The organism is Aliifodinibius sp. S!AR15-10 (genome assembly GCF_031569985.1).
Classification (GTDB): domain Bacteria; phylum Bacteroidota; class Rhodothermia; order Balneolales; family Balneolaceae; genus JAMQKA01.
In genome coordinates, this window is record NZ_JAMQKA010000005.1 from 57,672 (window position 1) to 173,014 (window position 115,343).

Consider the following 115,343-nt stretch of genomic DNA (forward strand, 5'->3'; position numbering starts at 1 on the left):
AAAAACAACTTCCCCCGAAAAAATGTTGGGACTGCTGGAGGGAGACAAAAAACTTCGCCAAATCTTAAAAGCGGAAGGCTTCAGTATTGGCAGCAACGCCTGGGCCGTCAGTGCTGAAAAATCCGATACTGACTACCCTCTGCTGGCCGGAGATCCTCACCTGGGGCTTAGCATGCCTGGCAAATGGTATGAAGCGCATCTGAATCTCAATGGAAGAAACCTCTCGGGAGCTACACTGGCCGGCGCCCCGATCATGGTGCTTGGCCAAAACGATGTGCTGGCGTGGACCTTCACAAACATTGTGCTGGACGATTCCGACTTTTTTATGGAAGCGATCAACCCGACCGACTCGACCCAATACATGGCAGACTCCCTGAATGGCCAACCGGTCTACCGGGACTTCGAAATTCAGCGGGAGCTGATCAAAGTTAAAAACAGCGATGACACCACATTCACCAGGCGATTGACCAAGCATGGACCGGTGGTCTCCGGTATCCACCACAACAAAGAGATTACCGAAGACCGGGTGATCACCATGAAGTGGAACGCCCATGAACCCAGCAGCGAGGTCGATGCTCTTTTGGGGATGAACTGGGCACAGTCGTTCGAGGAGTTTCAGCAACACCTTCCCCAGTTTAGAGTACCTGGCCAAAACCTGATATATGCCGATACCAGTGGAAATATTGCGATGTTCAGCCTGGGGGCCGTGCCCATTCGAAGTGGCAGTCCAATCCTGCTGCGCGAGGGTTGGAAACCTGAAAACGACTGGCAGGGATACGTGCCTTTTGAAGAGTTGCCCAAAAGTATCAATCCCGATACCGGCTGGGTTGCGAATGCGAATAACTCGATCCAACCAGAAAACAACTCATATTATCTCTCTATCTACTGGGAACCGGATGCCCGCTATGAGCGCATTCAGCAATACCTGACACAAAATGATCAGCTTTCGGTGCCCGTGTTCCAGGCTATGCAGCTCGACACCTATTCCATCTATGCCCAGCAGATGGCCGGCATGATATTACCGGTGCTCAAAAACTCTGATCATGATTTCGAGACGGTCATATCCTACCTCGAAAACTGGGATTTTCAGTATGAACCCAGCGAGACGGCCGCTTCCATCATGGATGTTTTTACACTTCGACTTAATGAAAACCTGTATAAAGATGAAATGGGGGAAACTGCCTTTTCCAACTTCATTCGTTACTCCGGTCTCCCCGCACGGATGTTAATGCGATCCCTGCAGCAGAACAGCTCTTTTTTCGATGATAAAAATACCGAAAGAGTGGAAACGCGGTCTGATCTTATTGTCAGCACAATGCAGGAAACCGTTGCATTCCTGGAATCCGAGCTGGGCCAGGAACCGTATGAATGGCGCTGGGAAAATATTCATACCCTAACCCTGAAGCCCCAGCTTTTTGGAGAGGCTGCTGAAAAACCCGATGCCAACACAGCGCTCAAACTCATCGTAAATAATCTGATGAACAAAGGCCCATATGCCGCCAGGGGACACAAAATGAGTGTAAACAACGGCTCGTACAGCTGGAGCAAACCCTATAAAATGAACCTTGGCCCCTCCATCAGGCGGATTGTAGACCTTTCCGACCTGGGGCGCACGCTCTCAATTACCCCAACCGGTCAGTCTGGCTTAATGCTCTCACAATACTATAGTGATCAGACTGAAAGCTGGCTCAACGGCCAATATAAATACGTTTACCAGGACAGTTCTCTTTTTGAGGAAACACTGCGCCGAACGATGATACTTCGACCATCCAAAAGTGAAGCAGAGTAACGTTGTAAGATTACAAATCTTTGACGTATGTTGTGCCTCACAAGTGCTGTAATTCTGATCTCACAGGGAACCCAGATTCCAAACATTGCTGTATTAAACCATCAATACATTCGTTACATTTTCACCGTATTAACCAGGAGATATAAGATTGATGAAAATTGATACCCCTCGGTTCTGCAATTTGTGCTTCTTTGCTCTTTTAATCGTGCTATCGGCTTGCTCCTCCTCCCGGGAAACAGCTTCTTCACCAGGAACGGAACAGCAGGAAACGATGGAACAGGAAAGTGTACTCAGCCAGCCAGAGACAGTAAAAGACTCAACGGCTGAAAACGGAAAGCCTGTCCCCCCTTCTGCATTAGTCCTTTCCGGGGAAACAACTGTTGAGGGTGTGCTGAATCAGATGAGCCTGAGGGAGAAGATCGGGCAGCTGTTTGTTACTTATGCCAACGGGTATTTTTTTAATGAAGATAGTGAAGCCTTCCAGGATCTGGAGGAAAAAGTCCAAAAATACCATGTGGGCGGTATCATCTTCAGCAGTGGCAATGTGTATGGACAGGCTGTGCTCCACAACAAACTGCAGGCCATGAGCAAGCTTCCCCTCTGGGTAACGCAGGATATGGAATTTGGCGCAGCCATGCGGGTTAGCCGCACTACCTACCTAAGTCCCGCCATGGGAATCGCCGCAACGCAGAACCCGGAATACGCCTACTGGGCCGGTAAAATAACAGCTCGTGAAGCCAAAGCCCTGGGCGTACATCAAATTTTTGCCCCTGTATTGGATGTAAATAATAATCCCGACAACCCGGTCATCAACGTTCGCTCCTTTTCAGGCGACCCCAAGACCGTCTCAACTTTTGGCAATGCTTTTATCAATGGCGTGCAGTCCGAGGGTGTTGTCTCCACTGCCAAACACTTTCCGGGGCACGGCGACACCGATGTCGACTCTCACCTGTCGCTGCCCGTGATCAATCATGGCTACATGCGCCTCGATACGCTGGAACTTGTGCCGTTTAAAGCGGCCATCGATGGCGGGATAGCCAGTATCATGAGTGCTCACATTGCGTTTCCCAAAATCAGCTCAAATGGTACCCCCGGCACACTCAATGAACAGATCCTGAATCGCATTTTGCTGGACTCTCTCAACTTCAACGGCCTGGTGGTGACCGACGGCCTTGAAATGCGCGGGATCTCATCTCGGTATTCCCCGGGTGAAACGGTGGTTAAGGCATTGAAAGCGGGTGCGGATCTCATGCTGCTCAGCCCCGATGAGATTACGGCCATCAATGAAATTGTGCAGGCGGTACATATGGGTAACATTTCCGAAGAACGGATCGACCGCTCGGTACGCAAACTATTGGCTTGGAAAAAACAGCACGGACTATTTGAAGATCGCATGGTCGACCTGGACCAGCTGGATAAGAAGATCAACACCCGCCAGCATCAGCTTATTGCGGATGAGATCGCGCGCAAATCGTTGACTGTAGTCAAAAATGAAGGAGATATTCTCCCGATTCGGCCATACAAATATCCCGAGGTGATGGTTCTCTCGATCGCCGATGATATTTCCGGGGATACCGGTTCCTATTTTGCCCGGCAGCTCAAAGAGTATCACCCGAACGTCACGTTTCATGTATATGACCGTCGAACAAGCGAAGAGGAGAAGCGCGAAATCAGGCAGGATGCCCGGGAAGCGGACCTCATCATCTTTGGTTCATTTATATATGTACGCTCAGCCCAGCCGATGCAGCTTTCTTCAGAACAGTTTGATTTCCTGAAAGAACTGGCCAATGGGACAAAGCCATCGCTGCTGGTAGCATTTGGAAATCCCTATATCGTGCGGGACCTTTCTGCAACCGACGCCCAGGTGATGGCGTGGTCGGCCAGGAGTGACCAGGTGCGCAATACCGTTCCCGCCCTGTTTGGCGCCTCACACATCAACGGCCGCATGCCGATTAATATTCCGGGTCATTACAAGATCGGGGATGGCATTGAAATACCACAGACCACAATCCGTAAAGATGAACCCGGCACGGTGGGATTATCCCATAACGCCCTGCGAAAAGTCGACGATATCATGCGGCAGGCTGTGTTTGACTCGACATTCCCCGGGGGCACGGTAACCGTACTCAAAAATGGCGTTATAGCGCATCAGAAATCGTATGGATACCATACCTATGACAAGCTGAAACCGGTGGAACCTACTGACATTTATGACCTGGCCTCACTTACAAAAGTGGTAGCTACCACTACGGCCATCATGCGGTTAGTGGATGAAGGCAAGGTCGAACTGGACGACAAAGTCTCCAAATATATTCCAGAATTCCGGCAGGTAGACAAAAGTGAGATCACAATTCACAACCTGCTGTCACATAATTCCGGGCTGCCCCCCTTCCGCGTATATGTCGACTCACTGAAGGACCGGGAGAAGCTGATACAGGCTGTAAAAGAGGAGCCGTTGATTTACGAGACGGGCACCGAATACCAGTACAGCGACCTCGGGTTCATCCTGCTGGCCGAAATCGTCGAACAGGTCTCGGGCAGTCGCATTGACCAATACATACGCAAAGAGATGTTCTATACCATGGGAATGAATTCGACCTTCTTCAATCCATCGCTGAAGGGACAGTGGATCAGCAGCCGAATTCCCCCGACCGAGGTCGACACAGTGTTTCGGAAAGATACGGTACACACGGTGGTGCATGACGAACGCGCGTTTTATATGAACGGGATTGCGGGCCACGCAGGACTCTTCTCCAACGGGACGGACCTTGCAGTATACGCACAGATGCTGCTGAACGGGGGTACCTACGGCGGACGGAGATATCTCAGTGAAGATGTTATTCAAAAATTTACTACCCGGCAATCCAACACAAGCAATCGCGGACTCGGGTTTGACCGCAAGAGCCCGGATTTCAGCACGGCGGGTACACTCACAAGTGACCGAACCTTTGGGCACACCGGTTTCACAGGCACCAGCATCTGGATCGATCCAGAGCGCAACCTCTCGATTATAATCCTAACAAACCGCGTGCATCCGTACCGCTCATACGGGCATAACATCAGCAAAATTCGGGCAGCGGTGGCCGATGCAGTCGTCTCTTCCATCATCGAGGAACAGCAATAATATGAATTTAGAGGAACTTCAATCTCGCTGCTACACCCCCTATTCCAACAGTCCTGACGCGGTGATCGTACAGAGTGAATCCGGTAAATTTTTTCCCGGGATACGAATCGAAAATATTTCATTTCCTCTAAGCATAACCGCGCTGCAGTGTGGAATGGTGATCTGCCTGAGTGAGGGTGAGGAACCGAAAAAGCTATTTCTCCCGGAAGGTTATGAATCCACTGAAAAACATCTTGATTACTGGACAAATGAGTTCAGCCTGGAATTCGTTGAAAACGGTCAAATTGATGGAGAAGCCTCTGAAATTCTCAAAACGAGTGATAGTATTAACAGTTCATTGCAAAGGCTTCTAGACCGCTCTCTCACGCCCTACTCCCAATTTCCGGTGTCTGCTTTGCTGGTAACAAGCAATGGTTTTGTTACTGGAGTCAATATTGAATTCAGTGCCTGGGATCTGGGGCTGTGTGCGGAACGGGTAGCCCTGGCTAAAGCACTGGCCTACGGAATTGACACCGCTGAGATCAACGCCCTTCACCTGCACAGCAGGCATGGAGATTTTAGTAGTCCCTGCGGTGCTTGCCGGCAGGTTATCGTGGAACACCTGCCCCGCATTCCCGTCTGCATTCATCATCCCGATGGCACACTATCCAGGCATTTTAGTTCTGACCTGCTGCCATATAGTTTTAAATCAGACTTTTTGAAAAAGAATAATCGACAGGATACCTCCGAATAATGAAATATATTGCCGTACTTGATTACGAACACCTTGATAACGGCCTGTTCCTCACTTCCGTTGCCAAGGCGTTTGCCGAACAGCAAAATCGCCAAACCCAGCTTGTGGTTGTGCACGGCGAGAGCGAATATACCGAGCGCCTTATTCAAACCGGCATCATGCGGGAGGAGGCGACAGTACGCGCTATCAAGGACCTGAACCACCGGCTTATTGCCCTTTTTGCAGACCAGGGCGTTTCTGCTGTCGGGCTCAATGGCTACCAGCGGGAATGTATCACGCTTAAAGACGATACCCTTGACATGGACCTTGATTATTTTAATCGACTGCACCAGGGGCCCGTCCTTGTACTCTCCAACCTTGTGCTGGATGAAGAAACCGCCCGACCGGTCCCCGTCCCCTTGCCACGCTACCTGGCATTTCTCCACGCTCAATTTTCCCCGAATGAGGTGTTTTTGTTTTCAAAATATGATCATATTTCGCCGGCAGCTGAGGGCGTGCCTTCTGATCCCCAAAAAGAACCACCTGAAGAATTGGCCCAATTATCGTTTCCCACAAAACTGACAACGGCCGAAGAATTCAGGAACCATATAGCTGATAATAACTAAAATGAGGTATAATTAGACTTATATTTTTGAAGATATCCCGTTTATTCTATTAAAAAGCTGAAAAAAACTATGATTTAGATTAGAAAACAGGATTTTTACTTGACAGTACAGATTGGAATGTATTAGTTTCGTCCAATCGATGGCGGTACAAAAGAATGTCATCAAATCGATTTAAACAACATTCTAATATTAATTTAACGGAGATTATATAATGAGCCGATATGATGAAATGAGTGAACTGTTAGACCAGCTAGAACCAGATATTAATAAGTTCTACAACAAAGGGAACAAGGCAGCCGGTACACGTGCGCGTAAAACGCTCCAAGAGATCAAAAAGACAGCACAAGATATTCGATTAGAAATCCAGGAATGGAAGAATACCGGTAAAGTTGACGAAATTTAAAGGATAAGTACTTTATACTTATTTACTTTATCTAGTTGGAAAAGGCCACTTAAATTAAGTGGCCTTTTCTTTATGCTTAGAAAATCCTCTCAGAACTCCTAGAAATCATAGTATAGGGTAAGACGTGGCATAAAGTCGCTTTCCGGCGTCAGACCCGTCAGCTCGCTCTCCTCATACACAGCAGCCTCGATGTTGGGCATCAGGTGGATGTTCTCTGCCAGCGTAAAATCAAGTCCTGCAATGAATACGGTAGCTGCTGACTGGCTGCTCATCGGAAAGTAATCGATGCCTTCCGCCCCACGGATGGGATCAAAGGTATGATCTACGCGAAGGTACCCTCCCGTTGTTTCAGTCATTCTGAAATTGGTGAACAGCGAGGCGATCTCAAGGTTCAGGTCGGTAGTGCCGCCGGTGGTAAAATTGGTGGCATTCTTGCGCTGTTGATGCGCCAGCAGTGCACCGACGTTAAGCTCTTCTGAACGGTATCCTACAAAACCCTGCAGGGTCATCCAGTCTTGTGAGCCCTGGTTGTCGTTATAATCACCATACACTTCTGCAACGATATTTCCGGTAATCTCATAGCTCAGGGCAAGCATGAACTTCTTTCCTTTGTTGATCTCGGAATTGTTGCTGTTCCCGTTGCCAAACATAAAGTGGTAGTTCCAGCGCCCATCCTGGTCGAGCTCTCCTTCAAATGAGAGTCCAAAATCCCGGGAACTCGCAAAATCCTGCATGTCCAGCGGCGTTTTTTCTACCGAGCGGTAGCCCCATACATCTTCCACGAGTCCGAACGTCGGTGTTGAGGATATGCCCGCTTCAATCTGATGCTGTCCACTGGTCCATCGCAAATACAGATCTTTGACGACCGGGCTTATTTTTGCGCTGGTACTGAAATCCCCTGGACTATTTCCTTCAAGACGAAATCGTGCGGAAAAAGCATCACTTATTTCCTGGTCATAAGTGAAATAGACCCGCCGAATCCAAAAGCCGTTTTCTCCGACAAGATCCGGGTCGTGGTTGGCAGCCATCCAGTAAAAGTCACTGTATACGCGACCACTCAGTTCCCCGTTGTTAATTAGATTTGATTGTGCAAACGTAGTGGACGCCCATAGCAATAGCAGGGCGCCAAGTAAACCTGACGTCTTCATGTTAGTGTGTATTTGTTTTATTTGTGCTGATCTATTTTTCGGTAAGCAGACGCTGGTATGCATCTGCCCAGGTATAAGGTGTGGTGGTATACTGATCACATTTAACATCCACCAGCTTCAAAACTATTCTTCCTGGTCCCTGGCTTTTTTAGAGTTGAGTTTTTTATGCTTAAGGACCTTTGCTTCAATGTAAAATACAAGCTGTTCAGCTGTGTTCTTGGTCAAATCCCCCACTCGTTCCAGCTTCCGGATGATGGAAAAGAGGTAAAGATACAGTTCAATATTTTTCGGATCTTTTTGAATCAATTTGGCAGTTGAACTAGCGGCCTGTTGATTGATTTCGTTTAACAGCTGATCTTTGGAAAATACTTTCCGTGCCTTTTCGGTGTCTTCAGCGATGTAGGCACTAAAGACATTGCTGAGCATCTGAATCGCCGTATCATACATCTCAACAATTCGCATCTTTTTAATGACCTTTTCATCAATAGCATGACCGTATTCCAGTATGTATTTGGCAATACTGTTCGCATGATCTCCCAGCCGTTCCAGGTCAGAGTTGATTTTAAGTGAGGCGATCACAAAACGAAGATCTACCGCTACTGGATTAAAGAGGGCCAGAATATTCTCACAATCACGGTCAATTTTTAGTTCAAGCCCATCAACCCGTTTTTCGTTGGCAATAATATCATGCGCCAGTTCTTTGTCGAAGGTGATAAGCGCCTTTTTACCCTTTTCCAGTTGGGTCTTCACGAGGTACATGATCTCTAAGATGTCGTCATTGAGTAGACGAAGCTCTGTGTCTAAGTGTGACATAGGTGCTGATTCTTTTAATTGTCCTGAATCGTCTGTGTACATTATTAACCAAATCTTCCTGTAATGTAATTCTGTGTGCGCTCTTTTTCAGGATTTGTAAATATTTTTTCGGTTTCACCGTATTCTATCAGTTTACCCATGTACAAAAATGCGGTTCTATTGCTTATCCTACCCGCTTGCTGCATGTTGTGAGTGACTATAACAATGGTGTAATTTTTCTTCAGTTCATGAATAAGGTCCTCAATCTTGCCGGTTGAGATCGGGTCAAGTGCGGAAGTGGGTTCATCCATCAGCAGGACGGAAGGCTTAACGGCAAGAGCCCGCGCTATACACAGCCGCTGCTGTTGCCCACCAGAAAGAGCCAGGGCCTGTTTGTTGAGATCGTCCTTCACTTCGCTGTATAGGGTAGCCTGTTTTAGCGATTCAATAACCCGCTCTTCAATAAAATCCTTGTCTGTTATACCCTGTATTTTTAGACCATACGCTACGTTCTCAAAAATTGATTTTGGAAACGGATTCGGTTTTTGAAAAACCATGCCCACGGTTTTGCGGAGCTCCTCAACCCGAACCGACGGAGTATAGATATTTTGATTGTCCAGCAAAATTTTGCCGTTCATCTTGAAATCATCGATATAATCGTTCATCCGGTTAAAAAGTCGCAGAAACGTTGACTTTCCGCATCCCGACGGGCCGATAAAAGCGGTTACCGAATTGGGGACGATATCCAGGCTGATATCCTGGATGGCCTGAAAATCCCCATAGAATACATCGATATTCTTAGCCTGAAGTTTAAACTGCTGTTGATCACTTTTTGCTTGTTTATTCGTAGACTCTGTTTCCACGGCTTTTACTTTTGCCTTTTGAGTTTCGGTCTCCATAGGGATTTTATTTTAATTGTACTAACCATTCAGGGTTATGAAGTTTGCTCTTCGGCGTTACCAGTTCACTTTTTTCTGCCAGCGATACCGCAGGTAAACCGCGATACCGTTCATTACAAACGTAATCAGCAGTAACACAATAATGGCGGCAGCTGCGTTGATCACAAATTCATGCTGTGGGCGGGTCACCCAGTTAAAGATCTGTATCGGAAGTACTGTAAATTCATCGAGAGGGCTTTGCGGCGCAAACGGCACGTATGCCAGCGCCCCGATTACAATAAGGGGAGCTGTTTCGCCTACCGCTCGAGAAATTGCCAGAATAACCCCTGTGAGGATCCCCCCGATGGAAGCCGGTAAAATCTGGCTCCAGATGGTTTGCCACTTCGAGGCACCCAGGGCAACCGAAGCGTCCCGGATGGAAGATGGGACCGCCCGTATCGCTTCCCGGGTTGAAACAATAATAATGGGTAAAATCAGGAGTGAAAGTGTTAATGCCCCTGCCAAAATGCTGTTGCCCAACTTCATGATCCGAACAAAAACCTCGAGTCCCAGCAGACCATAGATCACAGAAGGGACACCGGCCAGGTTCGCAATATTTATTTCAAGGAATGAACTTAGCTTGCTTTTCTTTCCATATTCTTCAAGATATATCCCGGCGCCCACCCCCAGCGGAAAAGAAATCAGCGTTGTCATTATCAGTATCCAGACTGTTCCGATCCAGGCAGTATAAATACCGGACTGATCAGCAAAACGGGAAGGCAGACTCATCAGAAAATCCCAGCTGAGCCGCTCCATACCCATGAAAATGATAAATCCTATAAAAATAGCCAGCACTATCAGTCCCACGAGTGTGGCCGATACGCCAACAATCTTAAATCCTTTGTCTTTAAGTCGGTTATATCCCGCTCTATTCATACTTTTCCCGGTATTTATTTCTTATCCAGTAACTTATGTTGTTGAGAATAAAGGTGAATACAAAAAGAGTGATTCCCGCTGCAAAAATAGTTTTATAGGCAATGGTTCCGTACGGCACATCGCCCATACTCACCTGCACGATATAGGCGGTAATGGTTTCAATGGGAATCGTGGGATCAATCGTAAACCTTGGCTGATGACCCGCCGCAATGGCCACGATCATTGTCTCCCCGATAGCCCTCGATATAGCTAAAATGGCCGATACAATAATTCCTGAAGAAGCCGCCGGCACCATCACTTTAAAGGCGGTTTGCAGCTTCGTTGAGCCCATTCCAAAAGCCGCCTGCCGGAGGGAGTCTGGCACGGAATTGAGTGCATCCTCACTCAATGAGGAAACAAAGGGAATAATCATAATCCCCATAACCAATCCCGGCGAAAGGGCGTTAAACCCTGCCAGTTCCGGGATAAAATTCTTCAGAAATGGAGTAACAATCATCAAAGCAAAAAAGCCGTAGACCACGGTGGGAACTACGGCTAATATCTCGAGCAGCGGTTTAACCACTTTGCGAAACCGCCTGGGTGCATATTCATTCAGGTAGACCGCAATGGTCAGCCCGATCGGCAATGCAACTCCAATTGCAATGAACGAGGTCAGCATGGTACCCGCAATGAGCGGTAGAATTCCATACGACTTATTTGTAAACAAGGGCGTCCATTCCGTTCCGGTAAGAAATTCAATGATCGAGACTTCGCTGAAAAAGCTAACGGCCTCTACCAACAGCACCAGGATAATACCAACCGTCGTCAAAACGGTGATCAGTGCACAGGCCGCCAGTGCTTTTTCAATTATATTCTCTTTCGTCTTTCTGTTCATGCGGAAATGATATAATTAACGAAATTCCCTGTCTCCTAAACAGCTGATGTCTGTTTATTGGACAGCAGTGCTGTCAGAGATGAAAGCCTGGAATTTTTCTTTCTGTGCATTGTATGCTGAATCGGGCATGGCCACGTAACCTACCGATTTTGCCAGCTTGGGAGCAGTATCAAGATAGAACTCTATGAAATTTTGCACTTCCGGACGCTGGGCCGCCTGTTTTGATACATAGATAAACAGGGGACGAGACAGAGGGGTATAGGTTCCATTAGCTACCGTTTCAGTAGAGGGCTTTACGGGTTCGCCTTCTCCATCCTTGACGCCAACCAGTTTAAGCTGTTCCTGGTTTTCTTCAAAATAAGCGAGTCCAAAAAAACCAAGTGCAAACTGATCAGAAGAAACTCCCTGAACCAAAACGTTGTCATCCTCGCTGGCCGTGAAGTCACCCCGGCTTGAACCGCTTTCTCCCACAATGGCTTCCGTAAAGTAGTCGTATGTTCCCGATGCTACACCCGGTCCATACAGATGAATTTCCTCATCGGGCCACTCTGAACGAATTTGATTCCAACGTGTGATATTTCCCTGGGCAGAAGGTTCCCAAATTGTCTGCAACTCTTCTACTGTAAAATTGTCGACCCAATCATTCTGGGGATTCACGACCACAGCGAGCCCGTCATAGGCTACTGACAAACGAATATACTCAATACCGTTCTGCTTGGCTGTTTCTATCTCAGTTGGCTTGATTTCACGCGAAGCATCGTTGATAGCAGTTTCGCCACGCAGAAATTTCTGAAAACCGCCGCCGGTCCCCGATACGCCAACCGTTACCCGGACGTTGGGAGCCTCTGACCGGAACTCCTCAGCCACTGCCTCAGTAATGGGAAAAACAGTACTGGATCCATCAATATTAATACTGCCGGAAAGGGTGCCCTCATTATCACCAGAGCCACATGAAGAAAGGAAAAAGGAAAAAACGAGCAGAGTAATAGACAGATATTTCTTAGTCATAAAAGAAGGTTTAAGTTATGTGAATTTGTGTGCTGATCGTGGAGCGGCAAAGCTAAAAAACGTATGTTAACAAACTGTTAAATCAATGTATTCTTAATGTTACGATGCCAACCCTTCAGCCTCTATTAAAACCAAGCAACCCTTTTTATAATTACAAAAAAGCAGAATCTCAACTGGTTTCCTTGCATTTGAAAACCTAAAGCAAATCGTCAATTCATTGGCATTGGATTAAACTTTTCTTAGCCTAACTCGTAGGCTGTCAATAATCATTAATAAAAAATCATTTTCTTATGAGTGGACAAGGATCAGCAGGAAATGTGATAGCAGCTCTGGCAAGTTTTTTTATACCCGGACTCGGCCAACTTTTGCAGGGTCGTTTTTTAATGGCAGTCACCCACTTCGTGCTTGCCGGACTTTTATGGTTAATCTGGATGGGATGGATTATTCATCTCTGGTCTATACTTGATGCCGCCAAGTTTAAGGGCTGACCCTCCAAAATAAATTGTATCAAATTGGGATTGTTTCCTTCCACAGGTTCCCTATTTTTGGGCATTATGGAATATGCAATCAGTACCGAAGAAACAGTTGACCAGGGAATAAAACGAATTTACTCGAACTGCGTTGGGCAGACCGCATCTATTATTCGTCCCCCTTTTCATAACCTCAACGAGGCCGTCCACAATACAAGGAAAAGTTTCAAGTTCATGCGAGCTTTAATTCGCCTGATACGAACTCCTCTTGGAGAAGAAGACTATAAGCAGCTAAATCTTTTTTTCCGTGATATGAGCCGTTTTGTTTCAGAGCTCAGGGATACACATGTAATCATTTTAATCCTGCAACATGTGGCCACCGAAGCACATTCTGTCCGGCACAAGGATATTGAACAAGGACTGGATGAGCTTCAGCGGAGGGAACAACGCCTGTTGGAAAAGGCAGAGGAGAAAAACGCATTCGAGGAGATGGCCAATTCCCTGGAAGAAAATTGCGAAAGCTTTCTAGAGCGGGATCTGATTGCGGATAACCTTCCCGATCTGCGGCCCGGAGTGCAGGAGATATTTCGGAATGGACGCGAAAAATTCAACCTGGCTAACGAGGATGGCACAAAAGAACATTTCCACGAGTGGCGAAAAGAGGTCAAATACCTGCTGCACATTTTCCAGATCTTAAACTACTACTGGCCGGAGGAGCTTGATATTAACGGCAAAAGTTTGACCCAGCTTTCAGATTACCTTGGGGAAGAGCATGACCTGGCGCTGTTTGACACGCTGCTTAGGGATGATGATTTCGGCCCACTTTTAAGCAACAAAAAAGCGATGACTTCATATGTCGATCAAAAACGTTCCTTCCTGCAACGAAGCGCGTTAAACCTCGGTGGGTTTATCTATTCGAAATCTGAAGAAGAGTTTATTTCTTATTTTACATAACATTATGTGCGACGCACTTTGGAAGTGCGTCGCACATTTTTAGTTTTTTGATTATGAACGACGAGCCCAAAGAACTTCCCATCGACGGTACACTGGATCTGCACACCTTTCGGCCGGAAGATCTCGGATCGCTGATCCCGGATTACATTGAAGCCTGCCTGGAGAAAGGGATCTACTCGCTGCGCATTATCCACGGCAAGGGAACCGGAAACCTGCGTCGTTCTGTGCATGCCCTTCTTGATCGAAATCCCCACGTTCAAAGCTATTCGCTGGCCAGCGACCGGAGCAGCTGGGGTGCTACAATAGTGGAGTTAAAGGTTGAAGGTTAAAGACTGAAGGTTTCTTCTCTCTTTAGAAGTAAATACAGGTACAATCTGATTCGGAAAAATCATTCCTGCTTCCCTATATTCATGGTCAATTGATCAAGAAATTTTATCCCAGAGAATGTCGACTCAACGATCTACCTTAAGACAGGCCATCAATAACCAGCTCCGCAGAATTGAAGCCAAAATCAACATCGTAAATAAGTGGGACAGCCGGATCTCCCGCTATCGACTTGGGGTTTTTGCCGCTGGCATCGTCGCCCTCTATTTTGCAGCACAAACCGGGAGCCCTACAATCACTTTGCTTGTGCTGGGACTTTTTGTAGTTGGCTTTATGTGGCTGGTATCTCGGCACCAAAAAGTTGAGAAACAGCAAAAACAGCTCAGAATCTGGGAAAAAATCCGTTCCACGCACCTGGCTCGCATGGACCTGGAATGGGAGCAGGTTCCCTACCCCCAAAGTGCCAAACCTGAACCCGATCACCCATATGCTGGAGATCTTAATATTACCGGTCAACACTCACTGCTTCACCTGGTAGATACTGCGATCTATAACGGCGGAAGTGAGCAATTGAAACAATGGCTTCTTGCCAATAATCCCGACGTAGAACAGGTTATCAAACGCCAGCAGCTGGTGCGCGAGCTGACCCCGATGGCCCATTTCCGGGACCGCTTGCAACTGCGGGCAGCTATCAGCAAGTCTTATGAATCGGAGCAGGATTGGGATATGCAGGAGCTGCTAAAATGGCTTGCTCAACCCTCCACCACATCTTACACAAAAGCACTTACGCTGCTCGGAAGCCTCGCTGCCCTCAACTGGATTTTGGGTATTCTTTACCTTGCAGGGATTCTTCCACCGTATATTTTTTTCAGCTTTGTGTTGTATATGCTGGCATATAATTTCAACTCGGATAAAGTAAAAGGGTTGTTTGACGCCTCCTACCAGATGGAAAAGCTGCTTTCCCGTTTCAGTGAGATACTGATCTACCTCGAAGAGTATCCTTATAAAAAAGGATCCAAACTCGAAGAATTTTGTGAGCTATATCAACAAGAGGAAACCCGCCCGTCCCGGTTTCTGAAAAAGATTGTTCGACTAGCTGCAGCAGCTTCCTCCCAAAAAAGCGAGATTGTGTGGGCCATCCTGAACCTGTTGGTTCCGTGGGACCTCTATTTTTCGTACAAACTGGACCGATACAAAACTGAGCTCAAAGATCCTCTGAAGCGCTGGCTCGATCATTTTTATAAGCTCGAAGCGCTCTGCTCACTGGCCAATTTTGGGTGGCTGAATCCCCATTACATTTTGGCAAAACCTGATCAAGATCGTACTGAGCCTGTTCTAAAGGCAACTGACCTGGGACATCCCCTCATCCCCCACCAGCAAAAAGTGACGAATGATGTGACCATCGAAAAAAATGGTTCACTTATCTTGGTTACCGGTTCCAACATGTCCGGGAAAAGTACTTTTTTGCGTATACTCGGTATCAACCTGTGCCTCTGCCTCTCCGGGGGACCGGTCAATGCCAGCAGTTTCAAAGCTATTCCTTTTCGTCTCTTTACGAGCATCAATGTAGTGGATTCCCTAGATGAAGGTCTCTCCCACTTTTATGCTGAAGTACGCAAACTGCGCCGGCTGCTGAATGAGCTTGAACGCAAGGACGCCTGGCCCCTCTTTTTCCTTGTGGATGAGATCTTCCGCGGCACCAACAACCGAGAGCGACTAATCGGCAGTACGGCCTTTCTAAAGCACGTGGCAGGTACCGACGGCGTGGGTGTCGTTTCAACCCACGACCTGGAACTGGCTTCTTTGGAAGAAGAGATTCCGCAGCTCAGCAACTGGCATTTCGAGGAGACGATCAGGGATGGCAAAATGAGCTTCGAGTACAAGCTGAAACCGGGTCCCTGCCCCACCACCAACGCCCTTACGATCATGGAGATGGAAGGCCTGCCTGTTGGGAAGGATTGAAGGATTAAGGGAATGAAGGATTGGGGTCTGGAGGATTTAATGCTTGATTTTTCTTGAAACGCAATTGACTATTCAAGATTAGATCCTGCAGTTTTGCGTGCGGTTGCCACTATTGAAAGTATTTCTTCAGCCTCCTTTAATAGAATTGTAAGTTTCTTTCCTTCTTTTATTTTGGAACCGTTAATCACTTGAAGCCAAAATAAAACCTCATCAGCTTCTTCAACTACGATACACATTTTGGCGTAAAACTCTTTCCTTGAACGAGCACGACACGCTGCACGATAGTTTGAACCAACAGAGGTTCCTGATCTTATCAGCTGGTCAGCTATAATCCTTCCCTCTCTTGATTTTGGAATAGTTTGACAAAAATTGATGATGTCAACAGCAAACTTTTTTGTTCTATTCTTAAAGTCTTTGACAAAATTTTTTTTTTGAACTTTTTTCTCTCATTTCTATCTCCAATTTATTTATTGTCATTCAATAGTATGACCGGTTTCAACCCAAAACCTTACATTTTTTTTGAATTCGCTTTCCATCCCTTTTCCATCCTTCTAACATTCAATCCCTCAAAATTCAATCCTTATTTTTCCTGTAACCTTTCTGCATTTCTCCAGTGTACCCTATTGAACAGGCAATAATAAAAAAGGTACACCAATTGGATTCGACCTCGGATAAAGCGTTGATGGAAAAAGTTAGGGACGGCGACCTGGATAAGTTGGGTCTGCTGTTCGAACGCTATAACCGTCGCCTGTTCGGGTTCTTTTACAGGATGACTGCGCGCCGGGACGTCAGTGAAGACCTGGTACAGGGCGTGTTTGAACGGATCCTGAAGTATCGCAAATCCTACAGCGCCAACGGCGACTTCTCCACGTGGATTTTCCAGATTGCGCGCAACCTGCATGCCGATCACTACCGAAAGATGGAAAAACTGGATGAGGAGCATGCTCTGGATTGGGATTCTCTGCCGGGGGATTCGGAAGTTCCTCAGCTTGAATCTGACCAGGGCCGGGAGCAACAAATGCTGAAACAGGCACTTGCCCGGCTCGATCCGGTAAAGAAGCAAACACTGATTCTCAGCCGCTTTGAAGGCTTTAAATACAAAGAGATCGCCGAGATTATGGATTGCACCGAGAGCGCTGTAAAAGTTCGCGTATTCCGGGGTTTGAACGAACTGAAAGAGATTATGTCCGACCTAAGAAAAGAGGAAGAATTATGAATAGTCTGAACGAAAAACAGATAGAACTAATCACCGGCTACCTACAAAATTCACTTTCCGAGGGTGAACGAGAGGAATTCAATAGCCTCATCGAAAGTGGAGAAATGGACTTACAGGATATCAGAGAGATGGAATCGCTTTATAGCCAGATGGGCCATATTGAGATGCCGGAGCCGACGCCGGCCCTGGGCGACCGTTTCTATAGCATGCTGGAGGCTGAAATGCAGAAACAAAACACAGGCTGGATGCCAAAAATTGCGATGGTATTCGACCACGTGCAACATCGTTTCCAGCTTCGCTACCTGACATATGCCGTTTCTATCTTCCTGGCGGGCCTGCTTGTAGGCGACATTTACGCGCCGATAAGCAACCAGGATGAACAGATCGACCGGCTGTCGACGGAGGTGTACCAGCTTCGTGAAATGATGATGATCAGCCTGCTGGACGACTCCTCTCCCATCGAACGGCTCAAGGCGGTAAACATCAGCAATGAGATACCTTCTGTGGACAGCCGCGTGATCGATGCCCTGCTCCGCACGCTCAACAACGACTCCAATGTCAACGTACGCCTGGCCGCAGTGGAGGCGCTGGTCCAACACGCTTCAAATGCAAAAGTGCGGCAAGGGCTCGTCAGTTCCATCACACGACAGGAGTCGCCCATCGTGCAGTCAGCCCTCGCTGATGCCATGCTCACACTGCAGGAAAAACAGTCGGTTGACGAATTCAAAAAACTGCTGGATCGCAATGAGCTGGACAATACGGTTCGTGACAAGCTGGAGACTACCATTGCTGCACTAAACTGAAATGGAGATTACAATGAAAGTATCTGATCAACTCAATCTGACAAATCCGATAAGCAGTAACACAGGATTTCAGGTCCCCAAGCTATTTTTTAAGTCCCCCTTTGAAGGGGGATTAAGGGGGATGACGATAGGACTCTTAATCCTATTATTGGTTCCCTTTAAAACATTACACTCACAAAATAATAGTGATACCATCCAGGAAGTAGCAGAGTTTACCAACCTTCAGAATCCCGAAAACATCTTGCAGGTATTCAATATCAATGGTTCTGTGACGGTTGAGGGATACAATGGGAAAGAAATCCAAATCACGGCCCAAAAAACGATTGAGGCTAATCGGAAAGAGGACGTGAATCGTGGTCTCAATGAGATGCAACTAATTGTGGAAGAACAGGCCGACCAGGTTCTGATCTATCTCGAAGCACCGTTTATCCAGGTTAAAAAAAGTAATGGGAAGATAAGCTACTGCATTGACGACTGGGACCAGGAATATGATTTCAAATTTGATATCAACATAAAGCTCCCTCTAAAAATGAATCTTAATATTTCGACTATTAATCGTGGAAGTGTTGCCATCCACAACATGATGGCCCGAGAGCTGATCGCCAGCAATGTGAATGGAGAGATTGAACTCAATGAGATTAGTGGAACAACACGTGCCACCACCTTGAATGGCGATATCCGGGCGCGGTACCATTCCAGTCCCACCGACAACTCAAAGTACGAGACCATCAACGGTACGATTGAAGTATTCTACCCTGAAGACCTGGCGGCTGACATCCGTTTCGAAAGTATGCACGGCGACCTCTACACCGATTTCCAGGACATAACGCGACTCAACACCAGGCTTGAAGAATCAAAAGATCGAAATAATGGGACGACCTCCTACCGGGTAGATCAGTTCGCACCTGTGCGCATCGGTGCCGGTGGACCTGAATACCGATTCCAAGTGCTCAATGGTGATGTCTATATCAAACGAATTAAATCATAAAACCAATACTGAATACTATGAAAGCTAAATACTATATCCTTTTTGGAGTTATCCTCTGCCTTATAGCAATTCACCCGGCAGCTGCACAAAATCAAATTGCCGTGCCGCTTAGCAATCCCGGGGAGCCCGGCAAACTGAGCCTCGGTATAATTCGCGGCTCTTTACAGGTATCAGGTTATGACGGCGATGAGGTCATCATCCGGTACGGCGGCGACGTTGATGAAGATGACGATGAGGAACGAGAAGTAACCCGTGACGGGCTCCGGCGAATATCCGGCAACAGCACCGGGTTTGAGGTGCAGGAGAATGACAACAATGTCGAAATCAGCAGCGTATCTCCCATGCGGGCTATCAATTTTGATATTTCTGTGCCACGGAATTTCTCACTCCAGCTCTCCGTGGTGCATGGGGATGACCTGACGATCGAGAACATTAATGGCGAACTGGAAATCAGCCATGTAAATGGCGATGTGACGCTCAATAACGTGGGTGGTTCAGCCTCCGTAAACACCGTCAATGGCGACATCACGGCTTCCTTCCAGGCAGTGGCCGGAGACAAGCCGATGGCGTTCAGCAACGTGAATGGCGATATCGACGTGACACTACCTGCCAATGCCAAAATATCAGCCAAAATGAAATCGGACTGGGGTGAAGTATTTACTGATTTCGAGATGGATATACGGCAAGATACGGGAGACCGGAAACGCTCTTCCGATTCCGGTGTCTTTAAGATCTCTGTCAACAACTGGATCTACGGGGATATCAATGGTGGGGGTCCTGAATACCTGTTTAAGAGTATGAGAGGCGATATTTATATCCGCAAACGGTAAATCGATGTAAAAATAAAAGGGAGGTGCAACTTTTAACCTCCCTTTTACGAAGAGATATTTTCAAGCATTTAAAGGAATGGGTCATGAAATTTTTAACAAGTGGTATCACTTTTCTCGGTGTCCTGATGCTTAGCTCGATTGAGCTTATGGCCCAAGAAACCAGCTTGCTGTCAAAATCAGGTGACAAGGCTAAACGCGGCAACGAAACAGCCGTGAACTATACACTCCAGACCACGAAACTTGACTCTGAAGGCCTTATCAATCTGGATGGAAAGCTGGATGAAGCGATGTGGCAGCAGGTTGAAGTGGCAACCGATTTCACACAACGAACGCCAAATGACGGCGAGCCGGCAACTGAAAAGACCGAAGCCCGGATCATTTATACCGCCGATGCCATCATTGTAGGCGCCCGGGCCTACGACTCCGCGATGGATTCCGCTGCCGCCACCCTCTTCCGAAAAGATGGTTCGGCCTACAGCGACTGGTTTTATGTGACTATTGACAGTTACAACGACAACCGCACCGGGTTCTCATTCGCGGTAAATCCCAAAGGAGTACGCAAGGATATCCTGCTTTATGATGATGACAATGAGGATCTCCGCTGGGATGCAGTCTGGGAGGCCGCCACCAGCATGGATGAGAAAGGGTGGACAGTGGAGATGCGTATCCCGCTTTCCCAGCTTCGTTTCAGTTCCAACAGCGACCAGATAGAAACGGAGTGGGGAATCAACTTTCAGCGGCGGATTGCACGCAAGGAAGAGATCTCCTTTTGGGCACCCACGCCGCAGGAGTCTTCTGGATTTGTCTCACAATTCGGCACATTACAGGGCATCAAAAATATATCCGCGCCGAAGCAGCTGGAAATTGTACCCTATGGATCCACCAGCCTGACCCGTGCTCCCAGTGAGGGAGACAACCCGTTTTACAGTGCCAATGAAATGAATGGTTCGGTTGGTGCCGACCTGAAATATGGATTGACATCCGACCTGACGCTGACGGCAACGATTAATCCTGATTTCGGGCAAGTAGAGGCGGACCCCGCCGTCATCAATCTCAGCGCCTTTGAAACCTATTTCAGGGAGCAACGACCCTTCTTCCTTGAAGGAAACGAGATCTTCAACTTTGGGAAAACCAAAACCTACAACACGTTTGGCAACCCGATCACGTTTTACTCCCGCAGAATCGGTCGCGCTCCACAAGGTAATTTGGAAAAGTATAATGATTATAACAGTCACTCGGTGTATAATCCCGGTAATAATCCCTCCACCTATACCAAACGACCCGACCAAACGACGATCGCCGCCGCGGCTAAACTGAGTGGCAAAACCCGTTCAGGCTGGTCGGTGGGACTGTTGGATGCCTACACCGTGCAGGAATCTTCTCCCTATCAAATCGGAACGGGAAGGGATGGCAGCTTTGTCGTTGAACCGGCTACGAACTACCTGGTCGCACGCACTAAAAAAGATCTCAATGGAGGTAACACCTACTTAGGAGGATTTCTCAGCTCTGTAAACAGAAATGTTAATGACCGCTATTTTGAGAACTTCCTGCATGAGTCGGCATACCTCGGAGGAGTCGATTTTGAACACAACTGGGATGACCTGAACTGGACTGCCAGCGGGACGTTTTCATTGAGCCAAGTTACCGGTACAGAAGAGGCCATACTCGAAACCCAAAAATCTTCGGCCCGCTATTACAACCGGGTAGACGCTGAGAATCTCTCCCTCGACCCCACTAAAACAAGTCTCGGTGGATTTGCTACCGAAGTAAGCCTGCGCAAATCCGGTGGTGGAAACTGGCGAACGTCCCTTACCTATTCCGAGGTAAGTCCGGGTTACGAGGTCAACGATCTGGGCTTCGAAAACCGTGCGGATTACAGGGCCACAGCCTTCGTGCTCAGTTACGAGGAGTCAGATCCCAAACATCTTCGATATTACGAAATTTGGTCGTACGAGATGTGGGCCTGGAATCATGACGGGGATCGCATTGGTAACTATTACAATGTCGGTTCTTACATGCAGTTTAACAACCTGTGGTCCTTCAATTTCAACATCAATTATGCGGGAAATGCCTATTTCGACCGGATGACGCGCGGTGGCCCGGTAGCGCAGCGGCCCCGTGACTGGAATTTTAACTTTAACGTCCGATCCGATCAAACCAAGCCGTTGTCTTTTAACTTCGGTGGATTCCGGCGAAGGGTGATGTCAGAAAACGAATTTGATGATGTTGTCTGGTTTGGCCTGGAGTTCCGACCCACAACCTTTATCCAATTGGAGATTGAACCTGAGTTCGGCCGTGGTACGGAAACAGACCAATATGTCACGGCCATTGATGATCCCCTGGCCACAGGCACCTACGGAACCCGGTATGTGTTTGCAGATATTGACCAGACATTTCTGTCGACCAACATCCGTCTCGACTGGACCTTTACCCCGAACATCAGCCTGCAGCTCTATGCACGCCCCTACATAAGCAGTGGCAATTTCTATAACTACAAGGAGTTCACCACTCCGCGCTGGTATGAGTTTGCAGTGTACGGGCAGGATCAAGGCTCCATCCAATATTCTGAAGCAGATGAGGAGTACACCGTTGATCCCGACGGCAGCGGTGCGGCACCTTCATTTACGTTTGAGGAACAGGATTACAATTTCCGTTCCATCCAGGGCAATACCGTATTTCGGTGGGAGTATAAACCGGGTGCTGCCTTGTTCTTGGTTTGGCAGCACGACCGCTCCAACTCCGGCCCCAACAACGATTTTAGGCTCGGCCGCGATTTCAGCCGGCTTTTCGGTTCTGAACCTACGAATGTGTTTTTAATTAAGCTCAGCTACTGGCTGGGTACCTGATACGATATTAAGATTACGAATTTAGAAAGTCGCCCTGACTTTCTAAGCATAGATAACCTAAGCATTAAAAGCCTTCCACTGACCTGGAAGGCTTTTGTATTTTGGGAGGAGTAGTAAGCAGGTAGCTTGATATCGATTCTATCGTACGTTCGCCTCATCCTCAATCGACCGGTTGATTCTCTACCAATCGTACGATTGGCTTCTCCGCAATCGATCGATTGGTTCCCCATCAGTCGATCGATTCATTACAAATCAATCGATCGGTTGGTTTGGCATCAATCGTACGATTCACTCATTGTCAATCGATCGGTTCGTAACTGTTGGGACGTAGCATGCTACGTCCGTCCGTACGAAAGCAATTTTTAATCAATGGCTGCCATATATTCAACAGCTTGCTCATGAACCTGTTCCGGATTTTCCCGATCCTTCTGCCAACGCAATGGATTATCAAAAATGTACTTCCTGATACGATACAGGGCCTTTTCATTGCGGATTATATGATCGTAAAATCGAGACTGCCATGCGAAATATTCATGGCCATTTCGGTTACACCACCGGGTGACGGCCGATTTATAAGATCGGATAATGGTGGACAGCGAACCTGCTTTGGGTGAGATATTCGACATCACTTCTTGAACATCATCTTTATTTTGTACGGGCGTTGCATGCAACGTCCCAACCGGTTTATCCTGTGAATCTGTTTCTTGGGACTCAATTCCCACAATACCATGCAGGTGATTGGGCATCACCACAAATTCATCTAATACCACTTGGGGCTGGTGATCTGGAATCTGCCTCCAAAAATGCCAGGCCATACAGCCCGGCACCGAGAGCCCCATAATGCTATCCTGACTCTCCCCGAAATGATGAGCCCGATCTTTGGTACAGATTGTAATGAAGTACAAGCCGGGATTCCTGTAATCCCATCCCTTCAGACGAATTGATTTTCTGTATGGTAGGTTTCTGCTTTGCATCTTATCTCAAAATTGTTAACTGATCTCATGATTTGCAAAATATCTCACTCTTGGCACTGTTGGGACATAGCATGCTACGTCCCAACTGGCTTTTCATTCGAATCTGATGGACAGTTCCCCATTTAGGTGTTTAGAAAATGTTTTCGATATTCTTTTACAAAGCTCACGAATAATCTAATAAGGGTAAACCGTTTTTGATGAACATCTACGATGAAATCACAGCTGCCAACGACAGGATACGATCTCATATCCTGCACACACCTCTCCTGCATTCTCCCTACCTGAGTTCGCTGGCCGATGGCAAGGTATACCTGAAGATGGAAAGCGAGCAATATACCGGTTCGTTTAAAGCCCGCGGCAGCCTCAATAAATTGATCTGGCTGAAAGAACAGGAGACAAAATTTTTCCCTATCACAGCCTCAACCGGCAATCACGGCTTAGGTTTTGCTCGTGCCCTTAAACTCCTGGGCATTAATGGACGGATCTATCTGCCGGAAACCGCTGTGCAGTCTAAAATTGAACGAATTAAAGAATATGGTGCAGAGATAGCGTTTTATGGAAAGGACCCCTATAAAACGGAACTGTATGCGAAAAATCTAGCGGAAGAACACGATAATTGGGTCTATATCTCCCCCTACAACGATCCCCAAATTATTGGCGGTCAGGGAACCATCGGGATTGAGATACTTGAGGATTTGGAGACACCGGACATCATTTTTGCCACTGTTGGCGGCGGTGGGTTAATTTCAGGCATTGCAAGCTATGTTAATCAACATTCCCCCGAGACAAGAGTCATCGGGTGCCAACCCCGGAATTCACCGGAGATGTCCGTCTCTGTGAAGGCCGGCACGTACCGAGAGATTGAATCCAAACCTACTCTTTCTGATGGGTCAGCGGGAGGGTTCGAGCGTGACTCCATTACATTTGACCTTTGCAAAGAGCTGGTTGAACAGTTTATCCTTGTTTCGGAAGAAGAGATCGCCGAATCGATCCGCCTGATGATTTCGAAGCACAGTAAATTGGTGGAAGGAGCTGCGGCCGTAGCAGTGGCAAGCTTCCTAAAGGAAATTGAACAGTTCAAGGGAGGAACCAGTGTTATCATCATCTGCGGGGCCAATATTTCATACAAGCAACTTAAAGATATTCTCTAAGGAAACCAGCTCATGCTGCAATAGTTAAAAATCTGTATTGTGTGTAATTAGTTTATCAACCTATATTGGTAAAACAAATGATGAGGATAATTCAGGACAAGTATGACGGAACTGGTCAATAGCTTACAGACATTTGCCCAAAATGTTCGCATCGTAGACTTCCTTGATGTCGCGGTCATCTCCCTCATTTTATACCTGCTGTTGAATTGGTTCCGGAAAAGTGCTTCCCGCCGCACCATCACAAGCCTGTTAGTGCTTGTGGGGGTATATATTCTTGCCCGAATTACGGAAATGTATTTAACAGAAATCTTTATAGAGGGTCTGTTTATCTTTATCCTGATTGGTTTGGTTGTGGTCTTTCAATCCGATATCAGGAGGCTCATCGACCAGCTCGGCCGGTGGCGTTTCCGAAGAAGTGATGGTTATGATGACGAGCATCGCATCAGCGACACAATTGCGGAAGCGGCCTCGGAAATGGCCAAAAACAAAACCGGTGCACTAATTGTAATTAAAGGCGCCGAGGACTGGGAACGGCACATCAACGGGGGCATTGAAATTCATGGTGATATCTCCCTCTCATTGCTTCACAGTATTTTTAATCCCACCGCGCCAGGTCATGATGGAGCGGTGCTGGTGGAAAACAGGAAAATCATCAAGTTTGGCGCACACCTTCCGCTGTCTACGCGACTGCATAAAATTTCGAAAGGTGGAACCCGGCACGCCGCGGCTCTTGGACTCTCCGAACAATGCGACGCCCTGGTTGTGGTAGTCTCAGAAGAGCGCGGTGTCATCAGCATTGCCCAAGGCGGCCAGCTTCAACAGCTGGAATCTGCCAGTGAGCTGAAGGAAAAACTGCTCGCTTTTGAAAAGGAGTATCATCTCACGCAAACCGGCAACTCGCACCGGCTGAAACAGGTAAACTGGCGGACAGCTATCACTTCAGTTGGGCTCGCCGTTTTACTCTGGTTTGCCATTGCCTATAATGCGGACACGATATATCGAACGTATGCCGTGCCTATAGAATACCGGAACCTAAATTCCAGCAACGTCGTCCTGCAGGATTCCGTGCCTATTGAAGCCCGGGTTACATTATTTGGTCCCGAACAGGCTTTTGAACTGCTTAATCCATCACAGTTGGTTATCTCGTTTAACCTGGACTCCCAACATTTAAATTCAGACTCGCTGGTAATAACAGAGAACAACCTTAACCTGCCGTCCGACCTGGACCTCTACAACGTGACACCCCGAAGTTTGAAAATAACCAGTTCCAAGCTCACACAGGCTACCGTTCCAATTAAAGTACCGAGAAATGGGACATTGCCTTCTCAATACCGTTTGCAGTCAATAAGACCCGAACCAACAACGGTGACACTACTGCTTCAACGGGGACAAAAAATCGATTCCGTAGCTGTGAAACCGATCGATCTGAGCAGTGTAACCGGGTCCACAACCGTAAACAGCGAGCTCATATTGCCGGAAAGTGCGTCCTTACCTAAAGACTCGAAGCCGCAGATAGTGGTTCACATTACTGTAGAAGAAAAGAAAAACTGAATCCCCAAAAATGATTATTCAGACTATACTCGGAGAATTTCCGTTAGACAACAAATCCTAATTATTCAACCAATTGATATGCGCTACTTACTCACACTATTTAGTTTTTTTCTTATCGCAACTATTTCCAATGCTCAACAACAGCAAGAGCATGTAGTCTCCATAACAACCAGCGGAGAGGTCGAACTGCCCGCCGACATTATTCAATTCAACATCAATCTCAATGCTGAACAAGATACCCCCCAAAAAGCTTATGACTTGCACAAAAAGCGGGAGAAAGTGCTGGTTAAGCTGCTGGATAAATACGATGTGGCCGAGGAGAACATCCGCTTTCAGCCTATTTCCATTAATAAAGGTTATACCGACGAGTTTAGAGCCGGACAGGGCCGCGAACGGATACCGGTCTATCGCACAAACCAGCAGGTTAGCCTGACGCTCAAGAATTTTGATGTTTATGAGAAAATCCAGGTCACCCTGATTGAAAACGGTTTTGACCAGTTCAATGGTAATTTTCTCTCCTCAGATCAAACCAAAGGAGAGGATGATGCCTTGCGCCAAGCCATCAAGGAGGCCAAAAACAAGGCCGATATTATCGCAAAAGAGGCAGACCTGAAGCTCGGGGGGATAAAATCCATCAACTACCAAGAAAGCCAGATGTATCCCCGGCAGCAAATGGAAACGATGGCGATGAGAAGTGCTGACAGCCAGAGCCTTATGAAGTACGATCAAACGGTAATATTAAAGGCCTCGGTGACGATGGAGTTTATTATAAACTAGCGACGAACTGGTGCGGTCCACCTGTTGGTGGGCTGAACTTATTCTTTTAAGGTCTTAACAGTTCCATCTACCCAAAACCTGTATATAGAAACAGTCGCAACACAGGAACGGATCATAAGCAAACCATCATCCCCCTCAGATTATGGAATGTTCATTTTTTTAGTGATAAAAAAACGAACCAAAAAAATCACCGGCGTTAGTAAATTTCGCTGCGTTCGCTCCACCTCCGCTAAAATCATTGAACTCGATCCGCCAAACCCCGCGGCTCTCAGACAGCAATGATTTCTTCACGCACCGGCTACACTCTCTTATCCAGCAAAATTTACGTTAGGCCGGGAGGTGAATGAGGAATTGTCGAGGATTTTTACAGACGCTCGGCCTTTCCAATTTTTAAAAAGAAATTATTCTTCGAAATCAATCCCGCTTATACATCTCGGCGGCATTAACAGCATCAAAATAGGCTTTGGCCTTGGCATAGTCTTCATCTCGATTGATATCGTAGTACAGGTAAACTTCCACTTTGACTCCGTTCATAAACAGCTGCATAGTACCCTGAGATTTGTGCTCGGCAATCACCCAGTTAGCGATAATGTTGTAGTTTAGGCGATCTTCGAAACCAAATTTCTGAGTGCGGTCGAAGGTCAGCGGGACGTGCTCCTGGCTAATGCTTGTCAACGGGTATCCTTCCAGCATCTCAAAATCTGTTTCTCCATCTGTTTCCCGGAAAATGGTTGTCCCCAAAATAATAGGGCGTTCCTCTGGCTGCATATTTTCCACCGCTTGCAGTGCCAGCAGCGCCGAGGCTTTGTGGTGCCCGTGCGTACCGGGCTGGGGAAGCATCGTCAATACAAAGTCGTACTGCTCCTCCTCAATAATCTCTTGTAGCCTCTTTTCAAGCCACTCGGCATCCCACATGTCCAGCGCTTTTTGAATGTCCTCGGTGTACTGCTTGTCCTGCTGCTCAAAAAAGTAGTAATTCCGGATTCCCACAATGTCTCCACCAGCCATTACCTCTTTTTTACGTATTCCCGGAAGATTAGCTCGTCCCACCTCTTCTTTGTCAAGCCGCTTGCCATAAATATAGTTGCCCAGTGTAGAATAACGGTATCCCCCTTCTCCATTGGTCATAATCGCCAGGTCAGCCACACCATCCAGCAGGTGGGTGGTTTTGAATACGGTAGCTGCATAGATAGCATCATCATCGGGATGGGCGGTTACCAGCAACACTTTTGGCTTGTAATCAAGCTCTTGGGCTTTCAGAGGTTGTTGTATACACAGTAAGAGAAGCAGGAAAAGAAAAAATAGAGGAGTTGTCTTTTTCATTGGGTGTGAGATCTACCGTTTGGAATTGTCATCAGAATAAGCTCAACGCTTTATGAAGCAACCAAGATAAAACAAGATTTCATTTTTTGCAGCGGTATGTTTGCCATCAGAACTCCGGTTGTCAACTTCTCATGTTTTGCAGAACTGGCTTTAGTACTTCCCATACATTTTCAGCTACTATCTCATGGCCTTTTGCATTTGGGTGGATATCATCGTTCTGCATCAAGTCTGGATCCAACGCTGCCCCTTCCAGGATGAACGGGATAAAAGGCAGGTTATATTTCTCAGCCAAATCGGCATACATCTGCTTGAAATCCCTGGTGTATTGTTGCCCGAGGTTTGGTGGCACCTGCATCCCCGCCAAGATAATCCGTGCATCCGGATATTTGCTCTGGACCCGTTCTATGATCTTTTGAAGATTCTCTTTGGTCGCTTTAACCTCTATGCCCCTTAGTCCATCATTACCCCCTAACTCAAGCACAAAAACATCTACCGGCTGCTGCAGCATCCAGTCAATACGGCGGAGTCCTCCTGCCGAGGTTTCCCCGCTCAAGCCACCGTTTTGTACATTAAAATCCCATCCAAGGGAATCAACTTTCTCTTGGATCAGGGCTGGAAACGCTTCATCTTTATTAACACCATTGCCGGCAGTTATACTATCGCCAAAAAAAAGTATCCGGGAGACATCATTTTGTGATTGACAAGGCATATAGGCCAACAGCAATAAAGCAGAGACTAAAAAAATAAAACGTTTCATCGTCAGTATATAAGTGTTCTTTATCAATTCAACAGTTCAACGTGTAATCACGAAATTCCGTTTATCCCGGGAATGAATAAGGCCCGGTTTTTAGTTGTATCCTACTGATCATTTAACAAAATTTCGGGGAATTTCAACAAAGATGAATATAATCGAAAAAAAGCACCAATTGTTCAGATTTCCTACAAATTCGGTTTATAAGTTAACGTGATCATCTAAACTACAGCAAATAACGTTGCAGCACACATATTTAAGTACAACTATAAGGGTGAGCTAACCGTATAGCCCAAACGCACTAACTACTTATAATTATATCATATTGCATGGACTCGTCTAATATACTCGAAATCAATAAGCTGACTCAACAGTTCAAGAGTGGTGATAAACAGCTAACCGTTTTAGATTCCGTTTCATTTTCAGTTGCCAAAGGAACCGTCTGCTCGATTGTGGGCCCATCCGGTAGTGGAAAAACGACCTTGCTGGGATTATGCGCAGGGCTGGACCGGCCCACCAGTGGTCAAGTTATTTTGAACGGTATCAATATCGGTGACCTCAATGAAGACGAACGCGCGGCTGTACGGAATGATTTTGTAGGATTTGTCTTCCAGACGTTCCAGCTGATACCCACACTTACGGCCCTTGAAAATGTGATGGTTCCTCTGGAGTTGAGAGGTGAGGCCACCAAAGAGGTTAATGCATATGCAAAAGAGCTTTTAACAGAGGTTGGACTGGGAGACCGCCTGAATCACTACCCCACCCAACTGTCTGGCGGCGAACAGCAGCGTGTGGCTATTGCACGAGCGTTCATCAATAAACCACAAATCCTTTTTGCGGATGAGCCCACTGGCAACCTGGATACAGAAACCGGGGAAACAATTGAAAACCTGATATTTGATCTGAACAGGGCCAGTGGTACCACGCTCGTGATTGTTACGCACGATCTTGAACTGGCGCACAAATGTGATCGTGTCATTCAGCTCAGGAATGGCAAAATCGCTTCCGACGAATGGATTGAAGAAACGGCCACTGCTAAAGTAAAAGAGGCGTAATCGATGGCACCCTTTTGGTCTCCCTGGACATGGAAAATGGCGTGGCGCGATGCCCGCTCGAACAAGAAACGACTCTTTCTCTATATTTCGGCCATCATTATTGGCGTAGCGGCCCAGGTAGCGATTACCTCCTTTCGAGAAAGTGTTACCAACACGATTGACAACCAGTCCCGCGAACTGCTTGGGGCCGATCTTGAAATTGAAGCTGAACGCCCCTTCACCGATGAAGAGCTGGCCTATTTCGATTCACTGGGTGGCGTGCAGTCGCAGATGATCGAGTTTAATTCAATGGCCTATCTGCCTCAAAGTGGTGGCACCCGGCTCTCCCAGATCCGCGCCATTGATGGCGGATTCCCCTTCTACGGAGAAATTCTGACGAATCCCGATCAAGCCATAAACACATACGAGGAAAATAATGCAGCGCTGGTCGATAATGCGCTCATGGTCCAGTTTGGTGCAGAAGTGGGCGACTCGATTCGCATTGGCAATGTCATGTTTGAGATAGCGGGTGCTGTTGAGCAGGTGCCGGGGGAAGCGGCTGCGATCTCTATGGTGGGACCCCGTATTTTCATCCCCTACTCTCTCGTCGACTCAACCGGCTTGGTACAGCGCGGCAGCTTCGTAGAATACAAAATGTATTTCAAGTTTGATGACGGTCGTGATATGGCCCAGCTGCGAGAGAGCACAGATCCTTTCATGGATAAGCACGACCTCAGATATGATGATGTGGCTGAACGCCGTGAAGAGATGGGAGAAGCAGTCGGCAATCTTGCTAAATTTCTAAACCTTGTCGGCTTCGTAGCGCTGCTTTTGGGTGGTATTGGGGTGGCCAGTGCCATTCACCTGTATATAAAACAGAAAATCAGTACGGCCGCCGTGCTGCGCTGTTTTGGAGCTTCCTCTAACCAGACAATGACTATATTCCTGATCCAATCCGTGGTGTTGGGTTTCGCCGGCGCTCTCATTGGGACGGTGTTGGGGGTTGGCATCCAGTTTATGCTGCCACAGCTGGTCAGTGAGTTCTTGCCAGTTGATGTAGAGCTCACGGTCTCTTGGCTTGCCGTAGCACTGGGACTGCTCACCGGTACAGGCGTGGCACTTGTCTTTGCGTTGATGCCTCTTCTTTCGCTCCGCAAGGCCTCCCCCCTGTATACACTCCGTGCAATGGATGAGTCCCTTACAGACCTGCTGGGGAAAAAGACCAAGTGGAGCATCTATGGTACTATTATTCTTACCGTTGCGGGATATGCCACCCTGATTACCGAAGACTGGATGGTCGGGGGGATTTTCACAGTGGGCATGCTTATCGCTTTTGGTCTGTTGCTGTTAGTAGCCCAAGGTCTGATGTGGTGCGTAAAAAAATATTTTCCTTCGGGATTCTCCTACGTGTGGCGACAGGGACTAGCCAATCTGTACCGACCTAATAACCAGACTGCGACCCTGCTGCTCTCACTGGGACTCGGCATGCTGCTTATCAGTACGCTCTACTTCAGCCAGGATATGCTGATGAGTGAACTAAATTTTGCCACCCGGGATGATGCTCCCAACCTGATTTTCTACGATATACAGCCCGATCAGAACGAAGGGGTGCAACAGATTATGAAACAGGAAGATATTCCGGTACTTCAAAATGTCCCGATTGTGACAATGCGGATTGCTTCCTTCCAGGGGCGCACAGTGCAGGAAATTCGGGAGGACACCTCCAGCCGCATTCGGGGCTGGGCGCTCGACCGAGAATACCGCTCCACCTACAGAGACTCCCTGCTCGATTCGGAAACCCTTGTGGAGGGGGAATGGATTGGAGAAGTAGACACCGATACCAGTCTCGTACCCGTTTCGGCAGCCCAGGAAATTGTTGAGGACTTGAATGCCCAAGTTGGCGACACCCTCACATTCAATGTACAGGGTGTGCCTATCAAGGCGTATATCGCCAGCATCAGGGAAGTGGACTTCCAGCGTGTACAGCCCAACTTTTTCATGGTGTTCCCCAAAGGAGTACTTGAGCAGGCGCCGCAGATTGGTGTTATCGTCACCCGCACAGCCGGGCGTACTGAATCAGCGCAACTACAGCAGCAGGTCGTTCAAAAATATCCCAATATTTCTGCGATCGATGTCGGCCTGATCCTGCAAACCCTGGATGAATTCCTGGGCAAAGTCTCGTTCGCAGTTCAATTTATGGCATTATTTAGTATTCTTACTGGCCTGATTGTGCTGGCCAGCTCGGTGGCGATCAGCCGCTTTCAGCGCATTAAAGAGAGCGTCCTGCTGCGTACCCTTGGAGCCAGCCGTAAACAGATTATCCAGATCCTCTCGATCGAGTATTTCTTCTTAGGTGTGCTGGGGGCATTTACGGGACTTATCCTATCAGTGCTCTCCACTTGGCTGCTCGGCTACTTCTACTTCGACCTGACGTTCATCCCTAACATTTGGGTCATAATCATAGGTACATTCTCAATTGCTGCACTTACCATCCTGATTGGAATGCTCAACAGCCGAAGTGTGTATCAACGACCTCCACTGGAAGTACTTCGCCTGGAAACCGCTTGATTGTGGAACGTAGGTAGATACAGCCAAATGGATTTACGAAAGAAAACCAACATGATTTCGCTGCTGGTGCTGGTTCTCTGCATCGTGCTGGCAGCGGTGATCTACCTTTTTACCGGAATTATATTCATCGCCATCATCTTCGCTCCGCCCATCGTGCACTGGATTTTAAAGCAGCGGGAGGAGAACCAGCAAGACAACAGGAATTACTAATATTATTATCCTTCCCACCAACATTCATGGAAAGAAATGCGGACTAATTGCTGATTTTCCATACCTGCTTGAAAAGCTTGTTTGTAGATAAATGGATTCTGATATTGGTATTACATAATTATCATCTTTTGAAGAGGAACCATGTTCAAAAACTCCAGGAGATTACCGATTCTTACCAAGCGCAGAAGAAAAAAACCGGGATCCGCACCAGGAACAGTCGAACATATCGGGGAACAGCGACTCGATGACATCCAACTGACGATCCATGATTATGATGAGGATCATCTTGATGAAATACATATAGAAGATGTGGAGGAAAGCCGGCCATACCTTGAAAATCCCTCCAAAACCTGGATAAAAGTATGCGGACTGCATGACATCGAAAAGCTCAAATCAATTTGGTCTTATTTCGATCTTCACCCGCTTGTACAGGAAGATATCGTAAACACGACACAACGCCCAAAAGCGGAAGCTTACGAAAACAATATGTATTTCGTTGTTAAAATGCTCTCCTGGTCGGGGGAGAAACAACAGATTGAGTCAGAGCAGGTGAGCCTCGTGTTGAGCAATACTTATGTACTCTCATTCCAGGAGACGGATCGCGAATTTTTCCAACCCATACTCGACCGGCTTAAATTCGGCAATGTACGAATCCGAAAAAATGGGGTTGACTACCTCATGTACGCACTAATCGATGCTATTGTTGATCACTATTTCAGCGTCCTTGAACAGATCGGAGACCGTATTGAACAGCTTGAGGAACAACTGCTTGACGACCCCGATCAAGAAGTGCTGCATGACATACACGCGCTTCGGAGGGATCTAATCTTTTTCCGAAAATCGGTCTGGCCACTGCGTGATGTGCTGAACGCCACAATCCGCGATGAGACCTCGTTTATTGATGACAACACGAAGCTGTTTCTGCGCGACGTCTATGACCATATGGTCCAAATTATCGATAATATCGAAAACTACCGTGATATGGTGCTTAGCATGCACGATATGTATATGAGCCACGTGAGCAACAAGATGAATGAAGTCATGAAAGTGCTTACCATCATTGCCACGATATTTATACCACTGACGTTTATCGCAGGCATTTATGGGATGAATTTTGATCCCGCGGCCAGCCCGTATAACATGCCGGAACTGCAGTGGTATTGGGGCTATCCCGTAGCTATGGCATCGATGGCTGTTATAGCAATAATCATGATTTTTTATTTTAGGCGGAAAGGCTGGTTTTAACTGTAACGAGCAAAGCCAACAAATAACTCGGGATCCACCCGAGCAACGAAAAACTATTAATAACGACTAATTAAAGGGAAGACGATGGAAAACATAAAAATATTGGTTCCACTTGACTTTTCAGATCTGAGCAACCAGGCATTATCTGCTGCCGAAGAATTTGCCAAACTTTTTGATGGCCGTATTACCCCCTTTCACGCGTATCTGCCAATTAGTGAAATGGAAGGGCCTTACATGCTTGGGCTTGGAACCAGTCCCATCGAGGATTACGAGGAGATTGAAGATACCCTGAGAGATCGGCTGGATGAAGTTGCCAGAGAGCATGTCGAGGAACGATATCTTGACAAGGCGATCATCTCGGTGGGTAATGCCGCCTCCGCTATTGTAGAGGAGGGACAAAATTACGATATGATTGTAATGAGTACTCATGGTCGCACGGGGTTTTCCCGCTTTTTCCTGGGATCAGTGGCAGAAAAAGTACTTCGTACGTCACATATACCGGTGTTGGTAATCGACAAGGAATCCAGGATTGGGCCGATTAAAAGAATCCTTGCCACTACTGACTTTTCAGAAAACTCACACGCCGCTTTTCCGTTGGTTAAGGATATCGCCCGCGCAGCCGATGCCCAGGTGGAGCTTTTAAACGTAATGACATATGACACTCAGCACGATGAGAAGCCAGATGAAGGGAAAATATCGTTGCGAAATAAACGGATGGAGATACTGGTTAAAGAGGAATTCCATGAAATCAGTGACCGTCTCCAAACAAACGTTATCGTCTCCGCAGATACACCGCATGAGACTATTTTTAAACATAACCAAGATAATCCCGCGGACCTCGTGGTGATGGCAACTGTAGGTCGTACGGGCATAGAATACCTGATGATGGGAAGTACTACCGCAAATGTTGTGCGACATGTAAAGACACCGGTATTGAGTATCAATCCCAAAAAGAAGCTGGATGGGCAGGAGTAGCAGTCAGCAATGTTAGGTTAAAGCATCCTCACAAGGGCTTCAATTAATCCCTATGCGACTTTCTGGATCACCTTAGTTAAACCCAATTCTTATCCCCGCCATAATGTGCAGGCGTCGGATCTCTTCCTGGGCCACTTCGCCAACGATTTGACTTCCGTTATCGTAACTGTAGAGCTGATTTTGGTCTTCCCAAATGGCGTACTGAACTCCCAGGTCGAATGCGAAATTTTCAGAAAACTTAGAGCTGAATCCGGCATTAAAAAACTGCCGACTGGCGTCGGTGCCCTCTCTTGGACTTGGATACCAGGCATATCCCAACCGCGGTTTGAACGATTCGTTGAACCCAAACTCAATGCCACCGCGCAGATTGGTGACATCTTTAAATGTTCGTTTAATAAAATCATTTTCACCCTGTTGATATTGCAGATCTTCACTTTCAAGATCCAGTTCAGCAGTGGAATAGTTCACCTGCTCGGCAGCCGCTGAAATAGTGATACCGCCCAAGCCCGTCAATGAAGCACCTACATTGATGCGTGCCGGCCGTTCAATTTTGTAAGAAAATTCACCGGGTAGTTCCTCCTCGAAACCCGGCCCGTTATCAAAGGTTGAGCTGAGTCGTGTGTTGTAGTCCTCATTGAATGAAAGCAGACTGGGAATTTCATAGCTACCGCCTACTTTCAGAAAGGAGTTGACCTCGTACAACAGGCCTATTCGGGCTGAAAAAGCGCTAAATCGCGAATCAATAGTATCTACACTCAGAATCCGGTCAATATCGGTATCACCGGTGCCATCATCGTCACTGTCGATGAGCGTCCCATCGTATACATTGTCAGGGTCTGAATCCAGGAACTGCCGCTCATAATGATATTCGCCGGTCAATACACCTATCGACGCCCCGATGTAAAGATTTTTCTGGAATTCTGTGGCAAAAAAGGCTGAGTACTCCCCCATCCGTCCGCGCTCGGTCAGCTCCATATTTTGTTGTACGCCTGGATATTCTTCGGGAGTAAATCCAATTCTAAAGATTGATTGTGTAAATGTGCTGTCCACATCGGCCCAATCCACAGCATACACGTTAAATGCAGCGTCATAAAGATCGGTATCGGAAGTGATGTTATAGAAATCGGTAAGCGATGAACGATTATTCCTGAGGTTGATACCCATCGCGCGGTTAAAGTCCGTAGTTTGGCTGTAACCGCCACCAATGACAAAACTTCCTCTTAAAGTTGGAATCTTATAGGCCAATCCGATATCCCCAACATTTGTCTGCGTATCATCAAAACTAAACGTGTCGTTATGGAACGTGGTCTTCTCATCAACATTTCGCAAACTTAAGCTAAAAGAGGCAAAACTCTCATCAAACAACCCCATAGTTGCCGGATTATCCTGGAAACTGCCAAACCCCGAATTATATGCCACACCAGGCAGCACCATACTCTGTGCGTCGTAAGAGGGATACTCCAGGCTGTAGCGCAGTACATCTTCAGCACTTTGAGTAAAGGCTTGCGCTGGCAGTAAACAACCAATTAACAGGATAAACAGGCTATTTCTTTTTGCATTTGACATACTTCGGGTACCCAAGGGTTATCTTGATATTTCAGTTAGGCTGAACTGTTGAAGCGTGTGTGCTGACTTAATTTCCCCTGCTTCTGCTTCGGTTGGAGGATCCAGATCCACCAGAAGAGCGTGTGCCCCTCGATGAGCTTCGGTTTCGGGAAGACGACACCGTTCCCCTGTTGTTTGAGGAAGATGAAGAACGACTCCTGACATTAGTGGTAGAACTACTTCTGTTTCTGGTATTGTTGTCAGAGTTGAAACTGTTACGGAAGTTCCTGTTAATCTGGATTTTTTGCTGAACTTGATCAATAAAGTTACTTCTGCTGCGCCTGTTGTTTTCTCTGGTCTTAAGTTCGATGCGCCTGTCTTCCAGCCTGTTGCGAATTCGTTCTCGATTCAGTTCTCGCAAGTCGTAGTTTCGATATCTTGAATAGCGGGTTTCCCGAGCCTGTTGATTATCTGAATCTACGTTCTGAGATACATTATAATCATTGCCTCTCGATCTTCGTGTGCCACTGCTGCCATTGTCTGACCGGCCAGAACTGGACCCGGATCGGCCTGTAGAACGAACACGGCTGGTGTTATCGGAAGAAGAACGGGAGCGAACTGTTCCGCGGGTTCTGTTTACAGTGGTAGTACTTCGGCTTCGGACGGTTGTTGTTCGCGGTGTATTTTGGCGTACGACGTTAGTACCTCGGGAACGAACATTTCCATTATGTGCATCGGAACGCACCCTGTTGGTACCGATTGTCCGGCGGCCATACCTGCGATCCTCATCTCTATGCTTTCCTACGCCTATATAACCGGCGTAACCGGAGTAGATATAGTTGTTGACAAAGATCGGGCTATATCCAAAGCCGTAGCCGTAATAAGGATCCCAGTAATAATGCGTGCGATAGCGATACCAGTGATGGGGGAATCCATAAAATGCACCCCAGGAATAACCAAAATGCAACCCAAAACTTATGCTGGCATATGATCTGGGATAATAGTCATAGAAATAGGGATTGTAGAAACTGCGATAGTGTCTCCAGTGAGAAGAGCCGTAGTAATGAGGGAAATAATCGTGGTAAAAACTTCCAAAACCATGACGTGCATACCAATCAGCAACCTCGTAATCTTTGTAATAATATGCATCCTCCGTGCCGTCGTAGTAGCCATCTTCATACCCTTCTTCATAATCGTTCTCATCCCGATACACATTATCGCCATAGGCTTTATCCGCCCTGGCACGTTGGTCAGTCTCTGCATCTCCGGAATAGGTGCGGGGCGTTCGGGGCTCATCTGTTATTCGATGGACCCGTTGCGAGTATTGAAGCTGCGTGTAGCAACCGGTCAAAAAGAATAATGAAACGAATATTATAAGTGATTTGTGAAATTTCATGGTTATCTCCTTTTGACGGCTTTTTCAGTTTCTACACCAATAATGCCTAAAACAAGCTAGTACTTCAATAACATTATCATGTTAGTCCGTCGTTACAATAACGCGCCTGGTCGCCTCTTATGATTGAAGTAACCGCTAAATTTCTCCCTTGAGTGATTTGGCTATAACCTCTGCTTTAGAGTTAACATGCAGCTTCTTGTAAATATTGCGTATGTGTGCGCGAACGGTGTCAATCGAAATATCATAGCGATCAGCAATCATTTTATAACTGAGTCCATCCACCAGGCCATTTACAATGTCGTGCTCCCGGGGGGTCAGGTCGGAATCAGCATTCTTTTTGGGCTGCTGATCCTGGAAATGATTGATCACTTTCCGGGCAATCTGTGGCGACATGGGGGCTCCACCTTCTAGCAAATCCAATATCGACTCCTTGATTTCTGGGAGTGAAGTGTGCTTGAGCAGGTATCCAGACGCTCCCGCACAGAGCGAGTTAAATATCTTGTGGGAATCGTGGTATACCGTGAGCATGATGATATCAATTTCAGGGTATTTTTCCCGGATCAACCCAATGCCCTCAATGCCTGACATCCCGGGCAACTGGATATCCATCAGGATGACGTCGGGCTTCTTATGCTCCTCCAGGTAGTCCATCATCTCCTCTACGGTATCGACTGCCACCGGGCACGATAACTCATCCTGCATATCAAGATAGCGCTGAATTAAATCTCTTATTTTTTTATTGTCTTCAACAATTCCGACTACTGGAGCCATAATGTTTTGGTTTAATTAGGATTTTACCCTGCTGGTCATCAGATTTTGTCTCCATGAAGATGGATTGTAAAACCAGTGCCATTCTCAAAATCAATATCGGCATCAATGCGACGGGCACGCATCTGCATGTTCCTCAGTCCATGCCCGCTTTTCCTGGCTTGTTCTCCAATGCCACTGCCATTGTCACGGATATACATATCAAAAGATCCGTTATCATTTTTTAGTTCCACCTCCACTTTGGTCGCATCGGCATGTTTCGCAATATTATTGATCGCTTCTTTAAAAATTAAATAAATATTCTCCTTCATTGGTACTGTTAATTTCTCATCCATATCCAACCGGTTAAATTGATAAGAGATCTCTTTCCCGGGAAGCACGTTGTTCACATAGTCCTGCATGCGGTCAGTCAGGTCCCCCAGCGTGTCGTTGCGTGCATCAATTGACCACACAATATCATCAAGACTGGAAACAATCTTGCGGCTCTGATCACCGATCTGTGAGAGCGACTTCTTTACATCATCCCGGAGCTTGGTGGTTTGCAGGAAATCGGTCTGCAGGGCAATTTCCGTCAGGGAAGAGCCCACGTCGTCATGAAGATCACTGGCAATACGAACCCGCATTCGCTCTATCTCCACCATCTTGCGAACCCGGTAATAGTGATAGATAAAGTAAATAATTCCTGCTACAGCTAAAATAAGGAGCACAATAAACCACCAGCGCATCCAGAACGGGGCCAAAACGGTAAAACTGACGGTTGCTTTTTCCTGGCTCCACAGACCGTTACTCTGGGCTCTAACCTCAAAGGTATACTCACCCGGTAGCAGGGCTGAATAGCGGGCAAAACGCTGGTTTGTTCGCTGCCAACCTTCCGCAGAACCTTTCAGGCGATACTCATACACCACCTGCTCGGGTCCTGTAAAACTTATTCCAATAAAATTAATAACAATATTATGGTTATCACTTTCGATCTGGAGATTGCGCATTGTCTTCGCAGGCTCCCCCGAAACACGAATATTTTCGATATGTATTTTTGGGGGGACGTTCTTCGAGGGAGCCGCTTCCTTGGTATAACGGGTGACGCCCCCCACGGAACCAAACCAAAGCTCTCCATTATCATCGGTAAATCCTGCTCCTACATTCATCTCGTTGGCAACCAGCCCCTGGGCATGAGTAATCAGCTTAAAAGCAGATGCCTTTTCTTCCGTGGCATCGCGATACATCTCATAATCAAAACGCACGACTCCTTTGTTTGTACCAATCCACTTGATACCATCCTGATCTTCAATAATAAAATAGCAGACCTGGTCAGGCAGGCCGTCTTGCGTGGTGATCGACTCAAAAGTACCGTCTTCGTATAATGCGATGCCTCCAAACGTTGAAAACCAAAGTCGCCCTCTTCTGTCCTCCAGGATATCAAGCACTCCGTTGTTTGGCAACCCATCCCGGATGCTGAAATTTGTGAATTCCCCATCACTAAATCTGCTCACACCGCCGTAAGTAGCAAACCAAAGGTTCCCCTGGTCATCTTCTTCAACACTTAAAACGGTATTATTGGCCAGTCCGTCATCTTCAGAAAAAAGCCTGAATTCCTGATCTCTGTATCTTAGGACCCCCTCGCCATAGGTGGCCATCCAATACTCATCTCGTGTACTTCGTTCAACAATGGAGCGTATTTTCCGATACGGTAGTTCAGTTTCATCAAAGTTAAAGAAAGTGTTACCATCATAGATGCTTAATCCCCAGCGAGTACCAATGAATAACCTTCCCTGGCTGTCGACCATCGACGTATACACTTTATTATCCACCAGGCCATCCCTCTCATTTAAGATTTCAAAGCCCTCCTCATTGTAGCGAACAATGCCTCCACCATAAGTGGTTATCCAATAATTGCCCTGCATATCTTGATTAATCGAGGTGATGACGTTGTTTGGCAATCCTTCTTCGATCGTAAAATTTTTGAAATTTTCTCCTAAAAACAGATTTATCCCTCCCCCGAAGGTTCCAAACCAGATGTTGTGCTCGCGATCGAAAAGCGTAGAATAGATGATATTATTGGAAAGCCCCTGGCTTGTGGTATAATTTTTAAACACTCCATTGCTGTAGTGGCTAGTCCCCTCTTCCGTGCCCAGCCACACCCCTCCTGCACCATCCTGAGAAATAGACCGTATACGATTATTCACCAAATCGTCGGCTTCGGTTAAATTCCTAAACTGTCCATCCTCAAAATGACTGAGTCCTCCACGGGTGGCGATCCAGAACCCGCCGGAAGGATCCAGTTCAAGATCTCGAATCTTTTCATCGGCCAAGCCGTGGCGGGGCGTGTAGCTCCTGAAATTACCTCCGCTAAGGCTGGTCAGTCCTTCCCTGGTTCCGAACCAGAGCGTGCCATCCTCATCCTCAATGATGTCCCGCACCCGATCTCCCGCCAGGCCGTGCACAGTGGTGTACTGGATAAGATCACCGGAGTCATCCTCGTGCCAAATTCCATCCCCGTCAGTGGCAAACCAGAAATCCCCGTTTTCATCTTCAAAAACCTCAAGAATAGTGCTTGATGTCAGTGGTTCTAAACTTGGAATCGTTTTAATACTATCATCCTCAATAACATTTACTCCCGATTCGGTACCCACCCAAATTCGGCCTTCATTGTCTTGGTATAGTGACTGAATCTTGTTGTCTGCAAGCCCGTCCTCTTGGTAGTAATTTCTGAAATTTATCCCGTCAAACCGGTTGAGGCCGTATCCTGTGGCAATCCAGATATAGCCGTCGCTATCCTGAATCATATCGTTGACTACCGCCTCACTAAGCCCGTTTTCAATGGAGTAGGTACGGAAGGGTAATACTTGACTCTGAACCGATGCGGAACAGATCAGGCATAGTAAAAATATGACAATTCGTTTCCTCATGAGTTAACATAACGTAATAGCCAGAGAAACGTTATACAACCCTTAAAAATAAAAAAAGCTCCGACCTAGGCCGGAGCTCTAAAAATAAACGAGATCAATCAGTTACCCGAGATACGCTCTCAGTGCGGCACTACGGTTGTGGTGTCGGAGTTTACGCAGTGCTTTTTCCTTAATCTGACGCACGCGCTCTCGCGTCAGGTCAAACCGCTCACCGATCTCTTCCAGCGTAAGGGAATGTTCGCGACCGATACCAAAATAGAGACGAATTACTTCTGCCTCTCGATTGGTGAGTTTTGAAAGTGCCCGCTCGATCTCCACCTTCAATGACTCACCCATCAGGTCATTATCGGGGTCGGGGGTTTCTTCATTTTCCAAAACATCCAGCAGCCTGTTGTCTTCCCCTTGTGCAAACGGTGCATCCACTGAAAGATGGCGACCGGAAATTTTCAAGGTGTCAGCTACCTCAGATACCGTCATATCCAGGCTTTCGGCAAGCTCAGCTGCAGAAGGAACACGCTCATACTCCTGTTCCAGCTTGGAAAGTTCCTTACCAATCTTGTTAAGCGCACCTACACGGTTTAACGGCAAACGCACAATTCGACTCTGCTCAGCCAGGGCCTGCAAAATAGACTGGCGAATCCACCATACCGCGTAAGAAATGAATTTGAACCCACGGGTTTCATCAAAACGTTTGGCTGCCTTGATCAATCCCAGGTTTCCCTCGTTGATAAGGTCACCCAGCGAAAGCCCCTGGTTTTGATACTGCTTGGCTACCGAAACCACAAATCTCAGGTTGGCTTTGGTAAGCTCTTCAAGAGCTCTTTGACTTCCTTTTTGAATCTCTTTCGCAAGCCTTACCTCATCTTCCGGGGTTATAAGTTTTTCTTTGCCTATTTCCTGTAGATAACGGTCTAACGACTCTGACTCTCTGGTAGAAATTCCTGAACTTCTTGCCACGGTATTTGCTGGGTTTAATTAAAATTAATTACGACTTCAGTGAAGAATTGCTTAAAAAATAGTAACAAGTTTAACTAAAGGTTGCATGTTACCATCTTTCGCACACCATATTAACGTGATCTCTTTCGTTATGTTGCTTAGGCTAGTCAACAAATCTCTATAATATATTACTTTTTTCATAAAAACGTAACCCAAAATAGAATTTCATTTTGAATACGCTTTCGGTTCGTATTCACCATTATTCAACTAAATAAAAGGGATCCCCGGGTAATTTTGTTCCATATTAAAAAATTTTGCTACGGTGCATGCCACATCTGAAAATGTAGCTCGTTTTCCCAAGCTTTCTGCAACGGCATTTTCTTTTGGAAAAACAAGCAGTGGCACAAACTCCCGGCTGTGGTCGGTACTTGTCACTGTAGGATCGTTGCCGTGATCGCTGGTAATGATCAGCAGGTCATCTTCCTTGATCTTGCTTGCCATCGCCGGGATTGCACGATCGATCTCCTGAAGACAGCGGGCGTAACCCTCGGGATCCAACCGGTGGCCATAGATTTGATCGGTGTCAATCAGGTTTGCAAATACAAAACTATCTTCGGCAGCAGACATCAAGCTAAGCATCTGTGATAGGCCCTCAGCATTAGCGCGCGTTTTTCGATATTGTGTAAATCCCCTGCCCGCAAATAGATCAATTACCTTGCCAATGGCGTAGGTTTTGATACCACTTTCATTCAATCGATAAACAAGATTTTCCTCGGGCGGTGACAGGGAGAAGTCGCGCCGATCTTCAGATATTCGCTCAAAATTACCGGAAGATCCTTGAAACGGACGTGCAATTACCCGCCATATCCCGTGCTTACCGGTCATAACATGTTTTCGTGCAAATCGGCACCACTCGTAAAGCTGATCCAGAGAAACCTTATCAGTATGTGCCGCAACCTGGAATACACTGTCGGCAGAGGTATATACAATGGGATTACCAGTGTGAAGATGCTCCTCTCCATACTCATCGATAGCAGTGGTACCGGAAATCGGGCGATTGCAGAGCAGACCCTCTACCCCAATCCCTTTGCAGAAACGCTTTGTGACTTCGTCCGGGAATCCATCGGGGTAAGTGGGGAAAGGGTGTTCGAGCTGAATCCCGACCAGTTCCCAGTGACCGGTGGTGGAATCTTTGCCGGAAGAGATCTCCCTCATTTTTCCAGTAGCTGCCAGTGGATCCGCATTGGCTGGCACTGATGAAAGATCTATAATATTACCCAGTCCCAGGGTTTGAAAATTGGGTAATCGGCAACCGGTGGTTTCACAAACATGGGCCAGCGTATTCGTATCTTCATCTCCATACTGACCAGCATCCTCCTGGGCGCCTACCCCTAAACCGTCGATTACAAGCAGGTACACATTTCCCATATCTATTCGGCGGTGTCCTTCATCGTCTCTGAAAGAGCAGCTTTTGCCTGTCGGAGTACCTCGTAATTATCTTCTTGTTGGGCATTTAACTGGGTAAAACCGACTTTGATCGAAGTCTCAATCTGCACACCATTAGTCAGTTCCACAGGCCGCATCAGGCGTTGATTCAACAGCTGAATCCACTGATCAACAGCATTCTCTTCGCGATCTTGTATCACAAATGAATAAACATAATCTGAATGAGAACCGATAAATCCTGATTTCCCATATTTATTGGGATTAAAAAGATTTACAAGGTCTTTCTGCATATGATCGAGATCCTCCATACGCAGCTGGGTCCGCAGAGCCGGCAGATTTGCCATTGTTACCAATCCAAACCATGTATTGTAAGGGGAGCCGTTCTGGCCCAGTGTTTGCAGTTCGGTATCCACGAGGCGCTCCCACAGATCAGGTATTATCGCATCGAACTCATTGTTCAAAAAGGGTTCCGAATGATCCAGATTCGGTTCATTGGCCATTATTGTCAGCTCAGTAAGGCGGACAAAATTGACAAACTTGTGCTTGGTAGATTCTTTAAAAAGCAGTGGGTTTTTGTCGTATAACAGCACCAGGCCCTGCCGCCGGTCGTGGAATTTCAGTGGAATTGCCATCGTGGCGCCATCCGTATTTTGTTCTCTCGGGGAAATCCGCTTGGGGTTGTTATTGAAGTGGATGGCAAATTCCGGTTTGCCCTTGTGAAGCGCCTCATAGGCCAGGGTCCGCTCTTTGACCGGCATCCCGATCGGGGGTGCCCCCTGAGCCCCAACCGAATTAAGCACGTTACTCCAGTTCTGCATCCCCTGGGTAATAAAAGAAACACCGCCCGATTGCAGGTACTTTTGCATCTCATTGATCATCCGGTATATGAGTTCCGCGCGATGTGACCGGACATTGATCTTTTCCAGGCTCTCCTGGTAATCCACCCATTCTTCCTGGTTTTCATACAGGTCACTGATTTCCAGGTAGGTATTCAACACATTTCGCAGGGCGTCAGAATAGGAATGGATAACTTCGCTCTTCTCTTCATCAAGGACGTATTCGCTGGATTCCAGCACCGTAATGGCAACCGTTTGACCATTATTAATAAACGGCAGCAGCGTGATGTGTTTTATTGGAACCTGGTTATAGTAATGCAGCAGCTCCTCCGGATCAATCTGCTCATTGAGCTTCAGGCTTACCGGTTCGCTGATATCCCGGTACTGGTTCAGAAAGTGATCATAAAAGGAGACCCGATCCTGGAACATCACATTCGAGAGTTCCGTGGACTTGGTTTCCATCACAAACTGCTCTCGCGACCTGTTTACCCAGTAGAGGTAGCACGTTTCCACCTCTGAGGACTTTCGAAGCAAATAAACAAGATCTTTCAGCACCTGCTTGAATTCACGGAGGGATTTATCCTGCCGCTTCTTCCCCATAATCTCGGCATTCGACCGATCTTCTTGTCGTACCTCTGCGTATGATTCCATTCCTGATGTGGTTAATTGACGTTATTAATTTGTTTAGTCAATGCCTCAGCTTCCTCAATCATCCGCTCAAACACTTTTAACCCTTTATCCCAGAATGTGGGTTGAGTGATATCTAATCCTACTTTACCAACAATATCTTCCGGCCACTCTGATCCTCCGGCGCGCAACATGTCAATATATCGATCGGCAAACCCGTTTTTGCTTTGTCGATATTCCTCGTATAACGCCAATACCAACAGTTCTCCAAAAGCATAGGCATACACATAACCCGGGGTATGCAAAAAATGCGGAATATAACACCACCAGATGTCATAGCTTTCTGTCAGGGTAACGGAGTCACCATACAGATTTTCCTGCTGCTGGCGCCAAAGTTCTGAAAATTCTTCCGTCGTTAATTCGCCATCTTCTCGACGCTTGCTGTGCATGGCATTTTCAAACCGGTTCATCGAAATTTGACGAAAAACAGTGGCGATGGTGTCATCAATCTTGCTAATCAGCAGTGCCAGCTTTTCTTTGGGATCATCCAACTGATTCTTCAAGCTCTGGAATACCAGCATTTCCCCAAATACGGAGGCTGTTTCCGCTGTAGTTAAAGGCGTACCGGCCTGCAGAGGTCCTTGCTCTCGAGACAGATATTGATGCACCCCGTGCCCCAGTTCATGTGCCAGTGTCTGCACATCGCGCAACTTGCCGTCATAATTCATAAACACATACGGGTGCACCGACGGCACTGTGCTTGCAGAATATGCCCCTCCCCGCTTGCCTGGCTTCATGGCCGCGTCAATCCATTGATGCTCAAAAAACTTATCGGCAATCGAACCCATTTCTTTATGGAATTCGGAGTATGAGCCGATCACAATGTCCCGCGCCCGTTTCCAGTTCACCTCTTTCCGGGTCTCCAGCAGTGGGGCGTAGCGGTCGTAATCATACAGCTCTTCATATCCCAGTAACTCCCGCTTCAGGTTATAAAAACGCTGGACCAGGGAATATTGTGATGTCACCGATTTGATAAGTGTTTCTACGGTGGCATCATCAATTTCATTGGCCAGGTTGCGAGAAGAAATCCAGCTGTCATAATTGCGCAGCTTGTCATTGGTATGCTTATCCGCCAGCAGTGTGTTGAAAATAAAGGTGAGCGATCGGCTCAACTCCTTGAATTTCTTTGTAAGCCCGGCATGTGCTTTTTCCCGCAGTTCACGATCGCTCTCATGCAGCTTGCTCAACATCTCTTGCTCAGTCAACCCTTCGCCGTCGAGTTCAAATCGCGCGGCACCCAGTGTTTCATCGAAATAACGATTCCATGCACTGCGACCGGTAACATTTTTGGCCGAAAGTACCTGCTCCGCTTCTTCGCCGAGCACATGTTCTTTGTATCGCCGCGATGTTTCCAGGTAATGTTTATAGTGCGAAAGCTTTTCATCTTCAATTAAATCCCGTGCCTGGTCTTCCTCAATCTTGAGCCACTCCACATCAAAAAAGACCAGTTTTTGCTTGATCTCAGAGGATAGCTCATTGGCCTCCTGCATCAGCTTTCCATATTTGGCATTTTCAGTATTAGTGGTCCATATTAGATGAGAAAAAGAACCAATTTTGCCAATCAATTCCAGGATGTTTTCGTATTCCCGGAGAGCTTCCCGAAGTTCTCCTGCCGTTAACTGGCCAACATTTCCTTTATATTTGTTGGCAAACTGGTCAGCAAGGGTAGCTACCTTTTTCTTGTCACTTTTTAACTGGGGATCGTCAATAGCCTTGTATAGATCCGAGAGGTCCCAATTGACCTCTTCGGCGCCGGTCTGTTTCTTCTTATTTATGTCGGGCATTAACCAGAAATCTTTTAGCTTTCGTTTATGTTAAGTTAAGTTTTACTATCTAAGGAGTATAACCATTTTTGGGGATGAAAATAATCCTACTTCTTTGATCGTATTTTACCAAAACAATGGTTAATTTTACGTTTTGTTGAACTAGCCCAAATTAAATAATTTTTTTACTGATTATTAATCGGAATAGCGATTTCTAACCATTAATTAGAACTATACACCTGCACCGTCTTGAAGTCTTTAGAAGCTGTATTTGGACCAAACTCTGCTTTAGTCGAAGAACTGTTTAATCAATACAAAGAGGATCCCTCGTCTGTTCCCAATCACTGGAAACAGTATTTTGATGAGATTGAGGGAGAAACTGAGACTAAAGAAGCAAAGGAAACCTCTGTACCTACCAACGGTGAGCCTGCTGTCGCTAAAAAAGCCCCTGAAAAGAAGAAAGAAAAAGAGCCTGTTTCGAAAGAAGCAGAAGTAGATGTTCCCAAAGGGGCTACGCTGGAAAAGATCAAGGGTATTTCTGAAAAGATCGCTGAAAATATGGACGAAAGCCTGGAGGTCCCCACCGCCACTTCCGTCCGCACCCTGCCGATGAAGATGCTTATCGAGGATCGAACCATCATTAACCGGCACCTCCTGCAACGGGGCGATCCCAAATCTTCCTTCACTCATTACATTGCCTGGGCTATTATTCGTGCGCTGGAGGAATTCCCCAATATGAACAATTCCTACCTGCGTAAAAAAGATGACGGTGCTTACAAAGTGAAACCTGGCCAAGTAAATCTGGGACTGGCCATCGATGTGCAAAACAAGGATGGCTCCAGGAACTTGTTGGTGCCCAATATCAAGGGCGTCGACAAAATGAATTTCAAAGAATTCCTCTATGCTTACCAAGAACTGATCGACAAAGCCCGAAATGGCAATCTTCAAATATCGGACTTCCAGGACACCACGATCACTCTCACAAATCCGGGCATGATCGGGACTGTGCAATCTGTACCCCGGTTGATGAAGAACCAGGGTACCATTATCGCCACGGGAGCTATTCAATACCCCGCTGAGTACCAATCGATGTCACAGGAAGTGCTCAATCAGCTGGGTATCAGCAAAATAATGACGGTGACTTCGACCTATGATCACCGCGTGATCCAGGGTGCAGAATCAGGTGCATTCCTTAAAAAAATGCATACGCTGCTGAATGGCGAGGAGGATTTCTATGACCAGATTTTTTCAGATCTTGAGATTCCGTATGATCCGATTCCTTTTGGTGAAGACACTTATGTAGGTCAGCTTGATGGGCGCGGTGCCACGCTCGAGGATAATAAGCGTGCCATTGCAGTTATGCGATTGATCAACATGTATCGCACCCGTGGACATGTGCTAGCCGATCTCGATCCGCTTAGTGACGAACCCGGCCATAGCCCGGAACTCGATTTCGACTACTATGGACTCACGCTCTGGGACCTGGATCGCGAATTTTACTGTGCCGGCCTGGGAGGGTACGAAAAAGCACCACTGAGCGTGATTATCAAACTATTGCGTGACACCTACTGTGGAAAAGTCGGGGCCGAATTTATGCACCTGCTCGACCTCGATGAGCGGAAATGGCTGCGGGAGCGAATGGAGTCTACCACCAACACCCCCGAGCTTGAAAAAGATGACAAAAAACAGATTCTGCACAAGCTCAACCAGGCGATGGCGTTTGAGCAGTTTCTTCACAAAAAGTACATCGGTCATAAGCGGTTCTCCCTTGAAGGAGCCGATACGCTGATCCCTATGATGCACTTTATGCTGGAAAAAGCCGGAGATTTTGAAATTGAGAAGATGTTTATGGGGATGGCCCATCGCGGAAGGCTGAATATCCTTGTGAATATTTTAAACAAGCCGTACCGTAAAGTTTTTGCTGATTTTGAAGGAAACCTCGATCCGGATAGTATCCAGGGTTCCGGCGATGTAAAATACCACCTGGGAGCAAAAGGTGCGCATAAAACGCTCTCCGGAAAGGATATCGATCTGGAACTGCTGCCTAACCCGAGTCACCTCGAATCTGTAAACCCGGTCGTTGAAGGCTCCACTCGAGCGATGCAAGATCACCATGAAAAGGAAGATCCCGACAATCGCGTAGTACCCGTTCTTATCCACGGGGATGCTGCTTTTGCCGGTCAGGGTGTTGTGGCCGAAACACTGAATATGTCGCAGCTCGAGGCCTATAAAACCGGCGGAACCATTCATATCATTATCAACAATCAGATTGGATTTACGACTCTCCCAAAAGATGGACGCTCCACGGAGTATGCTTCTGACCTGGCCAAAATGATTTTAGCCCCGATCTTTCATGTCAATGGAGACAGTCCTGAAGCGGCCGTTCACTCCATCCAGATGGCGCTTGAATATCGCCAGAAGTTTAACAAAGATGTTGTCATTGACTTGGTTTGTTATCGTCAGCATGGACACAATGAGGGGGATGAGCCGGCATTTACACAGCCCGGCTTGTACAAAGAGATTGAAGATCACCCAAGTGTCCGCGATATCTACACCAAAGAATTGCTGCGAAAAGGAGAGCTTTCAGAGGACGAAACCGAAGAACTTTTCGAAGAATTTGATCAATTGCTGCAAGAGGCGTTTGAAGACGCTAAAAATTCCTCTCCCCTTGAGGTTACGGACGACATGATTAATCGTAAAGAAACCAAGCAGAAAGACTGGGCTGAGTTTCCCGATACAACCTATGAAGAAGAGGAGATTAAAGATATTGCGCTCAAGTTGAATACCGTGCCCAAGGATTTTGATGCCAATCCAAAGCTGCTGAAACAGCTGGCCAAGCGCGCTGAGATCGTTGAAAAAAATGAGATCAAAATCGACTGGGGTTTTGCCGAAGCACTGGCGATTGGCTCCCTCTTGAAAGAAGGTACTACGGTTCGACTGACAGGTCAGGATGCGGAACGCGGTACATTCTCGCACCGACACTCAATCCTGCACGGCACAGAGACCGACCAAAAATATATACCGCTGAATAACCTTGAGGAGGGCCAGGCTAAATTCTATCCTTACAACAGCCTGCTTAGTGAGTTTGCCTGTGTCGGCTTTGAGTTTGGATACAGCGCTGCTAAGCTCAATGCACTGGTCATTTGGGAGGCGCAATTTGGCGATTTTGCCAATGGTGCACAAATTCCGATAGACCAGTTTATTTCGGCCAGTGAAGCAAAGTGGGGACAGAAGAGCTCGCTTGTAATGACCCTGCCACATGGATATGAGGGGCAAGGGCCGGAGCACTCCTCGGGGCGCCTGGAACGCTTCCTGCAGCTCTGTGCTCAGGACAATATGCAGGTGACCAACCTCACGACCCCTGCCCAATATTTCCACATCCTGCGGAAGCAGGCAATGCAGGAAAACAAAAAGCCGTTGATCATCATGTCTCCCAAAAGTCTGCTGCGACATCCGCTTGCAACGTCTTCGAAAGATGACTTGGTGAACGGTCGATATAAGCCCTTCATTCCAGACCAGGAAATCAGTGACAAGAAGGAGGTGAAACGACTGGTGATCTGTTCTGGTAAAGTTTATTACGATCTCATCAAATATAGAGACGAAAATGAGATCGAGGATATTGCCATTGCACGTCTTGAGCAGTTTTACCCCTTCCCTGACAAAGATGTCAATTCGATCCTGAAGGAGTATAACCACGTGGGAGATATTGTATGGTGCCAGGAAGAGCCTAAAAATATGGGGGCCTGGACGTTTGTGGCCACCCGGATTATGGAGGAACTCCAAGACGGACAAAATCTACGCTATATAGGTCGACAAGCATCAGCCTCTCCAGCGGCCGGTCAAATGAAAATTCACCTGGCCGAACAAGAACGCCTGGTTAAAAATGCGATGGATAGCTAAAACCTGCCAAATCAATTCAATAAAGGGCTGTCTCACTGGAGGCAGCCTTTTTTATGTTTAGAATTCATCCTTGTCAGTAACAACCAGCCACTCTTTACCACAACACGTCCACCGAGTCACCGGAAGAACAGTACTAAGCCAACGATGCCATTGTTTGCGTTTTATCCGAACCATCTTTCGACCGCACTCTGGACAGTTCTTATCTTCCCGAATTGATAGAATTCTCTCTTTCTCTAGCATGTAGTCACCCCTAAAGTGTTTACAGATCTCTTGAAATCTTACTCAATCTCTGATAAAAAGAATAATTACAGTGCCAACGCTTTCGTGCCCGTAAATATCCAATTTAAGTTAAAATTGGTAATTAAGATTTATTAATACGTCTTTAGAAAATAAAAGAATAACGCGGTTGCAGCATTTTATCTTTCAGAATTTGAGATGAATTTCCTGCATTATTGACATAAAGAACAAGATAGATCTAAAAAAACCCGGAAGGATAGTGATCCCTCCGGGTTTAAAAATTTACAGTCGGGCTAACGAGATTTATCGAAGCCCTCCTGGAACACCCTTGCAAATACGGCTGACCGCGTCGTGGCTGTGCAGGCTCTCCATATGTACACAACGGACCACAAAATCAACCACCTGTTCCTGTTCATCCAGTTCTTCATACACCAGTCGGGCAGCATCTTCTACGAACTTTTGATACGCCGCATTCATCTCAGCAAACGCTTGCTCATCCTCGCGCTTGACCATGACCTGGGTTTCGGTCTGCAAGGCTTCACGGCATATAGCAACCAAATCTTCTACAAAAAGCTCTTCATCAAGCTCAACCGTCACACTGGCAATACTGCGCTGGCTGTGGGGAATTGCCGCCACGTCACGCGAGTCTTTAGCATGCTCGGAGAGCTCATATGAACAAGGGCATGCACTACTGTATTCAAAATCCAGGTGCATAAACATTCTGAAATTATCTCGGTTGTCGAGCGCCCCCTCGAGGGCAACGTTATAATATTGATAGCCCTCCAATTCAGATCGCAGGCTTTCCTGGATTATCGGATAGTTGAACGAAAGCCTAAGGTATCCACTATGGGTGTCCAGATCCTTTTTATAAGTTTTTAATACCTCGCGAAGCTTTTCAAGATGGAAAACTTCATTTTTAAACTTATAAAAAGAGCGAATAATTCTGCTCATGTTGATCCCCTTCTTGTCAGCTTCAAGACCTACATAGCCATCTACCGAGGTCTCAAGGGTAATCAACTCTCCATCCGGGCGGGGAAATTTCAACGGTAGTTTAAAATTGGATATACCAACCTGCTGAATTGGCACATTGGCACCTTCAATCAATGACGCCGGTCCATTCTGAAGATCAGGCAGACTGGCCTTGTAGTCATCAGAAATCGTAAATGTAGGATCGTACACTCGCTTTAATTTAGTGGATATCATGCTTTGAACAATTCGTTAAAATCGTTTATCAATGAATTATTTCAATAAGTATGGACAATATTCGGCTGCGTTTCGTTCGGTCTCATGCAGCTTAACAGCATATAGTTTACCGCCTTCCACGCACGCTTTTTCAATCGGTTCTTTCAGCTGAAAATAAAAAGCTTTCACCAAGTTCTCAGTAGATGGCAAAATGCCGTCTAAAAAATCAACGTCTAAATTTAAGTTTTTATGATCACATTTTTCAATAATCTGTTCTTCAATGATATCGTACAGTTTTGAGAGGTCAATAACATAGCCCGTATCGGGATCTGGTTCCCCAGCAACTACCACTTCTATTATATAATTGTGGCCGTGCCAATTGGGGTGGTTACATTTACCGTAGACCCGCTTGTTCCACTCTTCGGATTTTTCGGGATTGTGGAGGCGGTGTGCCGCGTTAAAATGTGCTTTTCGCTTTACAAAAACCAATGTATGAATATTATTTCTTGTTAACGGATTGACCTAACGAAGCAACCAGGGAAAAGGTTCCAACATATTTTACTCCCCGTGCTTGCCATCCAAAGATAAATATATTGTGAAAGGAGTCCCAGTATTCAGAACTTCCTTACTTTCCATACTGAATTGTACAAACTCTATTGCTGCAACATTATTTTGGCCATCTTGCCCATGGCCATTTGATAGGTCCCAGAGCACCATGGTATTCAACCTGTTCAAACCAGCTGTCACCTGGGGATTGACCACCCGTTAAATAAGGGGAGGCATCGGGCAAACTAAAATCAAAATGTTCGAGATCATTAAATAACAAAATCGATTCTTCAGCAGATATCATGGTATAGCTGCTTTTATAATGCTGTGTTAGTAAAGCATTTTCCCAGCCTCCATTATTATGAAGCAGAAAGTTATTGAATTTCAGCCTGCTGCCATAATTTTCAAAAGTCATATCCTTGTCATCACTGGTCCCGGCTCCTCCGTTTTTCCCCTGCAACCGCCAGTGATATCCGGCAAAATTACTAATAATGACGTTATGGTATGAACAGACTGGTTATCACACGCGCTGCTAAATAGTACACCTAATATAAAGACACCGCCTAAAATAAAATTAATATTTAGACTCATATTGCAATCCTTGCAGATCAAATTTTAGAAATTAAATCATTATGAATACCGGAATATTCCAAATAAAAAGAGGACCCCGGTTCCCCGGAATCCCCTTATTGTGATCAGCACACCTCACACTTACGTGAGAGGATATCGTTGTAAATCACTAAAATGAGTATTTAAAACCGAGGCTCGCTGAGGTATGTGGATTATATTGTTCATACAACTGTTCTTCTGCTTGGTAGCCGTGGAAGGTTTCTTCCTGCACTTGATTTAAGATATTGGTCACTTTCAAGCTTAGGGAAGCCCGGCCAAACGATTTATTTAAATTAAAATTCAGACTGTGAAAAGGCTCGGAATAAACATCCGGGAACACGCCCCCGCCAACAATAGTCAAGGTTTCCCCTTTTAGGTTGTAGAAAAAACCTGCATCAAAACTTATTTCCGGGTTTTCATAAGTGAGCCCGGCATTTATGATATATGGAGACTGCCCCGCCATCTGACGAGTATCATCAACCACTTGTCCATCTTTTTCCACTCTTTTTCGGGCTTCATATTCTTCTTCGGTCATTTCAATACTGGATTGAACCAGAGTTACATTGGTATTGAACCCGAAGTTGTCCAGTGAGGGAGACAAGAAATCCAACGATTGTCTCAACTCAAATTCCGCTCCATACACTTCCCCTTTCCCAACATTTCGGGGTTGGTATTCGGTTGATGTAACCTGTGTTCGAATTCTTACCAGCTCGATTGGATCGTCAAAGCTTTTATAAAATCCACTCACAGAAAGGATCTGACCATTGTTGGAAAAACGCTCCCATCGAAGATCCAGGTTATGGATCCGTGTTTCGCCTAAATTGCCGTCCCATTCGCCTATGGGAAATAATCCCCCGTTGAATATCCGGTCGGAAACGGGATCCAGAATCTGGGCAAATGAAAGCTCTTTAAATGAAGGCCTTGCGATGGTTCGAGAATATGAAAACCGTAAATTCTGATTATCATTTAAAAAGTAGGTAAGGTTCGCTGACGGGAAAAAGTCTAGTGCATCAAGTACTTTTTCGTCATCCAGGTTGTTTCCGGCCTCACTGCCCTGGGCATATAAAGCATCGCGTCCGGTATGCCGTTGTACATATTGCTCAGCCCTGACCCCAATACTGGCTTTCAGGTTTGGTATGGGATTGAATTCATTGGACAGATAAAATGCCGTATTGTGTACGTTGGAACTATACGCATTGGGATTTGGCGTTTGGTTTCCAGATTGATAATAGATCGTTCCATCGGGGTAGATATTTCCTTGCTTTAGGATCTCCTCTGGATTACCCTCTAATTCAGGTGTTGAACCAAAAAATGCCATGCTATATGATAGAATCTCATAATCACGCTGTTTGTAGACGTGACTGCCGCCAAATTTAAATCTGGCCGGTTCTCCAAACAGTTCATATTCCCGTGATATATCGAGTCGTCCCACAAGGTTCATTTCATCCAGGTATCGCCAGAGTCTGCTTGGGAATCCCCCTGCACCGGCATTGAATATCGGCTCGTTGTTCGATTCACGAATGGTGTAAGTTGTTCTTCTTATATCCGGGTCCACCATCTTGGAGAAGGTCGGAGAGACTCTCCAGTTTACCTCCCATTTGGTGTCATTAAAATAGTGCACACCATTCAGCAGAAAGTTTGTTATGCCCCGCTCTCCGTATTCCAGGTTATATGAATCGCCGATGTATCCCGATTGGCCGGGGGTACTTTCACTATTGTCTATTGCAAAATTAGAGGATCTGCTTTCTCCATTCTGGAGGTGCATCCCGGTTAACCTGTATTTTGATCTCTCGGTTTTAAAAGCAAGTCCAGCAAGTCCACCAACCAACACATTTTTTTCAGAAACAGTCCCATTTTGGCGGGTTGCATAGATCAATTCATAATTATCAGGTCCTTCCGGTATCTGATATTCACCGTATCTGAAATCATCGTAATGTGTACTCGAGGTTTTATAAGTTCCTGAAAATATATAGCCAAGTGTATTCCCACCCCCCAAATTAAATTGATCTCCCAATGACAGACCAAGGCTATAGTCCATCATATTTGAATCGGTTCTGGGACCCAGTGTTGGATTAAAACTATTTACGAAATTATTTGCCTGCTCTTCAGAAGCACCGCTTATAGGCGTGGGGATATTCTCTGCGTCAGCTCCATTCGGTAGTTCTCTTGCGCCATTATCAAACCCAAGGAAATCGGTATCACTACCCTCATAGGTCAAATAGTTATTGTTGAAATGCATGGAGGGGTTGTAATCAATACTTGCCGACACATCAAAAATGGGCTCACCCGGGAAATCCTTGGTTTCAATATTTACAATACCACCTGTAAAGTCGGCTGGCATTTCCGCAACGGCGGTCTTGGTGATGACCATATTGTTGATAAGGTTGGTTGGAAAAATATCGATTTGCAGGCTGTTACGGTTGGGATCAAGACTCGGGATGTCAACAGAATTGAGCATGGTTTTGGTGTATCGGTCGCCCAGTCCCCGAACGTACACATACTTGCCGCCTTCCACAGATACGCCAGTCACTCTTTTCAAGGCTCCTGCAGCATTGGAATCACCGACTCTTCGAAATCTTTCTGCGGAAATACCATCAACCAGGTTAGCTGACTTTTTCTTTTGTGTCATCAATGCCGCTTCAGAAATGTTCACAAGGTCAGCGGTCACAACCACTTCCTCCATCTCTTCGACCGATTTCTGCAGGCGTATATTATCGAAGTTTGTAACTTCCCCTTCGGTAACCTCAACTTCTTCGATCGTTACCGCTCTGTAAGAAACATATGAGATCCGAATATCATAGGTACCGGCAGACACTTCTAAATCAAATTTGCCATCAAAATCCGTTGTTGTCCCTTTTGATTCTCCTACCAAAAGTACGGTTACTCCATAAAGCGGCTCACCGCTGGCATCTTCAATCACGGTTCCGCGAATGGTTCCATCTTGGGCTTGTAGTAAATTCGTAAAGCAACTGAGCCAAAATATCACAAAGGTTAGCTTGTATAATCTATTCATGAAACTGATCACTGTGTGCTTTTTAGTTTTTTTAAAATAAATAGGTGTGCTGAACTTCTATTCTCTTTTTAAATGGGTTTGCCTTTAGCGATCTAAAGGCAAACCCGGTAAACATGCGTACGTTACATTATTCAAGTCCAATTTCAGCGAGTGCGCCTGACTGGCTAGCCCATGTAAAGCCAAATACGCTTACATCGGCACCAACAGTAGCCTCAGAATAGCTTGATACTGAAGATACTTCTTCAGCGTCTATTAGAGAGCTGGGGAAGAAGTCTGACAATGTACCTGAAGGAAGTACCGCCTCAAGCGAAGTGATTGCATAACCGTTCTGGTTATCTGCATACTCTGAGTAATTATCATCGAGCATGGTAGTAGACTCTGAGGACCACATGAACAGGACGTTATTTACGTTCACATCGGTGTTATCGTCCGTATCAATCAGGAACTCAGTGTCAGCTCCTGCATAAGCAGTAACGTTCGTGATTGTATGACCGGAACCAGTGTAAGATCCCTCTGGACCGTCAAGCTCCATGAGTGAACCGGCAGGATTAATAGTAACTACATTGTCAACAGTACCAGCCCAAGCTTGATCAGTATCAAGTGCATCATCTCCGTTATTCCATACCAGAACATTCTTGACACTGACCGTTCCACCGAACCATTCAACACCGTCATCCTGGTTGGCCACAATCTCGATGTTTTCGATAGTGGTTCCACTACCAACGCCACCGAGTGACAAGCCATTGATCTCGTTACCTTCACCAATGTTGGTTCCACCATGACGGATGGTTACGTAAGTGAGTGAACCTGAACTGTCTTCGGCATCATCTCCCCCATAGAGGGCAAGCGTTTCAGAGGATGGAATACCTTCAATTTGAGCTTCGCTTCCGCTTCCTACTGAGATAGGAGCATTACCGAGGACAATAACTCCGCCCCAGAGTCCTCGAACGGTAGGATCAAGGTTGGGACTAGCGAAGTTTCCATTGTCAACATCTTCAGGGGTAATCTCGTCGGCAACAGAGGTAAAGATAATGGGTTGCTCAGCGGTACCGTTTGCATTCAGGGTACCATCGCGAGCTACAAGTAGTGTCGTGGCATTAGCTTCGGCACCGGCTTCGCCTTTAACAATAACCCCAGCCTCGATGGTAAGTGTAGCGCCGGGCTCAACAATAATTCGACCACCAAGGATGTAGATTTTGCCATTTTCCCAGGTTGTATCTTCGGTAATATTGTCAACTACTCGGATTGTGGACTCCTCTTCATTGACTGAAACTACAGCCGTGGCTTTTTGACTCATTCCGTCAGCATCAGTAACGGTGAGTTCAACAGAACCTGCCCCTGAGGCATCACCGGTATAGTTAACAACTACATCTCCACTGGTTGCACCAGCTTCAGGTTCGGAGGTAATCTCGGCGGTTCCGTTTTGAGCTGTAACCTCAGCTGATTGATATCCTTCATCGGCAGTTATATTGAAGGTAATCTCAATAGACTCACCTACGAGAGTATTTTGGGATCCAGGTGCTGTCACGCTGGGAGGATTTACTTCGGTGCCAGTCCCATTGTCATCCTCGCTACAGGAGACAAACAGAGCTAACAATAGTAATACGCTAACTGAGTGTGTTAGTAAGTATTTAATATTCATGATATGTTATCTGATTGGATTTATTTATGTATTAATGAAAGGTCCAAAAGGTATGTGAGAGGGATTAGGATGAATTAAAACCAGTATTACTAAATCATTATTAAGCCCTATTGAAAACAAACTTTGAATGAAGAGATGGTACCTTGTGATACCTCGAAAAATCCATCTTTGGTTTGACTTCATGTCTGACCACGTTGGTTAGTTTTACTGATCAATTCATTACTCCAACCTCTGTTGGAACCAAGGATAGCACACTCAGATTGCAACAGTATTAATTCAGGGTTACTGTTGAGTTACTGTAATTTTAAGGGAATGTTACCAGAGGGGCGTGGTATGTTAACTTGGTGTTAAATGAAGCTCTCTTTAAGAGAAGGAAGCTTACGTAAGATGAAAAAGGAAGGAAATAAAGAAGAGGAATTCCGAAGAATTCCTCTCCCGAAATAATTACTCTTCTTCTTTACTGGAATCTTGTTTTGATTCGGAAAGGTAGTTGGACTCGGAAACTGAAGACCCGTTCGGATTACCATTTACTTTTTCAGCCGATTGATCCCCATCAAAAATTCCCTCAGGATAGCGGCCCTGTGGTCGCTCGCCCAACAGTTCACGGAGATCATTGTGATTAAGCACCTCTTTCTCCAGCAGGGTTTGAGCCATTTTTTCCAGCTTGTCTTCCTGCTTTGTTAGCAGCTCTTTGGTTCGTTCATAATTCGTTTTGATGATTTTGCTCACCGCACCATCAATACGCTCCGAGGTTTGTTCAGAATATTTTTTATTAAAACCATAGCTATTCTCCGGATTCTGGGAATCCTTCAGTGAGATGTAGCCCAACTCTTCACTCATGCCATATTCGGCGACCATGGCAAATGCCATGTTTGTGATTCGTTCCAGGTCATTCTGAGCACCGGTAGAAATTTTTCCAAAGGTAAGCTCTTCCGCAACACGACCGCCAAGCAGTGCACAAATCTTGTCCTCCAACTCTTCTGTTGTCATCAGATAGCGATCTTCCAGCGGTGTCTGCAAAGTATATCCCAACGCAGCCAATCCTCGCGGAACGATACTCACTTTAAGTACAGGGTCCGTGTGCTCGAGATACCATCCCACGATAGCATGACCTGCTTCGTGATATGCCACAATACGTCGCTCTTCGGGACTAATAAGCTTATTCTTTTTCTCCAACCCGGCAATAACACGTTCAATAGAATCCTGGAAATCAACCATTTCAACCGACTCTTTTCCACGGCGTGCCGCTAGCAGGGCTGCTTCATTGCAAAGATTGGCAAGTTCCGCACCTGCAAAGCCAGGCGTTTGCGAGGCCAGTAGTTTGAGATCAATATCGTCAGACAGCTTTAAATTCCGGGCATGTACTTCAAGAACTTGTACCCGCCCATTCAGGTCCGGCTTATCAATCAGAATTTGGCGATCAAACCTTCCGGGTCGCAACAATGCGGTATCAAGCACATCAGGACGGTTTGTGGCCGCCATAATGATGACCCCCTTATCAGAATTGAAGCCGTCCATCTCGCTGAGAAGCTGGTTCAGGGTATTCTCGCGTTCGTCGTTCGAACCCATCATCATGCCACGTCCGCGGCTTCTTCCAATCGCATCAATTTCGTCAATAAAGATGATGCATGGCGCTTTTTCTTTGGCCTGCTTGAAAAGGTCACGCACCCGCGCGGCCCCAACACCGACAAACATTTCAACAAAGTCGGAGCCACTCAGACTGAAAAACGGGACATCCGCTTCCCCGGCCGTAGCTTTGGCCAGAAGCGTCTTACCTGTACCAGGAGGCCCCACTAGCAGAACTCCTTTAGGGAGGGTACCACCGAGTTTGGTAAATTTCTTGGGATTCTTCAGGAATTCAACGACCTCCTCAACTTCCGCCTTGGCCTCCTGCAGACCGGCAACATCTTTAAACGATACCTTATTATCGCTCTGCTTGTCATACAACGAAGCTTTGTTCTTTCCGATATTAAGAACCTGCTGACCAGGATTCATTCGGCGGAAGATGAATATCCAAAATGCAATGGCGAGGCCGATCGGGATCAGCCAGATTAGAATACCGCTGAACCAATCCTCTTCAATTCTCACATCATACTCAACGTTGTTCGCATCAAGAATCGGGCGTATCTCATCGCCCTCCAGCATCGTCGTACTGAAACTGGGTGTTTGGTTTTGGCTGGTTAGTTGCCACTGTTGATCCTGTTCAGGAGGCTTAACGATCCCCTGCTGTATAGCTTTCTCGGTATACTGCCCTTTAATTTGGGCGCCGTTTGTGATCGTTATTTTCTCTACATAGCCTTCTTCTACATATTCAAGGAACTGGCTGTACATAATTCGGCTACCAGCTTCCGGCGTCATAAAATAGAATTGAATGCCGAACAGTACGAGCAGGACCACAAGATAGATCCAAATTGAAAGCCTCGGAGATTTATTATCCCCCTTCAGCTTGTCTTTTAAATCAGAAGAATTATTATTTTTGTCAGACTGGTTAGACATCTATTGATTTCCAAACTTATTTATTTCAGCAAATTCAATCTAATATACCACTTTTTTTAATTTATTCTGTCTTACACAAAGAGCTGGTAAAACGTTCCAGCCAGCTATAACGGAATGCCTCGTGTGTATATTTGAATTTTATTGGCCGATATCAAATTTAACTCTCTTGTTCTTCAAAACTGATCAGTTCCCCATCCTGGCGCTGCATCTTGACACCTTCTTCTTTTGGGGTAATCTTGCCGATCACCACAAAGTCCTGGAATTCATCAGCTAATTTTTCCACTTGTTCCTTAGGCAGGGTAAACAGGAGTTCAAAATCTTCTCCCCCGTAAAGTGCGTATTTGTCAACATCTTCTTTCATTTCATCTGCCACCTGTCGGGTCTCAATAGCAATGGGAAGTGCTGCTTGATAAATATGAGCTCCGACATTTGAGGCATCGGCAAGCTGGTGAAGGTCACTGACTAGACCTTGTGTCAAGTCAATCATTGCCCCAGGCTGCATTTCCAGCTCAGCAATTTTGTCTATAAAATCGCGGCGGGCAACCGGCACCAGCTGCCGCTTAACAACATATTCATAATCTCCCAGATCAGGCTGAAATTGATCCTGCTGGTGTTCTTCCCAGAATTTCTTTTCTCTCATCAAAATTCGGAGTCCAGCTATAGCCCCGCCGACATCGCCAGTAACACAAACCGCTTCATCAATTTTAGCACCTGAACGATAAACCAGGTACTCCTTCTCTGCTCGCCCATGGGCCGTTATTGACAACGACAAAATCTGGTGTGAAGCAGTGAGATCTCCACCGGCAACTTCAACCCCATAATCGTTGGATGCGGCATCTACGCCCTTATATATCTCATTTACCATATCCACAGACAGCTTATTGGGCAGTCCTAAATTGATCAAAACGGAGTCAGGTGTACCGTTCATCGCATAAATATCGCTGACGGCCGCGGTAACAATTTTATACCCGAGATGATGCAAAGGGGTATATGTCAGATCAAAATTGACACCCTCAAGGAACGATTCGGAGGATAGTAACCCAGCATAGGTTTGGGTTTCATCTATAACAGCAGAGTCATCGCCGATCCCCTTTATGACTTTGTCATTACGGAAGGCAGTCTGCTCTGAAAGTTCTTCTATTAGCCTGTAACGTCCAATTGATTCTATACTTCGGAAGGAATCTTTATCCACAAAAAATGTAAATTTGGTTAAATAAAAAAGGCAGGCACAAAATGGTGCACTGCCTTTAAAATTAAATGTAAGCTTGTATCAGTTAGTCCTCACGGTGAGTAGAGTAGTTAATACGAAGAGTGCCCGCCTTGCGAAGTTCCTGCTCAACGTCGGTAACAATACCGAACTCGGAATCTTCGTCAACCCGAAGGGAAACAATAAGCTTGGGTTGCTCCTGGAGCTTATCATACATCATGTTTCGGATTGAACCCAGATCATCAATCAGGGTGTCATCGATTTGCACTTTCGTTTCACCTAATGAATTACCAGATAATTTTTCTGGCCCGATGTAGATATAACTTACCAAGCGTTTTTGCTCGATTTTCTCAATATTCTCGGCCTGGGTAAAGTCAACTTGAACCTGCAAGGTCACTTCCCGGAGAACCGTTGTCACCATAAAGAAAATCAGCAGCATAAATACGATATCGGGCATTGCCGATGTCGGAATCTCCTGCTTAGTATTAGCAGATTTTTTTTTGAAATGTGCCATAATAGATTTCCTTACCCTTGGTCTGGCTCTGCGATTGAAATTTTCTTGGGGTAAATGTCCTGGACTTGTTGCCTTTCTGCACTGTTCTCTCCCAGTGATTCGTAAGACTTACCAAACCGGGACTGAGCTGCCGTATTCCGCAACTCTTCATAAGCCCCCACCACCTCATCAAGCATATCTATGTAGACCGAGTATGGTGTTTGCCTGTCGGTCTTGATAGAAACAATTGCTTTGTCAGGTGATTCAGACAGGTTGGGATCCTGTCCTCGGTTGTCAATAAAATCTTTGACCTTTTGTTTTACTTCCGAAAGCGAAGTGGGCTCCTCATCAAGCAGAACCATACCCTGAGCATTTACCAATATCTTGAGCATATTACGCTCTTTAATAGGTGGTGGCTCTTGATCTTGCTCCGGTTCCGGAGGCAACACCAATCCAATTCCCGTATCAACGTCGATAGTTGTTACCAGCAGGAAAAATATTAGCAGCAGAAAAGCAATATCTGACATCCCTGCACCGCCGAGTTCCGGCTCTTCCCTTTTTCTTTTCTTTCCAATCATAACGCGTTGCTATTAAAGATTAAATGTGCTACGCAATCCGGTAAGCAGCATAAACAGCATCATAGCAGCAATCATAAACAACATGGTACCGATAGCTGCATCTACCAATTCACCTGCTACACCAAAAATAATTCCGAAAACTGCAAAAGGAACTAAAATGGTGATGATTCTCTTCATATCTTGCTTGCCGGTTGTTAAACTCTTAATACCAGCAACAATCATTGCCAAAATACCGATCCCAATTAGCCCGATTGCAATTCCAATTCCAATTACTGCAGTCATAACTATACCTTTAACTTTTTAAAATACAGATTATTATTCAGCTTCGGCTGGGCCTTCACTGGTATCGATAATTTGTTCGCCTTCTTTCAGGGCGACAATAGAGTCGATAAGCGTAATTGAGCTCTCTTCCATCTCCGCAATGAGGCGGTCAATTTTCGAGACACAATAGTTATAACCCACCTGCAGAATAATACCTGCGATAAGTCCTGCAGCAGTAGTAAGAAGCGCAGTTTTAATACCACCGGCTACCAAACTTGGTGAAATGTCGCCCGCTTGCTCAATAGCATCGAACGCCTCAATCATACCAACAACAGTACCGGTAAATCCAAGCAGAGGAGCGATAGCAATAAACAGTGATAACCATACCAATCCACGCTCAAGAAAACTCATTTCGATGGATCCGTAGGCTGAAATACCTTTTTCAGCTGCCTCAATACCTTCATCTACACGCATCAGACCAGCTTGGAAAACAGAAGCAATAGGACCTCGTGTTTCAGCACACAGTTCCTTTGCCGCAGGCACGCCGCCTTCTTGTAGTGCTTCCTGGACGTTGACGATGAATTTTCGGGTATCAATATCAGCTAAGTTCAATGTAATTATTCGCTCTAGGAAAATGGCTAATCCAAGAATGAGTGCCACCAATACTGGCCACATGAAGGTACCACCCTCATTGAACCTTTGAACAATTACATTGAAAAAGCCTTGATCAGCTCCAGCTTGAAGCAGTAAGAGAGCTATTGACGATGTCATACGATTACTCCAATTATATATTATTAAATTTAATGATTACGGGCTTATAAAGATGCAAAATGATAGATCATTTTGATTTAAATGTCAAAATAACAAGCCCACTAATTTGGATTAAATGGGTCCTTTAAAAGGATTTACAATTATCAATTCACCAATGCAGCGGAACTCTCCGATTGCGAAGTAAACCTGCCTAAACCGTTATCAAGAAATTTTTTGAATTTGTCTTTATCGGCATAGCCGACCAGTTGATCGAGCACTTTGCCCGAATTTGGATCGACAATTACATATGTAGGCAGAGCAACGGTTCCCGTTAATTTAAATTGAAACTGTTGATTCTCCGGTCCATCAATCCCGTCATCCGTATAAAGCCGAACTTTTTCCATTTTTGCAAATCGATTTTGCACTTCCTCCAGTGGAAATACATTTGTCTCCATTGCACGGCAATTTGTGCAGGTATAGCCCGTAAAATCTATGAATATGGGCTCTCCATTCTGTTTGGCTTTTTCTATGGAGGCCTGGTAATCATCCGACCATCCCTCCATATCGCCTTCCGCTGAATTTTTTGCACCGCCCGTTTGTGCGATAGAATAGACAACGCTCACATCCGTGGCTTGCTTTGGTGGTAGCCATGCATCCCAGATGCCGAGAGAAGCACCGAGCAATCCGGGAATCAAATAAAAGCTGAACAGGAAAAAAGGAATAGCCAGCATCAGTCGTCCTGTACCGATCTGTCCCGGCTTATTTTCATGCTTAAGCGAATAGGTTCCAATGATGTATAGCCCGGCAAGGAAAAAGATCGTAATCCATGCGGCAATAGTTAGCGGACGTGATACGATGCCCCACTGCCAGACCAGATCGGCATTTGAGAAAAACTTAAAGGCAGCAGCCAATTCAATAAATCCGAGCAGTACTTTCACCACGTTCATCCAGGAGCCACTCTTGGGTAAAGACTCCAGCCAGCGGGGAAACAGTGCAAAAAGGACGAACGGTGATGCAAATGCCGCTGAAAAGCCCGCCATGCCGATAATCGGGTAGAACCACTCCCCTCCTGTCGTGGCTGCCAGCACGCCCCCGACAAATGGCGCTGTGCATGAAAAAGAAACAGCACTAATCGTCAATGCCATGAAGAGCACGCCCATAATACCGGAACTCTCATTGCTCTTCCGGTTCAACCAGTTCGTAAGCTGGTAGGGCAATCGCAGTTCAAACATGCCCAACAGACTCAGGGCAAAAACAATGAGTACTATTCCAATAAAAAGGTTCACCCAGGGATTAGCAGCAAACTGGTTGGCCCCAGAGGCACCGATTAACGCAGCCAACAATGCTCCCAAAACAGTAAACGTGGCTACAATGGCTACGCCAAACAGCAGGGCCTGTCCCACTGCACGCTTGTTATTTCCTTCATTTTGTTTGGAAAAAAATGAAACCGTCAGAGGAATCATAGGGAAGACACAGGGCGTAAGCAAAGCGGCAAATCCCGCGGTCAGGGCGATCCAGATAAAAGAGAAAAATCCACCACTTGTGTAGCCGCTGGTCGTGGGCTGGTTGGTCCCCTGTTCTATACTTTCACTATTGGCATTATCAGAAGGTGAGTTTCCAGGAGCCCCACTCGTCCCCCCCGAGCCTTCGGCCTCAGAAAAACCGCCATACGGCTGCGAGGCTACTCCAGAAATAGAAATTGCCTGGGTCACAGATTTCTTCTTGGGCGGCAGACAGGCTTTATCATCACAGACCTGGTAGAGCACCTCGAGATCAATCATGGTGCTGCCGCTGGCATCGGTTTTAAAAGCGAGCGGGACAGTGAACGTCGCTTGCGAGGTGTGCCACCCTAACTCCGTGTCGAAATTGGGGTCGTATTCAATGGAAGGCTCGGATTCTTTAACTTTTCCCGCCACGACCAGTTGCGGGTTCGCCGAAGAAAACTGGGTGGGATAAGGACCCGCATCGGGATCGTTATTGACGGAATACAGATGCCATTTACCCTCTATTGTTGTTGATATGGTAATCTCAAAAGGTTCTCCCGCCTGCACTGTTTCAGGGCTTTGGGTCACCTCAAATGAGACCGGGTCCAACATTTGAGCTTGAATACAAAATGGGGAGAGTACAAGTAGTACAATCCCCATCGCGAAAGTAAGACATCTTTTCATGGTAGTCAGTTAGGTTTCGGTGATATCACCGGACCGATAGTTACTCTTTGACTACCCAAACTTTAATTTGAGTTTTAATCTCACTGATCAAGTTTATGGTAGCCGTATATTCTCCAAGCGTTTTGATGTCCTCATCAAGCGAAATCTTACGCTTGTCAATTTCAATATCGCGTTCCGCGAGTGCATCAGCAATATCTTGTGTAGTAACGGAGCCGTGGATCTTTTCGTCTTCTCCCACTGTAACAGGAATAGTGACCGACGTCGTTTCAAGTCGTTCGGCCATCTCCTGTGCTTTTTCAATGGTGAGCTCTGCACGACGAGCCGCTTTTTCCTTGATTAGATTGAGCTGCTTGATGGCACCGGGCGTCGCGATTTCGGCTTTACCCTGGGGAATCAAATAGTTTCGGCCATAACCGGGCTTTACCTCAACTACCTCTCCGGCATCGCCCAATTTTTCCACATCTTCTTTTAAAATCAATTTCATCTGTTTAGGCATAGATACAAATCCTTTTTTTATCTGAGGTTCTCTGCTACGTATGGGACCAAGCCAAGAAAACGGGCTCGCTTAATAGCCGTGGCCAGTTGCCGCTGATACTTGGCACTGGTTCCGGTTACACGACGGGGCAGAATTTTCCCCTGGTCGTTCATAAAGCGCAGTAACAGTTCAGTATCTTTGTAATCAATATACTCGAGACCAGCTTTTGTAATTTTACACTCTCGCGTGCGTATCTGGCCTTTCTTCGGATGTGATGGATTCTTAATCATAATTGGTTATCTCTTCTTTTCGTAATCACTTTAATCCCCGAATGAATGTTGGGATACAAAAGTGAAATAAATTCCTGTTAATCTTCCTCTTCCTCTTCTTGGGCAAACACATTGGGAACGGTGCCCTTTCGCTGCTGCTCACGATGGCGCAGCATCTTGGCATCATATTTAAGCGTCAGGTACCGGATCACATTATCATCCAGCCGCAGTTGGCGTTCCAGCTTTTCAATCAGTTCGCCGGGGGCATTAAAATAGGCATTTACATAATATCCACTGTTTTTGCCTTTCATCTCATGCTCAAACTTGCGGATCCCCCACTCATCAACTTCATCAATCTCACCTTCGTTGTCTCTTATAAAATCGGTGAATTTGTTGACGATCTCGGAGAACTCATCATCCTCCAATACGGGATTTATAATATAGGTTAATTCGTAATAGTTTTTACTCATTTGAAAGGTTTCCTTTGGTTGTTTTCGTTGAAAACAGCCGTCCCAATCGTTTTGAGACAGCAGGTGATGTTCGCAACTGCAATCTATTCAATATTCAAAGCAGTTTGAACAGGCAGGCAAAAATATAGCTTTTTGCGATTAATTCCAATCATTTACCAAAGTTCCGTCTTGATAGTTCTAGTTGGCTAAGGGGATAATTCCCAAAATAATGCATCTCCTTAAAATTATCGTAAATAACTATTTTTTATATATTTATAAAAAGGGATAGCTTGGTAACGACCTTACGTACTGATGAAACATCAACTAATCTCTACCCAGTATGAATTCAGACCTTAAAACCATTCGGAGTAAACTAAAAGAGCAGCGCTCAATGCTCATGGATAAACCCAACGTTGTTGCCACCGGTATTGGGTATAAAATAAAAAATGGCCGCCTTACTGACGAATTGGGAATTATTTGTTCAGTGGAAATTAAAAAAGCGATCAGCAAGCTGGGGCGAGAAGATATAATACCATCTAACGTCGATGGCGTTCAAACTGACGTAGTGCCTACCGGACCTTTTGTTGCGCGACAAGACCCAACCGATCGATTTCGCCCTGCACCTGGCGGGGTAAGTATCGGACATAAAGATATCACTGCGGGCACCCTGGGTTGCCTTGTCGAAAAAGAAGGTACGCTCTACATCCTGTCAAACAATCATGTGCTGGCAAACAGTAATGAAGCGGATGTCGGGGACGCGATACTGCAGCCCGGTCCGATTGACGGCGGGCGCAATCCACAGGATCAAATAGCAACGCTGGGTGAATTCGTACCTATACACTTTGATGGGGATAATGGGTCTTCACATCCCGGTTGCGGTACATCCCGTGCTATAGCCAAAATGTTAAATGCTCTGGCAGCTGGCGTTGGCAGCACGGTGCGGATGAAGCCTGTTCGAATACAGCAGAATGAAAACCTGGTGGATGCAGCTATTGCACAACCGTTGGACGTTGATGATGTGGAAAACAGGATTCTTGAGATCGGAACAATCGCTGGGACAAGAGAAGCAGAATTGGGAATGGAAATTAAAAAAAGTGGCAGGACCACAGGTTTCACGACTGGTACGATTCAACAGATTGATGTAAGCGTGCGTGTAAACTACGGATCTAACAAGGTTGCTACATTTGTAAACCAGTTAATTGCCGGTTCCATGAGCCAGGGAGGTGACAGCGGCTCGGCCGTGCTAGACAATGACGACAACCTGGTGGGATTGCTTTTTGCCGGAAGCGATACATCTACTATAATAAACCGTATTCAGGATGTTTTTGATGCCCTGGGGATCACACTTCCCAGTTAACATTTTTTAGTTTTAGGGACAAGCCTACTTTAAGACTCATGTTATGTCTGAACGAACCCAAAAAGCAAAACAAGTTAAACGACTGAATGAAAAAAAATGGATGGCTGAGGAAGAAGTTACGGCTGTCGGCGTTGGCATAACCGGGAAAGGAGATGTTGGCATTATCATATCAGTAAAAGGAGATATTCAAAACATGCGCAAAAAATTTCCTTCTGAAGTCGAAGGTATTCCCGTTGAACTGCAGGTCTCCGGGGAGTTTAGAGCCCAGTAAATAAATTTACTGTGAGGTCTCGATTCTAACAGCCGGTGAAACTCTCTGTGCAATTGCAATTTTGGATTCCCCGGGAGAATTGCCATTTGGCCCAGTCGTCCTGATATCAAAAACGTAGCGAAATTCCCCGGGAATTTGAGACGTTTCTAAGCCCAAATCTGCTGGAATATCGATAGTTTTGGTATCTCCGGATTCTAAAAGGATCGGTGGGGTCGCTATGGCAATGCAGACGGGTGCCCCCGCCCTGACCCATTCTTGTTGTTCCCTTTTCTCAACAAAAAAACTGGGGAGGTATTTCTCTTCATCGGTACCACAACCGGTGGTAATGACAGCGATGGTTTGCCCGGTAATATTCTCGAAGTGGAAAGTGATTTCATCGCTGTACCCTACACTTTCCTGCTCAACGGATATTATGCTTGTCTCCTGAGCATCGGGGGCTTGACAAGCCAGGAAAACTACCAATGAAAAAAGAAAGCCACGGAATGTATGTTTTCCGATCCGCATAAGGCATGAAGGATTTAATCCTATGATTTTGTCCGAATTAACGGGAGGAAATTACTAATATTTCAGAATACACAACTTTGGGTAGTTAACACGAGTTTGAGAAGAAGGTTTGGGATCGTGGCCCCTAATAATTAGGGCATCCTCAGACGGATGCTAAGCCATTCTTTACCAGTGTCTTACAAGGTTAAATGGGTGATTCAAATGCATCATTTGCCGCTAATTTCTCCAAAGCCTTACATTTGTTACGTTCTGGCAAGTACCTTGCATCGTACCATAAGATAACGACTCATAACCGGCGAATAGGGTGTTCATTTTTTGGTGAGGAAAACCCCACCGGTGGGCGGACTAAAAACTGTCCACCCAAAAATCCAAGATATTCCCCTCTTTCGCCTTTACATAGAAGGTGCTTTCCCACAGTAGTTACCCCTCAGGACATATATAGCAGGGATTTTCTGGATTTGGGGGCACTGCCACTGAAATAGGATTTTATCTCCTCCGGCCTGCGGATTTGTTCGCCGCCCGGGCAAACGAAGCGAAGGCGTGAAGAAAGAAATCTTGCTCAACTATATCTTTAGGATCATGAATGTGGAAACCCTCTTTAACTAAAAAGGCACAAACCGGGAATATCTTGATTTCTTTTAGTCGGAGCGGAGGGCAGCCAGGCGAAGAAATCCCCCGACGGTGATTTTTTGGGTTGACATTTCTTTAGTCCGCCTGCCGGCGGATTTGTTCACACAAAAAGGAACACCTCTGACCACGAAAAAGGTTAACGGGACTTTTTGAGCAAGCCCTAATTACAAGATAATTACCATTATAATCGTAAACCCTTTACGATTATAATGGCAAGACTCTTACGATTACAGTCACAAAGATCCCTAGATTATAATTGTAAAGGTCTCTCGATTACTATCACAAGACTCTTGTGATTATGAGGGGCTATAAAAACAATTTTAGGAAAGCTTGAAAGCTGTCGACACTAAGGCATCAGAGAAGCCCAGCCTTCAGCATAGTAGGAATTGAGAAGATCTGACACTCCGCCCGGGGCTATCCCAAAATACAAGGTGAGCACAGCCAGCAGAATCAAACTGCCTTTAAATAACCAGCCGGGTTGCACAAGGGGTACATCTTTGTGTGGTTCCCTCATGTAAAGATAGACCATCGGGCGCAGGTAGTAATAGACACTTGCGGCACTAGCCAAAACACCAACTATTGCCAGCCCTATAAAATCTGCATTGACGGCGGCTGCAAAAACCTGGTATTTTCCGACAAAACCGACAAACGGCGGAATTCCAGCCAGCGAAAAGAGGAAGATGGAAAGCATTACGCCCATTGCTGGTCGTTTGAAGCCAAGTCCGGCGTAGTTGTTGATATCGGTAAAATCGAGTCCTTTTTGTCGCTCATAAAATGCGACTACTCCAAAAGCCCCCACATTCATTAGCGTATAAGCCAGCAGATAATAGAGAACCGCACTATATCCTTCTGCAGTCCCCGCTGCCAGTCCAACCATCAGGTAGCCGGCGTGTGCAATACTGGAGTAGGCCAGCATACGCTTCATGTTGTCCTGCACCAACGCAATGATGTTGCCCAGTATCATGGTTATAATTGCAATCACTGAGATCAGTTCTGCCCAGTTTGCGGTACTGTCCGGCAGCATGCGTGATAATATCAGGATTAGTGCAACAAACGTGGCCGACTTGGAAGCAGTGGCAAAATAGGCGGTCAACGTAGTAGGGGTTCCCTGGTACACATCGGGCGTCCACATATGGAACGGTACCGCTGATATCTTGAAGAAGAAACCGACCAGCAGGAGTCCCGCCCCGGCTACAAACAAAAGATCACTGCTTGCCGCTGCGGCAATACCCGGCAGGCTTGTGGTCCCCGTTGCACCATAAAGAAGAGCCATTCCATACAGGAGAAAGCCGGTAGAAAAGGCGCCGAGGAGAAAGTACTTGAGCGAGGCCTCTGCCCCAATCTTTTCCTCATTGATAATACCGGCCAGGATATACAGGCAGATGGACATCGTTTCGAGGCCGATAAACACCATTATCAAGTCATTGGAGCTGGCCAGTGCAAGCATACCCGTGGTGGCAAAGAGGACAAGCGCATAAACCTCTCCAAAGTTATGGTCTACAGCCTCCAGGTATTCCTTGGATATCAAAACACAAAATAGAGTGCCCAATAGGACAATCATATTGCCAAAAGCAGCGGTTCCCCCGTATATAATCATGCCGGAAAAGGCTTCTCCCATCGGTCCAAAAAGATCCATGATGGAAACGACCAGTGCAGCGACTAATGATACGACGGACAGCCCGAATATCGCTTCATGATCATTTTTATAGGCATCGATAAGCACGGCTATTAAACCAGCCAGTGCAACAATTACCCCGGGAAGAAATACGCTCAGATTTTGTAGATAATCCATGTGCTATTACGCGTTATACAGTGACTCTATAGTTTTTGCCAGTTTCAGATCTTTTTCGGTGACTTTGCCACCGGCATCGTGCGTACTCAGTGCGATGCTCACACTATTGTAAACATTGAAAAGCTCCGGGTGATGCACCTGCTCTTCCGCCTCAAAAGCGATTCGGTTAATAAAAGCGATGGCATCACGGAAGTTGTCAAATGAAAAATCCTTCTTCAGCTTGTCGTCTTCGTGGCTCCATCCATCGAGATCGGAAAGAGCTTTGGCGATTTTATCCTCAGAAAGTGGTGTAGCCATAATATCAAGAATTTTGATTAGTGCCCTTCTGAAAAGAGCTAATCCTATTCAATACTACTTCAATCCTTCTGAATTCTCATTTTCCTCAAAACGTTCATTATCTAATTCCTCGGAAGCCAGTTCAGGAGTAACATCATACAGTGTGTTGGCCCACTCCGGCAGATCCTCCTGTATGGCATTCTGTTTCACAGCCACACTCTTATCCTTCGAGGATTCAATCAATTGACTGATTTGAGCCTCAGAGTACTGAATAAAGTCAACGGGGCGAATCCCAATCCAAACCATAAATATAACTAATGGAACCAGCAGTCCAATTTCCCGGGCATTCAGATCAACTAAATCCTCATTCTCTTCATTCTTCAGCGGGCCAAACATCACGCGCTGATACATCCAGAGCATATATACAGCAGCTAAAATAACGCCTGTCGCCGCCAAGATGGTAAAAACGGAACTCCCCAGCACCTCAGAATGAAACGACCCATTCAGTATCAGGAACTCACCAATAAATCCGTTCAGTCCCGGCAGTCCTATAGAAGCAAGCGTAGAGATCATAAACATCACTGCAAACACCGGAATCACTTTAGCGATGCCTCCAAAATCCTTGATCATGCGGGTGTGGCGCCGGTCATAAATCATTCCCACAATGAGGAAGAGAGCACCGGTTGAGAGGCCGTGATTAATCATCTGGATAAGTGCTCCCTGAACGGCAATGGTATTGAAAGCGAACAGGCCGAGAACTACAAATCCCAAGTGGCTGACTGAAGAATAGGCAACCAGTTTCTTTACATCCTTCTGAACCATTGCTACCAATGCACCGTAAATAATCCCGATGACAGCGAGGACAGCCATATAGGGTGCAAACTCTATAAACGCGTTCGGGAAAAGTGGAAGACAAAAGCGTAACAGGCCATAAGTTCCCACCTTCAGCATGATAGCGGCAAGAACAACCGATCCCGCTGTAGGAGCTTCGGTATGCGCGTATGGCAGCCACGTATGAAATGGGAACAGCGGCACTTTGATACAAAAGGCCAGTGCAAATGCGAGAAAGAGCCAGGTTTGCTCTACCAGGCCGACCTGGTACTCACTGCTTGACAGGAACCGCCAGTCGGTGCTGAATGCGTAATCATTAAAGAACGAACCGGCATCGTATCCAACATAAATGAGGCCGATTAGCATAATCAGGGAGCCGACCAGCGTGTAGATAAAAAACTTAATTGTGGCATGAATGCGCCCTTTTCCACCCCAGATACCGATCAGGAAGTACATTGGGATGAGGGAAAGCTCAAAAAACACGTAGAAGACAATCAGATCGAGAGAGGCAAACACACCGAGTGAAGCGGTTTGCAACAGCAACAGCATCGCGTAATATCCCGTAAGATGCTTGGTAATAGAGTTCCATGAGGAAAGAATAACGATGGGCCCAAACAGCGTGGTCAGCATAAACAGGAGCAAGCTAAGCCCATCAAGCCCAACGATATATTTTATATCGAGACCATTCAAAAAGGGTTCACCCACGGTCAGATACTGTGCTGTGGCAGAACCTGCGATATCAAAATTAAACAGCAGTGGCAGTGAAAGCAGAAATACCGCACTGGTAACGACCAAGCTGATCCACTTGATTGCTTTTTCATTGCGAGTGAAAAGAAGCGCCGCGATACCAGCCAGCGGCAGGTAAATACAAATATTTAGTAGTAACTCCATCGCTATTTTTTACAGAATCAGGATACTTATTACGATTATAACTCCTATTACCAGAGCCAGTGCATAGGTGGAGGCCACCCCTGTTTGAATGTACCGGGTAAGACTTCCAAATAGCCGGACGATTCCGCCCACTGTGTTTACAATGCCATCAACAAACTTCATATCGAACACGGCCAGCCCCTTGTCGGAGAATCGAACCAGGGGTTTGGAGATAAGTCCCTCATAAATCTCATCCAGGCTGTATTTCTGCTTCCAGATCTCATAAAGCCCACCGAAACGAGCAGCCAGTTTCGCATCAGACTCTTCAGTAGCTCCGCTGCCATACATTCGATAGGCAACCAACGAACCAGCAATAGCAATGGCTATGGAAACAATCATCAACGTCCACTCAACGCCGTGGGATAATGTCATTCCAAAATCAGCATTAACATTATGCAGCCAGTTATGCAACAGATTGATATGAGCTTCCTGGTGCGTAAAAGTTTCAGCGATAAAATTAGGTACCCCCAAAAAACCACCGATTACAGAAAGAATGCCGAGAGCCCACAGTGGAAATGTCATAGTAAAAGGGCTTTCGTGCAGGTGCTTTGCCGCGTTTTTGGCATCAGCGATTCTATTGGGAAGCTTAAATTCGCCATTAAATGTTCCAAACGTCAGGCGGAACATGTAGAATGCCGTCAGGAAGGCGGTAACAATTCCTATTCCCCAAACAAAGAAATAAAGCGGACCAGCAAATTCACTAAATCCAGCACTGAATGCAAAAGCTAAAATTTCATCTTTCGAGAAGAATCCGGCCAGCGGCGGAATACCGGCAATAGCAATTGTTGCAAGTAAAAATGTCCAGTACGTAGACGGCATATACTCCTTCAGCCCGCCCATATTACGCATATCCTGCGGATCAAAGTGGGCTGCTTTTCCGTCCTCATGCAATCCGTGCTCCACGTGCTCCATGGCATGAATTACAGAACCTGAGCCGAGGAAGAGACAAGCCTTGAAAAAAGCGTGCGTTACAACGTGAAAAATAGCAGCAGTGAATGCACCGGAACCCAATGCCAGGAACATATATCCAAGCTGTGAAACCGTTGAATATGCCAGCACCCGCTTAATATCGTTTTGCGTAAGTGCTATTGTCGCTGCTACCAACGCCGTAAGTGCCCCAATAACTGCTATTATAATCATCACTTCCGGCGACATCACGAACATCGGGGACATCCTGGAAATCAGGTAGATCCCAGAGGTAACCATCGTCGCGGCGTGAATGAGTGCCGAAACAGAGGTGGGACCCGCCATCGCATCGGGCAGCCAGACGAATAGTGGAATCTGGGCGCTTTTACCGGTAGCACCGACCAACATTAAAAAGCCGATCCAAAACTTATAGTCAGCCGGAATGGCGCTAAGATCGCTGAGTATAGTCTGAAAATTGAGACTGCCAACCGACTGAAAGGTCAGGAACATGGCAATCAGGAATGCGAAATCACCGATCCGGTTGTACCAAAACGCCTTGTTGGCCGCATCCGATTTGGCCATGTCGGTATACCAGAAACCGATGAGCAGGTAAGAACACAATCCAACTCCTTCCCAACCGAGGAACAACAGCAACAGGTTGTTACCCATTACGAGGTTGAGCATCGCAAAGATGAAAAGGTTTAGATAGGCAAAAAACTTCCAGTAGCCCTCATCATGCCACATATAGCCGATGGAGTAGAAATGGATCAGTGAGCCCACGCCGGTTACCACCAACATCATAACAATGGAAAGCTGGTCGATCTGATAGGCGATATCTACAGAAAATGACCCCGTCTCAATCCAGGTGAAAAATGTGCTTATGAGGGGCTCTGTCTCAGATGTGAAATTCAGGAAGAAATAACATGTAATCAGAAAGGGAACAAAAACGGAAAGATTGGCGATGGCACCAATAAGCGTTTTCCTATTTCTGAATCCGGGGTTGGCCAGCCCAAGTAGTCCATTTATCAAAAAACCCAGCAAGGGCAAGCCGACAATAAGTGCAACAAGTAGTGTAGCTGATTCCATCAGGTCAGTTTATTTTTAAAATCCAAAACTTTTCACGCCTTGTGAAGATGCCGAACACATTCAAAGGCCATTGAGCAGGTTATCGAACGCTTTCGCCAGCCCCGGGTAACGGGACGTGGTAACCTTCTGTATGCGCCCCAAAGGTAGTTATTGATCCAACTTTTCCCAAGGGGAAATTCACAGAGGGCAAAGATACAAAAAAGTGAACGAAGGTAAAGGTAGATTTAGTAAAAATAGGGGAAACTGGATAGGCGATAACTCTGAAATAAAAGTAGAGTAAAATTACTGAAAAAACTAAGGAAGAGGGGAAAGAAGTTAATTGATGTTAAGGTAGTGTAAAACACACGTTTCATGATTCAATAATTTCGAACTCCACTCGCCTTTTTACATGTCTCTCTCCTTTAGGACCCTCCCTAATGATGACTTCTAACTGATAGCGGCCAGCCTCTAACCCAACAGTTTCAATTTCGAGAGTCCGACTATCAAAGCTATTATTGGCAGTATAATTAAGAGTAATTAGCGTCTCCGGATTTTGTTTCTTCGGCTTTCCCCAAAAATTAAAACCGCGTATAGTGTACGTGAATGTATAATTGGAAAAGCCTTCTTTACTGGGATTAAGGTGATAAACTTCAAAGGTGTAAATTCTCATCATCTGGTATCTTATTTTGAGGATGTGTTACAAAAGGTATTCTTTCATTGATTTTTGTATCATCATCTGACTCAAAACCTATTATCAAATCACTTATTTCCAGTTTTGATGTATCTGTACTCAACGGTTCTGGAAATAAAACTGTTTGTGTGTTTGAACTGATTAAATTTTGTGGGAGTATTGAATTGGAGGATGTATCAATTTCGCTACTCCTATTCTTGACATATAATTCTGATGCGATTTTTAACCGTCCCTTTTTGAGATAGTTCAGATACGGTACCTCAAACGTTGTTCTATTGAATTCCGGTTCATCAAAACTTGAAAAGTGGCTACTTTTAATATCCGAGCGAACCGAAAAATCGGCTTTTTTAGTCCAATTCTCATCAAAAAACTGTAAAGTATTTTTCAAATAAAAGGCACGGTTTGGGAGTACTTTTTTATCATAAAATGCCCAATGTTCAATTGCAGACTGAGTTTGAACATAATTTACAAGTAGAACCTGGGGAAGATTATTTTTTCTTAGTGTTCTATAATAGCCAAGCTTGACAGGAGTATTCAGACCTTCCCTGATATACGATGTGCCCTCCCTTGGAAACTCCTCCTCCATAAACATAAACTCCGACTCATTTTTAAAGCGCATAATCTTAGCAGTCATCCTGTCAGTGCTACCGGCCTGGAATTCAAACTTATTTAGTATCGACAGATATCTATCTTCAAATAGATAATGTACATTTCTTAGCTGTTCATAGTAAAGCAGTTGATAGACCAGCCCACCGGGAATGGAAAACCTGCGTGAACGGTCAACATCATAAAAAGCACCAGGATTTATTAAATCGTCAGGGGCTTTCAACTTGGAAAATCCACCATGAGGCCGGTCACCAAATAGAATTAACAAGTCATCTCGCTTAGTGTTGAAAGAATTATAAATCCATACTTCATATTTTGGTTTAAAATTAAATCTTGACAATTTTCTTACTTTGAATTGGGTATAATTACTTATTTGTTCATAGATGTCTGCAGGTGATGTCCCGTAAACAATGGTTCTATACTCCAGAAGTGTAGATATCCAATAACTGGCCATCCCTTCATCAAATGTCAATATTCCTTCCTCTTTTCGAGTCGGTTCTCCATAACGCACATATATTACCCCCCTGTCATCTGTACCATAAACTGTATCCTTATTAAGAGTAAACTTTTTACGAGCAAATGCAATTCTCTCCCAGTGTTCCAGTAAGCGCTCATTGCCAGGCTGAGTTGGGGTAAGATCTTTTTCAACCCAGAACCCTTTGACTTCACTTAATAATACAGAATCCTCTTTTTCAAGCAGTTTCTCCCATCGTTTATATCGATTGGTTTCAACGATAGGTTTAAGTCTTGCTAATTCCTGTTCATACACATCTACCCATTTACCTAGATCAATATTGTTTTGATTCCATGCCTTTAGATAAGTTTCCGAAGCTTTTTGGTAATAGGAGTATTTTTTAGATTCAGTAACAATTTCAATGAACTTAAATGAGATGCGTGGATCAAAGTTTTGACTATTATATTGAATATTTTCCTCCCACATTGACAATCCTTTGAGACTATCTCCCTCTTCAATGAATTCTATTCCCTGCCTATATGCTTCTGGTGACTTTTGTGCTCTTAGAATTGAGGAGCCACATAGATGAATAGTAAAAAACAATATAAGTATAATCCCTGTTTTAAATCTCATGATGATTGAATTAATCAAAATTGACTATCATCGAGAACAAATAATAAAACAAGCAAATAGTTTTCCTTTAATAACATTATCATGTCACATCATATTAAAATAACGCCAGTATTTATTAGCCCATGTATTAAATGAAATTTGAATAATCATAATACTATGAATGGGCTTAATAGGAACTTAACATTGTGTTTAAAGCATAAAAAACAGTTGCAAAATTTTGAAACCATAGGGAATTGGAAATAAAAAAGAGGCTACCTTATTGGGGGGCAGCCTCTTTTGTTTCCTCAACTTTTTAAAAGCTTCTTATTTCCTGTAAGGAATCCCAGGAAAGTCCCTGTTACTAAGCAGATCAACATTCGGCTTTAAGTATTTCCCCTTGGTTTGGTTATACAAATTGATTCTCTTCTCATAATACGTTTGGTTGGTGCTGCCGCTTCTTTGTGCAGCAAGCGGGTCGAGTGCGATTTCCAGGAATTCACTGTATCCTTCAGTATCCGTTGCATCCCTGAATCCTACGGAATAAAGCGAAAAGTTTGAACGGTTATAATTTTCTATCTGTCCATTCAAGCTGTCCGCAATTTGAGGAAAAGTAAAACTTACCATGGTATCAGGAGCGAACACATTCCAGCTGTGTTGGTACATCTCATTCAATGAAACATATGTAATCTCAGCATAATCCATGGTACCGGAAAGCTGCACCTCTACATTGTCTACTGAGCTGTTGCTAATAGTGGCAGAAGCATCAAGCTTTTTAAATTCGTCCGGGAATGCCCCGGTGGTCAACTGCCTGTAAGAAATATTTTCGGTGTCATCCCGCATATCGATTACTGTTTCGAACAGATGATTGTCAATATCTGGCACATACATACCCAGTACAGAGCTGTTGCTGCTGGCATTATGTGTGGGCGCCCAAAAAATTGGCAACCTGTAGGCTCCCGCATCCCAGGAATCTTGCTGAATAGACATGAAATATTGGTATGTCTGTTCCTCCAAGCCACTCGGCAGGGATACGTTGTGAGAAATCATCTCCATAAAATCGCTGTCCACATTATATCGCAGCGTATCTTTTTGATTGAGTTCCTGCAGGTTTTCCTGCCAGTAATACATCGGGACGTCCCCCTTTTCTGCGGGCAGGAAAGCCATAATCAAGTTGTTGTCTTCCTCCGCATAGTCAAATGTGGTTTGCAGGATTGCCATGGTTGGCGGCATAGACCCAAAAGCTTGTACAGACTCTGTTACATGCAACATCGATCCCGGTTTCACACTTACATTGCTTGCGTCAACGGTCAAGGTTTTTGACAATGACGGTGACTCAGGCCTTGGAATAGAGCTTAGTGTTACGTTGCCCCACGCACTATATCCAACGTAGGTTTCCAGCATCACTGACTGCATAGAGGGGTTCTGATTTCTATCATTTGCAATTGTCAGGTTATAATAACTAGGCGCCCCATCCTCAGGTAAGCTCTCGGGCGGAAGGAAATTAAGTTCCCCGTCAGAATAGTCCTTCACGTCAATCACCCGCAATACTTTGCCGGAAGGTGTAGAAATAAAAAGATAAGCTTGTGTATTCCACTCCAGCAACCAATCGAAGTAACCGTCTACATTCAGGTTCACCAAATAGTTTTCAAGGGTCACCGAGATCGAAGATGCAATTGTGGTGTCCTGGTCGGCCACATCGAGCTCAGCACGAAGGTCGTAAGTGCCGTTGTCATAGTTAAAAGTTGCAATCGTCTGTTCGTGCGGCAGGCTTGGCTCATCTATCGTTGTAATCAATTCTTCTCCCAAATAAATACGAGCCTCGTCAAAACCGTTTTGCGCCTCACCCGTGATAGAAAATGTAATTTCTCCCTTCAACATCTCGCCATCACCCGGACTATCTACCGAAACCTCCGGTTCCTGCACTTGCTCATTGCCATTGGGATCTTCATCCTCGTTTGAATCCGACCCGGTAGGTGCTTCGCTGCATGAAACAATTAGTAGTACCCCTGTTAATACTAAATAGATTAATTTTGATCGTATCATCATAGACATTTTTTTACCTGGATTAATTTGAAATGGAAATAGCCTTAAAGATCCGCCCTACTTACTAAAAGAGGCCTTTGCAAAACTACACCATTTGAAATTGTCATCGCGTCCGCCAGCTGGCGGATTTCGGGACGTGGCGATCCCCACACAGATGGAGATTGCCGCATTTCGCTCATTTCATTCGCTCCATTCGCAATGACATAGGGTTTTGCAAAGCCCCCTAAAAATGGATCCGCAGAGATAAGAAAAGAGACAGCTATTAAAAATGAATGATTAAGGTTGGGTATTTTTCCAGGAAGGCACCTAAAAAAGAAAGACGACACTCCGTGAGAAGGTCGCCTTCAACAAATACGATTTAGCTTGTCGTTACCAGCGGAGCAGGTTGATTTTGCTTACATCAAGCGAAAGGTTATTACGGAATATGGCGATGATAATTGCCAGTCCCACAACTGCTTCCGCGGCAGCTACAGCCAGTGAGAAAAAGACCAGTACTTGCCCCTCTACATTGCCGTGATATGTGCTAAAAGATATGAGTGAAAGATTCACCGCATTCAACATGAGTTCCACACTCATAAAAATGACAATCGCATTTTTGCGGATGAGAACTCCGATAATCCCGATGGTAAAAAGGACAGCACTTAACGCTAAAAACCAGTCTATTTGAATCATTGTTCGGATGTAGGCTTTACAATTTTTTGTTGAGCAACGACAAGTGCACCGACGACCGCCGCTGTGAGCAGGATTGCAGTGATCTCAAATGGCAGCAGGTAGGTCGTAAACATTACTTCGCCGATCGCTTCCACCGTCCCAACATTCGAGGCCTGTGATGGCATTTCGGGCAGCATATCTGTTACCCCGCCAATGCTGTACAACAGTTGTGATAACACAGCAATACCAAGCAGGAAAGCGACGAAGTACTTGACTCTGAATTTGTTAAAAAGAGATTCTTCAGCATCCAGGTTCAGCAACATAATCACAAACAGGAACAGAACCATGATGGCCCCGGCGTAGACAATAATCTGGATAATTGCTAAAAAGTGGGCCTGTAATAATACATAAACCCCGGCAAGAGAAACCATATTGATTACAAGGAACAGTGCACTATTTACGGTATTTTTACTTATCACCATACCCAGCGCGGCTGCAATAGCCAAAACAGCAAGAAATATAAATACGTATGAAACCATGATTTTGCCTTGTTTTAAGTGGCTTCAAAAGTAGATAAATTTAGAAACCACATCAACTCTAAATTGGGGTTGAATGTTAAAAGTTGAAGGTTTCAGGTCGGTGATTATAAAAACTTTCAACCCACAACTTTAAAACCTGCAACCTAAATCCTACCAAAAATAAATTAACCCAAGTATTCCCACAGTCCAGCAGTACCATGCGAAGGGGTGAATACCTTTCGTTTTTAACATGACGATGAGATATTTGAGAGCAAAGTATCCCGAAATGAAAGCCGCCAGAAATCCAATGACCAGGTCCATTGCCGCGTTAAACTGAATACCAACCTCCGCCATCTCTTTAAGCTGCATAACCATGGCCCCGGCAATAACAGGAATGACCATCAGGAATGAGAAATTAGCCACCTCTTCCCTTTTGACTCCAAGATAGAGACCTAGCGAAATAGTGGAACCAGACCGGCTAATACCGGGTAGAATAGCAAAAGCCTGTGCCAGACCGATAGCAAAGCTGTTGCCGGCCTGTATTCTTTTGGTGAAATTTTCCCGGAATTTCGTAGCAAAGAGCAGGCTGCCGGTCACAAGCAGCATAATAGATACCATAAAGGGATTCAGGAAAACATCCTCAATATAATCTTTCATCGTAAACCCGACGATCATGGCGGGAATCATGCTCAGCAAAATATACCCACTTAATTTTATATTTGGATCTCGTTCCAGGCGGTTGTTAAATTCACCCGGAGAACCGGCAAGGCCGATCAAAGATTTTACAATTCCGGTCAACTCTTCGCGGTAGTAAAGCAGGATACTGCAAAGTGTTCCAAAATGAACCACAACCTCGAACGTTATGCCCTTCTGCAGTCCACTGCTCAGAAAGGCCCGACCCAGCACCAAGTGCCCGGAGCTACTGATGGGTAAAAACTCGGTTAGCCCCTGAATCAAACCTAATAGAAAAGAATCTATGAATTCCATTTATTATTATTGACCTTTTTGCGTTCTTAAATCGGCAAAGAAGATAGTTATAACTCATTCAAAATCTAAATCACATTTGACATTATGGCGACGAGCTCTCCTTCGGTAGATATGCAAGCGCTTGGAGACAAAATTGAGGAATCCAGCGCTTTTATTGAAGATATTCACAAAGAATTAAAAAAAGTCATTGTAGGTCAGCAATACATGATCGATCGCCTTTTGATTGGACTTCTGGCTGATGGACACGTACTGCTGGAAGGAGTGCCCGGATTGGCCAAAACGCTGACGGTCTCCTCCCTTTCGCAAGTGATAAGTACGAAATTTCAGCGCCTGCAGTTCACACCCGATCTGCTACCAGCCGACCTGATTGGTACGCTAATCTACAACCAGAAAGAAGCGGAATTTACCGTTAAAAAAGGACCTATTTTTGCGAACATTATCCTGGCGGATGAAATCAACCGCTCTCCCGCAAAAGTGCAAAGTGCACTGCTCGAGGCGATGCAGGAACTACAGGTTACTATCGGGGAAACGACATACGAACTGGAGGAGCCGTTCCTGGTACTTGCCACGCAGAATCCCGTCGAACAAGAAGGAACCTACCCTCTGCCCGAAGCCCAGGTCGACCGTTTTATGATGAAGATCAAAATCGACTATCCAACGGAGCAGGAGGAGATGGAGATTATGCGACGAATGGCCAAAACCGGAAAAAAGGAAAAGCTAAAACCGGTAGTTACTCCCGACCAGGTACTGGAGGCCCGAAAAGTTGTGAATGATATTTATATGGATGAGAAAGTAGAGCAATACATCATCGACCTTGTATTTGCTACGCGAAATCCGGGCAATTTCAACTTGCCGGACATGGAGGAGCTGATCAACTTTGGAGCCTCGCCCCGTGCTTCTATCAACCTGAACCTGGCAGCCCGTGCCCATGCTTTCATGGAACATCGAGCCTATGTGACGCCTGAGGATGTCCGCCTTATCACGATGGATGTGTTCAGACACCGCATCATCCCGACCTTTGAAGCAGAAGCTGAAAATATTACTTCTGAAGATATCATAGAAAAAATTATGTCTACGGTCCAAGTCCCCTAATGGATGCTATATAGATAATGCTCATACCCATTGAATGTTAGGTAATACTTTATTTATTTGAGAGTGTACTTTATCAAATACAATTATTATGAAAATAAATTTTGTATCCAGGGAAGACATTCGAATCTCTAAAAAGAGTTCCTCCAAATACAAACCGTTGCTGGAAGCTGTAAAAGAGCTGGAAGCCGGTGGTAAGGCGCTTGAAGTGAAATTTAGTGATGACACTGAATTGAACTCCATGCGTAACGTTATTTACAGCTATAACCGGGAAACCGGAGACAAAATTAAGAGCAGCAAGCATCCCAAAAAGAACTTGGTTTACTTTTACAAGGAAGAGGAATGATGCTCCTTGCTCAATAACATCCTCAATTAACCGATTTTATTCACGAATGTAGAAGTTACTCCTCCCTTTTTACTCCAAAAATGGCAAAAGAAAAAGCCCGATGATTTTCACCATCGGGCTTTTTAATTGCTAAGAACAATCTATTTAAGAACGCCAGCTGAACCTATTCTTCCTCGTCAGAGGATTCATCATCCTCTTCTTCAGAATCTTGCTCCTCTGCTTCAGCTTCGGCTTCAGCTTGTTGCTGTTTGGCAACTTCTCGCTCTTTTTCTTCCATCTCTCTCTTCAGATCGGCTAGGCCAGACATTTCACCTAACGTTGGAGTTCCTCGTTCAACAGGTTCGGACTGACTGCTGCCACGATCACCTGATTTAGATGGTTTCACTTTCTTGGCGTCTTTGTCGCGCTGGCTGAGCGTCAGGTTCTTATTGTTTTCATCGAGCTCAATCACATACGCTTCAACAGTTTCACCAACTTCATACGATTCGGATAGATCGCCGCCGGCTTCGGTTTTGCTGGCCGGTACAAATCCTTCCAATTCATATGGGAGTTTCACAAACAGGCCTTTGTCGGTAATCTTCAAGATTTCACCTTCAACCTTGTTACCGAGGCCGTGCTCTTCTGCGAATTTCTCCCACGGATTATCTTCAATCTGCTTGTGGCCAAGCGTAATTCGACGGTTTTCGAAGTCGATTGCCAGGATCACAACCTCGATCTCCTGGTCCTTGTCGATGATCTCGTTCGGATGGTTAATCTTGTCCGTCCAGCTGAGATCAGAAACGTGGATAAGCCCGTCAATACCAGGTTCGAGTTCAACAAACACACCGAAGTTGGTGAGATTGCGAACAGTTCCTGTGTGCTTGGATCCAACAGGATAACGCTTGTCTATATCTTCCCAGGGATCTTTTTCAAGCTGCTTGACACCGAGCGAAATTTTCTTTTCCGGCTCGTTCACATTCAGCACTACGCACTCAATGATATCATCCTTATCTACGAGCTGTGATGGGTGCTTGATGTGCTGTGTCCAGGACATCTCGCTAATGTGGATGAGTCCCTCAACGCCTTTTTCAAGCTCAATAAATGCACCGTAGTCCGCAATGGAAACGACACGCCCCTGAACCTTCATGCCTTCTGGATATTTCAGGTCGATTTGATCCCATGGATGCGGCTGTAGCTGTTTGAGACCGAGTGAAACACGCTTGCTCTCGTCATCAAAATCGATAACAGCGACGTTCATGCGCTGATCGAGTGAAACGATCTCTTCGGGATGCTCAACGCGTCCCCAGGAAAGATCCGTAATGTGCAGCAGGCCGTCGACACCACCAAGATCGATAAACACACCGAAGTCGGTTATGTTTTTGACGATGCCTTCCAGCACCTGTCCTTCTTCGATGGTAGACAGAATCTCTTCACGCTGTTCTTCGAGATCAGACTCAATAAGGGCGCGGTGAGAAACAACAACGTTCTCAGCCTGCATGTTGAGCTTAACAACCTGGAACTCCATGGTTTTGCCAACATAGGCGTCGAAGTCGCGAACCGGGCGTACATCAATTTGTGAACCGGGCAGGAAGCAGTCGATGCCCATAATATCCACAACCATACCACCCTTGATACGGCGCTTAATATATCCTTCAAGCACTTCGCCGGTATCGTGGGAGCGTTCGATGGTTTCCCAGGCCTGCAAAATATCTGCTTTGCGGCGTGAGAGGATGAGCTGTCCTTCCTGGTCTTCCACTTTATCAAGGAAAACCTCAATCTCATCGCCGGGCGCCAGCTCTTCAACTACTTTGTCAGGGAATTCATTAACCTGGATAATTCCCTCTGACTTGAAGCCGATGTCTACAATAACATACTTCTCATCAACTGAAACTACGCGTCCTGTTACAATTTCTTTTTCTTCAATCTCATTGAGGGTGTCCTCATACATTGAGGCCAGGCTGTGAAACTCATCGTCGGTATAATCTTCCGATGCCGCCTGTAGTTCATCAAGCGTATACACCTTGTCGTCACCCATGTCGCCGGTAAAGGTGGCAACATCTTCCTCATCTACATCAACACGCACCTCGTCTTCTGTGGTGGCTTCAACAGCTGATTCTTCCTCTTCAGCTGTGTCTTCAGTTTCCGCGTTTGCTTCAGCATCAACCGATTCCTCTCCGGCTTCGGTCACTTCCACATCTTGTTCTTCTTCAACTGTAGCAGTGTCTTCAGCTTGTTTGGTTTTGTTTTCTTGTTCTTGTTTAACGTCTTCGGTCATTATGGTTTTAGTTACAATTGCCGCTTTCAGTTCGCATTTGAACGAAGCTAAAAGGGATTAATTAAGGTTATAGTTAATATTTAAGTAGTCGTTGAAACTTATCTGTTATTTTTGAACAAATAAAGTTTACTTGTTGTTCAAAAGTCATCTCACTGGTGTCAACCTTGATTGCATCATCGGCTTTGCGAAGCGGATCGCTTTTGCGTTGTGAGTCTTTCCTGTCTCGCTCCAAAATTCTTTTCTTTACTTCATCTTTCGTTATATCCGTTCCCTTTGCTTTAAGTTCCTTATATCTTCGTTCGGCCCTCGTATCGAGATCCGCCACCATAAAAAACTTTAACTCTGCATCAGGAAATACAGCTGTTCCCAAATCACGTCCTTCAGCAATCCATGCACCTTGCTGCACGGCTTTCCGCATTAGCCGGTTTACATGCTCCCTGCTCTTCAGCATGGCAGCTACTGTGCTAACATGCTCACTCACTTCTACGGTGCGAAGGTGATCCGTAATATTTTGCTTCCCGATCGACACATTAAATGCACCGTCTGTATAATAGAATGAGATCGACTTTTGATTCAACAATTCAAAGAACTTCGTTTTGTCTTTTCCCGACTCCAGGTAGATCAGCGTCAGCGTGCGATAAAGAGCGCCTGAGTCCAGGTACTGGATGTCAAGCTTATCCGCGACGGCCTTTGCCGTGGAGCTTTTTCCTGATCCGGCTGGACCATCAATAACTATTATCATATCGGAAAGACTCCCAAATTACTTTTAATTTATTAATATTTCAATGATTTCTTGTTTTGTGATTCCAGAAAGGTTAACTTTTGTGCCCTTTTTGGAAAGCGTCGTATCCATCAGATGATACGAATTAATTTAACTGACGAACAACTTAAGCAAACTGAACGAAATTTATGCCACAACATCAATCAGCTATAAAACGCGTACGGCAAAATGCTAAACGCCGCGAACGGAATCGTGGACAGCGCTCAAAAATGCGCACGCTCGTAAACAAAGTGTTGGAGACTACCGACAAAGAAGATGCTGAACAATACCTGAAAGAAGCGACTTCTTACCTCGACAAAATGGCCTCAAAAGGAATTATTCACCAAAATAAAGCGGCCCGCAGAAAAGCAAAGCTTACCAAGCACGTAAATAATCTCTAACATTCATATCAGGTAACATAATTGGCTGCTCCAACCTCGAAGGCTCTGCTGGTAATACTGGATGGCTACGGCATCGCTGAAAATCCCGAAGTCAGCGCAATTGACAAAGCCGATAAGCCATTCATTGACAAACTCTTCCAAAACAACCCCCATTCCAAACTTACTGCGAGTGGTAAAGATGTGGGCCTGCCCGACGGACAGTTTGGCAATTCCGAGGTGGGACACCTCAATATTGGGGCCGGCCGAGTGGTTTGGCAGGAGCTAACCCGCATCAACCGGGATATAGAGGAAGGAACTTTCAATGAGAATGAAGTCCTTCTGGAAGCTATCGAAAAAGCCAAGCCCCAAAATAAAGTTCACATCCTTGGACTTTTTTCCGATGGCGGGGTTCACAGCCATAACAATCACCTCTTTGCTCTCCTAAGACTGCTGAATTCCAAGGGCCTCGACAATGCTTTTGTGCACGCTTTCACCGATGGGCGCGATACTGCCCCAACTGGTGGAGTAGAATATATGAAGGAGTTCCAAAAGCAAGCCGAAGAGATTGGGACCGGAACAATTGCTTCCATTGTGGGACGATACTACGCCATGGATCGAGATAACCGATGGGAACGCACCAAGCTGGCGTATGATCTTCTGGTGAATGGACAGGGCGAGGCGTTCGATTCCCCCATTGAGGCACTAGAGGATTCGTACGATGATGATGTCACAGACGAGTTCGTAAAACCCAAGCTGATTGATAGCTCACCCGAATCACGCATTGCGCCGGGCGATGTCGTCATTTTTTATAACATCCGCGGCGACCGTGCCCGACAGATCACCCGGGCCCTCACTGAAGATGGTTTTGACGAGTTCAACGTCAAAAAAGATCTGGATCTTCACTACGTAACGTTCACTTCTTATGATGACACCATCGACTGGGTGCATGTGGCTTACCCCCCGTTGGATATTAAAAACACAATCGGTGAGTTAGTCAGCAGCCAGGGGCTAAAACAGCTACGCATCGCTGAAACGGAAAAATACCCCCACGTGACCTACTTTTTTAATGGCGGGGATGAGGTGGCATTTGAGGGCGAAGATCGCATCATGATTCCGAGCCCCAAGGTGGCTACGTATGACCTCCAGCCCGAGATGAGCGCCCCACAGGTCGCAGATACGCTTTGCGAGCAGCTGGAAGCGGACAAGTATGATCTCTGTATCCTGAACTTCGCCAACCCAGATATGGTGGGCCATACAGGCGATATGGATGCTGCAATAAAAGCTGTTGAAACGATCGATACAGAGCTTGAAAAAGTCATTGAAACGGCCACAGAACACAATTACAAAATCTTGGTCATCGCTGATCACGGGAACGCCGACTGCTTGGTCCAGGCGGACGGAAGTCCGCACACAGCACACACCACGGCGTTGGTTCCCGCTATGATTATCAATGGCAACGGCGAGAAAATTACCATGCATGATGGCAAGCTAGCCGACATCGCCCCGACCTTGTTGAAACTGATGGGACTTGGCGCACCGGAAGAAATGACCGGCGAACCTCTCTTTTAATCTTTCCACGCTGATAATTTAGTCGGATCATAGATTCATTTAATCCCACTACCCTGCTCAACTTACCTACCTCTCCCTTTGAGCACATCTAGAATTTTATTTTCTTATTCATTGATCCAACAGAATGGAAAATGGTGGTGAAGGGGTCACCTTTCTAACAAATCTACTGCAGGGATGCGCAGATTAATCTTATTTACAATACTGTCTTTTCTCTTTACATTTCCTCTTTGTGCACAGGATGTGACAGTTATCGGGCAGCCAGATAAAATTAATCCCGGCCGAACGCCCCTGCTCAAGGGCACCATCACAGATTCCGAAAGCGGCAAACCTATCTCTGGAGCTACCGTGTATGTCGAAAAACTCCAACGCGGTACCTCTTCCGACTCCTCAGGTCACTATGAACTCCGTCTGCCTGTGGGGAGACATACGATCCGCTTTCAGTTTGTGGGCTACGAAAATCTTCAGAGAGAAATACTGATCTATTCTGATGGATCACTGAACATCAAAATGCAGTCCCGTCTTTTTGATATGGATGAGGTTGTCGTGGAGGCCGAAGGGGAAGATTATAACGTCCTGGGATCGGTAACGGGCATCGAAAATCTCGACATTTCTGAAATCGAAGATCTTCCCACGGTATTAGGTGAAGTAGATGTTGTGAATACGCTGAAGCTGCTTCCGGGTGTGAATACAGTTGGTGAAGGATCGACAGGCTTTAACGTACGTGGAGGACGCCCCGATCAAAACCTGGTGATGCTGGAGGGGGCGCCGCTCTATAATGCATCTCACGTACTGGGACTTTTCTCCGTATTTAATCCCGATGTGGTAGATCAGTTTTCACTTTATAAAGGACACATTCCACCCAAATACGGAGGGCGGCTGTCTTCAGTACTGAATGTGAGTACGAAGGAAGAGAGTATCGAGGAGTTCAAATTACGGGGTGGAATCGGGATTGCTGCAAGCCGACTATCGGCAGAACTGCCTTTCAATGGAAACAAAAGCTCTCTGCTGCTCGCGGGCCGCGCCTCTTATTCTGACTGGATTCTTTCCCTGGTGAAAGATCAGGATATTAAAAATAGCAGCGCCTTTTTTTACGATAGTAATGCCAGCCTCAATCACCGTATCAACGACAACAATCGCGTTTCTTTATTGCTTTACCGTAGCCACGACCGCTTTCGTTATGCGGATCGATTTGGATACTCCTGGAGCAATCAAATTTACAAGAACAACTGGAATAGCCTGCTTACCCATAATCTTGCCTCCGAATTTTCGGCAATGTACGGAGTTTATAGCAGCTCTAATTTTGAACCGTCCGGGCTTGAAGCCTTTAAATTGTATAACGGCATTCGCTACTTCCAATTTAAAGAGCACCTGGTTTACAATTTTAATGAAGCGCATACTTTTGATTTTGGACTTGAGTGGGACACCCGGATCGGGAAACCGGAGCGACTTGAGCCTTATAACGCGGAATCGGGGATAGACTCAGAGCAAATTGAAAAAGAACGGTCTAGGGAACTTTCTGTCTATGCCGGGGATGAATACAAAATAAATGATTGGCTGCAGGTTAACGGCGGCATTCGTTACACCGTATACCACCATTTTGGACCCGACCAGGTTTTTAACTACGAGCCCAATACCCCCAAAAGTGTCACAACCATTACAGACACAACACGCTACGGTAACAGGGAAACCATTGCCACCTACTCGGGATTAGAACCACGAGTTTCCGCCCGTTTTCAGCTATCCCCTTCCAGTTCTTTTAAAATGAGCTATAACCGTACCCAACAGTATATCCACCAGATTACCAATGCCACCTCCCCTACCCCTGCAGCAATTTGGCAGGTGAGCACCCCACACATCGAGCCCCAAAAAGCGGATATGTTTTCCGTAGGATACTTTCAGAATTTCAAAGATAACACCTGGGAAACATCGCTGGAATTGTATTACAAACAGATCGAAAACCTAGTGGAATATGAGGACTTTGCTGAACTTCACTTAAATGATCACCTGGAAACCGATCTGCTGTCTGGCGATGGAGAAGCGTATGGGGCCGAGCTCTACATCAAGAAAAGAGTAGGTGACTGGACTGGCTGGCTTTCTTATGCCTATACAAGAACATTTGTAAAAGTGGCCAGTAATGATCCGGAACTTACCATCAACAGTGGGGAAAAATTTCCATCCAATTTGGATCAGCCGCATAACCTTACGTTGGTGGCCAAGCGCAAGCTCGGTGAGAAGAGTGCATTTTCGCTTAATCTTACCTATAGCACCGGCCGCCCGATAACTACCATTGAGTCGAACTACGAACACAGAGGTACGTCAATCCCAGCATTCTCAGAGCGAAACAAATATCGAATTCCCGATTATATTCGCCTGGATATTTCGTTTACCATCGCCGAAAATATCTGGAAGAACAGGACGGTGGATCCCAACCGGCCTATTACCGACAGCATGTCTATTTCGTTTTATAACTTGCTGTCGAGAGATAATGCTTTTTCCGTCTTTTATACCCGTTCGGGCCGCCGAACATATCCCCGGGCGCATAAACTTTCCGTTTTAGGTGCTGTCATTCCATCAGTAACCTACAACATTAGTTTTTAAAGGAGGTGAATTATGGATATGAATTTTAAGGCACTTTCTTTTTTCTCAATTTCTTTTGTGTTGATGACTGTCCTATTTGGAGGTTGCGTTGAATTGATCAATTTTGATATTGACCGAACCGGAAATCGCCTGGTCATAGATGGGATGATAACCAATTCCCCGGGCCCGTATACCCTCAAGCTCCGGAGAACTACAGAGGAGGAAAAAATATCAGATCCACTCAGCGGCGCTAAAATCACCATTACTGATAACCTTGGAAATAGTGAGCAATATTTTGAGACCAAAGATGGGGTATATAAACTTGGAGGGTATTCAGTACGGGGCGTGCCTGGGCGCAGCTATACCATTGAAATCGAGTTACCCAATGGGCAAACCTATCGTTCGGAAACGGAACAGATGCCCACTATCCTAGCCCGGGACAGCATTTATTATGAATTTGATACCATCACAACGGTGAACAGTCATGGATCCAGATCAGAGACGGAAGTAATTCGAGTCATACGAAATACTTCGGTCCCAAAAACTGAAAATCCCCTCTATTTAAAATGGGAGGTCCAGGAGACTTATAAATTTAGTGAATTTGATTTCCCAGACCCTTTCCATATGCCCCCTCCCTCCTGCTATGTCACAGAATATCCTGATCCCCAGGCGATTCATTTATACGATGGCAGTGAGTTGGCAAGTGGCCAATTGGCACCGATGCCAATAGTTGAACGGGAAATTGATTATACCTTTTATCAACTACATTTTATCAACGTTATCCAATACTCAATGACAAGGAAAGGTCATGAATATTGGACCCAGGTTGATCAAGTTGTAAACCGGTCGGGTACCATATTTGATATTCCTCCTGCAAATGCAAACAGCAATATCTCAAATATTGAAAATCCCGATGAGGTAGTCCTCGGTTATTTTCATGCAGCCGCCACGGACACTACCCGCTTCTATCTGCTGCCTGCTGACCTGCCCATCCATATTTCAAACCCATGTAGCAGGTTTAGTACCCCCGACTGTCAGGGTGGGTGTTCAACATTTGACAACAGCAGCAAAGATCCTCCCTACTACTGGCTGCAAGATTAGAATAATCAAATGAAAGTAAATCATTCAGTTCCAGCAAATAGCATCCATTTGCTTCTGTTTGTGAACAAAGTCGAATGGTGATCATTGGAAAATTTCAAGTTGAGCCACATTATTTATTCTCATTCGTTGTTCATACCTGTCTCAACGACAGATAAGAATACTGTTAATCGGCTTTGTTAAACGATTATAAAAGCTTAAGGCAATATCTTTTTGTTTGCTTTTGCACTATGCCAATACTACTTTCGTAAGTGTAGTGAACTAAAAATGCAATCGACTCGTTGTAGACGAGTAACTTTTCATCTCCAAAAATTTAGCAATACTCTATGGAGGGCAATTTCTCAAGTAAAGTTCGAGATGTCATTCAGTTTAGCCGCGAAGAGGCACTGAGACTGGGCCACGATTATATCGGGACTGAGCATCTTATTCTCGGTATCGTCAGGCTGGGCGAAGGTGTGGCGGTTAAGATTCTGAAGAATCTCAACTGTGATCTGTACAAACTTAAAAAGACAATCGAAGATACCGTTCGTGGAACCGGCGGTTCTGTGACAGTAGGAAATATTCCCCTCACCAAACAGGCCGAAAAGGTTCTGCGCATAACCTATTTGGAGGCAAAGCTATACAAAAGCGATACGATCGGTACCGAACATCTACTACTCTCACTGCTACGTGACGATGAGAATATTGCTGCCCAGATTCTGCAGCAATTCAATGTATCGTACGACGCCGTACGTGAAGAACTTGATCTTATCATATCAGGCAAGTCGTCACCCGATGACGATCCCAGTGATTCGCGCTCAGTTTCCGCGAGTCTCTCATCCTCAAAAGGAGGTAAATCATCCTCAGGAAGCTCCAGGGAAAAGAAAATGGAAAAATCAAAAACCCCCGTACTAGATAATTTTGGTCGCGACCTTACTTCACTTGCTGAGGAAGGCAAGCTTGATCCAATTATTGGTCGCGAAAAAGAAATTGAACGTGTAGCCCAGGTGTTAAGCCGCCGGAAAAAGAACAATCCTGTTCTAATCGGCGAACCGGGTGTTGGTAAAACGGCTATAGCGGAAGGATTGGCCAGTCGCATTGTGGAACGCAAGGTTTCACGTGTGCTGTATGACAAACGCGTAATTGCGCTTGACCTGGCGGCTCTCGTAGCTGGCACCAAATATCGCGGCCAGTTTGAAGAGCGGATGAAAGCCGTCATGAGTGAGCTGGAAAAAACAGACAACGTTATCCTGTTCATTGATGAACTTCACACCATCGTGGGAGCCGGGGGAGCCAGTGGTTCGCTCGATGCGTCCAACATGCTGAAACCCGCCCTTGCACGGGGTGAAGTGCAGGCCATTGGTGCCACAACACTGAACGAATATCGTCAGTACATTGAAAAAGATGGTGCGCTGGAACGTCGATTTCAGAAAATTATGGTGGATCCAACCACTCCCGAGGAGACGGTTGAGATTCTCTCAAAGATCAAAAACAAGTACGAGAAGCATCACAGCGTAAGTTATTCAAAGGATGCGATCGAAGCTTGTGTAAAACTCACGGATCGCTATGTAACCGACCACTTCCTGCCCGACAAGGCGATTGACGCCCTCGACGAGGCTGGTGCTCGCGTGCATCTGTCGAACATCACGGTGCCGCAGCATATCGTTGACCTGGAGGAAGAGATCGAGAAGACCAGCAACGAGAAAAACTCGATGGTCAAAAAGCAGCGTTTCGAAGAGGCCGCCCGTCTCCGTGATAAGGAAAAACGCCTGATGGAGGAACTCGAACAGGCGCAGAAGGAGTGGGAAAAAGAAGCCGAAGAAATCATCTACGATGTAGAAGAGCATGATGTGGCCGAAGTTGTGGCAATGATGAGTGGAGTGCCCGTAAACAAGATAAGCCAGAGTGAGAGCAAGAAGCTGGTGAAGATGCGGGAGAAGCTCGGAGAACAGATCATCGGCCAGAATGAAGCTATTGAGAAGCTCACAAAAGCCATTAAACGAACTCGTGCGGGTCTCAAGGATCCGACGCGACCCATCGGTTCCTTTATCTTCCTCGGGCCTACCGGGGTTGGGAAAACCGAGATGGCCAAGGTTCTTGCCCGCTATCTCTTTGATAAAGAGGATGCTCTTATCAGAATCGACATGAGTGAGTATATGGAGAAGTTCTCTGTCTCACGACTGGTTGGTGCGCCTCCCGGTTACGTGGGCTATGAAGAGGGCGGTATCCTTACTGAAAAGGTGCGTCGCAAGCCCTACAGCGTGGTTCTGCTGGACGAAATAGAGAAGGCACACCCTGATGTATTCAACATCCTGTTACAGGTGCTTGACGACGGAATCCTGACGGATAGCCTCGGTCGAAAGGTCGATTTCCGAAACACGATCATCATCATGACTTCCAACATTGGAGCTCGTGATATTCGTAACCTCGGAAAAGGTATTGGCTTTAGCGCCGACGGTAGCAGCTTCGACTACGAGAAGATGAAGTCAACAATCCAGGATGCACTCAAGAAAGTGTTCAACCCTGAGTTCCTGAACCGTATCGACGACGTCATCACGTTCCGTCCGCTCGAGAAAGAGGATATCTTCCAGATCATCGATCTGCTCAGCGAAGAACTCTTCAAACGTATCAATGAACTTGGCTACACGGTTGAAATCACGCAAGGCGCCAAAGACTTTATCACAGATAAAGGCTTTGATCAGAAATATGGTGCCCGACCGCTGCAGCGAGCTATCCAGAAATATGTTGAAGATCCGCTGGCTGAAGAGCTGCTGGAAGTTGAGCATCCAGAGGGAACCAACATCAAGATTAAGATGAACAAATCCCGTGATGGACTGACGTTTGACTGGGAAATTCCGGATGAAGCATCTGAGGTTAGCGACGAAGCATCATCCGAGAAGGAGGAAAACTCTGATGACAAAGAGCAACCCTCGGAGGCAAAAGCGTAATCGATTAACAATAACTTTCTGACGCAAGAAAAAGCCCTGAATTAACGTTCAGGGCTTTTTTATTAGAAGCTCGTTATTGGTTACTAGTTATTAATTAGAAGGCGATTTACAAATCAAGTACAAATAATAATTGGACCAATTAACTTATAACAAAACTAAAACGAGGCTCTCAGATTGATAATCTTATTCGTTCCTTTAAGGGTATATTGTCCGCGTGCTTCTCTTAAAAATTGTATTCCAATACTCGGGCTGGTTCCCAGCGCGCCACTGAATTCCCGGCGGGCGATATCACGCTGTTCAAGATTTATAGCGTGAAATTCCAGGTTTCGGTAGATCTCAGTATTTTCCACTTTGCTTCCTGTAACACCAACAATGGTATGATCCTCCGCAAAATACTGTGCCAATATTAACGGCGATCGGAAGCTGGTACTACCGATTCGTTCACTCGACAGCGTGTTATAAACGATTGCCCTGCGGCTCGAATGGATAATGAGTTGGTCATTGTCACGAGTAAAGTAACCGGCAAGGAGATCTTCTTCAGTAGTTATTGAATTGAGTTCATTACCGTATCGATCCAGAATTATTGCCTTATCATCCGTCCTCTCTTTGGCTGTTACAAGTATGATAAACTGGCCATTGTCGGACACGGTGGCATGCTTAATAAATCGATCACTGCTGTAGAAAATATTATCTGTGGAGTTATTGTCGGATAGCACCTTGGCCTGCGATCCCACTTGACTGCCCTGTTTAATTTTGGGCGTATAGAGTAGTATCGTTTTCCCATCTGGATCCATTGCAACCTCGGATATTGATTCTCCGCCCTCGCTCTGACTCCCGGAAGAACCGCTGGTCGCGATATTTCCTTGCGTATTGTAGAGCGTAAAATTGGCGATATTATTCCGAAGCAGAACCTCCCCTGAACTCAATGGATAAATCCCGAGGGAAGGGTCGCTGTAGCTCAACGAAATTGTGGGATATGCAGCCAATGTGTCGGCATCTGTAGTCAATAAAAAAGTTTTAGCCCCATCCATTGTATTCTTTAAGACTCCAAGCATGGCGTAGTCAGCGGTTACACCATAACTCAGAAAATCTCCAAAATTCAGACCTGTTGCAGGGAAACTGATCCCACTGTTGGAAATCGTCACATTCTGCTGGGACAATCCAAAGGTTTCGTACTGATTTCCCGCGGTCCTGTTTTCGACAGAAACATTCAGTGACTGCGAGTATCCAACAAAAGGTAACAATAGAAAAAAACAGAGCTTTTTAAACATAAAGCCTTCTTTTAGGATAAAATTTGAAATACAAGAACGGAAATATTTAGTAGAGTTGCATCCGATTTTTGTATTCAATTGTACATGATAATGATTAGTTTGTCGGCAGAATTTAAGCATTCAAACAGGTTTTATGACGTACTCCATTATAATCCCGGTTTATAACAGGCCCAATGAGATACAGGAACTGCTGGAGAGCCTTACAAGACAAACCTACACGCGGTTTGAAGTTATAGTCGTTGATGATGGGTCTACGGAAAGATGCAATGATATTGCTGATCATTATAAAAATGAGCTCACTCTCTCCTACTTTTGGAAGGAGAACAGTGGACCTGGCCTGACCCGTAACTTCGGAGCTGAAAAGAGTTCCGGAGAATTTCTCATTTTTTTTGACTCCGATTGCATTATTCCGGATCACTACATGGAGACTGTAAACCGGTTTTTAGTAAAAAATTCTATTGACGCTTATGGAGGACCCGACAAAGCGGATCAATCCTTTACGCCCATTCAAAAGGCGATTAACTATTCGATGACCTCCTTCCTGACCACCGGCGGCATACGTGGCGGGGAAAAAAGCATGGACCGGTTTTACCCGCGCAGTTTTAATATGGGCATCTCAAGCGATGCATTTGCCAGGGTCGGAGGATTTTCAAAGATGCGTTTCGGAGAAGATGTGGACCTGAGTCTTCGTCTTGAGGAGAACAACTTAATATCGGTGTTAATTGAAGAGGCGTATGTTTATCACAAAAGAAGAACAAACCTTAAATCTTTTTTTAAACAGGTCTTTAATTCAGGCATCGCACGCTATAATCTAACACGCCGCCACCCGGGCTCACTTAAACTAGTTCACCTTTTGCCCAGTGCTTTCGTGCTGTACTTGATAGCTGCAGTATTAGCTCTTCCTTTTTTCCCATCGTTATGGTTACCCGTCCTGGTTTTACTCCTGCTGTTTGTACTCGATTCTCTTCGCTCCACTCACAATCTGGGTGTGGCGTTACTCTCTTCGGTCACCTCAATAATCCAGATATCCGGCTATGGATCCGGATTAATTTGGGCAGTATTTAAGCACCTTTTCTTGAAAAGAAATGACTTATCGGCCTTTAAAGATACATTTTATGATTAGAATCCGCTATCAAGCGTATAGGATATCCGAATATTCAAGACTGGAATTTTTGTTCTTTTTCAAATTGATTTGACATGTCAATACCCTTATATTTGAAATCTTTCTGAAACGGCTGAGCCATTGACTCGGTCAGACAGGTTATTTGACGTATTGATATGTTCAATATCTACGGGGAGTAGCGCAGTCCGGTAGCGCATTCGCTTTGGGAGCGAAGGGTCGCAGGTTCAAATCCTGTCTCCCCGACTTAGTAAATTTTGAATTCTTGATTTTAAATTTTGGATTGTTATACGGGCGCTTCAAAAGGAAAAATTGCAATTCAACATTCAGAATTTAAAATTTAGAATTGTTATTTTGAGCGCCCGTAGCTCAACTGGATAGAGCAGCTGCCTTCTAAGCAGCAGGTTACAGGTTCGACTCCTGTCGGGCGTACTAGTGAGTTTTGGATTATGAATTTTCAATTTTGAATTAGAATCCAGGCTGGTTCAACCCGCAATTCAAAATTTAGCATTTAGAATTCATAATTCACTAAGGCGACGTGGCCGAGTGGTCAGGCAGAGGTCTGCAAAACCTCGTACGGCGGTTCGAATCCGCCCGTCGCCTCAGCAATTTAGTTTTTAGTCACTGGTTATTAGTTATTAGGTGTGGTGACTGCCACTACCAAACTAATAACAGATAACGAATTCTTGCCGCGTTCGTCTAGGGGTTTAGGACGCTGCCCTTTCACGGCAGTAACACGGGTTCGAATCCCGTACGCGGTACACGAGCCCTTGCAGACATTGTCTGCAAGGGCTTTTTTATTGGAGCAAGTTACCGATGAGAAACTCTTTAAGAGAATGGCCGCGTTTTACTCAAAATTGAACTCATGATCAATGTCGGAAATCTCATCGGCCCGGGAACGTAGTTCTTTTGAGTATTTCGATAAGGGTTCATTATTTTGTTTTAGAATGCAGCTAAGGTCGGCTGCCCGATAGCAAATTTGCCCGACCAGATTTTCAATACTTTTTTTGTCGTCTAGTCCTTCTTTAACTGCGTACTCGACCGAAGACTGTATACCACGAAGAAACGACTGGGCTGGGGATTTCGCATCTACAATAGCTAAAGCCTCCCTGAATTTTTCTCTCCATCTTGGTATATCATCAAGTTTAAAATCAGATTCTGCAGCAATTTCTTCATCCGTCCATCCCTCCTTTTCAGCTTGTTCAAGTAAAGCTGCATCTTCGGGCATTAGCTTATCGAAACGTGCATTACCAATGCCGAGATGGTCCTTATAATTATCATAACTGTAACTGAACAATTCCGCAGCCAAAAAATGAATTCTCTTCATTCTCATAGCAAGACCTCAGTCTAGTGGGTTCTTAATTCATGGAGAAATTCTTGCTACAATATTCTCAAAAAAAATGAAAGTGTCGATTTATATTGCTCAACTCTGATCGACATGTCGTACGATTCCCTTCTGCAGAAAAGCCATAAATTTATATGGTCTCTGCCTTCCGAAGAAAATTGTCCTTAGGTGCTCTGTGATACTTTGTCAGAGGTAATCACATCAAAAGATTTGAGCCTGCCATTTCACTGACAGGCCCATTGCTTTGGGGTTGATAGAAAAAAATTTTCAATGGTCCAAGATTGGGCTGGGCTGGCAACAGCATTGGATAAACTTTTTTGAGAGATCAGTAGAGCAGAAACTTATGGAGCGAGTGCTCGGCATTCACTTTTGATTCGTCAATCACCTTATTGAACAGCTTGTGCCAGGGAAAGCCAATGATCAGGAGTTCAATCGAGTAGTAGAAAAACAGGATGTTCATCATGGTATAGATCCCAATATGAAGCCCGATGAGCATGATAAAAATGTAGATCCGGAACTTTTTCCACCACAGCAGAAATCCTGACAGCTCGGTGATAATGCCCGCCGCTAGGATGAATGTCCCCAACCACCAGTGATTCAATACGGTCTCCTGGATAAAATTAATCTGATACTGACCCGTATCGGAAAGCACGTCTGTGCTCTTCTCCCCAATCCAAAGCCATAAATGCCTGCCATCAACCCACGTAACGCCCGTACCAATCAGTTTACTAAATCCCGCCGTTGTATATCCCAATCCGATGAAGAACAGTACAAAGCCAAATGCAAAATGCAACGATCGCTGCTTATTTTTGAGGAACACACTCCCGATCCCAAGGCCCAGCACGCTGAGTCCCAATAAGCTTTGACTGTGCGGAATCTCTCCCTGCGAATATCGGGCTACAAATTGCAGGTGTATCAGAATAAAAACGATTCCATACAACCATTTCACCCTTTTGAATGAAAATGCGGCAATACTGAGAAGAGTGATTGCCAGCGCGTTAACGATGGGGAGATTATTGCCAAAAAAAAGCTCAATATCGATATACTGGGCGACTCCCAGTGGCAACACAACATCACTTAGTTTCAATATGTAATAGCCCCATTCCCACGCAAAGATCAGAGTGTTAAAAACGATGAACAGTTCAAACAGGCGTAAATAGATTTTTGTGCCAATGGAATGTGGTGATTCCAGATCAAACAGGTTCTGCAACAATGTTTTCATTTTATTTGACTCAGGTTTTGTTCCTCTTTGAATAGGTTCGGATTTTTGTACGTGGTGTCAGCAGTGAACAAAAACATCGGGATCGCCTTAATGACTACCGAGTCACTCTCTGTCATTCGGCCAGTAACCCGTGTGGCCATCCATTGCTCCCCTGGACGCTCTCCAATCCCGAAAACATCCCGGAGTCCCTGGATGCGCTCTTGATTCCAATCGCGTGTCTTTGAGATATAATTGGCATAATCGATATCATCGATGTTATGATCTGCAAGAGAGACTACATTATCTTTAACCTCATCCAGCGGTTTGACCTGCCAGATTTGGGGATTATTCTTGTCATCGATATGAACCACGACGCCCCGTGACCATGGCTGCCCGGCCTGCGAAAACATCGGGTATATGGTGAATGGCCAGAACTCTCCCTTGTGTGTTGAAACGAGGGCTGCGTAACAGAAAAACGAGATGAATAGGAGTCTTTGAAAGATTCGCAATTTCATTACGCCACCTCCTCTCTGAACCGCTCTTCCCACGATTCCTGGTTTTTCTTGGCATCCTGTATGAATGAAGATCGCTTCACTAATTTCAGAATACCGTCGTTAAGCAGGTTGCCGGGAAATTTCAGCGGGCGCAGGATATCCATAAACAACACGACCCTAATCTCATCCGAATTATTCCAAGCCTCGTGCTGGTAGGTGTCATCAAATATCAGACTCTTTCCCTCCTCCCAGTGCCGGGTTTCGCCATCTACTTTTATACCACACAGGGTATTGGGGCGGGGAATTTTGAGGCCCAGGTGATACCGGATAAATCCCTTGTATAATCCCCGGTGCTCCGGTATATGCTTGCCCGGCGCAAGTATGGAAAAGAAGGCCGTTTTCATGCCGGGAATATCCTCAATCAATGCAGTGGTCTTGGGACACCGCCCGCAATTTTGTTCCGCTTTATATCCAAAACCGTATAGGAAATAGGTCTTCCACTTATCGTCCTGGGTGATAGATTTTTGATCACTGGAGATCTGCTGGAAGTTGGGGATATCATCCAAATGCTCCAGCAGCTCATCTAATTCACCCCGAATCTCATCGTAATTGTGCTCGAGATGTTTCGTCCATTCAAAAAGATCCGATTCGAAATACGGAGTATTCGGTACAGTGGATGTTTGTGCGATCAGCTCCTCGAGGGTCCAGAGTGCCTTTCCCCCGAGATCTTTGCCAATTTTCCTGGTAATCTCTCTAAAAGTGCTCATGTTTATGTAATTGTTTGGATATTAATTATTGCTTCGAGTGTTTTCTGCAAAAGCCTGTTCTTTCACCTGCCAGCCTCCGCCCAGGGCACGGTATATTGCGATCAGATCTGTGGCGACTTTGATCTCACTGATTGCCAACTGATCTTGCGCCTCCAGCAACCGGCGTTCGGCATCCAGCACATCCAGGAAATTATCGATCCCTGCTTCATATCGTTTTTGGGCTAACTCAGCTGCTCTTGTACTGGCCCGGGCTGCAGTAGTCAACCGACGGCGACGCTCTTCTTCTTGGCTAAAATCGGACATAGCGGTAGATACCTCCTCAAGCGCCTCTAATACGGTTCGTTTATAAATCGTAAGACGAGCATCCGTCTCGGCGTCTGCGGTCTCCACGCGGGCGTCCACCCTGCCGAGGTCGAAGGCGGCCCACGATATGGAGGGGCCCACTACGGCGCTAAGAGCCCCTCCAGAAAAAAGATCGCCAAAAGATGTAGCCACAAACCCAAGGCTCCCCAGGATATTTACGCTGGGAAAATAGTCTGCAGCACGGACATTGTACCGGGCCACGGAAGCTGCCAGCAATCGCTCAGCCTGCTTCACATCGGGCCGGCGGCGCAGCATTTCTTCCGCATCGCCTACTGCAATCGAAGGCGGAATTGAAGGCAACGATTTCTCCTGTTCCAGCCAGGAATCAAGGGTGCTTGGAGGCTGCCCGGTCAAAACGCTCAGCCTGTTGATGATCGCCTTGATCTGTGCTTTCAACGGCGGAATGGTAGATCGCGTCAACTCTAATTGTGCTTCCGCACGAGCCATATCCAGCTCCGAGCCGCTGCCGCCGTCCACCAAGGCTTTGCTGAGCTCGTAGGTTTCCTCTTGGTTCTCAACGTTTTGTCGGGCTACACTCAACCTCTGTTGTGCGCCTCGCAGCTGCATGTACGCCAGCGCCACCTCGGAAGTTACACTTACATAGGCACCCCTCAACTCTGCAAAACTGGCTTGATATGTAGCTTTGGCCGCCTTTTTCTGTTGTGAAACCCGGCCAAACAAGTCAAGCTCCCACGAGGCACTCAGTCCCACATCGTAGGTTTCAATATCCCGCTCCTTGATCGGAATTCCTGCTTCTTCGCTTTGCCGCTCCCACCTGTAGCCACCGTCGGCCTGCACAATCGGGAAGAGGTTAAAACCAGATTCACGCAACAGTGCACGACTCTGGCGAACATTGGCAACAGCCACTGCAATATCCAGGTTATGATCCAGCGCCCTGCTTACAAGCATATCCAGATCCTTATCTCCAAACCTACTCCACCAGTCTTCCACCGGTTCGGCAGCTTTGAACTTTCGGTTTTCCTCCAATTGAAATTGCTGTTCATCAGCTACCGGGTCAGATGGCTTTTGATAGTTTCGCAGACTGCATGAAACAACCGTCATCGCAAAGATGATGGATACCATTAAAAGTGTACTGTTCTGTTTTGTGATTACACTCATGTTCACACTCATAACTATTCATGTTCAGGATTAGATGATACAATGGCTGGCTGGGGCTTCTCGATATGACGCTGATCTTTTGAAAAACTTCGCACTACTACGTAAAAGATCGGCGTAAGGAACAGTCCGAGGACCGTGACGCCCAGCATCCCGGAAAATTCCGTCAACCCGATGGCAAAACGCATTTCGGATCCTGCACCGCTCGAGAGGATCAGCGGAACCATTCCCAGGATAAAGGCAAAGGCGGTCATAAGGATCGGACGGAGACGAATTCGTGCCGCTTTCGTGGCTGCCTCCCACCGACTGACGCCCTCCTGCTCCTCGATCTGCCTGGCAAACTCGACGATAAGGATCGCGTTCTTGCTGGCCAGTCCCACAAGTACAACCAGGCCAATCTGTGTCAATACATTGACATCCTGTCCCATCAGGCCAAGACCGATAGCTGCTGAAAACACACACATCGGCACAATCAGAACGATTGCCAGCGGAAGCAGCCAGCTTTCGTATTGTGCTGAAAGAATCAGGAAGGCAAATACTACGGCCAGGATAAAGACTAAAATGGCCATGTTACCCACCTGCTTCTCTTGGTAAGCGAGTTCGGTCCATTCATAGCTGATACCCTGCGGAAGTACTTCATCAGCCAGCCGTTCCATGCGATGCAGGGCTTCGCCTGTGCTTACTCCCGGGGCTGTGTTTCCACTCAAGGCAGCCGCGGGATACAGGTTAAACCTTGGCACCCGCGAAGGACCGGTTGTCTTCTCCACATCGGAAACAGAACCGATCGGTACCATATCGCCGTGCTTGTTGCGGACCCGCAGGTTTAGCAGGTCTGCAGGTGTACTCCGGTAGGCCGCGTCGGCTTGTGCCGTCACTTGGTAGGTGCGCCCGAGGTAGTTAAAGTCGTTCACATATGAAGAACCGATCATCAGGTTAAGCGTCTGAAACAGATCGGAGACGTTGACTCCGAGACGTTCGGTTCGCTCACGGTCCACATCCAGGTGCACTTTGGGCGTGCTGGTCTCAAAGGTCGTATAGGCATTAACAATCCCGGGATCCTGGTTGGCGGCACCGGCCAACGCCCACGTCGCATTTTTAAGTGCTTCCGGGCCCAATCCTGCCCGATCCTGAACCATCATCTTAAATCCACCAGCATTCCCGATACCCTGTACCGCAGGTGGAGGAATCACGAATACATTTGCTTCCTCAATCTGCTGGACCGTCTGATTAAGTTGGCCCAAGAGTTGATTATACTCGATACCACGCTCATCGCGGTAGGAAAAGTCCTCCAGCGGCAGGAAAATCACTGCCTCATTGGGTGTATGAATGCGATAGTATTTTCGACGCCATCAATCTCGAGGAATTTTGTGATTGCCTCGTCGACTACTTCATCCGTTCGGTCCAGTGAAGAGCCGGGGGGCAGTTGTACTACGGTTATAAAATAACCCTGGTCCTGTGGTGGAATAAATCCGCCCGGAAGCCGGTTGAACAGGAAGAATGCCAAGCCAATCAACAGCAGATATACCATCAGGGCCGACTGCTCCCGGCGAACGCCTTTGCTGACGACATTCGCATACTTCCCAGAAATGCGATCCATAAAGTGGTTAAACTTGCCGAACAGGTAATCAATCGGTTTAAGCAGGCCGGATCGTTTAACATCGGACTCATCCTTCAGGATAAGTGCACTCAGTGCTGGTGTCAGTGTCAAAGAAACGACCAGCGACCACAAGGTTGCCGTGGAAATTGTCAGGGCAAACTGGCGAAAAAACTGGCCCGAAATCCCTTCCAGGAATGCGGTGGGGATAAACACCCCGGACAGCACCAATACCATGGAGACCAAAGCGGTGCCCACTTCATCCATTGTTTTATGAACGGCCTCACGAGGACTCATCCCCGCTTCAATATTTCGGGCAGCATCTTCTACCACTACGATGGCGTCATCCACCACAATACCGATGGCCAGTACCAATCCGAATAACGTCAGGTTATTGAGCGAGAATCCCAAAAGGTTCATAATGGCAAAGGTTCCGATCAGGGAGATCGGGATGGCAAGAATTGGGATAATCGAGGCACGGAATGATTGCAGAAATAAAACAATCACAATTACGACCAGGATAATTGCCTCGAAAATGGTTCTGTACACTTCATTCAGCGACTGCTCTACATATTCTGTGGGATTATAGAGGACCTTGTATTCCAAGCCTGTTGGAAAATCCTTTGAAAACTCCTCCATCCGGTTCAGAACTTCATCTGCGGCATCCAGGGCATTGGAGCCGGGTCGCTGAAATACACCGATTGCTACACCGGGATCCTTGCCGAGGTAACTCCGCGTAGTGTAGTTTTGGGCACCCAAAACTACATCGGCAATATCGCTCAGCCGGACAATGCTACCGTCAGCTTCTTTGACGATCACCTGTTCGAACTCCTGCTTCGACTCAAGTCGCCCCTGGGTTTGCACGTTGATGCGGAACGCCCCGCTGTCATTGTTGGGCTCCTGGTTCAGGTTTCCGCTGGCTACCTGCACGTTCTGTGCACGAAGAGCAGCCAGAACATCGCCGGCCGTGATGTTAAGTGAAGTCATCCGATCGGGATCCACCCAGATGCGCATGGCGTATTCACTGCCGCCAAACACCATCACGTTGCCCACGCCGTCAATCCTGGAAAGCTGGTCCCGGATGCGAAGTGTGGCATAGTTGGCGATGTAGAGCTGATCATAGCTCTGGTTGGGCGAAAGCAAGTTGACCACCATCAAAAAGTTCGGGGAGTTTTTGAGCGTTGTTACGCCAAGCTGGCGTGTTTGCTGAGGCAGCCGCGGTTCCGCCCTGGCCACACGGTTTTGCACCTGCACCTGCGCATCGTCGATATCGGTGCCCAGTTCAAAAGTTACCTGGATGGTAAGACTCCCGTCATCGGTGGCCTGAGATTGCATGTAGATCATGTTCTCCACCCCGTTGATCTCCTGCTCCAGGGGCGTGGCCACCACTTCGGAGACGGTCTTGGCGCTGGCGCCCGGCAGGGAGGCTCTCACCTCTATAGTGGGCGGCACAATTTCCGGGTACTGGTTCACTGGAAGCGTAAAATAGGAGAGCGTTCCTATAATGACGATCAGCAGTGACAATACCGTCGAAAGTATCGGTCGATCTGTGAAAATGTGGGTAAACTTCATGGTTAATTATCCTCTGCTGCTAATGCGATTCCACCTTGATTTACATTTACTTTTTGGCCCGGCCTGACTTTACCCAGCCCGCTTATCACAACGCGATCTGTTTTGCTGAGTCCTCCCTCAATAATCCGGAGATCGTTATGCAGTTTACCGGTCTCGACAAACTTCCGGCCCACTTGACTGCTATCATCTACTACCAGCACATATCGTTGTGATTGGTCGCTACCGATCGCTTTGTCTGGGACCAGCAGCTCGCGATGCCTGCCGGTTGCTGAAAACTTTGCTTTAGCGAACATACCCGGGGTCAGCAACAGATCCTCGTTCGGGAAAACGGCCCGTACCAACATTGTGCCGGTGCTCTGATTGATTTCGTTGTCAACAAAATCCAGTCTTCCTTTGTGATCAAAATCATCTTCGCCCAGCAGCCTGGCTGCTACCGTTTGTGGTGCTCCCTCACGGATTCCGGAACGGAACGAGCCATTTTTGAGATATGATATCAGCTTGCTCTCACTGGCTTCAAACGTAAAATAGATGGGATCAAGTGAAACTATGCGCGTTAAGAGGGTTGCCGAGGAAAGACCACCACTTACCAAGTTTCCGACGCTAACAAAATTTTCACTTATCTTGCCGGAAATGGGGCCCTTGACTTCAGTAAAATCCAGGTTCAATTCCGCTGAGTGGACTGCCGCTTGTGCTGAATTCACCGCAGCTTTGGCCGACAAAAATTCCTGGTTGCGACGGTCGATCAGCTCTTGGGAAACTGCACCGCTTTTTCTCAGGTTTTTGGCTCTTTGCAACTCCTTTTTGCTGAGTTCCAAGCGCGTCTGGGCACTTTCCAGCTCGGCATGGGCCTGCTCCAGTGCAATTTTGTAGGGACGCTGGTCAATGACAAAAAGGACCTCGCCTTTCTCAACCAGTTGGCCATCCCTGAATTTTATTTCCTGGAGGTAGCCGTCGACCCGTGCGCGGATCTCAACGCGTTCTATAGCCCGAAATCTTCCGGTGAATTCATCATACTGAGCAATTTCTTCCTCAATTGGAGCACTTACTGTCACAGTGGGCGCCGAGAGTGGGGCCTGCTGCCCCTCCGAGCTGTTGCAAGCACTTATAAAGGCAAAAATTACTACTGTTAAAAGGTTAGAAATTCTACTTGCGTGGGGGATTGTTGAATTATTCATAGCGTGATGTTCTCTGCTTAAGAACTCCTTTGGGATTAATAATTTAAATCTCCTGCCGTCATTTGTTTTCCTAATCCAGATAGCTTGGCAGAACTATTTCTTTTGGGATGTAATTGTTATCACCCAATTATGTGTTGGAACAATGTATGTTGTAACAATATTTGTTGCAACACATATCTATATAGATATTTTCTATAGAAGTGATTGATAAAGAGATATAACAGGTGGGATACAGTTCTAACTACACAAAAAAACCGGTATTTAAGCTAACAAATCTAGTAGTAAGAAATTTACAGTGCCCAATGTCAGGCGGTCCGCTCAAGTGGATTACATTTAGATAGGTTTGATTTTATTTTTTTGCAGAGTTTTGATAGGGTCTCACATTCACTTTTGGTTAGTATCTTGCTCATGTTTCTCAAGTAATCCAGGTATGTCCCCCTCGCATTTTCAAAAACGTCAATACCCTTCTCCGTTATTTTGGCAATGGAAACACGTGCGTCCTCCTTACAACGGTAGCGCTCAACCAAGCCCTCCTCTTCCAGCCGATCGACCAGCCGCGTTACATCCGGGGCCGTTTCAACGAGCCCGTCAATGATCTCCCCTCTTGAGCATCCTTCAGGATACGCCTCTTTTAAAATATATAAAACACCCACCTGGGACCTGCTGAGACCATAATCTGATGAGATGGAATCCAGGTCATGCCGAATAGAACAAGCCGCTTCCATTAAGTTATGAACGGCTTCCCGCTCGGTCTTCACCGAATCGTCATTTTGTATAAATTCACCCATAAGCCTATAATTTTAAACAAGATACTAATTAATATTGAACTATTTTTCAATGAACCAAATGCTGAATCACTACTTTTTTAGTAATTAGTACAACAATAACGGTGCTCAACTGATTCCTATTCCCAATTATTTGTATCGAAATATTCGGTAGTAAAGTTCGGTAGTGTTATTCAGTCAATTTCTACAAATCATGTATTTTAACGGCAGTTTCAGATAACCATTTGAAATTTAATGGTTTAGCATTAATATTTTTACAACTGGCTTCAACTGATGGGAGAAACACTATGAAAAGCTCAATCCTCAGTACGGCACTGTTGCTGATCACCCTCCAATGGGCGGGTGCACAGTCGATCTCAATCACCGATATTTCACCTTCCCCTCCCTCTACCTTAGAGTTTGATGAGCAGGTTACTATTACTTATGAATATTCTCTACCAAACAGTGAGGGTGCCAGAATTTTTATACGTCCTGTAACTTCAGGCCGACTGACTTCCAACTATGCGGCCAGCGGTTCTCCCGTATACCGCGGAAGTGGCAGAGCTCGTGCCAATTTTACAATCACGTCCGGAAATGTAACCATAGATCAATTGCGTGTGAGAGTAGTGAGTCCAAATCAAAATCGATTACTATTCGAGTTTTTTGTGCCGGTCGATCTCACCTTTTCCAGCTCGAAACCTTATATATTTATGAACCCACAAAAGATAAATCCAAAAATTTTGCAGGTTCAACCTCAGGAAGCGGAACCTGACACCTCTTTTACTGGATTTTATGAGATACCTGAGGATGCAGAAGTAGTAAAACGAGTTGTCAAACCGGATGGGACCATAGAAACTCATTATTCTGAAGGGTCCATTGAAGGAGTTACGCCCAATAATATCACCTACCGGATTAATCCCGCTACGGGAGATACCACATTTATGCAGATGTTAGCCATAGAAGTACAAAAAGCTTCGCCTCCTGGATTCGTAGCTACTTCAAATACCGAGGTTAACCAAGAGTGGCTCTCCAGCCTGAATGCCTGGATAGAGTACCATGGGAATCGACTGCTGGATCGGATACAATTCCAGCTGCAAGATGAAGAATCATTTAAAAATTACAGGCAGTTCGAAGAGAAAAACAGTGATACGATCTACGAACAGGTAAATATGCGATATACATTCCTTCTTAAACTTTCGCAGTACGACACCAATCCATCTGATTAATAGACTGCCCATGAAATTTATAAACATGTTTTCGGGGATTTTCTTTCAACTTATGGTCCTTACCCTGTTCATCGCGCTCCCGGTTACGGCACAGGTTGACACTACAACCAACGGTGCTGATCAAAGCAGGGTAAATGGCATACTCCAGGAAATGCAGCAAGAGATGGGACAGCAATCACAGATGGTGCCCGATTCTGTGATCATGCCACCGACGCTGGCCCAGCAACAGATGCTCGATGATTCGACCCTGGCGATGTATCAAAACGCAATGTACGCCTACTATGAATACCGGGTTTCGGGATTTGCCCACCGAAAGAATGTATTTGCCTGGCAACTGTTTTCAACCAAGCTGATTTTTTGGTCCGTACTAATACTTGTTTTTTCCGGCATCGCTTTTTCCGGTATACAGTTCTATAAATCGATTAAACTGGGTCCCGATGAAGGAGCCGGACCGACGGGCGGTACAGCAACAGAATTCGAAGCATCCGCCAAGGGAATCAAAGTTACCTCTCCGGTTCTTGGTGTTATTATTCTGGTAATATCGCTGGCTTTTTTCTACCTGTACCTGGTGTATGTGTACCCTATTAGTGAGATATTTTAAGTTTCTAATGATCAGGCAAAGTCGACGTCCAACCGGATACCGTAATCTTCTGCAAGATCGTAATGCATACCATGTACCGTTCCACGTCCGCGGGCGATCGTAAGTTTACGCGTGCGTACATCCTCAACCCAGCGAGGATTGGAAGCTTCGGCACGTCGGTTAGCCACGATACTCAGACGGGCTTCCTCATCAGCATCATCCGGCAAGTTTGCAAAATCACGCATAATCTGTTCTTTCACGTAGGGATATATGCTTCCATTCTGCACTTTGATATCGAACATAAGGGCTACGGCCCGCTCGGATTCAAGTTCATAATCCCGGGCAAGCTCGATTGCTTCATGGTAGAGCCGATCGGCAGATTCCACCTGTAGATCCTGAAACTCCTGGCACCGACCAAGCATCTTGAATAATCCGCGCCAGGGTTCCCGAAGCAGATAACGATTTTTGTCCTGTACCGACCGCCCCCACGCCATCTGCTGCTCCTGCGGTGCATCCAGTATCTCCCGAAACTCAGAACAGCGCTCTGCAAAAATATCCTCCACAAGGCCCGGGTGTTGATTATCCATTTTTTCCAGGAGGGGTTGCAGGCTTCCCTGTCCCAAATTCCATTGCAGGGCTCCAAAGCTGATGCTCTGCCCGTCAAAATCGCCGGAAATTCCTGCAAAACAGTCGGGAGGTGGCTTTCCGGTTTCGAACGATCCGGTGAGCGCCAGGCTGCGATAGGAAAGCTGTTCCTCAAGTATCGCCGGCGGTGACACCTCCTCTTCATCAAATAATTCCTCCCAGGTATTAGGTCCCACGAGACCATCAACGGTGAGATTTTCAGAACGCTGGAAGGCCCTGACGGCACTTTCAGTACCACCGCCATAAATCCCGTCAATAGGCCCGAGGTAGTGATTTAGCTCCTGGAGCTGGCGCTGTATTCGCTTCACCTCTTCTCCCATCGATCCTCTTCGATAAAGTGCCATAATAATTGGTTGTTACTGGATTAGGTTGATAATTAAATATCAGTTCCTCATGTAACGAACATATAGGAACTTATAAATCGAGCTATAAAACAAAAACTGCAGCCCACAAAGCAAGATGAAATACTTAAAACTATACCCGGGCTATTCACGAAATAATAGTATTTGAAGCTTAAGCCATTGATATTACTTCATAAGGGGCTTTGTATATAAGTATCCACGTACTGTAATTTGGTGGAATAAAAATGATGTAATTAAACCCACTCAAATCTGTAACGACCTGTAAGCAGGGGTTCATCCAAAATGTTACCCTGAGGATCATAGGGGCTGGATGCGGCTATTATATCAACAGTAAAGTATCTATCCCCTGATGTTACAATAGAAACGGTTGCAAAATACGCTAACTTGCCGTTCTGATTTATGTGAATGACAATGGCTTTGCCTTTAGCATTGGGCTTTGCGGTTTGTTGGTTCAAATTTTGAAAAAGAGGCGTCGCGTGTTTCCACTTTCCTCAGTTATTCTGAAATATTTATTTAGCCTCCCTGCCTCCACTTTTTTCCATATCCATTAATTGTTCTACCTCTGCCTCAAATTTCTCACGGGTTTCTTTTCAGAAGATGACTTGATGTTTTTTACGAGCTCATCGGCACTGGTTATACTGGGAGTGTTAAGCAGTTGATAACGCATACTGCCCTGTTAATCCATTTCTTAATATCCCCGATTCTTTTTAGCCATTGTTTAACTTTGGCCAGTTTATCCAAGAGAGGGGCAAAGTATCTCTCTACTCTGGCCACTAGTTGGGAAATGTCCATGCCCGTGGCTTTTTCTATTTGATCCAGTAGTTATTCAACTTTATCCTCAAGAAGAGTTTTCAGGTTTGCTTCACCAAAAAATTGCTCCATCAGATTTCCGGCGGCATTGAATACGGAAGATTTGAGATGATCCACCATCCTGCCTATCGCAATACCAAAAAACTTCTTGGCCAGGGTTATCGATTTAGAAATCAACTTTTTCATGACCCTATCTCCACCGGGGTCACTCTCTTTGTTCTTGAGAAGACCTGACAGTTTCTCTTTGGATTTTTCGAACAAACTCACAGTCTTGACAAAGAGATCTCCGAAGTATTTTCGCAACAAGCCGTATTTATCTCCTGACTTCAACCAGTGGCGTAACATTCTTATATCGCCGGCAACAGCCCTGTACTCTGTCCTGCCTGTTTTGTGCTCTTACGTTGTTTTTTTATCCGGCAGATCCAGTTTTTCGTTAAACCAGGGTCTTATTACTTCCAGCAGTTCCTCGTCCAGGCCGTCCAGGAGCTGGAAAAGCGTAAGAAAGTCCCGGATGTTTTCCATGCTGTGGGTCACGCCCAGGAAACCGTTGCAATTGAACGGGTAGCTGACGGATTCCAGGTTCGCCCCCGTAAAGTCGGCGCCGACCAGGCAGCTCTCCAGCAGATTGGCCCGAACCAGGTGGGCGTCCCTGAAATCGGCCCTTTTTAAATTGGCTTTGGTAAAATTGGAGTCCGTGAGTATACAGTTGGTGAAGCGTGCTTTAACCAGGTTGGCTCCTTCAAACGTCGCCCCTGAAAGTATAGCCCCGCTAAAATCGCCCCCCGCTAAATCATGGCCAGAAAAATCAGTGCCGGCCAGGAATGTATCCCGTAAATCCGGGAACCGGGTCTTCCAGTCTTTGATATACTTCAGTTTCTTTTTGGTTTCAATAATCATGATCTGTTTAATCTGAGGTTTCGCTCTCTCTTAAAGTAAATGTTGTTGCAACCTGCTTTTGCTTGTCAATGCCCTCGTACTTCAATTCATTGCTGAAGGAAAGCTTCATTTCCCCCTCAAGTTTGTGATTACCAATACTCGAAAGGCGAATCCATCCCTCGGCTTCATAGGCTTTAAACGTAACCACCTGGGTTCCGGACAACAAACAGATGTCAACCTGGTCACTTGGCAATTCCAGCTTATCACCGGCTTCCGGCAGCTTAGATAAGCTGACTAGCAAAAGTTCCAGCGACCTTGTATCGGTTCTGAAGGGAGAGCCGGTCGATTGGAAATCTAATTTAAACACATGGTTCTCTCCTCTTTCGACAGAGCATTTGGGCATCTCCCCATGTTCCTGAATAATACGATGATCTTTAAACCACTGTCCTTTTACTCTCTGCATATTCCATTCTTCATTTGTTATTGTTCCGACCAGTAAACCGTACATAAGAGCAACTATTAAGAATTTAATGTAGTTGATCATTTTTTAATTAAAAAAGTAACGCAAAATGAGCGTAGCTATCAGCATTATTCATGGCATCTTTGGCACTTAACGAAGAATATTCCGGCTGCCATTGGTAGGCTTTGTCATCTACGCCGGCATGGCGGTGAGCAATTTCGTGGATAATAATTGCTTTACGCATATGGGTGCTTAAACTCGTAAACAGGTTAAAACAAATATGTACATCTCCCACCTTCCAGAATAGGAACTGCCACACGTAACCGCCCACATCAGGTTCACAATCGGTTTCACATTCAAAGTTGATACCTCGTTGCATGGCAGTCTGTATGTCCCGGAACCGTCGGTAAATCTTCATAATGTCATCTTTGTCCGTAGTGTGAAAATGAGTGCTCAGGCCGCTGGAGACTGTACTGGAAAGGGTAGGATGTGTCGTATAGGCGTTGGCCAGCGCAGCTGTAGCCCGGTTTACATGACCCAGGGAATCGTTAAATGCATTTTGAATCTGCTGTTCCTGAGCTGTGCTGCAATCCTCAAACTGGTTGGTGGGGGTGGGTGCAGAACCGGTTTGGCGTTGAATCTGCGGTGTTTGGACTTGTTCACTTATTCCGCCTACGCCCTGTTTCATTTGTAATTGAGGAGCCCCCCTCTCTTTCATCCGTCGTTCCTCTTCCTCGCACTCCTTGCATTTCATCTGCAGCGTGTCTTCCCCATCCAGAGGCTGCATCTGCATCTCCTCTCCTTCCTCAAGAGACTGCATCTGGAGTCCTTCCTCCTCTTGGATGGGTTGCATCTGCAAAGCTTCTGCAGGACCAGCATGCAAGCGGGGATTGATAACCGGTCGATATAATTGTGCCTCGCCATTTGCAATATTTTGGTTTTGCAACAGGTTCTCCCTGCCTGCTTCTGGCTGACCGAATTCCTGTGCCCGGGAGGGGCTTGACTCTGCGGTATCTGAAGTTAAGAACCTGCTCATTTAGCACGTTGTTTAATTAGAATTTTCAACCTGGTGAGTAACGATATCAACAACTACCGGTTCACTTTTCACTGTAAAGGGATAAATATCTTCCGGTGTGTCTGCCAGGTCCTCATTAGCCTGGTAAAATGCTGAAAGTCGGTAAGTCCCAGGTTGCGTGAGATGGTAGTAATTGAGTAAATCAAAGCTGGTAGTGATTGTTTCTCCGGGCTGCAGCCATCGATAATCCGAAGACGGGGAAAAATCTCGGTTGATATCATATTCGATGTAGTCCAGCTTTTCCGGTTGGTCAACGCGTTCCAGCTCCAGGTACAACTCTCGGGAAATGCTGTCTTCATAACCTACAGCCATACGTGTATTCACCAAGACTCTGTCATCTCCGCTGTTTTTCAGGCTGATCTCCACTTCCAGCGGTTTTTTCAACGACACTTGGTCTGGGAACGATTGGATTGTTAATAGCAGAGTTTTTGTATCGTCCATTTTTTGCATCTTTGGTGAACTACAGTGATTGTTTAGAGCGATATTTAATAGCAACATCACCCATTTCCAGTTTCTCATATCACGGTTCTGCTATCGCGTTATATGCATCTAGGGTTGGCTGATGGGTTGCTTGCTCGGCAGCCGTCGCCAGTCCATGCCGCC

At 46.0% G+C, this 115,343-nt stretch carries 93 protein-coding genes, 4 tRNA genes and 3 pseudogenes (2 of these 100 cut by a window edge); 39 read left to right on the plus strand and 61 right to left on the minus strand.

Features of this window, described 5'->3' with window-relative positions; all coding sequences use genetic code 11:
- The 5 genes from NC796_RS05175 to NC796_RS05195 all read left to right on the plus strand — a co-directional run.
- Nucleotides 1-1,789, plus strand: partial view of a penicillin acylase family protein gene (locus NC796_RS05175; RefSeq protein ID WP_310682735.1) — the 3' portion only. It extends 665 nt beyond the left edge of the window; only the last 1,789 of its 2,454 coding nucleotides appear in the window; the start codon falls outside the window, past its left edge; its stop codon occupies nucleotides 1,787-1,789.
- Between the two features lie 151 nt (nucleotides 1,790-1,940).
- Nucleotides 1,941-4,913, plus strand: a complete 2,973-nt coding sequence (locus NC796_RS05180; RefSeq protein WP_310682946.1) for a glycoside hydrolase family 3 N-terminal domain-containing protein — start codon at nucleotides 1,941-1,943, stop codon at nucleotides 4,911-4,913.
- A 1-nt stretch (nucleotide 4,914) separates the two neighbouring features.
- A complete protein-coding gene (locus tag NC796_RS05185; protein WP_310682736.1) occupies nucleotides 4,915-5,646 on the plus strand; it encodes a cytidine deaminase in 732 nt (243 codons plus the stop codon).
- Nucleotides 5,646-6,251 carry a hypothetical protein gene (locus NC796_RS05190; RefSeq protein ID WP_310682738.1) on the plus strand — a complete coding sequence of 202 codons (606 nt, stop codon included), beginning with the start codon at nucleotides 5,646-5,648 and terminating at the stop codon, nucleotides 6,249-6,251. Before NC796_RS05185 ends, NC796_RS05190 begins: the two co-directional genes overlap by 1 nt.
- 211 nt (nucleotides 6,252-6,462) lie before the next feature.
- Entirely contained in the window at nucleotides 6,463-6,654 is a 192-nt protein-coding gene (locus NC796_RS05195) for a histone H1 (RefSeq protein WP_310682740.1), read from the plus strand.
- Nucleotides 6,655-6,752: 98 nt separating this feature from the next.
- On the opposite strand, the gene NC796_RS05200 is transcribed toward NC796_RS05195, so the two are convergent.
- From NC796_RS05200 to NC796_RS05225, 6 genes are all read right to left on the minus strand, one after another.
- Nucleotides 6,753-7,802, minus strand: a complete 1,050-nt coding sequence (locus tag NC796_RS05200; RefSeq protein ID WP_310682742.1) for a hypothetical protein — start codon at nucleotides 7,800-7,802, stop codon at nucleotides 6,753-6,755.
- A 123-nt stretch (nucleotides 7,803-7,925) separates the two neighbouring features.
- Entirely contained in the window at nucleotides 7,926-8,615 is a 690-nt protein-coding gene (phoU, locus tag NC796_RS05205; RefSeq protein WP_310682743.1) for a phosphate signaling complex protein PhoU, read from the minus strand.
- Nucleotides 8,616-8,659: 44 nt separating this feature from the next.
- Nucleotides 8,660-9,493, minus strand: a complete 834-nt coding sequence (gene pstB, locus NC796_RS05210) for a phosphate ABC transporter ATP-binding protein PstB (RefSeq protein WP_310682745.1) — start codon at nucleotides 9,491-9,493, stop codon at nucleotides 8,660-8,662.
- 57 nt (nucleotides 9,494-9,550) lie between these two features.
- Nucleotides 9,551-10,408, minus strand: a complete 858-nt coding sequence (gene pstA, locus NC796_RS05215) for a phosphate ABC transporter permease PstA (protein WP_310682747.1) — start codon at nucleotides 10,406-10,408, stop codon at nucleotides 9,551-9,553.
- The gene (gene pstC, locus NC796_RS05220) at nucleotides 10,401-11,282 is read right to left on the minus strand and encodes a phosphate ABC transporter permease subunit PstC (RefSeq protein ID WP_310682749.1); all 882 of its coding nucleotides are present in this window, start codon (nucleotides 11,280-11,282) and stop codon (nucleotides 10,401-10,403) included. Before pstC ends, pstA begins: the two co-directional genes overlap by 8 nt.
- Before the next feature lie 54 nt (nucleotides 11,283-11,336).
- Entirely contained in the window at nucleotides 11,337-12,290 is a 954-nt protein-coding gene (locus NC796_RS05225; RefSeq protein WP_310682751.1) for a PstS family phosphate ABC transporter substrate-binding protein, read from the minus strand.
- A gap of 290 nt (nucleotides 12,291-12,580) precedes the next feature.
- Between NC796_RS05225 and NC796_RS05230 the strand changes: the two genes are divergently transcribed.
- From NC796_RS05230 to NC796_RS05245, 4 genes are all read left to right on the plus strand, one after another.
- Nucleotides 12,581-12,778, plus strand: a complete 198-nt coding sequence (locus tag NC796_RS05230) for a hypothetical protein (RefSeq protein WP_310682753.1) — start codon at nucleotides 12,581-12,583, stop codon at nucleotides 12,776-12,778.
- A gap of 66 nt (nucleotides 12,779-12,844) precedes the next feature.
- Nucleotides 12,845-13,714: a CHAD domain-containing protein gene (locus NC796_RS05235; protein ID WP_310682755.1), complete on the plus strand. Its 870-nt coding sequence runs from the start codon at nucleotides 12,845-12,847 to the stop codon at nucleotides 13,712-13,714.
- Nucleotides 13,715-13,767: 53 nt separating this feature from the next.
- The gene (locus NC796_RS05240; protein ID WP_310682757.1) at nucleotides 13,768-14,043 is read left to right on the plus strand and encodes a Smr/MutS family protein; all 276 of its coding nucleotides are present in this window, start codon (nucleotides 13,768-13,770) and stop codon (nucleotides 14,041-14,043) included.
- A 115-nt stretch (nucleotides 14,044-14,158) separates the two neighbouring features.
- Nucleotides 14,159-16,000, plus strand: a complete 1,842-nt coding sequence (locus tag NC796_RS05245; protein ID WP_310682759.1) for a MutS-related protein — start codon at nucleotides 14,159-14,161, stop codon at nucleotides 15,998-16,000.
- A 68-nt stretch (nucleotides 16,001-16,068) separates the two neighbouring features.
- Here NC796_RS05245 and NC796_RS05250 read toward each other — a convergent pair.
- A pseudogene (locus NC796_RS05250) lies at nucleotides 16,069-16,392 on the minus strand (four helix bundle protein); the annotation flags it as partial.
- 263 nt (nucleotides 16,393-16,655) lie between these two features.
- On the opposite strand from NC796_RS05250, the gene NC796_RS05255 reads away from it, so the two are divergent.
- The 5 genes and pseudogenes from NC796_RS05255 to NC796_RS05275 all read left to right on the plus strand — a co-directional run bounded on the left by NC796_RS05255 (nucleotide 16,656) and on the right by NC796_RS05275 (nucleotide 22,683).
- A complete protein-coding gene (locus tag NC796_RS05255) occupies nucleotides 16,656-17,216 on the plus strand; it encodes an RNA polymerase sigma factor (RefSeq protein WP_310682761.1) in 561 nt (186 codons plus the stop codon).
- Nucleotides 17,213-18,019, plus strand: coding sequence for a HEAT repeat domain-containing protein (locus NC796_RS05260; protein ID WP_310682762.1), 807 nt, complete (start codon nucleotides 17,213-17,215; stop codon nucleotides 18,017-18,019). Before NC796_RS05255 ends, NC796_RS05260 begins: the two co-directional genes overlap by 4 nt.
- A gap of 529 nt (nucleotides 18,020-18,548) precedes the next feature.
- A pseudogene (locus NC796_RS26785) lies at nucleotides 18,549-18,899 on the plus strand (DUF4097 family beta strand repeat-containing protein); the annotation flags it as partial.
- Between the two features lie 125 nt (nucleotides 18,900-19,024).
- On the plus strand, nucleotides 19,025-19,837 hold the full coding sequence (locus NC796_RS05270) for a DUF4097 family beta strand repeat-containing protein (RefSeq protein WP_310682766.1): 813 nt from the start codon (nucleotides 19,025-19,027) through the stop codon (nucleotides 19,835-19,837).
- 83 nt (nucleotides 19,838-19,920) lie between these two features.
- Nucleotides 19,921-22,683: a DUF5916 domain-containing protein gene (locus NC796_RS05275; RefSeq protein ID WP_310682768.1), complete on the plus strand. Its 2,763-nt coding sequence runs from the start codon at nucleotides 19,921-19,923 to the stop codon at nucleotides 22,681-22,683.
- A 362-nt stretch (nucleotides 22,684-23,045) separates the two neighbouring features.
- On the opposite strand, the gene NC796_RS05280 is transcribed toward NC796_RS05275, so the two are convergent.
- Complete coding sequence (locus NC796_RS05280; RefSeq protein ID WP_310682769.1) at nucleotides 23,046-23,657, minus strand: transposase; 612 nt, start codon at nucleotides 23,655-23,657, stop codon at nucleotides 23,046-23,048.
- Nucleotides 23,658-23,854: 197 nt separating this feature from the next.
- Between NC796_RS05280 and NC796_RS05285 the strand changes: the two genes are divergently transcribed.
- The 3 genes from NC796_RS05285 to NC796_RS05295 all read left to right on the plus strand — a co-directional run bounded on the left by NC796_RS05285 (nucleotide 23,855) and on the right by NC796_RS05295 (nucleotide 27,136).
- Nucleotides 23,855-24,808, plus strand: a complete 954-nt coding sequence (locus NC796_RS05285; RefSeq protein WP_310682772.1) for a threonine/serine dehydratase — start codon at nucleotides 23,855-23,857, stop codon at nucleotides 24,806-24,808.
- Nucleotides 24,809-24,910: 102 nt separating this feature from the next.
- Nucleotides 24,911-26,359, plus strand: a complete 1,449-nt coding sequence (gene cdaA / locus NC796_RS05290; RefSeq protein ID WP_310682774.1) for a diadenylate cyclase CdaA — start codon at nucleotides 24,911-24,913, stop codon at nucleotides 26,357-26,359.
- Nucleotides 26,360-26,437: 78 nt separating this feature from the next.
- A complete protein-coding gene (locus tag NC796_RS05295; protein WP_310682776.1) occupies nucleotides 26,438-27,136 on the plus strand; it encodes an SIMPL domain-containing protein in 699 nt (232 codons plus the stop codon).
- 414 nt (nucleotides 27,137-27,550) lie between these two features.
- Here NC796_RS05295 and NC796_RS05300 read toward each other — a convergent pair whose 3' ends face one another.
- Both NC796_RS05300 and NC796_RS05305 read right to left on the minus strand, forming a co-directional pair.
- Nucleotides 27,551-28,459 (minus strand): PIG-L family deacetylase, encoded by a 909-nt coding sequence (locus NC796_RS05300; protein WP_310682779.1) that lies wholly within the window; start codon nucleotides 28,457-28,459, stop codon nucleotides 27,551-27,553.
- Nucleotides 28,460-28,580: 121 nt separating this feature from the next.
- Nucleotides 28,581-29,216: an arylesterase gene (locus tag NC796_RS05305; RefSeq protein ID WP_310682781.1), complete on the minus strand. Its 636-nt coding sequence runs from the start codon at nucleotides 29,214-29,216 to the stop codon at nucleotides 28,581-28,583.
- 323 nt (nucleotides 29,217-29,539) lie between these two features.
- On the opposite strand from NC796_RS05305, the gene NC796_RS05310 reads away from it, so the two are divergent.
- From NC796_RS05310 to NC796_RS05330, 5 genes are all read left to right on the plus strand, one after another.
- On the plus strand, nucleotides 29,540-30,265 hold the full coding sequence (locus tag NC796_RS05310; RefSeq protein WP_310682782.1) for an ABC transporter ATP-binding protein: 726 nt from the start codon (nucleotides 29,540-29,542) through the stop codon (nucleotides 30,263-30,265).
- Nucleotides 30,266-30,268: 3 nt separating this feature from the next.
- Entirely contained in the window at nucleotides 30,269-32,812 is a 2,544-nt protein-coding gene (locus tag NC796_RS05315; protein ID WP_310682783.1) for an FtsX-like permease family protein, read from the plus strand.
- Nucleotides 32,813-32,839: 27 nt separating this feature from the next.
- A complete protein-coding gene (locus tag NC796_RS05320) occupies nucleotides 32,840-33,022 on the plus strand; it encodes a hypothetical protein (RefSeq protein ID WP_310682785.1) in 183 nt (60 codons plus the stop codon).
- Between the two features lie 141 nt (nucleotides 33,023-33,163).
- Entirely contained in the window at nucleotides 33,164-34,267 is a 1,104-nt protein-coding gene (corA, locus tag NC796_RS05325; protein WP_310682786.1) for a magnesium/cobalt transporter CorA, read from the plus strand.
- An 84-nt stretch (nucleotides 34,268-34,351) separates the two neighbouring features.
- Nucleotides 34,352-35,242: a universal stress protein gene (locus NC796_RS05330; RefSeq protein WP_310682788.1), complete on the plus strand. Its 891-nt coding sequence runs from the start codon at nucleotides 34,352-34,354 to the stop codon at nucleotides 35,240-35,242.
- Nucleotides 35,243-35,314: 72 nt separating this feature from the next.
- Here the strand turns inward: NC796_RS05330 and NC796_RS05335 are convergent, their stop codons facing one another.
- From NC796_RS05335 to NC796_RS05370, 8 genes are all read right to left on the minus strand, one after another.
- Entirely contained in the window at nucleotides 35,315-36,808 is a 1,494-nt protein-coding gene (locus NC796_RS05335) for a hypothetical protein (RefSeq protein ID WP_310682790.1), read from the minus strand.
- Between the two features lie 67 nt (nucleotides 36,809-36,875).
- Complete coding sequence (locus NC796_RS05340; protein ID WP_310682791.1) at nucleotides 36,876-38,183, minus strand: hypothetical protein; 1,308 nt, start codon at nucleotides 38,181-38,183, stop codon at nucleotides 36,876-36,878.
- 135 nt (nucleotides 38,184-38,318) lie between these two features.
- Complete coding sequence (locus NC796_RS05345) at nucleotides 38,319-38,954, minus strand: response regulator transcription factor (protein WP_310682792.1); 636 nt, start codon at nucleotides 38,952-38,954, stop codon at nucleotides 38,319-38,321.
- A gap of 38 nt (nucleotides 38,955-38,992) precedes the next feature.
- Nucleotides 38,993-41,857, minus strand: coding sequence for a two-component regulator propeller domain-containing protein (locus NC796_RS05350; protein ID WP_310682793.1), 2,865 nt, complete (start codon nucleotides 41,855-41,857; stop codon nucleotides 38,993-38,995).
- Between the two features lie 102 nt (nucleotides 41,858-41,959).
- The gene (locus NC796_RS05355) at nucleotides 41,960-42,814 is read right to left on the minus strand and encodes an RNA polymerase sigma factor RpoD/SigA (RefSeq protein ID WP_310682795.1); all 855 of its coding nucleotides are present in this window, start codon (nucleotides 42,812-42,814) and stop codon (nucleotides 41,960-41,962) included.
- Nucleotides 42,815-43,060: 246 nt separating this feature from the next.
- Entirely contained in the window at nucleotides 43,061-44,221 is a 1,161-nt protein-coding gene (locus tag NC796_RS05360; RefSeq protein ID WP_310682796.1) for a phosphopentomutase, read from the minus strand.
- Between the two features lie 2 nt (nucleotides 44,222-44,223).
- Nucleotides 44,224-45,726, minus strand: a complete 1,503-nt coding sequence (locus NC796_RS05365) for a GAF domain-containing protein (protein WP_310682797.1) — start codon at nucleotides 45,724-45,726, stop codon at nucleotides 44,224-44,226.
- A gap of 11 nt (nucleotides 45,727-45,737) precedes the next feature.
- Nucleotides 45,738-47,546, minus strand: coding sequence for a M3 family oligoendopeptidase (locus NC796_RS05370; protein WP_310682798.1), 1,809 nt, complete (start codon nucleotides 47,544-47,546; stop codon nucleotides 45,738-45,740).
- Between the two features lie 228 nt (nucleotides 47,547-47,774).
- On the opposite strand from NC796_RS05370, the gene NC796_RS05375 reads away from it, so the two are divergent.
- A complete protein-coding gene (locus NC796_RS05375) occupies nucleotides 47,775-51,425 on the plus strand; it encodes a multifunctional oxoglutarate decarboxylase/oxoglutarate dehydrogenase thiamine pyrophosphate-binding subunit/dihydrolipoyllysine-residue succinyltransferase subunit (RefSeq protein WP_310682800.1) in 3,651 nt (1,216 codons plus the stop codon).
- A 540-nt stretch (nucleotides 51,426-51,965) separates the two neighbouring features.
- On the opposite strand, the gene folE2 is transcribed toward NC796_RS05375, so the two are convergent.
- The 15 genes from folE2 to rpsF form a co-directional block, all read right to left on the minus strand.
- Nucleotides 51,966-52,865, minus strand: a complete 900-nt coding sequence (folE2, locus tag NC796_RS05380) for a GTP cyclohydrolase FolE2 (protein WP_310682802.1) — start codon at nucleotides 52,863-52,865, stop codon at nucleotides 51,966-51,968.
- A gap of 36 nt (nucleotides 52,866-52,901) precedes the next feature.
- Nucleotides 52,902-53,333, minus strand: a complete 432-nt coding sequence (locus tag NC796_RS05385; protein WP_310682804.1) for a 6-carboxytetrahydropterin synthase — start codon at nucleotides 53,331-53,333, stop codon at nucleotides 52,902-52,904.
- A 178-nt stretch (nucleotides 53,334-53,511) separates the two neighbouring features.
- Nucleotides 53,512-53,805: a hypothetical protein gene (locus NC796_RS05390; protein ID WP_310682806.1), complete on the minus strand. Its 294-nt coding sequence runs from the start codon at nucleotides 53,803-53,805 to the stop codon at nucleotides 53,512-53,514.
- Between the two features lie 324 nt (nucleotides 53,806-54,129).
- Nucleotides 54,130-57,012, minus strand: coding sequence for a TonB-dependent receptor domain-containing protein (locus tag NC796_RS05395; protein WP_310682808.1), 2,883 nt, complete (start codon nucleotides 57,010-57,012; stop codon nucleotides 54,130-54,132).
- A gap of 127 nt (nucleotides 57,013-57,139) precedes the next feature.
- Entirely contained in the window at nucleotides 57,140-58,654 is a 1,515-nt protein-coding gene (locus tag NC796_RS05400) for a hypothetical protein (protein WP_310682810.1), read from the minus strand.
- Between the two features lie 444 nt (nucleotides 58,655-59,098).
- Nucleotides 59,099-61,150: an ATP-dependent zinc metalloprotease FtsH gene (gene ftsH, locus NC796_RS05405; RefSeq protein ID WP_310682812.1), complete on the minus strand. Its 2,052-nt coding sequence runs from the start codon at nucleotides 61,148-61,150 to the stop codon at nucleotides 59,099-59,101.
- A 157-nt stretch (nucleotides 61,151-61,307) separates the two neighbouring features.
- On the minus strand, nucleotides 61,308-62,342 hold the full coding sequence (gene thiL / locus NC796_RS05410) for a thiamine-phosphate kinase (protein WP_310682814.1): 1,035 nt from the start codon (nucleotides 62,340-62,342) through the stop codon (nucleotides 61,308-61,310).
- A gap of 82 nt (nucleotides 62,343-62,424) precedes the next feature.
- On the minus strand, nucleotides 62,425-62,871 hold the full coding sequence (locus tag NC796_RS05415) for a biopolymer transporter ExbD (RefSeq protein WP_310682816.1): 447 nt from the start codon (nucleotides 62,869-62,871) through the stop codon (nucleotides 62,425-62,427).
- An 11-nt stretch (nucleotides 62,872-62,882) separates the two neighbouring features.
- Complete coding sequence (locus NC796_RS05420; protein ID WP_310682818.1) at nucleotides 62,883-63,428, minus strand: biopolymer transporter ExbD; 546 nt, start codon at nucleotides 63,426-63,428, stop codon at nucleotides 62,883-62,885.
- A gap of 12 nt (nucleotides 63,429-63,440) precedes the next feature.
- Nucleotides 63,441-63,710, minus strand: coding sequence for a hypothetical protein (locus tag NC796_RS05425; RefSeq protein ID WP_310682820.1), 270 nt, complete (start codon nucleotides 63,708-63,710; stop codon nucleotides 63,441-63,443).
- A 33-nt stretch (nucleotides 63,711-63,743) separates the two neighbouring features.
- A complete protein-coding gene (locus tag NC796_RS05430) occupies nucleotides 63,744-64,460 on the minus strand; it encodes a MotA/TolQ/ExbB proton channel family protein (RefSeq protein WP_310682822.1) in 717 nt (238 codons plus the stop codon).
- Between the two features lie 143 nt (nucleotides 64,461-64,603).
- Nucleotides 64,604-66,607, minus strand: coding sequence for a cytochrome c biogenesis protein CcdA (locus NC796_RS05435; protein WP_310682824.1), 2,004 nt, complete (start codon nucleotides 66,605-66,607; stop codon nucleotides 64,604-64,606).
- 40 nt (nucleotides 66,608-66,647) lie between these two features.
- Nucleotides 66,648-67,103 carry a 50S ribosomal protein L9 gene (gene rplI / locus NC796_RS05440; RefSeq protein ID WP_310682826.1) on the minus strand — a complete coding sequence of 152 codons (456 nt, stop codon included), beginning with the start codon at nucleotides 67,101-67,103 and terminating at the stop codon, nucleotides 66,648-66,650.
- 17 nt (nucleotides 67,104-67,120) lie between these two features.
- Nucleotides 67,121-67,372, minus strand: a complete 252-nt coding sequence (gene rpsR / locus NC796_RS05445; protein ID WP_310682828.1) for a 30S ribosomal protein S18 — start codon at nucleotides 67,370-67,372, stop codon at nucleotides 67,121-67,123.
- Nucleotides 67,373-67,449: 77 nt separating this feature from the next.
- The gene (gene rpsF / locus NC796_RS05450; RefSeq protein ID WP_310682830.1) at nucleotides 67,450-67,821 is read right to left on the minus strand and encodes a 30S ribosomal protein S6; all 372 of its coding nucleotides are present in this window, start codon (nucleotides 67,819-67,821) and stop codon (nucleotides 67,450-67,452) included.
- Nucleotides 67,822-68,140: 319 nt separating this feature from the next.
- On the opposite strand from rpsF, the gene NC796_RS05455 reads away from it, so the two are divergent.
- Together NC796_RS05455 and NC796_RS05460 are read left to right on the plus strand one after the other, a co-directional pair.
- Nucleotides 68,141-69,157 carry a hypothetical protein gene (locus tag NC796_RS05455; RefSeq protein ID WP_310682832.1) on the plus strand — a complete coding sequence of 339 codons (1,017 nt, stop codon included), beginning with the start codon at nucleotides 68,141-68,143 and terminating at the stop codon, nucleotides 69,155-69,157.
- 43 nt (nucleotides 69,158-69,200) lie between these two features.
- Complete coding sequence (locus NC796_RS05460; RefSeq protein WP_310682833.1) at nucleotides 69,201-69,428, plus strand: hypothetical protein; 228 nt, start codon at nucleotides 69,201-69,203, stop codon at nucleotides 69,426-69,428.
- A 6-nt stretch (nucleotides 69,429-69,434) separates the two neighbouring features.
- Here the strand turns inward: NC796_RS05460 and NC796_RS05465 are convergent, their stop codons facing one another.
- The 10 genes from NC796_RS05465 to NC796_RS05510 all read right to left on the minus strand — a co-directional run bounded on the left by NC796_RS05465 (nucleotide 69,435) and on the right by NC796_RS05510 (nucleotide 82,924).
- Nucleotides 69,435-69,932, minus strand: coding sequence for a hypothetical protein (locus NC796_RS05465; protein ID WP_310682834.1), 498 nt, complete (start codon nucleotides 69,930-69,932; stop codon nucleotides 69,435-69,437).
- A gap of 976 nt (nucleotides 69,933-70,908) precedes the next feature.
- A complete protein-coding gene (locus NC796_RS05470; RefSeq protein WP_310682835.1) occupies nucleotides 70,909-72,354 on the minus strand; it encodes an NADH-quinone oxidoreductase subunit N in 1,446 nt (481 codons plus the stop codon).
- Between the two features lie 6 nt (nucleotides 72,355-72,360).
- Complete coding sequence (locus NC796_RS05475) at nucleotides 72,361-72,651, minus strand: 4a-hydroxytetrahydrobiopterin dehydratase (RefSeq protein ID WP_310682836.1); 291 nt, start codon at nucleotides 72,649-72,651, stop codon at nucleotides 72,361-72,363.
- A gap of 54 nt (nucleotides 72,652-72,705) precedes the next feature.
- Nucleotides 72,706-74,352, minus strand: coding sequence for an NADH-quinone oxidoreductase subunit M (locus NC796_RS05480; RefSeq protein WP_310682837.1), 1,647 nt, complete (start codon nucleotides 74,350-74,352; stop codon nucleotides 72,706-72,708).
- A gap of 9 nt (nucleotides 74,353-74,361) precedes the next feature.
- Nucleotides 74,362-76,383 carry an NADH-quinone oxidoreductase subunit L gene (nuoL, locus tag NC796_RS05485; RefSeq protein WP_310682838.1) on the minus strand — a complete coding sequence of 674 codons (2,022 nt, stop codon included), beginning with the start codon at nucleotides 76,381-76,383 and terminating at the stop codon, nucleotides 74,362-74,364.
- A 629-nt stretch (nucleotides 76,384-77,012) separates the two neighbouring features.
- Nucleotides 77,013-78,746 carry a GWxTD domain-containing protein gene (locus NC796_RS05490; RefSeq protein WP_310682839.1) on the minus strand — a complete coding sequence of 578 codons (1,734 nt, stop codon included), beginning with the start codon at nucleotides 78,744-78,746 and terminating at the stop codon, nucleotides 77,013-77,015.
- Between the two features lie 303 nt (nucleotides 78,747-79,049).
- The gene (locus tag NC796_RS05495) at nucleotides 79,050-80,771 is read right to left on the minus strand and encodes a hypothetical protein (RefSeq protein ID WP_310682840.1); all 1,722 of its coding nucleotides are present in this window, start codon (nucleotides 80,769-80,771) and stop codon (nucleotides 79,050-79,052) included.
- 366 nt (nucleotides 80,772-81,137) lie between these two features.
- Entirely contained in the window at nucleotides 81,138-81,440 is a 303-nt protein-coding gene (nuoK, locus tag NC796_RS05500; RefSeq protein ID WP_310682841.1) for an NADH-quinone oxidoreductase subunit NuoK, read from the minus strand.
- Nucleotides 81,437-81,958 carry an NADH-quinone oxidoreductase subunit J gene (locus NC796_RS05505; protein ID WP_310682842.1) on the minus strand — a complete coding sequence of 174 codons (522 nt, stop codon included), beginning with the start codon at nucleotides 81,956-81,958 and terminating at the stop codon, nucleotides 81,437-81,439. Before NC796_RS05505 ends, nuoK begins: the two co-directional genes overlap by 4 nt.
- A gap of 150 nt (nucleotides 81,959-82,108) precedes the next feature.
- Nucleotides 82,109-82,924, minus strand: coding sequence for an undecaprenyl-diphosphate phosphatase (locus tag NC796_RS05510; protein ID WP_310682843.1), 816 nt, complete (start codon nucleotides 82,922-82,924; stop codon nucleotides 82,109-82,111).
- An 84-nt stretch (nucleotides 82,925-83,008) separates the two neighbouring features.
- Between NC796_RS05510 and NC796_RS05515 the strand changes: the two genes are divergently transcribed.
- Nucleotides 83,009-84,016 (plus strand): MoxR family ATPase, encoded by a 1,008-nt coding sequence (locus tag NC796_RS05515; RefSeq protein WP_310682844.1) that lies wholly within the window; start codon nucleotides 83,009-83,011, stop codon nucleotides 84,014-84,016.
- Nucleotides 84,017-84,104: 88 nt separating this feature from the next.
- A complete protein-coding gene (locus NC796_RS05520) occupies nucleotides 84,105-84,359 on the plus strand; it encodes a hypothetical protein (protein ID WP_310682845.1) in 255 nt (84 codons plus the stop codon).
- 163 nt (nucleotides 84,360-84,522) lie between these two features.
- On the opposite strand, the gene rpsA is transcribed toward NC796_RS05520, so the two are convergent.
- Together rpsA and cmk are read right to left on the minus strand one after the other, a co-directional pair.
- Nucleotides 84,523-86,613 (minus strand): 30S ribosomal protein S1, encoded by a 2,091-nt coding sequence (gene rpsA, locus NC796_RS05525; protein ID WP_310682846.1) that lies wholly within the window; start codon nucleotides 86,611-86,613, stop codon nucleotides 84,523-84,525.
- 73 nt (nucleotides 86,614-86,686) lie between these two features.
- A complete protein-coding gene (gene cmk / locus NC796_RS05530) occupies nucleotides 86,687-87,355 on the minus strand; it encodes a (d)CMP kinase (RefSeq protein ID WP_310682847.1) in 669 nt (222 codons plus the stop codon).
- A gap of 167 nt (nucleotides 87,356-87,522) precedes the next feature.
- On the opposite strand from cmk, the gene rpsT reads away from it, so the two are divergent.
- From rpsT to NC796_RS05555, 5 genes are all read left to right on the plus strand, one after another.
- A complete protein-coding gene (gene rpsT, locus NC796_RS05535; protein WP_310682848.1) occupies nucleotides 87,523-87,774 on the plus strand; it encodes a 30S ribosomal protein S20 in 252 nt (83 codons plus the stop codon).
- 21 nt (nucleotides 87,775-87,795) lie between these two features.
- On the plus strand, nucleotides 87,796-89,322 hold the full coding sequence (gene gpmI / locus NC796_RS05540; protein ID WP_310682849.1) for a 2,3-bisphosphoglycerate-independent phosphoglycerate mutase: 1,527 nt from the start codon (nucleotides 87,796-87,798) through the stop codon (nucleotides 89,320-89,322).
- Between the two features lie 174 nt (nucleotides 89,323-89,496).
- On the plus strand, nucleotides 89,497-91,920 hold the full coding sequence (locus tag NC796_RS05545) for a TonB-dependent receptor (RefSeq protein WP_310682850.1): 2,424 nt from the start codon (nucleotides 89,497-89,499) through the stop codon (nucleotides 91,918-91,920).
- Nucleotides 91,921-91,932: 12 nt separating this feature from the next.
- Nucleotides 91,933-93,000: a DUF4249 domain-containing protein gene (locus NC796_RS05550; RefSeq protein ID WP_310682851.1), complete on the plus strand. Its 1,068-nt coding sequence runs from the start codon at nucleotides 91,933-91,935 to the stop codon at nucleotides 92,998-93,000.
- A 323-nt stretch (nucleotides 93,001-93,323) separates the two neighbouring features.
- The gene (locus NC796_RS05555) at nucleotides 93,324-95,924 is read left to right on the plus strand and encodes an ATP-dependent Clp protease ATP-binding subunit (protein ID WP_310682852.1); all 2,601 of its coding nucleotides are present in this window, start codon (nucleotides 93,324-93,326) and stop codon (nucleotides 95,922-95,924) included.
- A 155-nt stretch (nucleotides 95,925-96,079) separates the two neighbouring features.
- Here the strand turns inward: NC796_RS05555 and NC796_RS05560 are convergent, their stop codons facing one another.
- Nucleotides 96,080-97,195: a hypothetical protein gene (locus NC796_RS05560; RefSeq protein WP_310682853.1), complete on the minus strand. Its 1,116-nt coding sequence runs from the start codon at nucleotides 97,193-97,195 to the stop codon at nucleotides 96,080-96,082.
- A gap of 133 nt (nucleotides 97,196-97,328) precedes the next feature.
- Between NC796_RS05560 and NC796_RS05565 the strand changes: the two genes are divergently transcribed.
- The 5 genes from NC796_RS05565 to NC796_RS05585 all read left to right on the plus strand — a co-directional run bounded on the left by NC796_RS05565 (nucleotide 97,329) and on the right by NC796_RS05585 (nucleotide 99,076).
- On the plus strand, nucleotides 97,329-98,318 hold the full coding sequence (locus NC796_RS05565; protein ID WP_310682854.1) for a glycosyltransferase: 990 nt from the start codon (nucleotides 97,329-97,331) through the stop codon (nucleotides 98,316-98,318).
- A 169-nt stretch (nucleotides 98,319-98,487) separates the two neighbouring features.
- Nucleotides 98,488-98,561, plus strand: a tRNA-Pro gene (locus NC796_RS05570).
- A gap of 112 nt (nucleotides 98,562-98,673) precedes the next feature.
- Nucleotides 98,674-98,747 (plus strand) — tRNA-Arg (locus tag NC796_RS05575).
- 100 nt (nucleotides 98,748-98,847) lie between these two features.
- Nucleotides 98,848-98,918 (plus strand) — tRNA-Cys (locus tag NC796_RS05580).
- 85 nt (nucleotides 98,919-99,003) lie between these two features.
- Nucleotides 99,004-99,076, plus strand: a tRNA-Glu gene (locus NC796_RS05585).
- An 86-nt stretch (nucleotides 99,077-99,162) separates the two neighbouring features.
- Here NC796_RS05585 and NC796_RS05590 read toward each other — a convergent pair.
- The 8 genes and pseudogenes from NC796_RS05590 to NC796_RS05630 all read right to left on the minus strand — a co-directional run bounded on the left by NC796_RS05590 (nucleotide 99,163) and on the right by NC796_RS05630 (nucleotide 108,730).
- Entirely contained in the window at nucleotides 99,163-99,648 is a 486-nt protein-coding gene (locus NC796_RS05590; RefSeq protein WP_310682855.1) for a hypothetical protein, read from the minus strand.
- Nucleotides 99,649-99,985: 337 nt separating this feature from the next.
- Nucleotides 99,986-100,882, minus strand: coding sequence for a hypothetical protein (locus tag NC796_RS05595; RefSeq protein ID WP_310682857.1), 897 nt, complete (start codon nucleotides 100,880-100,882; stop codon nucleotides 99,986-99,988).
- Nucleotides 100,879-101,376, minus strand: a complete 498-nt coding sequence (locus NC796_RS05600) for a hypothetical protein (protein WP_310682859.1) — start codon at nucleotides 101,374-101,376, stop codon at nucleotides 100,879-100,881. The genes NC796_RS05595 and NC796_RS05600 overlap by 4 nt, the downstream gene beginning before the upstream one ends.
- Nucleotides 101,376-102,122: an aspartyl/asparaginyl beta-hydroxylase domain-containing protein gene (locus NC796_RS05605; protein ID WP_310682861.1), complete on the minus strand. Its 747-nt coding sequence runs from the start codon at nucleotides 102,120-102,122 to the stop codon at nucleotides 101,376-101,378. Before NC796_RS05605 ends, NC796_RS05600 begins: the two co-directional genes overlap by 1 nt.
- A gap of 21 nt (nucleotides 102,123-102,143) precedes the next feature.
- Nucleotides 102,144-103,604 (minus strand): efflux transporter outer membrane subunit, encoded by a 1,461-nt coding sequence (locus NC796_RS05610; protein ID WP_310682863.1) that lies wholly within the window; start codon nucleotides 103,602-103,604, stop codon nucleotides 102,144-102,146.
- A 14-nt stretch (nucleotides 103,605-103,618) separates the two neighbouring features.
- A pseudogene (locus NC796_RS26790) lies at nucleotides 103,619-106,767 on the minus strand (efflux RND transporter permease subunit).
- Nucleotides 106,768-106,769: 2 nt separating this feature from the next.
- Nucleotides 106,770-107,942, minus strand: a complete 1,173-nt coding sequence (locus NC796_RS05625; protein WP_310682866.1) for an efflux RND transporter periplasmic adaptor subunit — start codon at nucleotides 107,940-107,942, stop codon at nucleotides 106,770-106,772.
- A 305-nt stretch (nucleotides 107,943-108,247) separates the two neighbouring features.
- The gene (locus tag NC796_RS05630; RefSeq protein ID WP_310682867.1) at nucleotides 108,248-108,730 is read right to left on the minus strand and encodes a MarR family transcriptional regulator; all 483 of its coding nucleotides are present in this window, start codon (nucleotides 108,728-108,730) and stop codon (nucleotides 108,248-108,250) included.
- Between the two features lie 284 nt (nucleotides 108,731-109,014).
- Between NC796_RS05630 and NC796_RS05635 the strand changes: the two genes are divergently transcribed.
- Nucleotides 109,015-109,932 (plus strand): hypothetical protein, encoded by a 918-nt coding sequence (locus tag NC796_RS05635; RefSeq protein ID WP_310682869.1) that lies wholly within the window; start codon nucleotides 109,015-109,017, stop codon nucleotides 109,930-109,932.
- 10 nt (nucleotides 109,933-109,942) lie between these two features.
- Complete coding sequence (locus tag NC796_RS05640) at nucleotides 109,943-110,533, plus strand: hypothetical protein (protein WP_310682871.1); 591 nt, start codon at nucleotides 109,943-109,945, stop codon at nucleotides 110,531-110,533.
- An 11-nt stretch (nucleotides 110,534-110,544) separates the two neighbouring features.
- On the opposite strand, the gene NC796_RS05645 is transcribed toward NC796_RS05640, so the two are convergent.
- The 7 genes from NC796_RS05645 to NC796_RS05675 form a co-directional block, all read right to left on the minus strand.
- Complete coding sequence (locus NC796_RS05645; protein WP_310682873.1) at nucleotides 110,545-111,501, minus strand: peptidoglycan-binding domain-containing protein; 957 nt, start codon at nucleotides 111,499-111,501, stop codon at nucleotides 110,545-110,547.
- Nucleotides 111,502-112,341: 840 nt separating this feature from the next.
- A complete protein-coding gene (locus NC796_RS05650; RefSeq protein WP_310682874.1) occupies nucleotides 112,342-112,515 on the minus strand; it encodes a hypothetical protein in 174 nt (57 codons plus the stop codon).
- Between the two features lie 210 nt (nucleotides 112,516-112,725).
- Nucleotides 112,726-113,226 carry a pentapeptide repeat-containing protein gene (locus NC796_RS05655; RefSeq protein WP_310682876.1) on the minus strand — a complete coding sequence of 167 codons (501 nt, stop codon included), beginning with the start codon at nucleotides 113,224-113,226 and terminating at the stop codon, nucleotides 112,726-112,728.
- A 7-nt stretch (nucleotides 113,227-113,233) separates the two neighbouring features.
- Nucleotides 113,234-113,668 carry a hypothetical protein gene (locus tag NC796_RS05660; protein ID WP_310682878.1) on the minus strand — a complete coding sequence of 145 codons (435 nt, stop codon included), beginning with the start codon at nucleotides 113,666-113,668 and terminating at the stop codon, nucleotides 113,234-113,236.
- Nucleotides 113,669-113,756: 88 nt separating this feature from the next.
- Complete coding sequence (locus NC796_RS05665; protein ID WP_310682880.1) at nucleotides 113,757-114,701, minus strand: M35 family metallo-endopeptidase; 945 nt, start codon at nucleotides 114,699-114,701, stop codon at nucleotides 113,757-113,759.
- A 12-nt stretch (nucleotides 114,702-114,713) separates the two neighbouring features.
- Nucleotides 114,714-115,181, minus strand: a complete 468-nt coding sequence (locus tag NC796_RS05670) for a hypothetical protein (protein WP_310682882.1) — start codon at nucleotides 115,179-115,181, stop codon at nucleotides 114,714-114,716.
- Between the two features lie 79 nt (nucleotides 115,182-115,260).
- Nucleotides 115,261-115,343 carry the 3' end of a DUF4157 domain-containing protein gene (locus NC796_RS05675; RefSeq protein WP_310682884.1) on the minus strand. Its footprint extends 1,753 nt past the window's final position, so the window shows 83 of its 1,836 coding nt (coding positions 1,754-1,836); the start codon falls outside the window, past its right edge; it ends in the stop codon at nucleotides 115,261-115,263.

Coding starts and splice junctions, on each gene's coding strand:
- NC796_RS05310 (WP_310682782.1), top strand. CDS start 29,540: ATGGACTCGTCTAATATACTCGAAATCAATAAGCTGACTCAACAGTTC.
- pstA (WP_310682747.1), bottom strand. CDS start 10,408: ATGAATAGAGCGGGATATAACCGACTTAAAGACAAAGGATTTAAGATT.
- NC796_RS05190 (WP_310682738.1), top strand. CDS start 5,646: ATGAAATATATTGCCGTACTTGATTACGAACACCTTGATAACGGCCTG.
- NC796_RS05455 (WP_310682832.1), top strand. CDS start 68,141: ATGAATTCAGACCTTAAAACCATTCGGAGTAAACTAAAAGAGCAGCGC.
- NC796_RS05180 (WP_310682946.1), top strand. CDS start 1,941: ATGAAAATTGATACCCCTCGGTTCTGCAATTTGTGCTTCTTTGCTCTT.
- NC796_RS05520 (WP_310682845.1), top strand. CDS start 84,105: ATGAAAATAAATTTTGTATCCAGGGAAGACATTCGAATCTCTAAAAAG.
- NC796_RS05415 (WP_310682816.1), bottom strand. CDS start 62,871: ATGGCACATTTCAAAAAAAAATCTGCTAATACTAAGCAGGAGATTCCG.
- NC796_RS05670 (WP_310682882.1), bottom strand. CDS start 115,181: ATGGACGATACAAAAACTCTGCTATTAACAATCCAATCGTTCCCAGAC.
- NC796_RS05370 (WP_310682798.1), bottom strand. CDS start 47,546: ATGCCCGACATAAATAAGAAGAAACAGACCGGCGCCGAAGAGGTCAAT.
- NC796_RS05660 (WP_310682878.1), bottom strand. CDS start 113,668: ATGCAGAGAGTAAAAGGACAGTGGTTTAAAGATCATCGTATTATTCAG.
- rpsA (WP_310682846.1), bottom strand. CDS start 86,613: ATGACCGAAGACGTTAAACAAGAACAAGAAAACAAAACCAAACAAGCT.
- NC796_RS05430 (WP_310682822.1), bottom strand. CDS start 64,460: ATGACATCGTCAATAGCTCTCTTACTGCTTCAAGCTGGAGCTGATCAA.
- NC796_RS05645 (WP_310682873.1), bottom strand. CDS start 111,501: ATGGCACTTTATCGAAGAGGATCGATGGGAGAAGAGGTGAAGCGAATA.
- NC796_RS05505 (WP_310682842.1), bottom strand. CDS start 81,958: ATGGTTTCATACGTATTTATATTTCTTGCTGTTTTGGCTATTGCAGCC.
- NC796_RS05460 (WP_310682833.1), top strand. CDS start 69,201: ATGTCTGAACGAACCCAAAAAGCAAAACAAGTTAAACGACTGAATGAA.
- NC796_RS05320 (WP_310682785.1), top strand. CDS start 32,840: ATGGATTTACGAAAGAAAACCAACATGATTTCGCTGCTGGTGCTGGTT.
- rpsF (WP_310682830.1), bottom strand. CDS start 67,821: ATGAGTAAAAACTATTACGAATTAACCTATATTATAAATCCCGTATTG.
- NC796_RS05495 (WP_310682840.1), bottom strand. CDS start 80,771: ATGATGATACGATCAAAATTAATCTATTTAGTATTAACAGGGGTACTA.
- pstC (WP_310682749.1), bottom strand. CDS start 11,282: ATGAACAGAAAGACGAAAGAGAATATAATTGAAAAAGCACTGGCGGCC.
- NC796_RS05270 (WP_310682766.1), top strand. CDS start 19,025: ATGAAAGCTAAATACTATATCCTTTTTGGAGTTATCCTCTGCCTTATA.
- cdaA (WP_310682774.1), top strand. CDS start 24,911: ATGACGGAACTGGTCAATAGCTTACAGACATTTGCCCAAAATGTTCGC.
- NC796_RS05560 (WP_310682853.1), bottom strand. CDS start 97,195: ATGTTTAAAAAGCTCTGTTTTTTTCTATTGTTACCTTTTGTTGGATAC.
- NC796_RS05225 (WP_310682751.1), bottom strand. CDS start 12,290: ATGACTAAGAAATATCTGTCTATTACTCTGCTCGTTTTTTCCTTTTTC.
- ftsH (WP_310682812.1), bottom strand. CDS start 61,150: ATGTCTAACCAGTCTGACAAAAATAATAATTCTTCTGATTTAAAAGAC.
- NC796_RS05470 (WP_310682835.1), bottom strand. CDS start 72,354: ATGGATTATCTACAAAATCTGAGCGTATTTCTTCCCGGGGTAATTGTT.
- NC796_RS05295 (WP_310682776.1), top strand. CDS start 26,438: ATGCGCTACTTACTCACACTATTTAGTTTTTTTCTTATCGCAACTATT.
- cmk (WP_310682847.1), bottom strand. CDS start 87,355: ATGATAATAGTTATTGATGGTCCAGCCGGATCAGGAAAAAGCTCCACG.
- NC796_RS05300 (WP_310682779.1), bottom strand. CDS start 28,459: ATGAAAAAGACAACTCCTCTATTTTTTCTTTTCCTGCTTCTCTTACTG.
- NC796_RS05345 (WP_310682792.1), bottom strand. CDS start 38,954: ATGGCTCCAGTAGTCGGAATTGTTGAAGACAATAAAAAAATAAGAGAT.
- NC796_RS05335 (WP_310682790.1), bottom strand. CDS start 36,808: ATGTCAAATGCAAAAAGAAATAGCCTGTTTATCCTGTTAATTGGTTGT.
- NC796_RS05315 (WP_310682783.1), top strand. CDS start 30,269: ATGGCACCCTTTTGGTCTCCCTGGACATGGAAAATGGCGTGGCGCGAT.
- NC796_RS05360 (WP_310682796.1), bottom strand. CDS start 44,221: ATGGGAAATGTGTACCTGCTTGTAATCGACGGTTTAGGGGTAGGCGCC.
- NC796_RS05305 (WP_310682781.1), bottom strand. CDS start 29,216: ATGAAACGTTTTATTTTTTTAGTCTCTGCTTTATTGCTGTTGGCCTAT.
- rpsR (WP_310682828.1), bottom strand. CDS start 67,372: ATGATTAAGAATCCATCACATCCGAAGAAAGGCCAGATACGCACGCGA.
- NC796_RS05185 (WP_310682736.1), top strand. CDS start 4,915: ATGAATTTAGAGGAACTTCAATCTCGCTGCTACACCCCCTATTCCAAC.
- NC796_RS05515 (WP_310682844.1), top strand. CDS start 83,009: ATGGCGACGAGCTCTCCTTCGGTAGATATGCAAGCGCTTGGAGACAAA.
- NC796_RS05550 (WP_310682851.1), top strand. CDS start 91,933: ATGGATATGAATTTTAAGGCACTTTCTTTTTTCTCAATTTCTTTTGTG.
- corA (WP_310682786.1), top strand. CDS start 33,164: ATGTTCAAAAACTCCAGGAGATTACCGATTCTTACCAAGCGCAGAAGA.
- NC796_RS05285 (WP_310682772.1), top strand. CDS start 23,855: ATGAACATCTACGATGAAATCACAGCTGCCAACGACAGGATACGATCT.
- pstB (WP_310682745.1), bottom strand. CDS start 9,493: ATGGAGACCGAAACTCAAAAGGCAAAAGTAAAAGCCGTGGAAACAGAG.
- NC796_RS05565 (WP_310682854.1), top strand. CDS start 97,329: ATGACGTACTCCATTATAATCCCGGTTTATAACAGGCCCAATGAGATA.
- NC796_RS05200 (WP_310682742.1), bottom strand. CDS start 7,802: ATGAAGACGTCAGGTTTACTTGGCGCCCTGCTATTGCTATGGGCGTCC.
- NC796_RS05610 (WP_310682863.1), bottom strand. CDS start 103,604: ATGAGTGTAATCACAAAACAGAACAGTACACTTTTAATGGTATCCATC.
- NC796_RS05510 (WP_310682843.1), bottom strand. CDS start 82,924: ATGGAATTCATAGATTCTTTTCTATTAGGTTTGATTCAGGGGCTAACC.
- phoU (WP_310682743.1), bottom strand. CDS start 8,615: ATGTCACACTTAGACACAGAGCTTCGTCTACTCAATGACGACATCTTA.
- folE2 (WP_310682802.1), bottom strand. CDS start 52,865: ATGATATCCACTAAATTAAAGCGAGTGTACGATCCTACATTTACGATT.
- NC796_RS05590 (WP_310682855.1), bottom strand. CDS start 99,648: ATGAGAATGAAGAGAATTCATTTTTTGGCTGCGGAATTGTTCAGTTAC.
- NC796_RS05465 (WP_310682834.1), bottom strand. CDS start 69,932: ATGCGGATCGGAAAACATACATTCCGTGGCTTTCTTTTTTCATTGGTA.
- NC796_RS05480 (WP_310682837.1), bottom strand. CDS start 74,352: ATGGAGTTACTACTAAATATTTGTATTTACCTGCCGCTGGCTGGTATC.
- rpsT (WP_310682848.1), top strand. CDS start 87,523: ATGCCACAACATCAATCAGCTATAAAACGCGTACGGCAAAATGCTAAA.
- NC796_RS05425 (WP_310682820.1), bottom strand. CDS start 63,710: ATGACTGCAGTAATTGGAATTGGAATTGCAATCGGGCTAATTGGGATC.
- nuoL (WP_310682838.1), bottom strand. CDS start 76,383: ATGGAATCAGCTACACTACTTGTTGCACTTATTGTCGGCTTGCCCTTG.
- NC796_RS05490 (WP_310682839.1), bottom strand. CDS start 78,746: ATGAGATTTAAAACAGGGATTATACTTATATTGTTTTTTACTATTCAT.
- nuoK (WP_310682841.1), bottom strand. CDS start 81,440: ATGATTCAAATAGACTGGTTTTTAGCGTTAAGTGCTGTCCTTTTTACC.
- NC796_RS05350 (WP_310682793.1), bottom strand. CDS start 41,857: ATGAGGAAACGAATTGTCATATTTTTACTATGCCTGATCTGTTCCGCA.
- NC796_RS05275 (WP_310682768.1), top strand. CDS start 19,921: ATGAAATTTTTAACAAGTGGTATCACTTTTCTCGGTGTCCTGATGCTT.
- NC796_RS05630 (WP_310682867.1), bottom strand. CDS start 108,730: ATGGGTGAATTTATACAAAATGACGATTCGGTGAAGACCGAGCGGGAA.
- NC796_RS05650 (WP_310682874.1), bottom strand. CDS start 112,515: ATGAAAAAGTTGATTTCTAAATCGATAACCCTGGCCAAGAAGTTTTTT.
- rplI (WP_310682826.1), bottom strand. CDS start 67,103: ATGCCTAAACAGATGAAATTGATTTTAAAAGAAGATGTGGAAAAATTG.
- NC796_RS05260 (WP_310682762.1), top strand. CDS start 17,213: ATGAATAGTCTGAACGAAAAACAGATAGAACTAATCACCGGCTACCTA.
- NC796_RS05625 (WP_310682866.1), bottom strand. CDS start 107,942: ATGAATAATTCAACAATCCCCCACGCAAGTAGAATTTCTAACCTTTTA.
- NC796_RS05280 (WP_310682769.1), bottom strand. CDS start 23,657: ATGCAAAGCAGAAACCTACCATACAGAAAATCAATTCGTCTGAAGGGA.
- NC796_RS05635 (WP_310682869.1), top strand. CDS start 109,015: ATGAAAAGCTCAATCCTCAGTACGGCACTGTTGCTGATCACCCTCCAA.
- NC796_RS05595 (WP_310682857.1), bottom strand. CDS start 100,882: ATGAAAACATTGTTGCAGAACCTGTTTGATCTGGAATCACCACATTCC.
- NC796_RS05400 (WP_310682810.1), bottom strand. CDS start 58,654: ATGAATATTAAATACTTACTAACACACTCAGTTAGCGTATTACTATTG.
- NC796_RS05665 (WP_310682880.1), bottom strand. CDS start 114,701: ATGAGCAGGTTCTTAACTTCAGATACCGCAGAGTCAAGCCCCTCCCGG.
- NC796_RS05600 (WP_310682859.1), bottom strand. CDS start 101,376: ATGAAATTGCGAATCTTTCAAAGACTCCTATTCATCTCGTTTTTCTGT.
- NC796_RS05245 (WP_310682759.1), top strand. CDS start 14,159: ATGTCGACTCAACGATCTACCTTAAGACAGGCCATCAATAACCAGCTC.
- NC796_RS05365 (WP_310682797.1), bottom strand. CDS start 45,726: ATGGAATCATACGCAGAGGTACGACAAGAAGATCGGTCGAATGCCGAG.
- NC796_RS05555 (WP_310682852.1), top strand. CDS start 93,324: ATGGAGGGCAATTTCTCAAGTAAAGTTCGAGATGTCATTCAGTTTAGC.
- NC796_RS05330 (WP_310682788.1), top strand. CDS start 34,352: ATGGAAAACATAAAAATATTGGTTCCACTTGACTTTTCAGATCTGAGC.
- NC796_RS05420 (WP_310682818.1), bottom strand. CDS start 63,428: ATGATTGGAAAGAAAAGAAAAAGGGAAGAGCCGGAACTCGGCGGTGCA.
- NC796_RS05435 (WP_310682824.1), bottom strand. CDS start 66,607: ATGAAAAGATGTCTTACTTTCGCGATGGGGATTGTACTACTTGTACTC.
- NC796_RS05605 (WP_310682861.1), bottom strand. CDS start 102,122: ATGAGCACTTTTAGAGAGATTACCAGGAAAATTGGCAAAGATCTCGGG.
- NC796_RS05655 (WP_310682876.1), bottom strand. CDS start 113,226: ATGATTATTGAAACCAAAAAGAAACTGAAGTATATCAAAGACTGGAAG.
- NC796_RS05395 (WP_310682808.1), bottom strand. CDS start 57,012: ATGAATAGATTATACAAGCTAACCTTTGTGATATTTTGGCTCAGTTGC.
- NC796_RS05235 (WP_310682755.1), top strand. CDS start 12,845: ATGGAATATGCAATCAGTACCGAAGAAACAGTTGACCAGGGAATAAAA.
- NC796_RS05390 (WP_310682806.1), bottom strand. CDS start 53,805: ATGACTTTTGAAAATTATGGCAGCAGGCTGAAATTCAATAACTTTCTG.
- NC796_RS05545 (WP_310682850.1), top strand. CDS start 89,497: ATGCGCAGATTAATCTTATTTACAATACTGTCTTTTCTCTTTACATTT.
- NC796_RS05240 (WP_310682757.1), top strand. CDS start 13,768: ATGAACGACGAGCCCAAAGAACTTCCCATCGACGGTACACTGGATCTG.
- NC796_RS05475 (WP_310682836.1), bottom strand. CDS start 72,651: ATGGCTACACCACTTTCTGAGGATAAAATCGCCAAAGCTCTTTCCGAT.
- NC796_RS05195 (WP_310682740.1), top strand. CDS start 6,463: ATGAGCCGATATGATGAAATGAGTGAACTGTTAGACCAGCTAGAACCA.
- NC796_RS05340 (WP_310682791.1), bottom strand. CDS start 38,183: ATGAAATTTCACAAATCACTTATAATATTCGTTTCATTATTCTTTTTG.
- NC796_RS05640 (WP_310682871.1), top strand. CDS start 109,943: ATGAAATTTATAAACATGTTTTCGGGGATTTTCTTTCAACTTATGGTC.
- NC796_RS05230 (WP_310682753.1), top strand. CDS start 12,581: ATGAGTGGACAAGGATCAGCAGGAAATGTGATAGCAGCTCTGGCAAGT.